Origin of the sequence: Hydrogenophaga sp. OTU3427 (assembly GCF_038440225.1) — a bacterium.
Lineage (GTDB): Bacteria > Pseudomonadota > Gammaproteobacteria > Burkholderiales > Burkholderiaceae_C > Hydrogenophaga.
In genome coordinates, this window is record NZ_JASATI010000006.1 from 55515 (window position 1) to 164253 (window position 108739).

Here is a 108739-nt window from a genome sequence, read left to right on the forward strand (position 1 = left end):
GTCGGCAAGCCCAACGTCGGCAAGTCCACCCTGATGAACGCGCTGGTGGGACAGAAGGTCAGCATCACCTCGCGCAAGGCGCAGACCACGCGCCACCGCATCACCGGCATGCGCACGGTCAATGCCACCCAGTTTGTGTTTGTCGACACGCCGGGTTTCCAGACCCGCCACGGCAATGCGCTGAACAAGTCGCTCAACAAGACGGTGGTGGGTGCCGTCAGCGATGTGGACCTGATCGTGTTCGTGGTCGAGGCCGGTCATTTCAACCTGGCCGACGCCAAGGTGCTGTCGCTGCTGCCGGCCGATGTGCCCGCCATCCTGGTGGCCAACAAGTTCGATCTGGTGCACCGCCGCGGCGAACTGGCCCCCTGGCTGCGCAGCATGCAGGAGCGCCACGCCTTTGCGGAATATGTGCCCATGTCGGCCAAGAACCCGCGCGACGTGTCCCGCTTCTTCGGCATCTGCGAGAAATACCTGCCGCAGCAGCCCTGGATGTACGACGCCGAGGCCTTGACCGACCGCAGCGAACGCTTCATGGCCGCGGAGATGGTGCGTGAGAAGCTGTTCCGCCTGACCGGCGACGAGTTGCCCTACACCTCCACCGTGGTGATCGACAAGTTCGAGGAAGAGGGCAACCTGCGCCGCGTGGCGGCCACCATCGTGGTGGAGCGCGACGGCCACAAGGGCATGGTCATCGGCGACCGTGGCGAAAAACTCAAGCGCATTGGCACCGAGGCCCGGGTCGAGCTGGAAAAGCTCTGGGGCTGCAAGGTGTTTCTGGAGCTGTGGGTGAAGGTGCGCTCGGGCTGGGCGGACGATGAGGCGCGGGTTCGGTCGTTTGGGTACGAGTGATCGTTTTTTGATTTGATGGGTGGTGTGCGATCGGGTTGGTTGTTGATGCACCTCGTTCCCCCCCCTATCCCCCCCCGCCCCCTTTCCGCCCCCGCTGGGGCGGAAAGGGGGGGCCTCGATCTTGTGACGTCGCGCCGGCCACGGCATTCGACGCCACCGTCGCCACCACCTGTGTCCACCACGGCACGAACCCACGGTTGGGACCGCCTCAAAAATTGCTTCGCTGAGCCGCTGGCCGCTGCGCGTGCCAGAACGCGCCACGCGTGCACCCAGTCGCCAGCGCGAAAGCGCGCAGGCGAACGGCTCCGAGCCAGTCATCCCCTCGGCGGCCCCAACCGCAACGTCAGGGCCGTGGTGCACCCACACAGTGGCAGCGTTGCGCACTTGTTCCGTAGCCAGCGAGAAGGAACAAGATCCAGGCCCCCCCTTTCCGCCCCGGCGGGGGGCGCTGAGCAACGGCTGCGCCGTTGCGCGCCTTTGGCGGGGGCATGGCCCCGCACGCGCGACCGCGCGTGCTCAGGGGCGGGGGGGGATAGGGGGGGGCAGCGAGGTACAACAACAAACGAAACCTCTGAAGCCAGCAACAAGACACAGGGTCACAAAACATGACCCAACGCATCACCGACGAACCCACCTTCGTCCTCCACAGCTACCCCTGGAGCGAATCCAGCCTCATCCTGGAAGCCTGGAGCCGCCACCACGGCCGCGTCGCCCTGGTCGCCAAAGGCGCCAAAAAACCCACCTCCCAGTTCCGCCCGGTGCTGCTGCCCTTGCAGCCGCTGCGCCTGAGCTGGGGCGGTGACGCCGAGGTGCGCACGCTCAAGGCGGCGCACTGGCAGGGCGGCCACGTCATGCCCACGGGCGAGGCGCTTTTGTCCGGCTACTACCTCAACGAACTGCTGATGCGCCTGCTGGTGCGCGACGACCCGCACGAGGCGCTGTTCGACCACTACACCAGCGCCGTGCGCCAACTGGCCGAGGCGGCCGTGTCTCAGCAGGCGGTGCTGCGCAGCTTCGAGCTGCTGCTGCTGCGCGAGCTGGGCTGGCTGCCCGCGCTCGATGCCCTCGGCAACAGTGGCGAGGCGCTGTCGCCCGCCACGCCGTATGTGCTGATGCCCGAAGGGGGTCTGCGCGAGGCGCTGGACGACGAAGCCCAGGCCTTGCCCGGTGCCGCCTGGGCGGGGATGCAGCAGGCCATGGACGGCCCGGCGCCGTTCAGCGACACGCTGCTGGCCTGCCAGCCTGGTCTGGCCGGTCTGCGCCCACAACTGCGCACCCTGCTGCACTACCATAGCGGCGTGCGCGTGTTCAAGACGCGCCAGATGGTGCTGGATGTGCAGGCCCTGGCCGCGCCCACCGTCCTCCCTTCCGATGCCGCACACCCACAGGCTGCCACCGAATGAGCTCACCCACCGCCCTGTCCGTCAACGTCAACAAAGTGGCCCTGGTGCGCAACACCCGCCACCTGGGCATTCCCAGCGTCACGCGCGCCGCCACGCTGTGCCTGGAGGCGGGCGCCCACGGCATCACCGTGCACCCCCGGCCCGATGGCCGCCACGTGCGCACCCACGACGTGTTCGAGCTGGCCGAGCTGCTGCAGGCCTGGCCCAACCGCGAATACAACATCGAGGGCAACCCCTTCCACAACCTGCTGGACGTGGCGCGTGAGGTGAAAGCCCGTGGCCTGCCGCTGCACCAGCTCACTTTCGTGCCCGACAGCGAGGGCCAGTTCACCAGCGACCACGGCTGGACCTTCCCCGCCGACGCCGAGCGCCTGCGGCCGCTGATCGCGCAGGCCCAGACCCTGGGCGCGCGCGTGAGCCTGTTCATGGACCCTGAGCCCGCGCAGATGGCCGCCGCCAAGGCCGTGGGCGCCGACCGCGTCGAGCTCTACACCGAGCCCTATGCCGCCGCCTGGAACACCCCCGAACGGCCCGCGCAGCTGGAGCGCTACCGCGCCGCGGCCCAGGCCGCGCTGGACGTGGGCCTGGGTGTGAACGCCGGCCACGACCTCAACCGCGACAACCTGGCCGAGTTCGTGCGGGTGGTGCCCGGCGTGGCCGAGGTGTCCATCGGCCACGCGCTGATTGCCGACGCACTGGAGCTGGGCTACGCGGAGACCGTGCGGGCCTACCTCGCCTGCCTGGCCTGATCCCCGCTCCCATGATTTACGGCATTGGCACCGACGTGTGCGACGTGCGCCGCATCCGCGCCAGCCTCGAGCGCCACGGCGAGCGTTTTGCCCGCAAGGTGCTCAGCGACGCCGAATTCGCCACCTGGCAGGCGCGCACCGCGCGCTGGCCCGAGCGTGGTTTGCGCTACCTGGCCACGCGTTTCTCGGCCAAGGAAGCCTTCAGCAAGGCCATTGGCTTGGGGCTGCGCATGCCCATGACCTGGCGCAGCTGCGAAGTCGCCAAGCTGCCCAGCGGCCAACCCGTCATCGTCCTGCACGGTGAACTGAAAACCTGGTTCGAGGCCAAGGGCCTCAGCGCCCACGTTTCGGTCACCGACGAAACCGACTATGCCGCGAGTTTTGTCGTGGTCGAATGTGAACACCCCATTGCGTCTCCTGCCTACCGGCGCGAGCCGGGGCTCACGCCACTGCGCGGGTCGCTGCCCCCCGAGGGGGCGCGTGTCGCCTTGGGGCGGCCCGGCGGCGAAACCTGACTTCTTCTTCATCCCATGTCCATCATGCACGCCCCATTGATCATCGACGTCGCCGGCCTGAGCCTGACCGACACCGACCGCCAGCGCCTGGCCCACCCGCTGGTGGGGGGCATCATTTTGTTTGGCCGCAACTGGCAGGACCGCGCCCAGCTCACGCAGCTGTGCCGCGAGATCAAGCAGGTGCGGGCCGACCTGCTGATCGCGGTCGACCACGAAGGCGGGCGTGTGCAGCGCTTCCGCACCGACGGTTTCACCCACCTGCCACCCATGCATGCCCTGGGCGATGCCTGGCTGCGCACCGACACCGGCCAACCCGGCGCCAACGCGCTGGCGGCCAGCAACGCCGCTGCCGCCGCCGGCTACGTGCTGGGGGCCGAGTTGCGCGCCTGCGGCGTGGACTTCAGCTTCACGCCGGTGCTCGATCTGGACCATGGCGGCAGCACCGTCATCGGCGACCGCGCCTTCGCGCGCGATGCCCGCGTCACCACCGCCCTGGCGCAGAGCCTGATGCACGGCCTGCGCATGAGCGGCATGGGCAACTGCGGCAAACACTTCCCCGGCCACGGTTTTGTCAAGGCCGATTCGCACACCGACATCCCGGTCGACAAGCGCAGCCTCAAGACCATCCTGGCCGAGGACGCCGCGCCCTACGGCTGGCTCTCGGCCACGCTGGACGCGGTGATGCCGGCGCACGTGATCTACCCCAAGGTGGACAGCCGCCCGGCCGGCTTTTCGTCGCGCTGGCTCAACGCCATCCTGCGCCAGCGCCTGGGTTTCGACGGCGCCATCTTCAGTGACGACCTCAGCATGGCCGGCGCCCGCCTGATCGACGGCCGGACCGTGAGCTACACCGAGGCGGCCCAGGTGGCCCTGCGGGCGGGTTGTGATCTGGTGCTGCTGTGCAACCAGTCGGTGGCCGACGGTGGCGAGCCCATCGACGAACTGATCGAGGGCCTGTCCAAGGCACAGATCCAGGGTGTGTGGCAACCGTCGGAGGCCAGCGAGCAGCGCCGCCTGTCGCTGCTGCCGGCCACGCCCGCGCCCGACTGGGACGAACTGATGGTGTCACCGCGCTACATGCGGGCGCTGTCGCTGCTGCCCTGATCAGGCTCGGGGCAGCTTGTCGACCAGGTCGCCCACCAATTCCAGGCGCAAGAGCGGGTTGTCCAGCGCCAGCAGGCGCAGTTTCACCTCGTTGGATTCGGGCAGGAAGTCGCACCAGCGGTTGGCGATCCAGCCGGCGTCGTCCCAGTGCGCGCCTTCGAGCGCGTGGCGGAAGGCGTCGGGGTGCTGGGCGTGCAGCTGGCGGCCCAGGTCCAACAGCAGCTCGCGCAGGCTGCCCAGGTCGTCCGGGATGCCCATGGCGGTGTCGGTGGGCAGCGCGCTCGCCTCGCCCATCCACAGGCCGTGTTTGAGCTTTTCGCTGGCGCTGAGCTGAAAGCGCTCGCCACCCCGGCAGCCGATCAGCAGCAGGCCGGGCTGGGGCCGCTCCAGGGTTTCGATGTGGGCCAGCGTGCCCACTGTGTGAAAGGCCTCGCGCGCGAAGCTCGGGCCCGCCTCGCCGCCCGCCGGCCGTTGCACCTCGCTGCCCTCGGTCAGCGTCACCACCCCAAAGGGCTCGCCGCGCTCGTGGCAGCGCTGCACCATGTCGAGGTAGCGCACCTCGAAAATCTGCAGCGGCAGCCAGCCGCCGGGGAACAGCACGGTTCCCAGCGGAAAGAGGGGAAGGTTCATGGGTTTCGCCGCCGGGCCGCCCCAAGGCGAAACGCCCCCCCTCGGGGGGCAGCGACCCGCGCAGCGGAGTGAGCCCCGGCTCGCGCCGGTAGGCGGGAGACGCAAGGGGGCACAGTCACGCTACGGCGTCGGCACTCTGGCGTTGCAGCATGGCCAGGATGCTGGCGATGTTGGCGCGCAGTTCGCGGCGGTCGCAGATGAAGTCCACCGCGCCCTTGGTCTGCAGAAACTCGGCGCGCTGGAAACCGTCGGGCAGCTTGACGCGCACGGTGTTTTCGATCACGCGTGGGCCGGCAAAGCCGATCAGGGCCTTGGGTTCGGCGATCACCACATCGCCCACGAAGGCGAAGCCGGCCGACACACCGCCCATGGTGGGGTCGGTCAGCACGCTGACGTAGGGCAGGCCCTTCTTGGCCAGGCGGGTCAGGGCGGCGTTGGTCTTGGCCATCTGCATCAGGCTCAGCAGGCCTTCCTGCATGCGCGCGCCGCCGGTGGCGGTGAAGCAGATGAAGGGCACCTTCTGCTCGATGGCGGTGTCGACGCCGCGCACAAAACGCTCGCCGACCACCGAACCCATGGAGCCGCCCATGAAGTCGAATTCGAAGCAGGCCACCACCACCGACAGCGAATGCACCGCGCCGCCCATGACCACCAGCGCATCGGTCTCGCCGGTGGCTTCCAGCGCCTCTTTCAGGCGTTCGGGGTATTTGCGGCTGTCCTTGAACTTGAGCGCATCCACCGGGATGACTTCCTGCCCCACCTCGTAGCGGCCTTCGGCGTCGAGGAAGGCGTCCAGGCGGGCGCGCGCGCCGATGCGGTGGTGGTGGCTGCAGTGCGGGCAGACGTTCTGGTTTTTTTCCAGATCGGTCTTGTAGAGCACGGCTTCGCAGCTGGGGCACTTGATCCACAGGCCTTCGGGCACGCTGCGGCGCTCGGCGGGGTCGGTGGGGGAAATCTTCGGGGGAAGCAGCTTTTCAAGCCAGGACATGAAGTCTCCTTGCTAGAGGCAAGAGGCGGCATCGACGCCGCCCAAAGTCAGGATTATGCGTCGAGCGCAGATCGGATGCCGCGCAGGAAATCGGCCGCGACGATGCCCACGCGTTCATGCGGCTGGTCTTCGATCAGCTGGATGATCTTGCTGCCGATCACCACCGCATCGGCGGCGCGGCCCACGGCGCGTGCGGTGTCTGCATCGCGGATGCCAAAACCCACGCCCACCGGAACCTTCACCTGGGCTCGGATGCGCGGCAGCATGGCTTCCACGGCGCCGGTGTCCAGGTGGCCAGCACCCGTCACGCCCTTGAGCGACACGTAGTAGACGTAGCCGCTGGCGATGCGGCCGACCTGGGCCATACGCTCGTCGGTGCTGGTGGGGGCCAGCAGGAAGATCAGGTCCATTCCCGCCGCCTTGAGCGCGGCCGCGAAGTCCTCGCATTCCTCGGGCGGGTAGTCGACGATGAGCACGCCATCCACACCGGCCGCGGCGGCGTCGCGTATGAACGCGCCGGTGCCGTGTTTGAGGTCGTAGCGCTCCACCGGGTTGGCGTAACCCATGAGCACCACCGGCGTGCTGTTGTCCTTCTTGCGGAAATCGCGCACCATGGCCAGCACCTGCGCCGTGCCTATGCCCAGCGTCAGCGCCTTTTCGCCGGCTTTCTGGATCACCGGGCCATCGGCCATGGGGTCGGAGAAGGGCACGCCCAGTTCGATGATGTCGGCACCGGCGCCCACCATGGCGTGCATCAGCGCGGGCGTGATGTCGGCGTAGGGGAAGCCGGCCGTCACGTAGGGGATCAAGGCCTTGCGGCCCTGGGCTGTCAGTTTCTGGAGCGTCGGTTCGATGCGGCTCATTTGCTCACCTTGATGGCTTGTTCTGCACCCTTGACCGACTGGCCGCGGCAGCTGGGGCGGCAGTAGAAGTCGGCGCTGGAGAGGTCGGCCACGGTGCCGATGTCCTTGTCGCCCCGGCCCGAGAGGTTGACCAGGATGGACTGTTGCGGCGACATGCCCTTGGCCAGCTTCATGGCGTAGGCCACGGCGTGGCTGGACTCCAGCGCGGGGATGATGCCTTCGGTGCGGCACAGGTGGTGGAAGGCCTCCAGCGCCTCGGTGTCGGTGATGCCCACGTACTCGGCGCGGCCGATGTCCTTGAGCCAGGCATGTTCGGGGCCCACACCGGGGTAATCCAGGCCGGCGCTGACGCTGTGGGTTTCGGTGATCTGGCCGTTCTCGTCCTGCAGGATGTAGGTGCGGTTGCCGTGCAGCACGCCGGGACTGCCCAGCTGCAGCGAGGCCGAGTGTTTGCCGCTGTCCAGGCCTTCGCCGGCGGCTTCCACGCCGATCAGGCGCGTGCCGTCGAAGGGGATGTAGGGGTGGAAGATGCCCATGGCGTTGCTGCCGCCGCCCACGCAGGCCACCACCGCGTCGGGCTGGGCGCCGGTGCAGCCGGCTTCCTGCAGCATCTCGGGCATCTGCTTGATGCACTCCTCGCCGATCACGCTCTGGAAGTCGCGCACCATCATGGGATAGGGGTGCGGGCCAGCCACGGTGCCGATGATGTAGAAGGTGTTCTCGACGTTGGTCACCCAGTCGCGCATGGCCTCGTTGAGCGCGTCCTTGAGCGTGCGGCTGCCCGAGTCGACCGGCACAACTGTGGCGCCCAGCAGCTTCATGCGGTAGACGTTGGGGCTCTGGCGCTTGACGTCCTCGCTGCCCATGTAGACCACACATTCCAGCCCGTAGCGGGCGCAGATGGTGGCGGTGGCCACGCCGTGCTGGCCGGCGCCGGTCTCGGCAATGATGCGCGGCTTGCCCATGCGCCTGGCCAGCATGGCCTGGCCGATCACGTTGTTGATCTTGTGGGCGCCGGTGTGGTTGAGGTCTTCGCGCTTGAGGAAGATCTGCGCGCCGCCCAGTTCGCGGCTGGTGCGCGCCGCGTGGTAGACCGGCGAGGGCCGGCCCACGAAGTGCGCCAGCTCGTACCTGAATTCACGCAGGAACTCGGGGTCGTGCTGGTACTTGGCGTAGGCCTCGCGCAGCTCGTTGATGGCGTGGGTGAGGGTTTCGCTGATGAAGCTGCCGCCATAGGGGCCGAAGTGGCCGCGGGCGTCGGGTTGCTGGTAGTCGTACATGGACATTCTCGAAAACGGCATGCCGCAGGGCGCGGCGAGTGCAGGCGGCAGGATCAGCGCCCGGCGTCTGCCTGGCGCACCGCTGCAATGAAGGCGGTCACACGCTCGGGGTCCTTGATGCCTTTGGCGCCGGTGCCGTCGGCACCCGTGGCTTCCACGCCCGAACTCACGTCAACCGCCCAGGGTTGCACGAGCCGGATGCCGTCGGCCACGTTTGCAGGTGTGAGCCCACCAGACAAAACGAGGCGAGAGCTGGCGCTTAGTTGTGGGTGTGACCAAGGGAAGGCTGTCCAGTCGAACGATAAACCGCCACCGCCGTAGCCGTCGATGTGGGCATCGAGCAGCAGGCCGGAGGCGCCGGCGAAGTCTTGCGCGTATTTTAGAAGATCGAAACCGGCCCCGGCCGCGCCGGTGGGAATGCGCGCCGCCCGCAGGTAGGGCCGCCCGAACTGGGCGCAATAGGCGGGCGACTCGTCGCCGTGGAACTGCAGCAGCGCCTGCGGCGCGGCGGCACAGGCCGCCCGCACCTCGGCCGGGTCGGCGTTGACGAACAGCAGCACCGGGGTGACGAAGCTGGGCAGGGTGCGAGCCAGCTCGGCCATGCGGGCGATCGACACCGCGCGCGGGCTGGGCGGGTAGAGCACAAAGCCGATCGCATCGGCGCCGGCCGCCACGGTGTGGGCCACGTCGGCCTCGCGGGTGAGGCCGCAGATCTTGATGCGGGTGCGGTGCATGGGAATTCGCTTTATCAGCCCGGCAGCCAGTCCATGAGGGCGACCGCGTCGGGCAGACCCCATTGTGCGTCGTAGACCGGGCCGACGAAATACAGGCCGTCGGGTGAGAAGGTCGGGGCGGCCACCTCGCGCTTGCGCGCGTCGCGCACCTCGGCCATCCACTCGGGCGGACGCAGGCCCTGACCCACGGCCACCAGGCAGCCCATGATGTTGCGGATCATGTGGTGCAGGAAGGCGTTGGCCTCGAACTCGAAGCGCCAGTAGGCGCCCCGGCGCTGGATGTGGATGCGGCGCAGGTCCTTGACCGGTGACAGCGCCTGGCATTCGGCCGCGCGGAAGGAGCTGAAATCGTGTTCGCCCAGCAGGTGCTGCGCCGCGGCCAGCATGGCTTCGTGCGAGAGCGGGCGGAACATCCAGCCCACGCGACCGCTGTCCAGGCTGGGGCGCACCGCCGATTCCAGCAGCACGTAGGCGTAACGCCGCGCGGTGGCGCTGGCGCGGCAGTGGAAATCGTCGGGCACCTGGCGCGCCCACTGCACGGCGATGTCGGGCGGCAGGTAGCGGTTGGTGCCGCGCACCCAGCTGTTGTCGGCGCGGGCGATGTCGGTGTCGAAGTGCACCACCTGCATCAGGCCGTGCACGCCGGCATCGGTGCGGCCGGCGCACAGGGTGGACACGCGGGGCAGGGTGGTGAAGGCGCAGAGCGCCTTTTCCAGGTGGTCCTGCACGGTGCGCCCGCTGGGCTGGCTTTGCCAGCCCTGGTAGGCACTGCCGTTGTAGCTGACGCCGAGCGCGGTTCTCAAATCAGGAGAGACTGGACAGGAAAGTCTCGGCCCGCGCCTTGAGCTCGCCTGCCGCCTCGTCGCGCACCTCTTCGGCCAGCGAACGCGCGCCTTCGGTGTCGCCGATGGCCTGGAATTCCTCGGCCAGGGAGAGCTTGGTCTCCAGCGGGTCGGCGATGTCGGCCAAGGGCGACGGCGTTTCCAGGTCGAGATTGAGGTCACCCAGGCCCAGGTCCAGCGGGGCCGGTTCGGCGGCCGGCGCCGCCGGTGCGGCCGCCAGCGCGTTGAAGTCGTCGAGGTCCAGCGAGGTCATTTCGGTGCCCTGGGCGACGTCGGCGGGGGGCACGTCCGGCGTGGGCGTGGTGCCGTCTCCCAGGTCAAGTTCGAAGTCCAGGCCCATGTCGTCCGACGCGGGCGCTTCGGCCTGGGCGGTCGCTGGCTCGGCGGCGGGGGGCGCCGTCAGGTCGAGGTCGAAGTCGACCGCGAAGTCGTCGGCCGGCGGTTCCGCCATGGGTTCGGCAGCGGCAGCAGGTGCTGCGGGCGCGGTCACGGCGGGGAAGTCGAGCGCCGATGGTTCGGGGCTTTCGTCCAGTGGCGCCGGCACGCTCAGGTCGAGGTCCAGCCCGTCGTCCTCGTCGGGCGCGGCCGGCTCGGGGATGGTGGGCAGCGGCATGCTCACCGTGGCCTGGGGCCGTGCGCTGCCGCCTTGCACGCGGTAGAGCGAGTTGTCCGGATCCACCGGGTGGGCCACGCGGCAGGCGTGTTCCCAGTCGTCGCCGACGCCGCCGGTGAGTGCGTAGATCTCGCTGGCCACAGCTTCCATCGAGGCCTTGTCGGCCCGCTTGGCGTAGATTTCCAGCAGCTTGCCGTGCACCGCCACGCGTTCGGGGTGCAGGCGCGCGGCTTCTTTCAGGATTTCTTCGGCCTGGGCATCGCGGCCGTAGGCGAGGTAGACATCGGCTTCCGCGACCGGATCGACGTCGCCCGCCGCATCCAGCTGGCTGGGCGAATACATCATCGACGATGCGGCGCCAGCCGGAGACTCGTCGGTGTCGACCTGGTGGCCACCGCTGGCGTTGAAGAAGGACTCACCGCTGCCCGGCTTGGCATCGTCGCCAGCGGTGGCTTCGGCGCCCTTCTTGCGGCGCAGCCGCATCAGCGCCAGTGCGCCCAGCAGGGCCACCAGACCGCCTGCCGCGGGCAGGGCCATTGGGTTGCCCATCAGGTCCTGCAGCAAACCGCCCTCGGCAGCGGCGGGTGGTGGAACGACAACGGGTGCTGGCGATGCGGCGGGTGCCGGCGCTGGCGCCGGGGTGGGTGCCGGAGGCGCGGCGGCGGGTGCGGGTTCCGGGCTAGGCGCTGGCGCGACGGCGGCGGGCACCGCCACGGCGGGCGCGGCCGGTGCCGCCGCGGCGGGCGCTGGCGCGCGTGCCGCTGCCGGGACACCTGCTGGCTGGCTGCCCTGCAGCTTGGCGAGTTCGTCGATGTTGCGCGACAGCTCGGCCACCCGGGTGCTGCTGTCCTGCTTGGCACGCTGCTGGGCGATCTCCGCTTCCTTGACGCCGCCGGCCACCGCGCCCTTGGACAGGGTCAGGCGGTCGGGTGCCTGGGCGGAGGGTCGCTTGTCCTGCACTTCGGTTTGCACCTGGCCCGCGCTTTCGCGGCTGGACGGTGCCGAGCCGGTGTTGGGGGCCGCACCGGCGAGGCGGCGACGGAAATCGTCAAAGTCCCGGCTCTGCGCCGCGATCGTCTGGCGCGCGGAGCCAGCGTCAACGGCGCTGGCCTGCTGTTCATCGGGCAGGTTCAGCACCACGCCAGCCTTCACACGGTTGACGTTGTTGCCGATGAAGGCGTTGGGATTGTTCTGGAGCAGCGCCACCAGCATCTGGTCCAGCGACACATTGGCCGGCTTGTTGGCGGCGGCAATGCGGCCGGCGGTGTCACCGGGGCGGACCTGCACGCTGCGGCCACCGTTGGCGGGTGCGGGTGCTGCCGAGGGTGCCGCTGCGGGTGGGGGTGGCGGTGTTCGCGCAGGGGCGGGGGCCGGAGCAGGCGCCGGGGCTGCTGCGGGTGGTGCAGCAGGCGGGGTGACCTGTGCGGGTGCCGCGGGGCGTTGCGGCGTGGCGATGGGCGCGGGGGCGGCCGGCAGCAGGGGCGCCGGTGGCTGCGCCGAGCGCAGGGCCGGCGGATCGAACAACATGGTGTAGCCGCGCACCATGCGGCCGGCGGCCCATTCGGCTTCCACGATCAGGTCGAGGAAGGGTTCGGTCACGGGGCGGTTGCTTTGCAGCCGGATGGTGGTGCGGCCATCGCCCCGGCGCACCACGGTGAACTGCACGTCGTTCAGCATGGCGTTCATGTCCATGCCGGCGGAGCGGAAGGCCTCGGCACCCGCCACACGCAGGCTGAGGCTGGCCGCCTCTTCGGCCGTGATGCTGGGCACGTCGATTTCTGCGCGCAGCGGCTCGCCCAGCCCCGACTGCACGGTGGCACGGCCCAGCGCCAGGGCCCAGGCGCCCGAGGCCTGCATGCCCACAGCCAGGGCGGCCGCGCAGGCCAGTGCGCTCAGACGCGGACCGAACCGTCCACCACGAACCGGGTTCGGGGTGGTGTCGGAAGGGAGCGGTGTGAGTTTGGATGGATGCACGTAAACCTCGGCCAACATTGTCAATAAATCACCATAACATCAACGCGTTACGGTGACAAGCTAAGAAGCCGCTTGAGTTTTCAAGCGGCCTCCGGCAACGCCTTCGGATGGCGTCTGGCGTTGCCTGCCTGCAACGCCAGTGGGGTGGGGCGTGGACCGGTCAGTCCGCCAGCAGGATGCGCAGCATGCGGCGCAGCGGCTCGGCCGCGCCCCACAGCAGCTGGTCACCGATGGTGAAGGCGCCCACGTACTCGGGGCCCATGGCCAGCTTGCGCACGCGGCCCACGGGGATGTTCATGGTGCCGGTCACGGCCACGGGCGTCAGGTCGCGGATGGTGGCTTCGCGGGTGTTGGGCACCACCTTGGCCCAGGCGTTGTCGGCGGCGATCATGGCTTCGATGTCGGCCACGGGCACGTCCTTCTTGAGCTTGAAGGTCAGCGCCTGGCTGTGGCAGCGCATGGCGCCCACGCGCACGCAGAAACCGTCCACGGGAATCGCGCTGGAGCCGAAGTCCGCACCCAGGCCGAGGATCTTGTTGGTTTCGGCCATGCCCTTCCACTCTTCCTTGGACATGCCGTTGCCCAGGTCCTTGTCGATCCAGGGAATCAGCGAGCCACCGAGCGGCACGCCGAAGTTGGCGGTCTCGGCGGCGCCCAGGCTGCGCTGCTTGGCGATCACCTTGCGGTCGATCTCGAGGATGGCGCTCTTGGGGTCGTCCAGCAGGGCCTTGACCTCGGCGTTCAGCGTGCCGTACTGCGTCAGCAGCTCGCGCATGTGCTGGGCGCCACCGCCCGAGGCGGCCTGGTAGGTCTGGGTGCTCATCCACTCGACCAGCCCGGCCTTGTACAGCGCGCCCACGCCCATCAGCATGCAGCTCACGGTGCAGTTGCCGCCGACCCAGTTCTTGCCGCCCTTGGACAGCGCGTCCTTGATCACCGGCATGTTGACCGGGTCGAGGATGATGACCGCGTCCTTTTCCATGCGCAGGGTGGACGCGGCATCGATCCAGTGGCCGTTCCAGCCGGCGGCGCGCAGCTTGGGGAATACTTCCGTGGTGTAGTCACCGCCCTGGGCGGTGATGACGATGTCGCAGCGCTTGAGCGCGTCGATGTTGTACGCGTCCTGCAGCGTGGTTTCGTTCCTGGCCATCGCCGGGGCCTTGCCGCCCGCGTTGGAGGTGGAGAAGAACAGGGGCTCGATCAGGTCGAAGTCTTTCTCTTCGATCATGCGATCCATCAACACCGAGCCGACCATGCCGCGCCAGCCGACCAAACCTACCAACTTGCTCATTTCAACGCCCTTTCAATTAAAAAACAGTGTCTGACCGACCTGTTCCGCCCGGCTCGTCTGGCCGGGGAAGGGCGCACGACGAACCAGGCTGGATCAGCCCTTAATGGTCGTGGTGGTGGTGTTCACGCGCGCGGCCACACCGGCCAGGGCGGCGGGTGCAATGTTCAGGGCGAACGGACGAGCGTAAAACATGGGTGGAGATTGTAGCGGATGCTGGCTTGCTGCCGTCTGACGGGTGCCGGTCAAAAAAAGGGCGGCCCCTCGGGCCGCCCTGGCATCGTGTGCGGGAGGCTGGCACTCAGCCCAGCGCCTTCACCACCGCGTCGCCCATTTCGGCCGTGCCCACCTTGGTGGTGCCCGCGCTGTGAATGTCGGGCGTGCGCAGGCCCTGTGCCAGCACCTTTTGCACGGCGGCCTCGATGCGGTCGGCGGCTTCGGGCTGGTTGAGGCTGAAGCGCAGCATCATGGCCGCGCTCAGGATGGTGGCCAGCGGGTTGGCCACGCCTTTGCCAGCGATGTCGGGTGCGCTGCCGTGGCTGGGTTCGTACAGGCCCTGGCCCTTGGCGTTGAGGCTGGCCGAGGGCAGCATGCCGATGGAGCCGGTGAGCATGGAGGCTTCGTCGCTCAGGATGTCGCCGAACATGTTGCCGGTGACCACCACGTCGAAGGCCTTGGGTGCCTTGACGAGCTGCATGGCGGCGTTGTCCACGTACATGTGCTGCAGTTCCACGTCGGGGTACTGGGCGTGCACCTCGGTGACCACATCCTTCCAGAACTGGAAGGTTTCCAGCACGTTGGCCTTGTCCACGCTGGTGACCTTCTTGCTTCGCTTGCGCGCGGCCTGGAAGGCCACGTGGGCGATGCGCTCGATCTCGGGCTTGCTGTAGCGCATCGTGTCGAAGGCTTCTTCAGCACCAGGGAAGTGGCCATCGACGGCGGTGCGGCGGCCCCGCGGCTGGCCGAAGTAGATGTCGCCGGTCAGCTCGCGGATGATGAGGATGTCCAGGCCCGAGATCAGTTCGGGTTTGAGGCTGGACGCGCCCACCAGCTGCTCGTAGCAGATGGCGGGACGGAAGTTGGCGAACAAACCCATGTGTTTGCGCAGGCCCAGGATAGCCTGCTCGGGACGCAGCGGGCGGTCCAACTTGTCGTATTTCCAGTCGCCCACGGCACCGAACAGCACGGCGTCGCTGGCCATGGCCAGCTTGAGCGTCGCTTCCGGCAGCGGGTGGCCATGGGCCTCATAGGCGGCGCCACCCACCAGGGCGGTTTCCATCTCGAACTTCAGGTCAAGGGCCTGGAGCACGCGCACGGCCTGGGCGACGATTTCGGTGCCGATGCCGTCACCGGGGAGAACTGCGATTTTCATGGGGGTGTGTGTTCAGAGGGTGTGCGCGAGCCAAGGCTTGGTCGCGAGTCGTTCGGCTTCAAATGCGGCGATCTTGTCCTTGTGGCGCAGCGTCAGTCCGATGTCGTCGAAGCCGTTGACCAGGCAGTACTTGCGGAAGGCCTGGACGTCAAAGGGAATCTCTTCCCCTTGTGGCTTGACGATGACCTGGCGCTCCAGGTCGATGGTGAGCTGGTAGCCGGGGAAGGCCAGCACCTCGTCGAACAGTTGGCCCACCTGCGCTTCGCTCAGCACGATGGGCAGCAGGCCGTTCTTGAAGCAGTTGTTGAAGAAGATGTCGGCAAAGCTGGGTGCGATCACCACGCGGAAGCCGTACTGGTCGATGGCCCAGGGCGCGTGTTCGCGTGAGGAGCCGCAGCCGAAGTTCTTGCGTGCCAGCAGCACCGATGCGCCCGCATAGCGCGGCTGGTTGAGCACGAAGTCCGGGTTGGGCTTGCGCGAGGCCGGGTCCTGGCCGGGTTCGCCCTTGTCCAGGTAGCGCCATTCGTCGAACAGGTTGGGGCCAAAACCGGTTTTGCGGATGGACTTCAGGAACTGCTTGGGGATGATGGCGTCGGTGTCGACGTTTTCCCGGTCCATGGGCGCCACGAGGCCCTTGTGAAGGGTGAATTTCCGCATTTATTTCTTCGCCGCGTTTTCAAGGACTTGGCCGCCCTTTTGGATGTCCTGGCCCACGCCCTGAACGGTGTTGCAGCCCGTCAGGGCCAGCACGAAAGCAGCGATGATGAGAGAGGCGATCGATTTCATGGTGTTTTCCTTTCAGGCAAATTGACGGACATCGACGAAATGACCATGCACGGCCGCGGCGGCCGCCATGGCGGGAGAGACGAGATGGGTGCGGCCACCGGCGCCCTGGCGTCCTTCGAAGTTGCGGTTGCTGGTGCTCGCACAGCGCTCGCCCGGCTCAAGCCGGTCGGCGTTCATGGCCAGACACATGCTGCAGCCGGGTTCGCGCCATTCGAAGCCGGCGGCCTTGAAGATCTGGTCCAGGCCTTCGCGCTCGGCTTGCTCCTTGACCACGCCGGAACCCGGCACCACCATGGCCAGCTTGACGTTCTTGGCCACTTTCTGACCCAGTTTCTTGACCACGGCGGCGGCCTCGCGCATGTCCTCGATGCGGCTGTTGGTGCAGGAGCCGATGAACACCTTGTCGACGAAGATGTCGTTCAGCGGCTTGCCTGGCTGCAGGCCCATGTAGGTCAGGGCGCGTTCGATGGCGCCGCGCTTGTTGGCGTCCTTTTCCTTGTCGGGGTCGGGCACGTGGCCGTCCACGCCCAGCACCATCTCGGGCGAGGTGCCCCAGGTCACCTGCGGCACGATGTCCTCGGCCTTGAGTTCAACGACGGCGTCGAAGCTGGCGTCCGCGTCGGAGTGCAGCGTCTTCCAGTAGGCCACGGCCTGGTCCCACTCCACGCCCTTGGGTGCCAGCGGCTTGCCACGCACGTACTCGATGGTCTTGTCGTCCACCGCCACCAGGCCAGCGCGGGCGCCGGCTTCGATGGCCATGTTGCACACCGTCATGCGGCCTTCCATGCTCAGCGAGCGGATGGCGCTGCCGGCGAATTCGATGGTGTACCCGGTGCCACCAGCGGTGCCGATCTTGCCGATGATGGCCAGCACCACGTCCTTGGCGGTCACGCCCAGGCCCAGCTTGCCCTCGACCTTGATCAGCAGGTTCTTGGCCTTCTTGGCCAGCAGGGTCTGGGTGGCCATCACGTGCTCGACCTCGCTGGTGCCGATGCCGTGCGCCAGCGCGCCAAAGGCGCCGTGGGTGCTGGTGTGGCTGTCGCCGCAGACCACGGTCATGCCGGGCAGGGTGGCGCCGGTTTCGGGGCCGATCACGTGGACGATGCCCTGGCGCTTGTTCAGGAAGGGGAAGTAGGCGGCGGAGCCGAACTCGGCGATGTTGCTGTCCAGCGTCGTGATCTGCTCCTTGCTGATCGGGTCGGTGATGCCGTCGTAGCCCAGTTCCCAGCCGGTGGTGGGGGTGTTGTGGTCGGCGGTGGCGACGATGGAGCTGATGCGCCAGACCTTGCGGCCGGCCTCGCGCAGGCCCTCGAAGGCTTGCGGGCTGGTGACTTCGTGCACCAGGTGGCGGTCGATGTAGAGCACGGCGGTGCCGTCCTCCTCGGTGTGGACGACGTGCTCGTCCCAGATCTTGTCGTAGAGCGTGCGTGCCATGGGCGTACCTCGTTGGAAAAAAGATTTTATGCCGCGGCGCCAGCGTGTGCAGCCGGCGCGCAGGAGTGGGCTGAATGGGCCTGCAGGTGGTCCACCAGCAGGCGTGCCGTGACCGGCAGGGTGGAAAAATCACGCGCCGCGAGCAACAGCTGGCGCTGTGCCCAGGCGTCGGTGAGGGAAATCGCCTTGAGGGAGCCGGTGGCGCGCGACAGCTCGAAGGCCCGCAGCGGCATCACGCCCACGCCCAGGCCGTTGTCGATCATTCGGCACATGGCGTCCAGCCCGGTGACGTGGATGCGCAGCCGCACCGGGCGGCCGGCCTGGGTGGCGGCCTGGTGGATGGCCTGGTGGATGGAGCTGTTGGTGTGCAGGCCCACCAGGTCGAAATCAAGCGCGGCCTCGAACGGCAGTTCAGCCTGGTCGGCCAGCGGGTGCTGGTGGGGCACCACCAGGGCCAGGTGGTCCTGCCGGTAGGGCAGGGTCTGCAGCTCGCCGGTGCCGCCGGCGCCGTTGCAGATGCCGATGTCGGCCGCGCCTTCCTGCACGGCGCGCAGCACCTCGGCGCTGAGGTGCTCTTCCAGGTCGATCTTCACCTGGGGGTGGGCACGGGCGAAGGCGCCCAGGTCTTCGGGCAGGAACTGCACGATGGCCGAGATGCTGGCGTGCATGCGCACGTGGCCACGCACGCCATCGGCGTATTCGCTGAGTTCGGCCTGCATCTTTTCCAGGCTGAACATCATGCTGCGGGCGTGGTGCAGCAGGCTTTCGCCGGCCGGGGTCAGGCGCACGCCACGGGCGTGGCGGTAGAGCAGCTGGGTGCCCAGGGTGGCCTCCAGGTCCGACAGGCGTTTGCTGACGGCGGACGCCGCGATGAACTCCCGCTCGGCCGCGCGGCCGATGCTGCCGAGCTCACACACCGCCACAAACAGCTGCAGCGAGGTGAGGTCGATCTGACGGGCGAAGTTGCGTTCGGAGAGCATGGGGTTTCATCGCGGTTTGCGATGGAAATCGTATTCTCCTCCAATGATGGTGCTCGAGCCGTATCGAAATGTGATGGCTCGCTTGTCCGGTGGGCATGTGTGGCGCGGGTCCTCATGCCGCCCGCGCCCCGGCATCCGCGCTACGTTTTCCAGAATCCCTCGTGCACCTCGCTGGCCTCGTCCACCAGCGCCGGTCCGATGCAGGTGATGGCGTGGGGCGAAGCCGCAAACACGTCGCGGCACGACAGTTCGGCGTCGCGCTGCTCGGGCCGCTCGCCGCGGAACACGCGCAGGCGCTGGGCGTCGATGCCGTAGACCACGCGGCCGATGTTGGACCAGAAGATGGCACCGGCGCACATCACGCAGGGCTCGGCCGACGAGTACAGCGTGGCGCGCGACAGCGTCTCGCGGTCGACGCGGGGCGAGACCTGGCGCACCGCGTTGGTCTCGGCGTGGCCGGTGCAGTCGCCGGTCTCGCCGGTGTTGCACCAGGTCTCGGCCAGCACCTCGCCATGCTCGGACACCACCACCGCGCCAAAGGGGCGGTTGCCGCGTTCGCGGCCGCTGCGCGACCAGGCGATGGCGCGCCGCAGGTAGGCGCCGTCGCGTTCGTCCAGCGCCTGCTCTTGGGGCAGTGACATGGTTCAGGCCTTGAGCGTGCGTTCGGCCAGCGCGGGCAACATGCCGCGGTTGAACACACCGTCGGCGCTGGGGCGGGTCTTGAGGCCGAACACCTCCACGATCTGGTCGACCTGTTGCTCCAGCAGGTACTTGCGCACGTCACCCAGGCCGTGGCCGCGGGTGTCGGCGGCGGCCACGTACTGGGCGGTCAGGCGCCAGCGCTCCAGTTCCACCTTCTCGTCCAGGATGGGCTCGCGCTGCTTGATGGCGGCGATGGCCGGCAGCGGGTTGGCCAGCGTCTCCTGCAAGGCGCGGTTGGTGGCGCGCAGAAAGGCGGCCACCACGCCTGGCTGTTGCGTCACCATGGCGTTGCTGGCCAGGATGGCGTTGCCGTAAAGGTTGACGCCGGCATCGGTGTATTTCAGCACCGACAGCTCCTCGGTTTTCATGCGCGCGAACAAGGACACCGCCGAGTCGTGGAAGTAGGTCGCGGCGTCCACGTCGCCACGCACCATCACGTTGTCGCGGGCGCTGAAATCGGTGGTGGTCCAGGCGAAGTGGTCGTCGGCCACGCGCAGCTTGCGCGCCACCATGGGCCAGGCGCGGCGTGTGGCTTCCACGGCGGCGGCGGCCACCCGTTTGCCTTTGAGGCTGGCGAAGTCGCCGGTGACGCCGCGGTCCTTGCGGCCAATGATCACAAAGGGTGCGCGGTTGTAGTACTGGTAGACCGCCTGCACCAAAGGCGTGCCGCTGGTCTGGGCGTGGAACTCGACCAGCGAGCTGATGTCGCCCAGGCCCATCTGGTAGACGCCGCTGGCGATGCGCGTGATGGAGGCCACCGAACCGGCGCCCACATCGATGCTCACATCCAGTCCCTCGTCGCGGTAGTAGCCCTTGTTGAGCGCCAGAAAGAAGGGTGCGGTCTGGCTGGTGACGCGGAAGTCGAGCGTGAATTTCAGTGGGGTGAGCTTGGGGGCGGACTGCGCCCAGACGGCGGGGGCGGCGATGGCCGAGGACAGGGTGGCGGCGGACGCGATGAACTGACGGCGGTGCATGGTGTGGCTCCGTGGCTGCTGTTGAAACCCCGCGCGCGGTGGGCGCAGCGGGAACTCAAGAGCAATTTCCGGGCGACAGGCACCTGTGTGGTGCGCCACGCTGAACGCTTCTACTCTTGCTGTCAGCAATGCACGAGCCGTGCCAGCCTTGGGGCATGGGGCTGCGACAGGCTGGCCCGCCGTTTGCTACAGTTTGGGCGAGAGTAGAAGCGTTCACCCATGCGGCCATGCCCACAGGCCCGTGGCCGGAAATTGCTCTTGGTTCATCTGTTTGAAATCCAAGGAGCGTTTCCATGCTGGTCACCCAACAAGCCGTTTTTCGCAAATACTGGCACGCGGTCATGCCGCTGTCGCAGCTGTCCGATGGCCCCAAGCCCTTCAAGCTGCTGGGCCGGGACATCGTGCTGTTTCTCGATGCACAAGGTCAGCCGGCCGCGCTGCGCGACCGCTGCTGCCACCGCACCGCCAAGCTGTCCAAGGGCTGGTGCGTGGACGGTGCCGGCAAGGCCTGTGGCCAGGGCCTCATCCAGTGCGGCTACCACGGCTGGACCTACGACCGCAGCGGCACGGTGGTGGTGATCCCTCAGTTCGATGCCGGGCGCCGCATCCCGGCCGACTACCGCACCACGGCCTACCATTGCACGGCACGCTACGGCTACGCCTGGGTGGCGCTGGAAGACCCGGTGGCCGATATTCCGGTCGTGCCCGAGTTCGACGACCCGGCCTTTCGCACCATCTTCCAGTTCCATGAGGTCTGGGCCACCAGCCCGCTGCGTGCGCTGGAGAACTCCTTCGACAACTCGCACTTCAGCTTCGTGCACCGCGCCACCTTCGGTGTGCCCGACGCGCCCAAGCCCAGCAAATACGAGATCGTGGAGCGCGACGGCGGCTTCTGCGCCGAGACCGTGATCGCCGCCGCCAACCCCGAACGTTTCCGGCGCATCAGCGGCGTGAACGATCCGGTCACCACCCGCCACATGCGCAACGCCTACTTCCAGCCCTTCTCGCGCCGGCTCGACATCGAATACCCCAGCGGCATACGCCACATCATCATCAACTGCTTCACGCCCATCGACGACGGCCACATCCAACTCTGCCAGTGGTTGTTCCGCAACGACACCGAGGCCGACTGCCCTGCGCAACTGCTGATCGACTTCGACGAGGAGATCACGCGCGAGGACAAGGACATCCTCGAATCCACCGACCCCGACGCCGTGGTGGACCTGCGCCGGCGCGGTGTCGAGTATTCGATGGATTCCGACCGCCCCGGCGTGCTGATCCGCCGCCAGCTCATGGCCTTGTTGAGTGCCGCCGACGAGGCGGAGGTGCACCGCTGAAAGCGGGGCCGTGGTGCCCGTTAACATCGGCATCACAGCAATCAGATGGAGATCAGGGAATGGATCTGTTCAAGCGAAGCCTCGTGTGGGCGCCGGCGATGGCCGTGGCGGTCTGGCTCAGCGCGTGTGCGCCCGCCGTGGGCAGCGACAAGTGGTGCCAGCAGCTCAAGGACAAACCCAAGGGCGACTGGAGCATGAACGAGGCGGCCGACTTCGCCAAGCACTGCATCCTCAAGTGACGGATGCGCGCGGGCAGGGCCGGCCGCTCAACCTTGCCAGAAGCCGCGGTGCAAGGCCGCGATGGCTTCGTCCATCTCGGGCACGGAGCCGATCACCGCTATGGGTTTCTGTCCGGCCGCGAACACGCTGCGGCAAGGCAGGTCCATGGTCGGGTTCTCGTGGTGGCTGCCGGTCAGTTCCAGCAGCCGGCGCTCGCTCATGCCGTAGACCAGGCGTCCGATGTGGGCCCAGTACTGCGTGCCCGCGCACATGGCACAGGGCTCCACCGTCGTGACCAGGGTGCACTGCCACAGGTAGTCCGCCGGGTGGTTGAGCGCGGCCGTGCGTGCCAGCACGGCCTCGGCATGGTTGACCGTGTCCACGTTGCCCTGCTCGGCCAGCACGGTCTCGCCATCGGGCGCCACCAGGATGGCGCCGAAGGGGTGTTTGCCCATGGCATCGCGGGCGCGGCGCGCCACGGCGTTGGCACGGTTCAAGTGCCGGATGGCTTGATCGAGGGTCATGTGTTCAGGCCGCCGCACCGGGCCGCCCCAAGCCAGGCCGCGCCCCTCGGGGGCAGCGACCCGCGCAGCGGTGGAGCGTGGGGCTTAGGCATTCTGACTTCCGCGGTGCGCCCAGCCGGTGGTGTGTTTCTCGATCCAGCTGAACAACTCGTACATGGCCATGGCCATGGCGCCCACCACCAGCAGACCGCTGAAGGCCAGGCCCATCTGCATGGAGCTGCCGGCCGAGATCAGCAGGTAGCCGATGCCTTCGTTGGCGGCGGTCATCTCGCTGACTGTTGTACCCACAAAGGCCAGGGTGATGGCGACCTTGAGCGAGCCGAAGAAGTAGGGCATGGAGCGCGGCAGGCCCACCTTCATCAGCACGTCCCAGCGCTTGGCGCCAAGCACGCGCAGCACGTCCTCCAGCTCGGGCTCCAGCGTGGCCAGGCCGGTGGCGATGTTGACCATGATGGGGAAGAAGCTGATCAGGAAGGCCGTGAGGATGGCCGGGCCGACGCCGATGCCGAACCACACCACCAGGATGGGCACGAAGGCGGCCTTGGGCAGGGCATTGAAGGCGGTCATGAGCGGGTAGACCGCGGCGTAGGCCAGGCGCGAGCTGCCGATCAGGAAACCCAGCAGCACACCGACCACGATGGCGATGCCGAAGCCGACCATGGTCACCCAGAAGGTGCGCCAGGCGTGGCCGGCGATGGTGACCTTGTGCTCCATCGTCTGTTCCCAGATGCGCGAGGGGCTTGGGAAGATGAATTCCGAGACGCCGAAGCCGGCCGTGATGACCTGCCACAACACCACGATCGCGGCCAGCAGCAGCAGGGGCGACCAGCGTTCCAGTTGTTTCTTTTTCATGTGCGGTCGGCTCACTGGTTGATGGTTGCGCCCGACTTGCGCATGGCACCGATGTGGCCGCGCAGTTCGTGGACGATGTTGGTGAATTCGGGGGTGTAGGTCACCTCCAGATCGCGCGGACGCGGCAGCTCGATCTCGCGGCGCACCACAAAACGGCCCGGGCCCTTGCTCATCACATAGACGGTGTCCGCCAGGAAGACCGACTCGCGCAGGTCGTGCGTGACCAGGATGACGTTGAAGCGCTGTGCCTGCCAGAGGTCGCGCAGCGTGCACCAGAGTTCTTCGCGGGTGAAGGCGTCGAGGGCGCCGAAGGGCTCGTCGAGCAGCAGCATCTTGGGCTCGTGGATCAGGGCTCGGCAGATGCTGGCGCGTTGCTGCATGCCACCCGAGAGTTCCCACGGAAACTTGTTCTCGTAGCCACCCAGGCCCACGGTGGCCAGCAGCATCTTGGCGCGCTCCACGTATTCGGCGCGTTTGTCCTTGAAGCTGCTGCGGTAGGGTTCGACGATCTCCAGCGGCAGCAACACGTTGTCCAGTGTCGTGCGCCAGGGCAGCAGCGAGGGCGCCTGGAAGGCCATGCCCGAGATCTTGAGCGGACCGGTGACTTTCTGTCCATCGACCAGGATGCGGCCGCTGCTGGGCATCTTCAGGCCGGTGGTCAGCTTCATGAAGGTGGACTTGCCGCAGCCCGAGGGCCCGACGATGGCGATGAACTCGCCACGGTTGACCCGCAGGTTGATGTTCTCGACGGCGAACATGTTCTGCGCCAGCAACTCGTCGTTGTAGGCCAGCCAGACATCGTCGAAATGCACGAAGGGGGCGTTGGAGTCGGTGCTCATGGGTGTGATTTGCAAAAAAAGGGCCAGCCCTCGCTTGACGGCTGGCCCTGGGGACGTTGGCGGGTCACTTCTTGACGGGGGGCAGGACGTTCAGTTCGGCCGGGCTGGGCAACAGGCTGCCGTTCCAGAGGGTGGCGGGGTCGATGCGCGACTTGGTGGCGAAGGCGTCGGACACCTGCGAGGCCATCAGCGCCAGGCGGGCCGGGTTGACCTGGCCGAAGCCTTCCTTGCGCGCGTCGGGGCTGGCCACCACCGCGTCGATGGCCATCTGCAGGCGGCGCGTCTCCAGCGGTACGTTGATGATGCCGTCGCGCTGCTTGACGAATTCGATGCTGGCCGCCGGGTTGGCCATGACTTCCTTGGCGCCCTTGGTGAAGGCGCTCAGGAAGGCTTTGACCGCGCCCGGGTTCTCTTTGATCAGCTTGGGGCTGGCGATGATGACGTTGCCGTAGAGCTTCACGCCAAAATCGGCGTAGGGCAGGATGACCACGTCTTCGACCTTGGCGCCGCGCGCTTCGAGGTTGAGCAGCGAGGTGAAGGAGAAGCCGGTGATGGCGTCGATGTCGCCGCGCATCAACATGGTCTCGCGCAGCGGCGGGTCCATCGCCGTCCAGGCCACGTTGGACACGTTGTTGGCCTTCTGGAAGATGGGGAAGGCCTTGCGGCCGGCATCGAACACCGGGGCGCCCATCTTCTTGCCGTTGAGGTCGGCCGGTTTGGTGATGCCCGATTTCTTGAGCGCCAGCACGGCCGAGGGCGTGTTGTTGTAGACCATCATCACGGCCACCGGCTTGTTGGGCGCGTCCGGGTTGTTGGCGTGAAATTCCATCAGCGCGGCGAGGTCGGCGAAGCCCATGTCGTAGGTGCCCGAGGCCACGCGGGTGACGGTGCCGCCCGAGCCGTTGCCCGAGTCGATGGTCACGTCCAGGCCGGCGGCTTTGAAATAGCCTTTGGCGGCCGGTTGCACGAACAGCGCGGCCGGGCCTTCAAAACGCCAGTCGAGCTGGAACTTGATGGGCGTGACGGTCTGGGCATGGGCGGTGGCCAGGGCCGAGGCCACGCTCAGGGCCGCGGCGGTCTTCAGGAAAAAGCGCTTGTTCATGGGTTCTCCGGAGGGTCGGCGCGCTGGGCGCCAGGCATGGATGGCCGAGTTGTCTAGCAATAACGGTGCCATGCGAACGGATGCTGCGACCAGAATGAACACAGATTTTGTATACACATGGACGCAACACGTTCAGGCGAGCCGCGGCTCGCCAAAATTGTTGCACCATTGTGAGGCGCACCCCAACAGGGTTTGCCCTGTTGGGGTGCGCCGCCGCCCTGCGCGCGGGCGGGTGTGGCGTCAGCGGGCGTTGGCCCGGCGGGTTTCGCTGGCGGCCACGGCCAGGGCGGTCATGTTGAGCACGCGGCGCACAGTGGCGGCAGGCGTCAGGATGTAGGCCGTGCCGGCCGCGCCCATGAGGATGGGGCCCACCGTGACGCCGCCGCTGGTGGTGGTCTTCATCACGTTGTAGAGGATATTGGCCGCGTCCAGGTTGGGGCAGATCAGCAGGTTGGCCGAGCCGTTCAGGCTGCTGCCGTCGCCGAGGTATGCGCTGCGGATCTCGGGCTGGAGCGCCGCGTCGCCATGCAGTTCACCGTCGCACTCGATGTCGGGGTGCTGGGCCACGAACAGGTCGCGCGCCAGGCGCATCTTCTTGGCCGAGGCGCGTTTGGACGAACCATAGCTGGAGTGCGACAGGAAAGCCACCTTGGGCGGGATGCCGAAGCGCTGCACTTCCTGCGCCGCCATCCACGCGATCTCGGCCAGCTGCTCGGCGCTGGGATCCTCGTTGACATAGGTGTCGGCGATGAAGATGGGGCCGCGGTCGGTCATCAGCGCGTTGACGGCGGCGTAGTTGCCCACGCCCTTTTGTTTGCCGACAATGCTGTCGATGCGCTCCAGGTGGGTCATGTAGCTGCCCACGAGGCCGCAGATCAGCGCGTCGGCGTCGCCCAGCGACACCATCAGCGAGCCGATGATGGTGTTGGAGCGGCGCACCGCGGCCTTGGACACCTCGGGCGTGGCGCCATTGCGCGCCATGAGCTTGTGGTAGTGCTCCCAGTACTGGCGGAAGCGCGGGTCGTCCTCGGGGTTGACGTTCTCCACGTCCACCCCCAGGCGCATGCGCAGGCCGGCCTTGGCGATGCGCGCGGCGATCACGGCCGGGCGGCCGATCAGGATGGGCTTGGCCAGGTGGTCGTCGATCACCATCTGCGCGGCGCGCAGCGCGCGCTCGTCTTCGCCATCGGCATAGGCCACGCGTTTGCGGCTGTCCGGCACGGCCTTGGCGGCGTTGAAGATGGGCCGCATCAGGATGCCGGTCTGGTAGACAAAGCGCGACAGCGACTCCTTGTAGGCCTCCATGTCGGTGATGGGGCGGGTGGCCACGCCGGAGTCGGCGGCGGCCTGGGCCACGGCCGGCGCGATCTTGAGGATCAGGCGCGAGTCGAAGGGCTTGGGGATCAGGTAGTCGGGGCCGAAGGCCAGCTCCTGGCCCACGTAGGCGGCGGCCACCTCGTCGCTGATCTCGCTCTTGGCCAGGTCGGCGATCTGGCGCACGCAGGCCAGCTTCATGTCCTCGGTGATCTTGGTCGCGCCGCAATCGAGCGCGCCGCGGAAGATGTAGGGGAAACACAGGACGTTGTTGACCTGGTTGGGGTAGTCGCTGCGGCCGGTGGCGATGATGCAGTCGGGCCGCGCGGCCTTGGCCAGTTCGGGGCGGATCTCGGGCTCGGGGTTGGCCAGGGCCAGGATGATGGGCTGGGTGCCCATGGTCTTGACCATCTCCACCGTCATCACGCCCGGGGCCGAGCAGCCCAGGAAGACGTCGGCGCCCTTGACCGCGTCGGCCAGGGTGCGCGCGGCGGTGGCGCGGCAGTAGCGCTGCTTGGAGGCGTCGAGTTTGCCGGCCAGGGCGTCCTCACGTTCGGTGTGGATGACGCCGCGGGAGTCACAGACCAGGATGTTCTCGACCTTGACGCCCAGGCCCACCATCACGTCCAGGCAGGCGATGGCCGCCGCGCCCGCGCCCGACACCGCCACCTTGACGGCGCCGATGTCCTTCTTGACCAGTTCCAGCCCGTTGAGCAGGGCGGCGCTCGAGATGATGGCCGTGCCGTGCTGGTCGTCGTGGAAGACCGGGATGTTCATGCGCTCGCGCAGCTTCTTCTCGATGTAGAAGCACTCGGGCGCCTTGATGTCCTCGAGGTTGATGCCGCCCAGCGTGGGCTCCAGCGCCGCGATGATGTCGACCAGCTTGTCGGGGTCGCGCTCGGCCAGCTCGATGTCGAACACATCGATGCCGGCGAACTTCTTGAACAGGCAGCCCTTGCCCTCCATCACCGGTTTGGAGGCCAGCGGACCGATATCGCCCAGGCCCAGCACGGCCGTGCCGTTGGTGATCACGCCGACCAGGTTGCCGCGCGAGGTGTACTCGGAGGCCAGGGTCGGATCGGCCTCGATGGCCAGGCAGGGGTAGGCCACGCCGGGCGAATACGCCAGCGACAGGTCGCGCTGGTTGGACAGCGGCTTGGTCGGGGTGACCGCGATCTTGCCGCGGCTGGGGGAACGGTGGTAATCGAGTGCGGCGTCGCGCAGGGCTTGTTCGGCTGGTGTCATGTCGTTCTCTGTCTCTCGGTCTTGAGGTGGTGCGTGTGCAAAGGCCTCCCTCGGCCCGCCCGGGTGTGCGGGCACCGCAGGCCGAATCAGTGTATCCAACGCCAGCGCCCATGGCCCTCTCGGGAAACCCGCACACGGCATTTCGTGGATGAGTCAGTGGTCAATTCAGCTTTGACTTCTGGTCACTGCCGGCAGGGGCCGTGCCCGCCTCGTTAAACTCGGGGTATGGGCTTGTCTCACCTCCACCGCCGTTTCAGCGCCTGGCTGGCTTTGCTGGCCCTGCTGCTGGGCGCGGTGGCGCCTGCCGTCACCCAGGCGGTGGTGGCGGGCAGCGACCGTGCCGGCTGGGTGCAGATCTGCTCGGCCAGCGGCATGAGCTGGGTGCAGATCGATGCTGGCGACGGCGCGCCCGCCGACAACGCGTCCGCCAGCGGCTGCACCTGGTGCAGCGCACATGGTGTGGCCGGGCTGCTGCCCGAGCCCGCCACCTGGGCCGTGGCCAGACTGGCCCTGGCCTTGCCGCAGGACGCATTCACCCCCGTGGTGCCCGCGCGCCACTGGTCACCCGCGCAAAGCCGGGCGCCTCCCTTCTTGTCGCACACCTCCGCTGTCTGACAGCCACTGGCGCGGTGCCGGTGGCTGGGGCTGTCCCTGTGGGCGGCTGTTTTCCCCTATTTCTGGAGTTTTGCATGCACAAGAAGCAATGGATGGTGGCGACCGTGTTCGCCCTGGTGGGCTGCGCCTGGGCGCAGGACGCCGTCAAGATCGAGGACGCCTGGGTGCGTGGCACCGTGGCGCAGCAAAAGGCCTCGGGCGCCTTCATGCGCCTGACACCGGCGCAGAACACCCGCCTGGTGTCGGTCAGCACGCCGCTGGCCGGCGTGGCCGAGATCCACGAGATGGCGCTGGACAAGGACGTGATGCGCATGCGCGCCGTGCCCGGTGTCGACCTGGCCGCGGGCAAGACCACCGAGCTCAAGCCCGGCGGCTACCACGTCATGCTGATGGACCTCAAGCAGGCCCTCAAGGCTGGCGACAAGGTGGCCTTGACCCTGGTGTTCGAAAACGCGGCCAAGCAGCGTTTCACCCAGACCGTGGAGGCGCCCGTCACGGCGCTGGGCGCGGCCAACGGACCGGCCAAGGCCGATGTGGACCACAGCTCACACAAGCACTGAGATGGCACATCACCAGCATTCCAAGGGGAGCCTGGCCCGACGCCTGGCATTTCTGTCCCTGGCCTGGCCACTCCTGGCCTCGGCCCACGTGAGCCTGCACGAGCCGACGGCGGTGCAGGGTGCCTACCACCGCGCCGCCTTCAAGGTGGGCCACGGTTGCGCGGGTTCGCCCACCACCGAACTGGCGGTGCTGCTGCCCGAAGGCGTCACGTCCGCGCGCCCCATGCCCAAGCCGGGCTGGCAACTCGTCAGCGAGCCGACGCCGACGGGCACCCGTGTGGTGTGGCGTGGCGGGCCGCTGGACGACCAGCACTATGACGAGTTCGTGATGCAGTTCAAGGTGACAGCCGCGGCTGGCCCAGTGTGGTTCCCGGTCGAACAGCGCTGCGCGCAGGGGCGCAACGACTGGAAAGAGCGTCCCGCCACGGGCACCTCCACCCAGGGGCTGCGTTACCCGGCGGTGCTGCTGGAGGTGGTGGCCCCGTCGGCCGGGGGCCACGCGCACCACTGAGGGCCTGCTCTTGATCTGAACGTGACCCCGTTCAGATCATGAACAGGCTCTGAGGGCGCACGCCTCAGCCGCCCAGGACGGCAAACGCCGGGGCGGGCGGGGCGGTGGCGCCGCCCCCGCGCTCGAAGGTCACCACGTGGTCGACCTGGGCGCGAATGCCTATCCACTCGCCCACGGCGTGGTTGTGGTGCGAGGGCACATGGGTCATCACTGTCTCGCCGCTGGCCAGGCGCAGGGTGTAGAGGAACTCCGAACCCCGGAAGGCCTTGCGCACGATCTGCGCCTTCACCGGCGCGTCGTCGTCGTGCACGATATCGTCGGCGCGCAGCAGCACGTCGCACAGGCCCGCTGCGTAGGCACTGGGCAGCGGGCATTCTTCCACATCCAGCAGGGCGCCCATGGGCGTTTCCACCACCACGTCATCGCCGTGCTGGCTGATGCGGGCCGGCGCGAACACGCCATGGCCGATGAATTCGGCCACGAAGCGCGTGGCCGGGCGGTGGTAGAGCGCGTAGGCGTCGTCCCACTGGTGCAGGTGGCCCTGGTGCATGACGCCGATGACGTCGCCGATGGCAAAGGCCTCGAGCTGGTCGTGCGTGACAAACAGCGCCGTCGCGCCGGCCGCCTTGAGGATGCCGCGCACCTCGTGGGCCAGGCGTTCGCGCAGGTCCACGTCGAGGTTGGAGAAGGGTTCGTCCAGCAGCAGCAGGCGGGGCTGGGGTGCCAGCGCGCGGGCCAGTGCCACACGCTGCTGCTGGCCGCCCGAGAGCTCGTGGGGGTAGCGGTCCTGCAGGCCGTCCAGGCCCACCAGCGCCAGCACCTCGGTCACGCGGGCACGGCGCTCGGCCGGACCCAGGTGCTGCAGGCCAAAGGCCACGTTGCGCCCGACGTTGAGGTGGGGGAACAGCGCGTAATCCTGGAACACCATGCCGATGCGGCGTTTTTCGGCCGGCACGTGTGTGCCCGGCGCGCTGACCACCTCGCCGCCGAGCTGGATCTGGCCGCTGGTGGCCCGCTCCAGGCCGGCCACGGCGCGCAGCAGGGTGGTCTTGCCGCAACCCGAGGGGCCGATCAGCACGCCGATGTCGCCGGCCCGAAGGCCCAGTGTCACGCCGTCCACGGCCGCCTGTGCGGCGCCGGGATAGCGGATGTGCAATTGCGAGACCGAGAGGAACATGGATCGCATTGTAGATAACTACAATTCTCATTTGCGTTGACGCGGATCAAGCCCCCGGCTCCCACCAGCGCGCTACAACCCTGTCCATGACGCGCTGGCTCACTTCCGTTCCCCTGTTGCTGCTCACCTTGTTCCTGGCGCTGCCGGTGCTGGCCCTGGTCGCCTCGTGGTTGCGTTTCGACGCCGCCGCGCAGGACGTGTTGTGGCAGATGGCCCAGACCGTGTTGCCGGGCTACATCACCACCACCGTGGGCCTGTGCGTGGCGGTGGCGCTGGGGGTGGCGCTGGTGGGCATGGGCACGGCCAGCGCGGTGACGCTGTTCGACTTTCCCGGGCGACGCGTGATGGAGTGGGCGCTGCTGCTGCCCCTGGCCATGCCGGCCTATGTGGTGGCCTACGCCTACACCGATTTCCTGCAGTTCTCCGGACCGCTGCAGAGCGCGTTGCGCGAGGGCTTCGGCCTGCGCGGCCGCGTGTTCCCCGAGGTGCGCAGCCTGGGCGGTGCGGTCTGGGTCTTCACTTTCTCGCTCTACCCTTATGTGTACCTGCTGGCGCGCACGGCCTTGTCGGAGCGTGCCGCGCAGCTGATGGAGGCCGCGCGCCTGCTGGGTGCGCCGCTGGGTCGGCGCGTGCGCGAGGTGGCCCTGCCCCTGGCCCGTCCGGCGGTGGCGGCCGGTGTCGCCCTGGCGCTCATGGAAACCCTGGCCGACTACGGCGTGGCCAGCTACTTCGGCATCCAGACCTTCACCGCCGGCATCTACAAGGCCTGGCTGTCCATGGACATGCCCATGGCCGCCGCGCAGCTCGCCACGCTGCTGCTGCTGCTGGTGGCGCTGCTGATGTGGCTGGAACGCCGCGCCCAGCAGCGCATGCGCTTCACCGCGCAGCGCGGCGCCCGCAGCAACGGCGACGAGGCCCAGCCGGTGCGCTTGAGGGGTGGCCGCGCCGTCCTGGCCGGGGCCGTGTGTGTGGTGCCGGTGCTGGCCGGTTTTGTGCTGCCGGTCATCTTCATGCTGCGCCCGCTCCTGGGGGGCTGGAACGAGTTGCCCTGGGGCCCCTTCGTGTCGTGGGCCCTCAACAGCGTGCGCCTGGCCGGCCTGAGTGCCGTCCTGGCGGTGGCGCTGGCGCTGGTGATGGCGTTTGCTGTGCGCGTGCGCCCCGATGCCCTGACCCGTGGCGCAGTGCACCTGGCCAGCCTGGGCTACGCGGTGCCCGGCGCGGTGGTGGTGGTGGGCCTGCTGCTGCCGGTCGGCTGGCTGCAGCAGGCGGCGCCCGACAGCGGTGTGGGCGCCTGGGTCACGGCCACCGTTCTGGGCATCGTCTGGGCCTACCTGGTGCGCTTCTGCGCGGTGGCCCTGCAGTCGGTGCAGAGCGGCTACGCGCGTGTGCCGGCCAGCCTGGACGACTCCGCCCACATGCTGGGCACCACCGGCCTGGCGCTGCTGGGCCGGGTGCACTGGCCGCTGCTGCGGCGTTCGGTGGCGGCGGCCTCGCTGCTGGTGTTCGTGGACGTGATGAAGGAGCTGCCGGCCACCCTGGTGCTGCGCCCCTTCAACAGCGACACCCTGGCCGTGGTGACCTACCAGCTGGCCCGTGACGAACGTCTGGGCGAAGCCGCCCTGCCGGCGCTGGCGCTGGTGCTGGTCGGCCTGCTGCCGGTGATCCTGCTCAGCCGCACCCTGCGATCGCGCTGAGTGTTTGTCAGGCCGGCCAGTTCATCAGTTCGGCCAGGCGCGACACCACCCAGCCCGCTTCAGCGGCCGACACCACCGCCGGCTCGGTCAGCAGGCCTTGGCGGCAACGTTGCAACACGTCGTTTTCGGTGATGCCCAGAGTGACCAGCATGGTCGAGGCGGTGTCCGTCAGCATCTGCGCCATGTCCTCGCACAGCTCGTAGCGCTGCGCGATCTCGTCGCGTGGCAGGGTGGGCTTGATGCGGCCTTCGGGCACGTAGAGCGCGATGAAGGACGGCGGAATCAGGATCTGGCTGTCCTCTGACATGGGCATGGACTGGGTGGGATGACGGGTGGGGCGCCATTATGGGCTCAGGTGCCCGTTGTCAGGCATGGGCCGCCCTACGGTGATGGCAGACGCGGAGCACTTGATATATAGTGAATAAAGGTCAATCGCTTTGTCAGAATGCGGTTTGAAGGGAGCACAAATGAATAAGAAAATGGACATTCCGGTCGACTACATGCACCGCTGGCAAGAGATGGCCAATCTGATGGCGAATGCGGCCGGCGTCCCAGCAGCCTTGGTCATGCGGGTCTGGCCCGAACAGATTGAAGTGTTGATCGCCAGCCTGGGCGCGGACAATCCCTACGAAGAACACGAGATGGCGGACCTGGGCACGGGGTTGTACTGTGAAACCGTGATGGCCACCCGAGAGGCGTTGATGGTGCCCAATGCCCTCGTGGACGCCCAGTGGGACCACAACCCGGACATCAAACTCAACATGATTTCCTACCTGGGCGTGCCCCTGGTCTGGCCGGACGACAGCATTTTTGGTACGGTCTGCGTGCTGGACTCGAAGGAACACCAATATGGCCTGCCGTACCAACAACTGCTGCGGGAACTCAAGGGCGTCATCGAGGACGACTTTCGAGCCATCTGCGAACTCGCCCCTTTGCTGAGCAGCGATGCGCGGCGCCTGCGGTTTGAATCCGTCGCCAAGGTGCTGCGGGGAAACGCAGCGCACTAGCTGTGTATGTAGGTAGGGCAGTGGGAGCGCTGCACTGAATGAACTTCATTCCTTCCCCATACCTTCGCAAGTGGCAGAAGACAGTTGACCTTCTTGCGTTGCTGATTGCGGACCATGACGCCAGAATGTCGCGGCTGGAGCCCGACGGACGCATGGTCGTTATGCTCTCGGCGGGCGCGGGTCGGGGTCCGCAGCCGGGGCAGGTCTTGCCGGCGGACTTTTTTTGCCATCGGGTGATCAGGGACCGAGAGATGTTGTCCGTGGCGGTGACGTCGCCGGGACCCGCTGAAGGGCCCCGTGGCAGTTACCTCGGTGTGCCGCTGCTGTGGCCCGACCGATCGGTGTATGGGACTCTGTGTGTGTGTGCCGATGGCCCCTGCGTGCAGGAGGTGGCGTGGCAGCCCTTGGTACAGCAACTGAGGCAGCTGATCGAAAGCGACCTGCGCACCCTGCACTATGTGCGCGCGGTGGACGTGCAAAAGGAGCAACTGGAGGGGCGGCTGCACGCGCGCCATGTCGAACTGGAAGCGCTCAATGAACGGTTGGCCCAGGAGCTGGAGCAAACCCACAGGTTCAGCGAGGCGCTGCGCCAACTCACCACCAGTGGCGATGCGGCGTATGGTGAAAGCTTCTTCCGCAACCTGGTGCAGCAACTGGTGCGGCTGTTTGGCGGCAACCACGCCTACGTGGCTGTCTTTGACCAAGCCGCAGGCCCGCACGCAACGACCTTGGCCATCTGTTCTGATGGTCAGCGGGCTCCGAATTTTTCCTACAAGCTGGGAGGTATGCCATGTCAGGCACTGCTGACACAGCCCAGCCTAGTCATCCCGCAGCGCTTGCAACAGTTCTACCCCAACGCTACCTGGCCCGGACCGCTGCAGGCGCAGAGCTACGTTGGCGTGCAGCTCTGCGGTGCCCAGGGCCTGCCCATCGGTGTGCTGGTGGTGCTGGGCCGTGCCGAGCTGCCGGACAGCCAGCTGGCCCGACAGTTGATGGAGCTCACCGCGACACGTACCAGCACCGAGATCCAGCGCATGCGCGCCGAAGGTCATTTGCGGCGCTTGATCCACGAGGACGATCTCACCGGTCTGGCCAACCGCACCCGCCTGCAAGCGCACTTGCGTGAGGCGATCGTCCGGGCGCAGCGCGACAACGGCGTGCTCGCCGTCCTGTTCATCGACCTCGACAATTTCAAGACCGTCAACGACTCGCTGGGCCACGATGTGGGTGATGCCTTGCTGATCGAGGTGGCTCGGCGGCTGCGGTGTTGCTTCCGGGACACCGACGTCGTGGCTCGCCTGGGTGGTGACGAGTTCGCTGTGGTGCTGGAAGGCCAGGATGTCGAGGCCCTTGACCTGATGGGTGAACAGATCATTCAGCGGTTTACCCAGCCTTGCGACTGCGGCGACCATGAACTGTTTGTCTCCGTGAGCATCGGCATCAGCCAGTACCCCGGGGACGGCATCGATGCCAACAGCCTTCTGCGAACCGCGGACGCCGCGATGTACCAAGCGAAAGAGCTGGGCAAGAACCAGTTCCAGTATGCGTCCCAGGCGCTGAAACAGAAACTGCAGCGTGACCAGCATTTGGGCACCCGCTTGCGCAAGGCGTTGATGGCGAGGCAGTTTGACGTCCACTACCAACCCAAACTGGACATTGCCAGTCGGACCATTACCGGCGCGGAAGCATTGATTCGCTGGACCGACGCCGAATTGGGACCGGTCTCCCCAGCCGAGTTCATTCCCATTGCTCAACGCACCGGCATCGTTGACGGTATTGGGGAATGTGTCGCCGCCCGTGTGGTCAGCGACATTTTGCGCTGGCGTGCCATGGGCATACAGCCACCGTCGATAGCCATCAATGTGTCGCCCAGCCAGCTGCGCGACAACCGCTTTGCGCACTGGTTGAACAGCCTGCTGAAAGCACATGCACTGGACCCAGCGGTGCTGACCATCGAACTGACCGAAGATGCCGTGATGGCCCATGGCGAGGCGGGCATGAGCGCGCTGGAAGACCTCTCAGCACGTGGTTTTCGGATCAGTATCGATGACTTCGGGACCGGCTATTCCTCGCTGTCCTACCTGCGCCGCATGCCCATTCACGAAGTCAAGATCGACCGCAGCTTTGTGAGCGGCATTGCCATCCGCGAAGACGACAAGGCCATCACCGCAGCCATCCTGAGCATGGCGAGGACGCTGGGTTTGGTGGTGGTGGCTGAAGGCGTGGAGCAGGAAGCGCAGCTTCAAGTGTTGCAACAGCTGGGCTGTGAGGTGGCTCAGGGGTATCTGTTTCACAGGCCCATGCCCGAGCCACAGTTACAAGCCTTGTTGCTGCTGGCGGCCGCTGGCATGGACCTCAGTGCAAAAGGCGCGCCTGAGCGTCAGGATGTGGCGCCCCCAGCAGGAATCGAACCTGCATCTAGCGCTTAGGAGGCGCTCGTTCTATCCATTGAACTATGGCGGCGGGCCGGGCGATTCTACCGATGCTGGCGGGGTTCCTCGGACCGGCCCCGGGCGGCAGGCTTGCCCTAGGGGAATGCGATCCCTAGAATGTGAAATAAGGTCAATGCGCACCGGCGATCCCGGTGGTCTCCCTGGAGCCTCCATGTTGCCCGTCAACTCCGCCGTGAACAGCTACAGCAGCGTGGCCGCCGTCAGTCCGGCGGCCGGGGTGCGCCGTGCCGATCCGCCAGCGCAGCCGCCCCGCGCCACACCCGACACCGCGGCGGAGCCGCCGCGCCCCTCGGTGGTGGTCAACATCAGCACGCAAGCGCGTGAACAACTGGCGCGGGTGGCCGAGGCACGCGCCGAAATCCGGACCGACACCAGGGATCTGCAGGCCCAGGCGGCCGATGCGGCAGCGGCGGCGCAGGACGAGGTGGCCCGGGCCTCGGGTCCGTCGGCGCCAGAACCGGCCGAAGCCCAGCGCAAGGACCCGGTGCGGGCCGGCTGACTCACACCATGGACGTCGCCGGCATCGCTCGTGTTGGGGCCTATGTGCCCGCCCAGCGGCTGCAGGCCGAGCGGGCCGCGGCGGCCGCGCAGAGCCGGGCCGACCGGTTGGCGTTGGAGAGCGACCAGGCCCGCAGCGAGGCCGAGGGCCTGCTGCAGCGGGCCGACCGGCTCAGCGAGGCCTCGGCGCAGGCACGTGGCCAGGCCGACAGCGCACGCCGCGCCGGCCGGGACACCCCGGCGACCAGCCAAGCCGTCGGCCAAGCCCTGCAGGACGAGCTGCCGACCGCCTTGCGCGCCAGCGCGCCTCCCCTGGCGCGTGATGCCGGCCTTGGGCCGCAGACACCCGCACCAGGCAACCTGACCGAACGCATCGCATCGCTCAACCTGTACGCCAGCGTGGCCGGCGCGGGGACCACGATGGCGTCGCCACCGCTGGATGCCGTGGCGTAGCGGGCCTAGTCGTAGGGCAGGGTGAAGATCAGGTCCACCGCGTTGTCCTCGCCGGTGCGGGCACGTAGGGTCAGGCGGCGCGATACGTCGTAGAACAGCGAAAAGGTGCCCAGCGTGCCGGCGAGGCTGCGCTCGTAGGCCACGTAGAGCCGGCTGGACACGCGCTTGCCCAGCGTGAACGTGGCGCCGCTGACCGTCTCGCCACTGGCGTTCGTGGTGGTGGTCCCGCTGCCGCGCACCGAGACCTCGTCCAGCCCGAACAGCTGCCCCAGCGGATTGCCGCCCGAGCCGCCACTGAGCAGGGCCACGGCGGCCTGTTGCAGCAAGGCGGCTTCGGCGCCGCCGCCAGCGGCGCTGCGGCCCAGCACCAGCCAGGCCAGTTTTTCGCTGTCGGGCAGATCAGGCTCGGCGTAGAGCCGCACCTGCGGCGCCTGCGCTGTTCCACGTATCTGCACGCCCACGCGCTGGGTGGTGAAAGGGCGGATGGCCAGCACGTCCAGCGCCGGGTTGTCGTAGGGACCGACAAAACGCAGCACACCCTGTTCAATGTCGAGCCGTTGGCCATAAGCCCGGTAGGTGCCCCGGCTGGTCCGCACCTCGCCCAGCACCCGTGGCGTGGGTTGGCGCGGGGTGCTGATGAGTTGCAGCTGGCCTTCCAGCCGGGCTTCCAGTCCATGGCCGCGCACGTCGAAGGATTCGCCGAGGTCCAGCGTCAGCTGGATGTCGGGCTCGACCCGCTGGCCGTTGCCGCCACTGCGGGGGGGATCGCTGCGGCGGCGCACCACCACGTCGGCCCCCAGGCTGGGGGTGTTTTCATCGGGCAGGACGAAGCTCGCCTGGTCGGCCTTCAGGTTGCCCCGCAGCTGCAGCCGGGCGCCGCTGAGTTGGGCCTCCACCGCGCCGCTGACGGTCAGGCGCCGGTCTGCCCGCGCTGACACGCGCAGCCGCTCCACCTGCGTCTGCAGGCTGATTTCGGCCTTCGCCGGCTGGTCCGGCCCCGTGCCTGGCCGTTGCCAGCGGGCGCTGCCAGTGGCGCGCAGGCTGCCGCCGCTGGCCGCCCCGCCCGGTCCTTCGATGCTGAAGCGCTCGATGGCCAGCCGGTCGCCCTGCAGGCTGGCGCGCAACTCGCCGTTGACGAACTCGATGCCGTCGACCACCGAGCGCAGGGCCAGGCGCTGGCCCGCCAGCTGGCCACTCCAGCGCGGCGCGGCGCGGGTGCCCGAGAGTTCGGCATCGGCCTGGGCGGTGCCGCTCATGCGCCAACCCGGAGGCGCCAGGGCAGACCACAGGCCGACCTGAGGCAGGGCTGCCCGCAGCCGGCCCTGCAAGGGGGCGTCGGCTGGCCATTGTGGGCCAACCATGCCCCCCTGCCAGCTGCTGCTGGCGCTGGCGTCGATCTGGCCGGCCAGCGCGCTGTCCCAGCGCAGGCTGGCCTGGACCTGGGCGCCGGCGATGCCCAGCGTGAGCGCGGCGGTTTTCAGGCCGGCCGCCAGCGGCTCGACGTTGCCGGCAGGGCCGCCAGCCCGCAGCGCGAGGTCACCGCTGCGGCGTTCCAGCGTGATCTGGCCGCGCGCGCCGGCCGTGCCCTGTGCCGGTAGGTCCAGGTCCCAACGGCCATCGAGCAGCAGGTCGCCCTCCAGGCCAGCGTCGGCCAGCAGGCCCTCGGGCGCCTGGTCGCTGTGGGTCAGGGTGTCGATCCAGCTCAGTGGCAGGCCGCGCAGCTCGCCGCGCGTGACGAGTGGGCCGTTGGCGCGCCAGTGGCTGGTGTCCCAGCGCAACTCCAGCCCTTCCGTGCCCATGGCCGCCGCGCCCAGCCGCAGCCGGCCAGCCGCGAGTTCCAGGCCTTCGTTGCCCAGGCGCAGCACCAGGGGTGCGCCTGGCTGCAGCTGCCAGTTGGCCAGGCGCGCCGGCGTGCCGGCCAACTGCGCCTGCAGGGTCAACGGGTCCGCCGTGAGGCTGAGGCCACCGGCCTCTGGCCGAGCGCTCCAGCCGCTGTCGATCTGAATGCGGTGGCCTTGCCACCCGATGCGCCCCTTCTGACTCAGGCGCCAGCCACCAGCCTGGGGATGCAGCTGCGCATCCCAGCCGCTCAGCTGGAGGGTCTTGCCCTGGGCCAGGACATCGAGTTGGGGCAGTTCCAGTTGCAGGTCCAGGGGCAGGGCCGCCAGCCCTTGAGCCCGCTGCCAGGCCGTGGTTTTCGGGTTCGACCATGCTGCCCAGGCCTGCTGGCCACCGGTCCAGCCGCCTTGCCAGCCCAGGCGCAGGCGGCCCTGGCCGCGCAGGGCGAGGTCGGCCGGCCAGGGTGTGTCGGGGGCCAGACGCTGGCTGATCTGGCGCAACCAGGGCAGCAGGCGTTCGGCCTGTTGCACCTGCAGTTCGGTGGAAGCCTCGCCGCTGCGGGCCGCGAGTTGCCCCTGCCAGCGGCCACTGGCGCCCGGCACCTGCCAGTCGCCCTGGCTGCTGCCGCTGCGCTGGGCGCTGTTCCATTGGCCTTGGGCCTGCAGGCGGGCCTGCGGCAGTTGCAGTTGTGCCTGGTCCAGCGTCCAGGTGTCGCCGTTCTGGCGCAACGTGAGATCGGCCGCCTGCAAGGCCAACGGATGCTTGTCGGCGGACGCACCCGCGCTGGGCTGGGCGCGCAGCCGCAGCGACGTCGCCTGGGCGGTGTCGCTGCCGGCCTGGGCCGACAGGTCCAGCCGCTGGGTGGGCAGGGCGCTGTGCAGGGCGGCCGGGTTGAGCTGGCGCCAGCGCAGCGTACCGGTGGCCTGCCAGCTGGCGCCGGCTTGGGCGGGGGGCATCAGTTCGCCCTCGCCCTGCAGGCTGCCCTGGCCAGCCACGGCCTGCAGCTCGTTCAGCTGCCAGCGTGGGCCTTGTTGCTGCAGCTTGGCCCGCAGCTGCTCCAGCGGCAGGCGTTGCTGGTCCCAGGGGCCGCTTTGGCGGTTGTTCAGCGCCAGCTCGGCCGACCAGCCCGCGGCGCTGGGCCGGGCGCTGGCCTGGCCCGACAAGACCGTGCGCGGTGCGCCCGGCCACAGCGTGGCGAGGTCGACCCGTTCCAGTTTCAGCTCGGCGCTGTCCACCGGCTGGTCGGCCCAGGGCCGCAGCGTGGCCTGCAGGTCGGCCTCGGGCAGGCGCTGCACCTGCTCGGCCGGTGTCGATGACACCGGCTGGAGGCTGGCGCGGAGCTGCAGGCGGGCCTCGGGCCCGGCCAGGGTGCCGCGCAACGTGCCCTGGGCCAGCAGCGGGTGGGCCGCCAGGCCGCGCAGCAGCTGGTGCGCGGGCAGGCTCACGTTGCCCTGCAGCGAGGCCTCGACGGCCATGGGGGCGGTGCCACCCAGCTGCAGCCGGGCACTGTAGCGGCCCTGGGCCACTTGAAGGGTGTCGATCTGCAGGTCGTGCTGTTGTCTGGTGTCGTAGCGGTAGCGACCGCTCAAGGCGCCGGTCGATACGGTGACGCTGCCCTGGTAGTTCAGCGCGCCCAGATCCAGCGGCAGGTCCAGTTGCAGGGGCAGGGTGAATTGCGTCAGCGGCGTGGTGGGCACGGACGGGCGCTGGTCGACGATGTCCAGCGCGTCGATGCGCAGTTGCCGCAGCCGCAGGCCCTGGCCACGCACCAGACCCAGCCACACCGCGGGTGTCCATTGCAGGCGGATGCCACGCGCGTCCACCGAGAGGCCGTTGTGCGACCAGCGCAGCCGCTCGATCTGGCCGCCGTCGATCAGCCGGTTCCCGCCGGCCTGGGGGCCGAGCTGCACCTCCAGCGTGCCGCGTTCGGCGGGGCGCTGGGCCGTCCACGCGGCGGCCCAGCGCAACGCCTGGTCCAGCGAGCCCGCTGTCTGCGCCCAGCCCGCGATCAGCAAGGCCAGCGACACCAGCAGCGCCAGCAGGGCACCGGGCCACCATGTCAGCAGCCAGGCCAGCCCGCTGCCCACCCCCCTCAGCCGGCCGCGCCGGCGTCGTGTGGGCGTCGCAGGTGTGGCGGTGACGACGGGTGGTGTGGAGTCGCTCAAAACGTCAGCCCCACGCTGAGGTGAATGCGCCAGCGCCGGGTCTCCAGGCCGTAGGCCAGGTCGACCTGCAGCGGCCCCACCGGGCTGTTGTAGCGCACGCCGGTGCCCACGCCATAGCGTGGACGCAGGTCGGTGGGCCGGTCGGCCACCGAGCCGGCGTCGATGAACACGGTGTGCTCCCAGTCGGTGAGCACGCCATTGCGCCGGATGGGGCGCTGCCATTCGACACTCGCCACCCCCAGGTAACGCCCGGGCAGGACGCTGCCATCGGCCTGGGCCACGCCCAGCTCGCGCACGCCGTAGCCGCGCACGCTGACGTCGCCGCCCGCCAGGAACCGCTGCGTGGCCGGGATGCGGGCGCGTTCGGCCGCCCACACCGCGCCACCCTCCAGGCGCACCGCCAGGCGCCCGGCGTCGTTGTCTCCGGCCGACAGCGGCCACAGCGATTGCCAACGCAACCGACCGCGCAGGTAGGGCAGGTTTTCCGTACCGCCCAGGGTCATGCCGGCGCCCAGTTCCACCGCCAGGCCGTGGCCGCTGCGGGGCAGCACCAGGCTGTCGAAGCGGCGGCGCGTCCAGGCGTAGTTGGCGCTGACGGCCGACTCGGCCTGCAGTGGTCCGAGCGCCCGCAGCGCCGCGCTGTCGCTGCGGGCGCGGTCGTACTGCAGGTAGAAGCTGCGGTCCAGCGCGGCGGTGGTGTGGGATCGGCCGGCGCGCAGCCGCTGGCTGGTGATGGCCAGATCGTCGCTGCGTTCGCGCTGGGCCAGCGCGCCGGTGCTCCAGCGCCAACCGCCATCGTCCACCGGCGACGCCAGCTCGGCTTCCAGCAAAGGTGTATCGCGCTCCAGCCGGGCGCGTGTGGTGGCCCGCCAGTTCAGGCCGGGCACCTGGTGGTGCACGTGCTCGATGCTCAGGCGCGGGCCGCTGTCGGTGCTGGCGCCGACGCCCAGCACCAGCTTCTGGCGCGGGCTCTCGCGCAGCTGCAGCACGACCGGCGCGGCCTCCGGCGGACCGGCGGTGTCCACATAGACGAAGGCCGATGCGTAGTAGCCGCTTTCGGCCAGGCGCTGCTGGGCGGCCTGCAGGTCGGCCAGGGCGTAGACCCGTCCCGGCACCAGCCCGGCCAGGCGGGCCAGGCGCACGGCGTTCTCGGCCGGGTAGCGGTTGGCGCCTTCCACCCGCACCTCGCCCAGTGTGTAGGCGGCACCCAGGTCCAGCACCAGGCTCAGGTGGGCGCTGTGGCTGTCGGGGTCGATGTCGGCCAGGCTCTCCGCGAGACGGGCGGTGGGGTAGCGCGTGCCCGTGAGGCTGCGCAGGGTGCTGGCCTTGGCCTCGTCCCAGGCCGCCTGGGTAAAGCCCAGGCCAGGGCTCAGCGACCAGGCCTCGCGCACCGCCTGAAGGCGCGCGGCGGCCTCGGGGTCGGCGCTGGCCTGCGGGGCCAGATCGATGCGCACGGAGGCCACCTGTGTGGCCGGGCCAGGGTCGACCTCGATCAGGACCCGGGGCCGGGCGGCGCCGGCTGGGTCGGGGTCGGCCACGCGCAGTTTCACCACCGGCGAAAAATGGCCTTGTGTGGCCAGCAGTTGCCTCAGGTCGGCCGGTGCCTGGGCCACCAGGCGTTCCAGCTCGGTGCGGTCCAGGTCGGGCAGGTCGCGAAAACGCAGGAGTTCGGTGTGGCGCAGCAGGAAGCTGCGCAGCGGTTCGGGGGCTTGCAGCTCGACCTCAAAACGCGGGCCGGCCACGGCTTCGACGCTGGGTGCTTCGGTGGCGGCCTCGGGGGTGCTGGTCTGAGCGCACAGGGTGCCGCCGCCCAGGCCCAGCAGCAGCGCGCACAGCAGCGCGCGTGGCCTTACTTGGACAGCTGGCGCATCGCGTCTTCCAGCCCCTTGAGGGTCAGCGGGAACATGCGGTGCCCCATGATCTGCTGGACGATGGAGATGCTCTGCCGGTACTGCCACACGCCCTGCGGTTCCGGGTTGATCCAGGCGAACTTCGGAAAGGCGTGGGTCAGGCGTTGCAGCCATTCGGCCCCCGCCTCTTCGTTGTTGTATTCGACACTGCCACCAGGTTGCAGGATTTCATAAGGGCTCATCGTCGCGTCGCCGACGAAAATCAGTTTGTAGTCCTTGTTGTATTTGCGGATGATGTCCCAGGTGGGAAACTTTTCGGCATAGCGCCTGCGGTTGTTCTTCCACATGAAGTCGTAGACACAATTGTGGAAGTAGTAGTACTCGAGGTGCTTGAGTTCGTTCTTGGTGGCCGAAAAGAGTTCCTCGACGCGGGCGATGTGTTCGTCCATCGTGCCGCCCACGTCCATCAGCAGCAACACTTTCACATTGTTGTGACGTTCTGGCTGCATCTTGATGTCGAGGTAGCCCGCGTTGGCCGCCGTGCGCCGGATGGTGCCGTCAAGGTCGAGTTCGTCTTCGTGGCCCTCGCGTGCGAACTTGCGCAGCCGGCGCAGCGCCATCTTGATGTTGCGCGTGCCCAGCTCCTGGCTGTCGTCGTAGTCTTTGTAGGCGCGCTGTTCCCACACCTTGACGGCGCTTTTGTTGCCACCCTTGCCGCCGATGCGTATGCCTTGCGGGTTCTGGCCGCCGTTGCCAAACGGGCTGGTGCCGCCCGTGCCTATCCACTTGCTGCCGCCTTCGTGCCGGCCCTTTTGCTCTTCGAGCCGCTTCTTGAGCGTCTCCATGAGCTCGTCCCAGTCCATCTTGGGCGCGTTGGCCTTCTGCTCGTCGCTGAGGAGGCGTTCCATTTCCTTGCGCAGCCAGTCGGCGGGGATGGGCTTGGTGAAGTCGGCCAGCATCTCCACGCCCTTGAAGTAGGCGGCGAACGCGCGGTCGAACTTGTCGAAGTGCTTCTCGTCCTTCACCAGCGCGGTGCGGCTCAGGTAGTAGAAGTCGTCCATGGTGCAGGCGTCGGGGTTGCGCGGCCCGACCACGTCGGCCTGCATTGCCTCCAGCAGGGTCAGGTATTCCTTGACCGACACCGGCAGCTTGGCCGCCCGCAGCGTGTAGAAGAAGTCGATCAGCATGGGGCCTCCTTGGGGTTCAGCCCCTGGGCTTGGTCATCTGGTGGTTCAGGTGCGCCTTCACCGCCGGCCACTCGCTGGCGATGATGCTGTAGACACAGGTGTCGCGCAGGCTGCCGGCGGCGGCCGGGTGCGGGTTGACCTGGTGGTTGCGCAGCACGCCGTCGAGCTTGGCGCCCAGGCGTTCGATGCCTCTGCGGCTCTGGTGGTTGAAGAAGTGGGTGCGGAACTCCACAGCGATGCAGCCCAACTGCTCGAACGCATGGCTCAGCAGCAGGCGCTTGCACTCGGTGTTCACGGGGCTGCGCTGCACGGCGCGGCGGTACCAGGTGGAGCCGATCTCGACGCGTCGGTTCGTGGCATCGATGTTCATGTAGGTGGTCATGCCCACCGCCCGCCCGGCCAGCCCGCCTTCGAGCGCAATGACCGCAAACGGCAACATGCTGCCTTTGGCTTGCAGGCCCAGGCGGCGGTCGATTTCGGCCGCCATGCCCTCGGGCGTGGGGATGGCGGTGTACCAGTGGTCCCACAGGTCGCCGTCGTTGACCGCTTCCACCAGGTCGTCGTGGTGCTGCTGGCCCAGGGGTTCCAGCCGTGCGTTGAGACCGACGAAGGTGATGGGTTCAGGCCACATGGGTTTACTCCGGGGTGCGGGTGGGTGACCGTGCCGCGCGCCAGCGCCGCGCGGCCTGCAGGCCCAGCCCGCCGCCGAGGCCCACCAGGGCGATGGCGATCAGGCTGGCGGTGCCATAGCCTTCGCTGAACAGGTCCAGTCCAAGCAACTGGCCGAGCCCGAAGCCGGCCAGTGCGCCGCCCACGAAGCCGATGGCGTCGGACAGGCCTTCCATCAACGGGTGCTGGGCCATGGCGGGCTTTCAGCGGTTGCGCTGGTTCATGAAGACCAGTTTTTCGAACAGGGTCACGTCCTGCTCGTTCTTGAGCAGCGCGCCCACCAGCGGCGGGACGCTGACCTTGTCGTCCTGGCTCTGCAGGGCTTCGAGCGGGATGTCCTCGGCCATCAGCAGCTTGAGCCAGTCCAGCAGCTCGGAGGTGCTGGGCTTCTTCTTCAGGCCCGGCAGGTTGCGGATGTCGAAGAAGGTCTTCATGGCCGCGGTCAGCAGCTCGTTCTTCAGCTGGGGGAAATGCACGTCCACGATCTGTTTCATCGTGGTGGCGTCGGGGAACTTGATGTAGTGGAAGAAGCAGCGGCGCAGGAAGGCGTCGGGCAGCTCTTTTTCGTTGTTGGAGGTGATGAACACCAGCGGCCGGTTCTTGGCCTTGACCAGCTCGCGCGTCTCGTAGCAGTAGAACTCCATGCGGTCGAGTTCGCGCAGCAGGTCGTTGGGGAATTCAATGTCGGCCTTGTCGATCTCGTCGATCAGCAGCGCCACCGGCTCCTCGGCGGTGAAGGCCTGCCACAGCACGCCCTTGACGATGTAGTTGTGGATGTCCTTGACCCGCTCGTCGCCCAGCTGGCTGTCGCGCAGGCGGCTGACCGCGTCGTATTCGTACAGGCCCTGCTGCGCCTTGGTGGTGCTCTTGATGTGCCACTGCAGCAGGGGCATGTTCAGCGCCTGGGCCACTTCCTCGGCCAGCATGGTCTTGCCGGTGCCGGGCTCGCCCTTGACCAGCAGCGGGCGCTTGAGCGTGATGGCGGCGTTGACCGCCAGCATCAGGTCTTGCGTGGCGACGTAGTTTTCTGAGCCTTTGAATTTCATGGTGGTCGGTGGTGCAGGGTCTGTGCGGGGGCCGAGGTCCGTGTCCGGGGGCGGAAAATCGGCGCGGATCGAGTCTATATAATCCGCCGTTGATTTTCGTCAAACGACCCACCCATTGTGCTTGCAAAATGAACAAACAGTTGTCCCCTCTGCTGAAGCCGGTTGTCGCTCTGGTGACCTTGACCCTGGCGACGTTTGCGGCCCAGGCCCAGGCCGTTGCGGGCGACGTCAAGGCGGGTGAGTCCAAGGCGGCCATGTGCATCGGTTGCCACGGCATCCCGGGCTACCAGAACAGCTTCCCCGAGATCCACAAGGTGCCCAAGATCCAGGGCCAGTCGGACAAATACATCGTCAGCGCCCTGACCGCCTACAAGAAGGGCGACCGCAAGCACCCCTCCATGCGCGGCATCGCCACCTCGCTGAGCGAGCAGGACATGGCCGATCTGGCAGCGTTCTATGCCGCCCAGGGCACCGGCGCCATCGCCGAGACGCCTTCCAAGGCCGCGGCCGGCCCGGTGGCCGACCTGCTGACCAAGGGCGCCTGCGTGTCCTGCCACGGAGCCAATTTCAGCAAGCCCATCGACCCCAGCTACCCCAAGCTGGCGGGCCAGCATTCGGACTACCTCTACGTCGCGCTCAAGTCCTACACGGTCACGGGCAACCAGGTCGTGGGTCGCTCCAACGGCGTGATGGCCGGCATCGCCAAGCAGTTCAAGCCGGCCGAGCTCAAGCAGATCGCCAGCTACCTGGGCAGCCTGGACGGCGAGCTGCAGACCAAGCCCGAGTCGCGTTTCCGCTGATTGCCGGGTTCACCCCAGCAAAAGGCCGCTCCATGAGCGGCCTTTTGTGTTTCTGGGGGTCAGTCTCTGGTGGCGCGGGCCCGCACCCGCTCCAGGTAGGCGTGCCCATCCGGCGGACGGCCGCTGCGCTGGCTTTCCCACAACATCTCGCCCAGGCATTCCATGACCTCGTGGTGGGCGTCGTGCAGGGAATCGCGGCGCGCCACCAGCAATTCCACCGCCTGGCGAATGCCCGGCGGCTGGTCGATGGAGCACTGTTCGCTGATGGACAGGTGCATGGACAGGTGCAGGAAGGGGTTGCTGGCCTGCGGATCGGCCGCCTCCATGCGCTGCAGCGCGCTGTCCACGTCGGCCAGCTCGGCATGGAACTCCGGGTGCTCGGCCATCCACAGCTGTGCCAGCGACTCGATGGCTTCCATCGGCTGACCTTGTTGCCATTTGCTGTAGACCGAACAGAAGAAGCGCCGGACGTCGGCTTGTGAGGGGGCAAACATGGTGGCTTGAAGGGGCGATGGCGGGGGCGGACGGGGTGGCTGCGGAGCATAAGCGAGAATCGCCACACCACCCGTTGACCGATTTTCAAACCCTCCGGAGGAGACCCCATGACCCAAGCCTTCATCTGCGACGCCATCCGCACCCCCATCGGCCGCTACGGTGGCGCGCTGAGCAGCGTGCGCACCGACGATCTGGCCGCCATCCCGCTGCGTGCCCTGATGGCGCGCAACCCGAACGTGGACTGGGCCAGCGTGGTGGACGTGATCTTCGGCTGCGCCAACCAGGCCGGCGAGGACAACCGCAACGTCGCCCACATGGCTTCGCTGCTGGCGGGCCTGCCGCTGGAGGTGCCGGGTGCCACCCTCAACCGCCTGTGTGGCTCAGGCATGGACGCCGTGGGCACGGCCGCGCGCGCCATCAAGTCGGGCGAGGCCGGCCTGATGATCGCCGGCGGCGTGGAGAGCATGAGCCGCGCGCCCTTCGTGATGCCCAAGGCCGAGAGCGCCTTCAGCCGCAGCAACGCGGTGTACGACACCACCATCGGCTGGCGCTTCGTCAACAAGCTGATGAAGGAAAAATACGGCGTCGACTCCATGCCTGAGACGGCCGAGAACGTGGCCACCGACTACCGAATCGAACGCGAGGCGCAGGACCGCATGGCCCTGGCCAGCCAGATGAAGGCCGTGGCCGCGCAGCAGGCCGGGCACCTGGCGGCCGAGATCACGCCGGTGAGCATCGCCCAGAAGAAGGGCGAGGCCATCGTGGTGAGCCAGGACGAACACCCGCGCGCCACCAGCCTGGAGACGCTGGCCAAGCTCAAGGGCGTGGTGCGCCCCGACGGCACGGTGACCGCCGGCAACGCCAGCGGCGTGAACGACGGCGCCTGCGCGCTGATCCTGGCGAACGAAGCGACGGCGGCCAAAAACGGCCTGACGCCGCGTGCCCGCGTGGTGGGCATGGCCACGGCCGGCGTGCCGCCGCGCATCATGGGCATCGGCCCGGCGCCGGCCACGCAGAAGCTGCTGGCGCAGACCGGCATCTCGCTGGCGCAGGTCGACGTCATCGAGCTCAACGAAGCCTTCGCGGCCCAGGGCCTGGCGGTGCTGCGCCAGCTGGGCCTGCAGGACGACGACCCGCGCGTGAACCAGTGGGGCGGCGCGATCGCGCTGGGCCACCCGCTGGGCGCCAGCGGTGCCCGCCTGGTGACCACCGCCACCAGCCAGCTGCACCGCGTGGGCGGGCGCTACGCGCTGTGCACCATGTGCATCGGCGTGGGGCAGGGCATCGCGCTGCTGCTGGAGAAGGTTTGAGCCTTGCGCTGATCACCGACCCGTATTTCTATGCGGTGTCCATCCCGGCGGTGCTGCTGCTGGGCTTGAGCAAAAGCGGCTTTGGCGCCGGCTTCGGTTCGCTGGCGGTGCCCATGATGGCCCTGGCCGTCTCGGTGCCGCAGGCGGCCGCCATTCTGATGCCGGTGCTGCTGATGATGGACCTGCTGGGCCTGGCCGCTTTCCGCAAGGACTTCGACATCCCGATGCTGAAGTTCCTCATCCCCTGCGGCCTGGTCGGCATCGTGATCGGCGCCTTGTTGTTCCGCGTCCTGCCCGCCCATGTGGTGGCGGGCCTGGTGGGCGTCTTCACGCTGGTGTTCCTGGCCCAGCGCCTGCTGTTTCCGCCCAAGCCGGACAGCGCGCCGCCGCCACGCTGGCTGGGGGCCTTGCTCACGGCCACCTCGGGTTTCACCAGCTTCATCGCGCACGCTGGCGGTCCGCCGATCAACGCCTACATGATTCCGCTGAAGTTCTCGCCGGTGAAGTTCACCGCCACCATGGCGGTGTTCTTCTTCGTCATCAACCTCAGCAAGTGGGTGCCCTATGGCCTGCTGGGCCTGCTGGACACGCGCAACATGGTCACCTCGCTGGCCTTGCTGCCTTTTGCGCCGGTGGGGGTGTGGGCGGGGGTCAAGGTCGCGCGGCGCATCCAGCCCAGGTTGTTCTACCGGTTGGTCTACACCGGCATGTTCCTCACCGGCGTCAAGCTGCTGTGGGACGCCTTCGCCCACGTGGGCTGACGCGGGGCCGGCTTTTGTAAGATGCCGGTCTCGTACAGGAGATCCGCATGCCAGTTGTTGTTGTCGCCAATCCCAAGGGGGGCGTGGGCAAGTCCACCCTGGCCACGCAGGTGGCGGGTTATTGGGCTCGCCAGGGCCACGCGGTCATGCTGGGCGATGTCGACCGCCAGCAGTCGGCGCGCCTGTGGCTGAACCTGCGGCCCGAGGCGGCGCGACCCATCGCGACCTGGGACGCCGGCCCTGATCTGATCGTCAAACCGCCCCGGGGCACCACCCACGTGGTGCTGGACACGCCCGGGGGCTTGCACGGCTGGCGTTTCAAGGACGTCATCAAGCTGGCCGACAAGGTCATCGTGCCGCTGCAGGCCAGCATCTTCGACATGTACGCCACCCGTGCCTTCATCGACGAGCTGGTTGAACTGCGCAAGGGCGAACGCCCGGAGATCGGTGTGGTGGGCATGCGGGTGGACGGCCGCACCATCGCCTTCGACAAGCTGACCGAGTTTGTCCAGGGCCTGGGCCTGCCGGTGCTGGGCCACCTGCGCGATACCCAGAACTACGTGCACCTGGCCGCGCGTGGCCTGACCGTGTTCGACGTGACGCCCGGCCGGGTGGAAAAAGACCTCCTGCAATGGGAAGGCATCTGCCAATGGCTGGACGCATGAAACACTTTCACACCCTTGACGACCTGGCCGCCGAGGTGGGGCGCGAGGTGGCGCTGAGCGACTGGGTCGCTGTCACGCAGGCGCAGATCCAGCTGTTTGCCGACGCCACCGGCGACCACCAGTGGATACACATTGACGAAGCGCGCGCCCGCAGCAGCCCGTTTGGCTCGACCATCGCCCACGGTTTCCTCACGCTGTCGCTGGTGCCGCGGTTCTTTGACACCACGATGGTGGTGGAGGACCTGCGCATGGGCGTGAACTACGGCCTGAACAAGGTGCGCTTCACCGCGCCCGTGCCGGCGGGCAGCCGGGTGCGGGGCCGCCTGGTGCTCAAGGCGGTGGAGCCCATCGCCGGCAACGGTCTGCAGGCCACCTGGGATGTGACGGTGGAGCGCGAGGACGGCGGCAAGCCGGCCTGCGTGGCCGAGATGCTGGTCAGGTACTACCGTTGAAGCCGTTCTGGCGCCAGGCCTCGAAGCCGGCCACCGCCACCGCGTTCGACAGGTTCAGGCTGCGCTGACCGGCCCGCATGGGCAGGCGCAGGCGCTGCGCGAGCGGGAACTGTTCGCGCACCGCTTCGGGCAGGCCCTGGGTCTCGGCGCCGAACACCAGCCAGTCGCCCGGCTGGAAGCGGGCCTCGAAGGCGTTGTGCGAACCCCGCGTGGTGAAGGCGAACATGCGCTCGGCGGGCGGTTGTTCCGTGGCCAGCAGCGCGGCCCAGCTGGCGTGGCGGCGCAGCTCGGCGTACTCGTGGTAGTCCAGCCCGGCACGCTTCAGCAGCTTGTCGTCCATCGAGAAACCCAGCGGTTCCACCAGGTGCAGCGTGTTGCCGGTGTTGGCGCACAGGCGGATGACGTTGCCGGTGTTGGGCGGGATTTCGGGGTGCACGAGGACGATGTGGAACATGGCGCGCGCATCATACCGAGGGCGCTCAGTCGCCGTCCGGCGTGCGGGCGAAGGCCAGGCCGCTGACCGATGCCACGCCAGCGCGCAGCAGCACCTCGGCCGCCGCGTTCAGCGTGGCGCCGGTGGTCATCACATCGTCCACCACCAGCACATGCCGGCCCCGCAGTGCCGCCTGGTGCCGAGGGGTCACCGCCAGCGACTGGCGTGCATGGCGCAGCCGGTCGGCGCGCGACAGCCGGATCTGGTCGGGGCCGTCGCCCAGCTTGCTCAGGCCATCGGACAGCACATGGCCGGCGCCCAGGGCCTTGGCCAGCTCCCAGGCCTGGTTGTAGCCGCGGCTGGCCAGGCGGGCCGGGCTCAGCGGGATGGGCAGCACGGTGTCGGCCTGCGCCAGTGCCTGCCGAACCTCGGCGCGCTGCCAGGCCAGTTCCGCCATGAAGCGGGCCCAGGCGGGCTCGCCCTGGAACTTGAAGCGTGCCACCAGCGTGTGCCAGGGGTAGGCGTAGTCGACCACGCCGCAGCAAGCCCGCAGCGCCGGCGGGTGGCGCAGGCAACGGCCGCAGGGCAGGGCGCCGTCGGTGCCGGGGGGCAAGCGGTGGGCGCAGCACGGGCAGCGTGGCACGGCCATGCCGAAGCGCCGCAGGCAGCCATGGCACACCGGCGTGGCCGGCCAGCGGCCACACACCTGACAGCGCGACAAGGGCCTGCCCATCCGGATGTCCACGTCAATGCCTCCCCGGTGCCCGCTGGCGGCGCGCAGGCTGTGCAATGACTATACTGCCCGGCCGCCGTCTGGCCCATCTTGTCCTCGCCACCATGCCCACCTTCCTGCCCAGCGACATCGCCGCCAGCCCCTGGCTGCACGAGGAAGTCGGGCGCCGCATGGCGGAGCGGCTGGCATGGATACGGCTGCGGCCCGCCGCCTGGCTCAACTGGGCGCCGCTGGCGGGGGGGCGGCAGGCCCACGCGGCGGTGCGCGCGGCCTACCCCGAAGCCCAGGCCTGGCTGGACGGCCCGCAGGCCGAGCGGGCGTTGGCTGAGCTGCAGCCGGCGCGCGGCTGGAACCCGTTCAAGCGCCAGCCCAGGCTGGCACTGGCCCTGGCAGGGCAGACGGTGGACATGGTCTGGTCCAACATGGCCCTGCACGCCGAGCCCGAGCCCGCGGCGCGGCTGGCCGACTGGTTCGCACGCCTCAACGTCGATGGTTTCCTGATGTTTTCCTGCCTGGGCCCGGACACCCTGCGCGAACTGCGTGAGCTGCACCTGCGCCAGGGCTGGGCGGAGCCATCGCTGCCCTTTGTCGACATGCACGACTGGGGCGACCGCCTGGTGGGCGCCGGTTTCGCCGAGCCGGTGATGGACATGGAGCGCATCGTGCTCACTTACAGCGGCGCCGACGCCTTGCTGGCCGACCTGCGCGAACTGGGCCGCAACCGCCACCCGCAGCGCTTTGCAGGCTTGCGTTCGCGCGCCTGGGGACGGCGGTACCGCGAGGCGCTGGAGGCGGGCCTGCCACGCGATGCCGACGGGCGGCTGTTGCTGACATTCGAGATCGTCTACGGCCACGCCTTCAAGCCGCGCCCAAGGCTCAAACCCGGCGAGGCCAGCGCGATTTCGCTGCAGGACATGCGCAACATGCTGCGCGCGCCCAGGCAGGGTTGAGCGTTTGCTCGGCCACCGCGGAGAAACCCACCCCCGGCGCCGCTACAATTGGCGCCGATCAAGAAGTGTTGGGGTATTTTCCCCGGCTGGCTGGCGCCCTGGTGAGCACCAGAGGCGGCGCGGCCGTTTTGGGTGTGCAAGCATGGCCGATTCCCGCCCGCCGCTGCGCTTCGCGACCGTGACCGATCAGGGCACGCTGTGGCGGTTGAAGCGCAATTGCGCGTTGGCGCCGCGGCAGGTCGCTGTGTGCTTCGGCCTGTTGTGTGGGCTGTCGCTGTGTGTGGGCCTGTTCTCCTGGTCGCAGGGCGCGGTGCTGGTCTTGCCTTTCACGGCGATCGAGCTGGTGGTGGCCGGTGTGGCGTTCCTGTTGTACGCCCGCCATGCCACCGATGGCGAGTGCATACGGCTGGAGCCGGGCCGCCTGGTGGTGGAGCTCGAATCGGCCGGCCGGCTGCAGCGCACCGAGTTCGCACGCGACGGGGTCCGCATCGGGCCCCGCGATGGCGACGGGGCCTTGATCGAGGTGAGCGCGGGCAACCGCAAGGTCAGGGTGGGGCGATTCATGAGAGCGGAACTGCGGCCGGCCCTGGCGCGCGAGATTCGACAGGCCCTGCACGGCAACGCGTGACGCAAATGTCGCACGGGCCGGGCAGGGGGCAAAAGTTTGGTGTAATCGAACGTTGATATAAATCAATAGTTATATTTGAGGCGAGATCAAAAGTGAGCACGATGAAACAAGCAGCAGAATCGGTGCGCCAGTGCGCGACTGGCCTGAAATCCGCCGCTGCCACCCTGGTGGCGGGCGCGGGTGCCTGGATCAGCACCGCCGCCCATGCGGTCAACGACCTGCCGGGCGGTCCTGCGGTCAATCAGCTCAACTTCGCTCCGGCGGTGACCAAGATCGCCGAAGAGCAGCACTGGCTGCACTGGTTCATGATGATCTTGTGCCTGGTGATCTTCGTGATCGTCTTCGGCGTGATGTTCTACTCCATCCTCAAGCACCGCAAGTCGGTCGGCCACAAGGCGCAGGAACTGCCCGAGCCGATCTGGGTGGAACTGGGCTGGACCATCGTCCCGCTGCTCATCGTCATCGGCATGGCCCTGCCGGCCACCAAGGTGCTGGTCGCGCAGAAGGACACCACCAACAGCGACGTGACCATCAAGGCCACGGGCATGCAGTGGAAGTGGGGCTATGACTACATCAAGGGCGAGGGCGAAGGCATTGGCATCGTCTCCACCCTGGACCAGTCGCACCGCGAACTGTCGAACAACCCGAAAGCCGGCGACCGTCCCGACGACTACCTGCTCAAGGTCGATCACCCGCTGGTCGTGCCCGTGGGCAAGAAGATCCGCATCATCACCACCGCCAACGACGTGATCCACGCCTGGATGGTGCCGGCCTTTGGCGTCAAGCAGGATGCGATCCCCGGCTTCGTGCGCGACACCTGGTTCCGTGCCGAAAAAACCGGCGACTTCTACGGCCAGTGCGCCGAGCTGTGCGGCAAGGAACACGCCTACATGCCCATCCACGTGAAAGTGGTGAGCGCCGCGGAATACACCGCCTGGGTCGATGGCAAGAAGAAGGCCATGGCCGCCGCCGCCGATGACCCAAGCAAGGTCTGGACCCTGGCCGATCTGGTCAAGCGTGGCGAGTCGGTCTACGCCGCCAACTGCGCCGCCTGCCACCAGGCCAACGGCAAGGGCGCTGGCCCGATCAAGCCCCTCGACGGCGCTGCCGTGGTGCTGGACGCCGACAAGAACAAGATGATCTCGGTGCTGCTCAACGGCCAGAACAACGGCGCCATGCCGGCCTGGAAACAGCTCAACGACACCGAGCTGGCGGCCGTGATGACCTTCGCCAAGAACAACTGGTCCAACAAGACCGAACAGCTCGTTCAGCCGGCCGACGTCCTGGCCGCCCGCAAGTGAGCCTGTGCAAAGAATCTGAGATCGTAAGGAAAGCCAAATGAGTGCAGTACTTGACCACCACGATGCGCATGGGCACGGCCACGACGACCACCACGCCCCGACGGGCTGGCGTCGCTGGGTGTTCGCCACCAACCACAAGGACATCGGCACGCTGTACCTGCTGTTCAGCTTCACGATGCTGATGATTGGCGGCGTGCTGGCCCTGGGCATCCGCGCCGAGCTGTTCCAGCCCGGCCTGCAACTGCTGAACCCGCAGCTGTTCAACCAGCTCACCACCATGCACGGCCTGATCATGGTGTTCGGCGCCATCATGCCGGCCTTCGTGGGCTTCGCGAACTGGATGATCCCGCTGCAGATCGGCGCATCCGACATGGCCTTCGCGCGCATGAACAACTTCAGCTTCTGGCTGATGATCCCCGCCGCGATCATGCTGGTGGCCTCCTTCTTCATGCCTGGCGGCGCGCCCGCCGCCGGCTGGACGCTGTACGCCCCGTTGACGCTGCAGATGGGCCCCTCCATGGACGCTGGCATCTTCGCCATGCACATCCTGGGTGCATCAAGCATCATGGGCTCGATCAACATCATCGTCACCATCCTCAACATGCGCGCCCCTGGCATGACGCTGATGAAGATGCCGATGTTCTGCTGGACCTGGCTGATCACCGCCTACCTGCTGATCGCCGTGATGCCCGTGCTGGCCGGCGCCATCACCATGACGCTGACCGACCGCCACTTCGGCACCAGCTTCTTCAACCCCGCCGGCGGCGGCGACCCGGTGATGTACCAGCACATCTTCTGGTTCTTTGGCCACCCCGAGGTCTACATCATGATCCTGCCGGCCTTCGGCATCATCAGCCAGATCATCCCGGCCTTCGCCCGCAAGAAGCTGTTCGGCTACGCCTCCATGGTGTACGCCACCGGCTCCATCGCCATCCTGTCCTTCGTCGTGTGGGCCCACCACATGTTCACCACCGGCATGCCGGTGACTGGCCAGCTGTTCTTCATGTACTCGACCATGCTGATCGCCGTGCCCACGGGCGTGAAGGTGTTCAACTGGATCGCCACCATGTGGAAGGGCTCGATGACCTTCGAGACCCCGATGCTGTTTGCCGTCGGCTTCATCTTCGTGTTCACCATCGGCGGCTTCACCGGCCTGATCCTGTCGGTCGCGCCGATCGACATCCAGATGCAGGACACCTACTACGTGGTGGCCCACTTCCATTACGTGCTGGTGGCCGGTTCGCTGTATGCCCTGTTCGCTGGCGTCTACTACTGGGGCCCCAAGTGGACCGGTGTCATGTACTCCGAAACCCGCGGCAAGATCCACTTCTGGGGTTCGCTGATCACCTTCAACGTGACCTTCTTCCCGATGCACTTCCTGGGTCTGGCCGGCATGCCCCGCCGCTACGCCGACTACCCGGCGCAGTTCACCGACTTCAACATGATCGCCTCCGTCGGTGCCTTCGGCTTCGGTCTGATGCAGGTCTACTTCTTCCTGTTCGTGGTCGTGCCCATGATGCGCGGCCAGGGCCCCAAGGCCTCGCAAAAACCCTGGGATGGTGCCGAAGGCCTGGAGTGGGAAGTGCCGTCGCCCGCGCCTTTCCACACCTTCGAGAACCCGCCCAAGCTGGATGCCACCGCCACCAAGGTGATCGGCTGATCCGCCCATCCCCATGAGCGACACCACACACGCCATGACGCCTGAACAAAAAAAGAGCAACGTCCGCCTGGGCCTGATCCTGGCGTCCGTGGCCGCGGTGTTCTTCGTCGGCTTCGTCGCCAAGCGCGTGTTGTTCGGTCTGTGACACAAGCGGGCTGACACACACAATGCGAGTCCAACGCGAAAATCTCCGCATGGTGGGCAAGCTGGGCGTCATCGCGCTCGGCATGTTCGCCTTTGGTTACGCGCTGGTGCCGTTGTACAAGGCCATCTGCGAGATGACCGGCATCAACGTGCTGGCCCTGTCCGAGCGCGAAGTGCCGGGCGCCAAGCTCAAGTTGCCGGCCAACACGCAGGTCGACACCAGCCGCCTGGTCACGGTCGAGTTCGATGTCAATGCGCGCGGCCCCTGGGACTTCAAGCCCGAGCGCCGTTCCATGGAAGTGCACCCGGGTCAGCTGACCACGGTGATGTACGAGTTCCAGAACATCCAGAACCGCACCATGGCCGCACAGGCCATTCCCAGCTACGCGCCGCGCCAGGCCGCCCAGCACTTCAACAAGCTGGAGTGTTTCTGCTTCACGCAGTACACGCTGGCGCCGGGCGAGAAGAAGCAGTGGCCGGTGGCCTTCGTGATCGATCCGCGCCTGCCCAAGGACGTGACCACCATCACACTGTCCTACACCTTCTTCGAGGTGGGCGGCAAGGTGCCGGCCGAACCGGTGGCCACGCAGGCGGTGCCGCTGCCGGCACCCGCCAAGGCGGAGCGCACATGAGCAAAGGCGCGCCCGTGACCGAACGCAAGCCTGGCCTGCTCTACACCGTGCGCGCGGTGTTGTGGGGCTTCCTGGGCGTGCGCCGGCGCACCGACTACCAGCAAGACCTGGAAAAACTCAACCCGTTGCACCTGCTGGCCGTGGGTCTGGTGGTGGCGCTGGCTTTCGTGGCCGGCCTCATGCTGCTGGTGCGCTGGGTGGTGGCCTGAGCCGTCGAACAACGTTTTCAATTTCACACATTCAAATAAGCGAAAGCCCATAGGAGTGAGCATGTCATCAACCGCACACGGCACAACGCCTTACTACTTCGTCCCCGGACCCTCCCGGCATCCGGTGATGGCGGCCATCGGGCTGTTCTTCGTGATCCTGGGTGCTGGCCAATGGGTCAACGGCGCCCAGTGGGGCGCTTACTCGGTCGCCTTCGGGCTGGCCTGGTGGGGCGTGGTGCTCTTCCAGTGGTTCCGTGAATCCGTGACCGAGAGCGAAGGTGGCCTGTATGGCCACAAGGTGGACCTGTCGTTCCGCTGGAGCATGAGCTGGTTCATCTTCTCCGAAGTGATGTTCTTCGGTGCCTTCTTCACCGCCCTGTGGTGGGCGCGCGTGCATTCGGTGCCCGCCCTGGGCGGCATCGAGAACGCGCTGCTGTGGCCCGACTTCAAGGCCGTGTGGCCCAGCCTGCAGATCGGTGCCACCGCGTCGCCTGCCGGTATCGTCGAGCCCTTTGAAACCATGGGCCCGTTCTGGCTGCCCACCATCAACACCGCGCTGCTGCTGAGCTCGGGTGTCACGCTGACGGTGGCCCACCACGCGCTGCAGGACGGCAACCGTGGCAAGACCATCGCCTTCATGTGGATGACCGTGGTGCTGGGCATCGTCTTCCTGTTCGTGCAGGGCTACGAATACGCCCACGCCTACAGCGATCTCAACCTCAAGCTGTCCTCCGGCGTCTACGGCTCGACCTTCTTCATGCTGACCGGCTTCCACGGCTTCCACGTTTTCGTGGGCATGCTGATGCTGCTGTTCATCACCCTGCGGCTGCAGAAAGGCCACTTCACTAAGGAACGCCACTTCGGTTTCGAAGGCGCGGCCTGGTACTGGCACTTCGTGGACGTGGTGTGGCTGGGCCTGTACATCCTCGTCTACTGGATGTGACACGCGCCCCTGGCCACAAAAAAAGCGCCCTCGGGCGCTTTTTTCTTGCCGGCGCGGCTCAGCGCGTGGCGGGCAGGCCCGTCGGGTGTATCCAGCCCATCTTGTAGCTCAACAGCACCACCACGAACAGCAGCACCGAGAAGCCGACGCGGAAGGCGAGCGCCCGCGCCATGTGGCGGGCCTTGTCCGGCGAACTGCCCTCGGGCGGCCGGCGCATCATGAAGAACAGCGCCGCCGCCAGGCTGCCGAGGATGGCCACGAAGGCCACAATGACGAGAACTTTCATGCCCCGGATTATCCGATGAACACCCCATGGCGCCCATGAGCAAGCCGTCCCGCCACTTCTGGTGGATCACCCTGGCCACCGCCCTGGTGGTGACCGCCGGCGTGGCCCTGGGCCTGTGGCAGCTCGACCGTGCCGACCAGAAGCTGCGGCTTGCCGCCAGCATCGCCCGCCAGGGCGAACAGGCGCCGCTGGGCAACGAGGCCTTGCGTGGCGATCCACCGTCTCTGTGGCACCGTCACGCGCTGGTGCGCGGCGAGTGGGTGACCGGCGCGACCGTGTTCCTGGACAACCGGCAGATGAACGGCCGCCCTGGCTTTTTTGTGCTGACCCCGCTGCGCCTGTTGGGCAGCGGTGACGTGCTGCTGGTGCAGCGCGGCTGGGTGGTGCGCAACTTCGTCGACCGCACCCAGGTGCCCGAGGTGCCCACGCCGGCCGGGACGGTGACGCTCAGCGTGCGATTGGCCCCGCCGCCGCCCAAGCTTTATGAGCTGGGCGCTGGGGAGCCCGGCCCGATCCGGCAAAATACGGACCTGGACGCCTACGCGCGGGAGTTCCAGCTGCCCCTGCTGCCCGTCACCGCCGTGCAGCTCGGCGACACCGCCGACGGCCTTTCGCGGAACTGGCCGCAGCCGGCCACCGACGTTCACAAACACCATGGCTACGCCTTCCAGTGGTTTGGCCTCAGCACCCTGTTCACCCTCTTGTATGTCTGGTTCCAAATCATCGCCCCCCGCCGACGCGCGCGCACCCATGGCCGCGGATGAGCCCCTGGGGCTGACCGTGCATTCGCTGCCGCAGTGGGACGCGACCGCCGCCGAACGGACCGCCGCGACCCGCAGCGGACGCCTCAAGATGCTGGCGGTGCTGCTGGTGTGCGCGGCCCCGGTGATCGCGTCCTATTTCACCTATTACGTGGTGCGCCCCGAAGGGCGGCGCAACTACGGCGAACTGATCGATCCGCAGCGGCCGCTGCCCGCCGCCCTGCAGGGCCTGGATGCCCAGGGCCGCACGGTGTCCCTGCCCACCCTCAAGGACCAGTGGCTGCTGATCAGCGTGGCCGACAGCGCCTGCGACGCCGACTGTGAACGCCACCTTTACCTCCAGCGCCAGCTGCGCGAGGGCCTGGGCAAGGAGAAGGGCCGGCTCGACTGGGTCTGGCTGCGCACCGGCAACGCCGAACTCACGCCCGCCCTCCAGAGCGCCACCGCGCAGGCCACCGTGCTGCGGGTGGACGAAGCGGCGCTGGCCAGCTGGCTCGTGCCCGCTCCAGGCCAGCGCCTTGCGGATCACCTCTACGTGGTCGACCCACTGGGCAACTGGATGATGCGCTTCCCGGCCCAGGCCGATCCGGCCCGCGTGCGGCGCGACCTCGACCGCCTGCTGCGCGCCTCGGCCTTCTGGGACAAGGAAGGCCGGCCCTGATGGATGCCTCGTCGCTTGTGGACCTGTCGCCCGCCAGCCGCCTCATGCTGATGGGCGTGCTGGTGGCGGTGCTGCCGCTGCTGTGGGTGTGGCGGCGCCAGCCGCACGCCACGCCGGCGCAGCGGCTGAAGCTGCTCACCGTCGTGACCCTGTTCCTGACCTTCGATCTGGTGCTGTTCGGCGCCTTCACCCGCCTGACCGATTCGGGCCTGGGCTGCCCCGACTGGCCCGGCTGCTACGGCGCCGCCAGCCCGCTGGGCGCCCACGCCGACATCAGCGCCGCGCAGGCCGCCATGCCCAGCGGCCCGGTCACCTTTCCCAAGGCCTGGGTGGAAATGGTCCACCGCTACCTGGCCACCGGCGTGGGGGTGCTGATCACCGTGCTGGCCGCCGTCACCTGGCAGCAGCGACGCCGGGTGCCGGTGTCGCCCTGGTGGCCGCTGATCACCCTGGTGTGGGTCTGTGTGCAGGGAGCCTTTGGTGCCCTGACCGTCACCATGAAGCTCTTCCCCGCCATCGTCACCCTGCACCTGCTGTTCGGGCTGGGCCTGCTGGCCCTGCTGCGCGCGCAGGCCGTGCAGTACGCGCGTGCCGACCTGTCCTGGCCGGTGTCGCCCTTGCCGCGCGGCACGGTGCTGGCGCTGTGGGGCGTGTTCGTGCTGCTGTGGCTGCAGATCGCGCTGGGCGGCTGGGTCAGCACCAACTACGCGGTACTGGCCTGCAGCGAATTCCCGATGTGCCAGGGCGCCTGGTGGCCCGCCACCGATTTCTCAGCCGGCTTCGAGCTGTGGCGCGAACTGGGACGCGACAGCCGGGGAAGCGCGATTCCTTTCGCCGCGCTCACCGCCATCCACATGGCCCACCGCGTGATGGCGCTGCTGGTGCTGGCGGCGTTGCTGTGGACCGCGTGGCGGCTGCGGCGCGCCGGTGCCGCCATGCTGCGGCACCAGGCCCGCTGGATCGCCTTTGGCGCCCTCTGGCAGCTGGGCACCGGCCTGAGCAACGTGGTGCTGGACTGGCCGCTGCTGGCCGCCGTGGCCCACACGGGGGGCGCCGCCGCGTTGGTGGTGGCCCTGACCGGCGTGCTGCTGTCGGTGCGCGCCGCGCCCGTTTCCGCCCCTTCCACGGGCCTTCGCCCATCGACCACAGGACGTCCCGCATGAGCGCGCCCGACACCACCGCCACCGTGGCCGCGCCACTGCCTTCCACCTGGCGCCAGTTCAACGCGCTGACCAAGCCGCGCGTGATCCAGCTGATCGTCTTCTGTGCCCTCATCGGCATGGTGCTGGCCGTGCCCGGCCTGCCCACGCTCCCGCAACTGGGGCTGATGGCGGTGGCCTGTTTCGGCATCTGGCTGGTGGCCGGCGCGGCCGCGGCCTTCAACTGCGTGGTCGAGCAGCACATTGACGCCAAGATGAAGCGCACGGCCTGGCGCCCCACCGCCAAGGGCCAACTCAGCAACACCCAGACACTGACGTTCTCGGCCGTGTTGTGTGGCATCGGCTCGGCCATCCTCTACCTGTGGGTCAACCCGCTGACCATGTGGCTGACCTTCGCCACCTTCGTCGGCTACGCGGTCATCTACACCGTCATCCTCAAGCCGCTGACGCCGCAGAACATCGTCATCGGCGGTGCCTCGGGCGCCATGCCGCCGGTGCTGGGCTGGACGGCCATGACCAACGTGGTCGCGCCCGAGGCGCTGATCCTGTTCCTCATCATCTTCCTCTGGACACCGCCGCACTTCTGGGCGCTGGCGCTGTACCGGGTGGAGGACTACCGCAAGTCGGGCCTGCCCATGCTGCCGGTCACCCATGGCTCCGAGTTCACGCGGCTCAACATCCTGCTGTACACCTTCATCCTGTTCGCCGCTTGCCTGCTGCCCTTCGTGATGCGCATGAGCGGCTGGCTCTACCTGGCCGTGGCGGTGCTGCTGAGCATCGGCTTCTGCGCCTACGCCTGGGCGCTGTGGCGCAACTATTCCGATGCCCTGGCCCGCAAGACCTTCCGTTTTTCCCTGATCCATCTCTCGCTGCTGTTCGCCGCGCTGCTGGTCGATCACTACATCGCATGACCGCCATGACGTTCACCCGCCGCAGCCTCTTGTTGACCGCCGCCGCCCTGGCCGCCTGCTCGCCCGACAAGCCCGCCTTCGCCGGCATCGACATCACCGGGGCCGACTACGCCAGCGGCTTCGACCTGTCCGACCACAACGGGCAGCGCCGCACCCTGGCCGACTTCAAGGGCAAGGTGGTGGTGGTCTTCTTTGGCTACACCCAGTGCCCCGACGTCTGCCCCACGGCCATGACCGAGCTGGCCAACGTCAGGCGCCAGTTGGGCGCTGATGGCGACAAGCTCCAGGGCATCTTCATCAGCGTCGACCCCGAGCGCGACACGCCCGAGGTGCTCAAGGCCTACATGGCCAACTTCGACCCCAGCTTCGTGGCCCTCACGCCCACGCTGGACCAGCTGCCCGAGCTCGCCAAGGCCTTCAAGATCTACTTCAAGAAGGTCGACGGCAAGACCGCCACCAGCTACACCATGGACCACTCGGCCGGCAGCTATATCTTTGACGGCAGCGGCCGCGTGCGGCTGTACCACCGTTATGGCAGTCCCATCGAGGGCCTGACCAGCGACGTGCGCATTCTCCTGAAAGGCTGATGCCCATGAGCATCTGGCACACCCCCTTTCCCCTGGAGCAGGCCAACCAGCGGGGTGCTGGCTGCGCCAACGGCCACCTGGGCATCGAACTCACCGAAGTGGGCGAGGACTTCCTGGCCGGGCGCATGCCAGTGGACGCACGCACCCGCCAGCCGGCCGGTGTGTTGCATGGCGGTGTGTCCGTGGTGCTGGCCGAGACCCTGGCCTCGTGGGCCGCGTCCTATGTCGTCGACCCGGCGCGGTTCCACTGCGTGGGCCAGGAAATCAACGCCAACCACGTGCGCGCCGTGGAGGGTGGCTGGGTGTTCGGCGTGGCGCGCCCGCTGCACATCGGCCGCAGCACCCAGGTGTGGGACGTGCGCATCAACAACGAGGCCGGCAAGCTGGTCTGCGTGTCGCGCGTGACCATGGCCGTGCTGGCCACCCCCAACCGCTACTGAGCACCGAACCGCAGGCCGCCATGGACACCCAGCGCACCCCCTTGCCGGCGGCCGTGCCCCACAGCGTGTTCGAGGACACCTTGGGGCTGATGACCGGCTGCCTGTTCGTCGCGCTGGCCGTGTTGATGTTCCGCGAAAGCCAGCTCTTCACCGGCGGCACCACCGGCCTGGCCTTCGTGCTGCACTACCTCAGCGGCTGGCCGCTGGGGGCCTGGTTGTTCGTGGTCAACCTGCCCTTCTACGTCTTCGCCTGGCTGGCCCTGGGGCCGGTGTTCACGCTCAAGTCCTTCGTGGCCGTCGGCCTGATGTCGCTTTACGTCGAGGCGCTGCCGAGCCTGCTGTCCTTTGGCCACCTGGACCCGGCGTTCGCGGCGGTCATGGCCGGGCTGCTGGCCGGCACCGGCATCCTCATCCTCATCCGCCACGGCGCCAGCCTGGGCGGCATCGGCGTGCTGGCGATCTACCTGCAGAAGACGCGCGGCTGGCGCGCCGGCACGGTGCAGATGGGCGCCGACGTGCTCATCCTGCTGGGTGGCCTGGTGGTGCTGTCGCCGCTGCAACTGCTGCTGTCGGTGCTGGGGGCGGTGGCGGTCAACCTCGTCATCGGCGTGAACCACCGCACCGACCGTTACTTCGGCGTCTGAAACGCCCGGGCCATCAGTCGACCTTGGCGCCGCTGAGCTTGACCACGCGCTCGTACTTGCTGCGTTCGCGTTTCATGAAGTCGTCGAACTGCTCGGGCGTGCTGGGCGCCGGTTCGGCCATCAGGTTGGCGAAGCGGGTTTTCACTTCAGTGGACTTCAGCGCGTCCACGAAGGCCACATTGAGCCTGTTCACCACATCACGAGGCGTGCCGGCCGGGGCGATCAGGCCCCACCAGGTGTCGATGGCAAAGCCCTTGTAGGTCTCGGCCACGGTGGGCACCTCGGGCATCACGGCCGAGCGCTCCAGCGTGGTCACGGCCAGGGCCTTGAGCTTGCCCGAGCGGATGTTGGGCGCGGCCGTGGCCAGGTTGTCGAAGTTGAAGTCGACCTGGCCCGACAGCAGCGCCAGCTGCGCCGGGTTGCCCCCGTTGTAGGGAATGTGCAGCGCAAAGATGCCGGCCTGGTTCTTGAACATCTCGCCCGCCAGGTGGCCGGCGCTGCCGTTGCCGCCCGAGCCGTAGTTGAGCTTGGCCGGGTTGGCCTTGGCGTACTTCACCAGGTCGGCCAGGCTCTGGATGTTCAGGCGCTGCGCGGTGTCGGCGTTGATCACCAGCACGTTGGGCACCCGCAGCATCTGGGTGATGGGCGCGAAGTCCTTGGCCGGGTCAAACGGCAGCTTGCTGAACAGCCAGGGGTTGATGCCGTGGGAGGCGGTGGTGGCGATGCCCAGCGTCAGGCCATCGGGCGCCGCCTTGGCCACCGCGTCCACGCCGATGTTGCCGCCGCCGCCGGGGCGGTTCTCGATGATCACGCTGCCGAGCGTGTCCTTGACACGCTCGGCCAGGATGCGCGCCGTGACGTCGATGGGGCCGCCGGCCGCGAAGGGCACGACGATGCGCGTGGTGCGGGCCTGGGCCAGCGCGGCCACGGGCGCCAGGGCAGCGGCGGTGATCAGGGAGCGGCGTTGCATCGTCATCGGGGGTCCTTTTATGCGGCGAGCTTGTCGGCCGCGCTGGTGAACGAGTCGGCGAAGAATTCTTCCTCGGGCAGGCCGGCCTGGTGGGTGTAGTCGGCGCGTGCCGAGTCGACCACGATGGGCGCGCCACAGGCGTAAACCTGGTGGCCGGAGAGGTCGGGGACGTCCTGCAGCACGGCGCGGTGGACAAAGCCGGTGCGACCGGTCCACTGGTCTTCGGGCAGGGCGTCCGAGATCACCGGCACATAGCTCAGCCAGGGCAGGGCGGCGGCCTGTGCCAGCAGCCAGTCGTGCTGGTAGAGGTCGGCCGGGCGGCGTCCGCCCCAGTAGACCGTGGTGGGGCGGGTGATGCCCTTGGCCGCCATGTGTTCGATCAGGGCCTTGATGGGCGCGAATCCCGTGCCCGAGGCCAACAGGATCACGGGCTTGGTGCTGTCCTCGCGCAGGAAGAAGCTGCCGTAGGGGCCCTCGATGCGCAGGATGTCCTTTTCCTTCATGGCGCTGAAGACGTGGTCGGTGAACTTGCCGCCTGGCATGTGGCGCAGGTGCAGCTCCAGCCCCGGCTTGTCGGCCTGGGTGTGGGGCGCGTTGGCCATGGAGTAGCTGCGGCGGTCGCCATCGCGCAGCAGGAATTCCACGTACTGGCCAGCGTGGTACTGGAAGGTGTCGTTGGCCGGCAGTTGCAGGCGCAGGACCATCACGTCCGACGACACGCGCTCCAGCGCGCTCACACGCACCGGCATCTTCTTGATCGGGAAGGCACCGGCCTCGGTCACCTGGCGCGACTCCAGCACCACGTCGCTGGTGGCCACGCCGCAGCAGGTGAGCACGTAGCCCGCGGCTTCCTCGTCGACGCTCAAGGCCTTGCTCTGGTGGGGGCCGTGCTCGACCGTGCCCGACAGCTTCTTGCACTTGCACGAGCCACAGGCGCCGTCCTTGCAGCCATAGGGCAGGCCGATGCCCTGGCGGATGCCGGCGGCCAGCATGGCCTCGCCCGTTTCGCTGGTGAAGGTTCGGCCGCTGGGTTGTACGGTGATGGTGAATGTCATACTTGGAAATCGGTGATGCGTAAGAACAAGCGGCCCCCAAGGAGCCGCCGTGTTGCCTCCGATTGTCTCAAATTTGACCGAATGGACCTGTGCGAATGAACTTGATCGGTGCCCGCCCGGCGCGTTTCCGGCGCCTGCGTGTGTTGGTGGTGGGTTGTGGCGACGTGGGCCAGCGGGCCGCGCGCGAACTGGGCACGGCACAGGCGCGCACGCGGGTGCTGGCGCTGACCTCCTCGCCAGACCGACTGGGCGAGCTGCGCGCGCGCGGCATCACGCCCTTGCTGGGCGACCTGGACCGACCCGACACCCTGCGCCGCCTGGCCGGCCTGGGCCAGCGGGTGCTGCACCTGGCGCCGCCGCCGTCGCAGGACCTGGCCGACTGGCGGCGCGACCCACGCACCCGCGCGCTGCTGCAGGCGCTGGCGCAGCGCACGCTGCCCGGCGCGCTGGTCTATGGCTCCACCAGCGGGGTGTATGGCGATTGCGGCGGTGACTGGGTGGACGAGACCCGGGGCGTGGCGCCCCACACGCCCCGTGCCTTGCGCCGTGTCGATGCCGAGGGCTCGGTGCGCGCCTGGGGCCGTGCCCTGGGGGTGCCGGTCAACGTCTTGCGCATCCCCGGCATTTATGCGCCCGACCGCGAGGGCGGCACGCCACGCGAGCGGCTGCGGCGCGGCACGCCGGTGCTGCTGCCCGAGGACGACGTCTACACCAACCACATCCACGCCGACGACCTGGCCCGCGCCTGCGTGCGTTCGCTGTTGAAGCCCAGGCCGCAGCGGATCTTGAACGTCAGCGACGACACCGACCTCAAGATGGGCGACTATTTCGACCTCGCGGCCGATCTCTATGGCCTGGCGCGGCCACCGCGCGTGTCGCGCGCCAGCGCCCAGCAGCAGCTGCCCCTGAGCCTGTTGAGCTTCATGGGCGAGTCGCGCCGCCTGTCCAACGGCCGAATGAAACGCGAACTGCGCCTGGTGCTGCGCCACCCCACGGTGGCGCAGGGGCTGGTGCCGCCTTCCCGCTGACCGGCCGCTGACCAACGCGTGTCAGCGCTGACCCCGCACGAGGTCCAGCGCCAGGCGCAGCGGGGCGGTGACGCGCCATGACAGCGAGCGCTGGAAGCTCTCGAGGGTTTGGGCCAGGTGCCGGTAGTGTTGGTGCGCGGCGTCGAGTTCGCGGGTCAACGTGGCGGCCTGTTCTTCCAGGGCGCTGATGTGGCTGGCCAGGGCGTTGTGGTGGCCTTGCAGGCCGGCAACGTGGCCGTCCAGGGCGTTGGTCCGCGCCCGCAGGTCGTGCTCGCGCAGCAGCAGCGGAGTGATGTCCCGCCACAGTTGCGACGCGGCGGCGATGGCGCCGGGCAGGCCTGTCGCCTGGGATTCGTCGTCGACCTGGGCCGCTTGCTGCAAGGCCATGAACAAGGCCTTGACCGCTGCCGGCACATCGGCCTGCTGCTCCAGCGCGCCGGCCGGGGCATGGGCGGTTCGCAGGGCCGGATCGAGAAAATCGTCGGCGAAGACCTGGGTCTCGCTGGTGTGCATGGGCAGGCGCAGCCGGGCGGCGATGCGCGCGATTTCGCGGGCCGGCGATGCCAGCATGCGGTCGTAGTCGACCACGATGCGCTCGGCCGGCGCGGTGGCGGTCAGCGGCTGCAGCGTGTGCGCCAGCCACAGCAGGTGGTCGGTCGCGTCCGGATGGATGTGCCCGGCATGGCCGGCCAGGGACGCGCTGACGCTGAGGGGATGGCGGACCGCGATCACGTACACCACCCGCGCGCCGGTGCGCCGGAAGATGGGTTGCCAGAAGGACAGCAGGCGCGAGGTGCGCGGGTCCTTGAAGGCAAAGCTCTTGCCGCCCAGCTTGGCGTTCAGGATCTCGAACGCCTGTTCTTCGAGCGCCCGGCGTTGCGCGGCGGGGATGCGATCGAGGTCGGCGTCGACCAGGCTGTCCCACGCGACGCCAGCGGCCGACATCAAGGCCATGTTGATGGCGTTGATGTCCATGTCCTCGAAGAATCCCTTGTCGTTGACGCCCGCCATGGGAGGTTGCAGGTGCGAGCCGAGGTCGGCACCCAGGGCCACCATGGACCGCGCCAGCACGCTGGTGCCGCTGCGGTGCATGCCCAGGACAACGATGAGGGTGGCGGACGCTGACTCGCGTGTGGGGGCCATGTGGGTGGTGTGTGGAGGAGGGGTCCAGGATGTGGCGGGCCGTCGCCGCAGCCGCGCTGCCTATACTCGGCGCGATGTCCAGCACGCTGCAACGGGCCTTGGCCGGCCTACGGGAATTTTACGTTCGACGTCGGGGCGCCAGCCCGGTGGCCTTGGCCGCGCCAGCACTTGAACCCACGCCCGATGCCGACGACAGCAACTGGCTCGAGCCTCACGAGATTGCCTTCGTGTTTTGCGCCGAGGCCAATCGGCTGGAGCCCCAGGCGCGCCTGCTGTGTGCGAGCATCCGCCGCTTTGGCGGTCGCTACCGGCATGCGCCCATCTACGCGGTGTCGCCACGGTCCCACCTGGCCCTGTCGCCGGCGTCGCAGGCCGCGTTGACGGCGCTGGGCGCGCAGTGTGTGTCCCTGCCGCTCAACGAGACCGGCAGCCCCTACGGCTCCATCAACCGCATCGTGGTGGGCGCGTGGGCCGAGACCCATCTGCCGCAGCCCTATCTGGTGCTGCTGGACACCGACATGCTGTTCGTTGACGAACCCGGGTTCGTCCGCGCCGACGTGGGTGTCAGGCCGGTGGACATGAAGGGCTCGGCGACCACGGGGGAGAGCGACCCGATGGACCCTTACTGGGCGCGGCTGTGCGCGCTGGCGGGCATCGAGCTGTCCCGGCTGCCCCGCGGCCAGACGACCATGGACCAGGTCGGGATCCGGGCGTCCTACAACGGCGGTTTCACCGTGGTCCGGCGCGAGCTGGGCGTCCTGCGGCGCACGCGGGATATTTTTTTCGCCTCTTTCGAGCAGGACCTGCGGCCCCAGACCGGCGTGGCCACCGAAGTGAAGGCCTCCACCGGCCTGGTGGGCCAGGAGGCGAGCGAGTGGTGGGGCTCCAGCCAGGCGGCCCTGAGCATCGCGATCTGGTCCCTCAGTGCCGATGTGCGCGTCTACGACAGCCGCTACAACATCCCCGGCCACATCCTGGCCGACCCCTCCCGTGTGTGGGCACTGCCCGCTGGGCGTGGCCCGGTGCTGCTGCACTACCACTACCTGGCCGAGCCGACCTACCAGGCCCATCTGGACGAGGTCATGCGCCGCCTCGGCTGCACGTCCGAGGTGATGCACTGGACACGCGGGCGCCTGCCCTGGTTCGACGCCCAGGCCCGCGAGGCGGTCTGCTTCTGCACGCTGGCCATCCACGCGCCCTATCGGCGCCGGGCGCGCCAGCTGTGCGACGACGTGGCGGGTGTGGACTGGGTGGTCCTGACCGACGAGCCGGCCGACTTCCAGGACATGCCGCTGCGGGCCATCCCCTGCGTCCCCACCGGGCCGATGGCGGTGGACTACGTGGCCCGCCAGGCGCCCACGGGCGGGGGCCGGGGCACCGCCGCCTACCACGACAAACGCTTCGCCCTGGCCGCCGCGCTGGAGCGGCACCAGACGGCCCTCTTTCTCGATGCCGACTCGCGTTTCACCGCCGTGCCGCGCCTCACGGGTTTTCCGCCCGGGATCGCGGTGCTGCCGCTGGTGCGGCGCAGCGTGGCCGAACACCTGCAGGCTGCCGGTGCCTGGCGGCTGCCCGCCTTCATGGACCTGGCGCGCGAGCTGACCGGCGACACCGAGATCCTGGCGCGCGCGCCCTGGTGCCACGAAGCCTGCATCGCCATCACCCGGGACGGGCGCGAGTCGGCCTTCTTCGATGCCTGGGACCGCGCCGCCCAGTTCATGCAGGCGCGCGAGGTGTTCTCGGGAGAGGGCGGTGTCATCGGCATCGCCGCCACCCTGGCCGGCTGGACGGTGCACCTGGACGCGCTCGACGACATTGACGCCGTCCTGCGCCACGAAGGGGGCGGGCCCAAGGTGGCGTGAGGCGTGGATGCCGCCCGTCAGTGTCACTCTTCGCGTGGCGACGCGATCGCCGTGTCATCCTGGTAGCTGTCACGGATCAGCAGGAGTTGGGCCAAGTGGTCATGCACGGCGCGAACACAATCCCGGTCGAGTTTGCCGCCCTCTGCCATGCGGTCCAGTTCCTCCAGCGCCTGCTCAGGCGTCCACACGTGTTTGTAGGGCCTGATGGCCGTCAGCGCATCAAAGATGTCGGCAACGGTCACGATGCGCGCTTCGAGAGGAACCTCGTCGCCTTTCAGCTGACGCGGATAGCCCGAGCCGTCCAGGTACTCATGGTGGCAGTGGACGATATTGCGCAGTATGGTGGAATCCGGGAGGCGTTGACGCTTGCCTGTGCCGATGATCCGGTCGATGATGCCAACGCCTATGTCGACATGGGTTTCCATGATGACCCGCTCGGCGGGATCGAGTTTTCCTGGCTTGAGCAGGACGTGGTCAGGAATGCCGATTTTTCCAATGTCGTGAAGCGCTGAGAACAGATAGACGCTTTCGACGAACTCGTCGTTCATGCCACGGCTGGGGGCGACGGCGTGTGCCACCACCCTGGAATAGCGTGCCATGCGCTCCAGGTGGGAACCCGTCTCGAAGTCACGGACCTCGGTCAGCTCGCGTGCGATACGGGTCGCGTCCAGCACCAGACGCACCGCCGACAACTCGCTGGCGATGGCCATGCTGATCAGGTTGGTGTAGAGCACCAGGTCGCGCTGCACCTGGGTGGTGAAGGCGTCGGCTCGCATGGAGTCAAAAAACACAAAACCGGTGAGGCTGCCGCCGTCATAGATGGGAACCGTGAACGAAGAGCGGTAGCCCTGTTCCCGCAGCCAGTTGGTGTGGCCCGTGTTCGACAGAAGCGCCTGTTCGATGTTGTCCAGCACCCGGAATTCACCGCTGGCGGCCATGGCGCTGAGCGCATGGCTGTCGGACAGCTTGTATTCATACCCGACCATGGCCCTGCCTGCCCGGGTGCTGTTGATGAAGGTCTTCAGCATGTCTTCGTCCGCGTCGTACAGCGCGCAGGCGATGCGGTCGACACTGGGGACCGTTTCCAGCAGCTTGTCATGCAACACCTCCAGCCGGTGTGTCAATGTGCTGGCCTGCGGGTTCAGTGCCATCGTCAGGAACTGGGGGTTGGTGGACATGGGGGCTGGGGCTGATCGGCGCGGTTGTTGATTGTGCAGCAGGGGGCGGTCAGTTTTGACGATATCGTGACGGTCGACCGGGCCGAACCCGAGGTCGACGTGGTCGCTTGGACCATCGTTCGCTTGCTGGCCCTGGCTGGTGAGGCTGAAAAGGTGGCCGCGTCCGTCCCGACGCCTTCGGGCAAGTGGCCGCCGCCCTGGATGATGTGTGGACACAGGGCACAGGGCACAAGGACCCCGGCACCTTCTGCGGGTCGTCGCTGGGCCAGTTGCCATGGGCTGTTGCTTCGGTGTACTTCCCACGCATCTTTGCTGCTGCTGGGCCTGAACACCATGTGCGGTGGCTGCATGGTGGCTGCATGCGCCCAGAAAGCAAAAAGCCAGCGGCATGGCTGGCTTTGCGTATCAACGTAAACCGTTGATCTTGTTGATGGTGCCCAGGGTCGGACTCGAACCGACACTCCTTGCGGAACCGGATTTTGAATCCGGCGCGTCTACCAATTTCACCACCCGGGCGGATGTGGGGTAAAACGAAATTATGGCACAGTGTCGGGTGAGCCTTTCGCCTGCACAGGCACCCAACCGCACCCGAACCATGACCGCAGCCCCAGCTCCCGCCTACCCCACCATCGAAGCCGCCGTGGGCAACACGCCCCTGGTGGCCCTGCAGCGCATCGGCGCCGATATCTGCCGCGCGCGCGGCAATGTCATCCTGGGCAAGCTGGAGGGCAACAACCCGGCCGGCTCGGTGAAGGACCGCCCGGCGCTGTCCATGATCCGGCGTGCCGAGGAGCGCGGCGAGATCAAGCCGGGCGACACGCTGATCGAGGCCACGTCGGGCAACACCGGCATCGCGCTGGCCATGGCGGCGGCCATCAAGGGCTACCGCATGCTGCTGATCATGCCGGAGGACCTGTCCATCGAGCGCGCGCAGACCATGAAGGCCTTTGGCGCCGAGCTGATCCTCACGCCCAAGAGCGGCGGCATGGAGTACGCGCGCGACCTGGCCGACAAGCTGGAGAAGGACGGCAAGGGCAAGGTGCTGGACCAGTTCGCCAACGCCGACAACCCGCGCATCCACTTCGAGACCACCGGCCCCGAGCTCTGGGCGCAGACCGGCGGGCGCATCACCCACTTCGTCAGCGCCATGGGCACCACCGGCACCATCACCGGCGTGTCGCGTTTTCTCAAGTCGCAGAACCCGGCGGTGCGTGTGATCGGCGCGCAGCCCAGCGAGGGTTCGCGCATTCCGGGCATTCGCAAGTGGCCGCAGGAATACCTGCCCAAGATCTACGACCCCACCGTGGTGGACGAGCTGGTGTACGTGAGCCAGAACGACGCCGAGGACATGTGCCGCCGCCTCGCGCGCGAAGAGGGCATCTTCGCCGGCATCTCGGCGGCGGGCGCCTGCTGGGTGGCGCTGCAGATCGCGCAGCAGGTGGAGAAGGCCACCATCGCCTTTGTGGTGTGCGACCGGGGCGACCGCTACCTGTCCACCGGGGTGTTTCCGGCATGAGCGGGCATTTTCGCTACTGCCCCCAGTGTGCGACGGCCCTGGCCGAGCGGGTGGAGCAAGAGGACGGCGGCCCCAAGTCTCGTCTGCGCTGCCCGGCCTGCGGCTGGACCCACTGGAACAACCCGACGCCGGTGCTGGCCGCCATCGTCGAGGTGGACGGCCGGGTGCTGCTGGCGCGCAACGCGGCCTGGACCCACCGCATGTTCGCCCTCATCACCGGTTTCATGGAGGCCGGTGAGACGCCCGAGGAAGGCATCGCACGCGAGATCGCCGAGGAAACCAACCTGGTGGCCGACGAGCTGAAGCTGGTGGGCGTGCACGAGTTCCTGCGCATGAACCAGGTCATCATCACCTACCACGCGCGCTGCCACGGCGAGGTGAAGCTGTCGCCCGAGCTGGTCGAATACAAGATGTACGCGCCCGAGGACATCAAGTGCTGGCGCGCCGGCACCGGCTTGGCCCTGGCCGACTGGCTGCGTGGCCGTGGCATCGAGCCCGAGTTCGTCGACATCCCGCGCCCGGCGTCGCCGAGCGCTGACTGAGCCGCAACGTAGAATCGGCGCCGTAACAGGAAGCCCACGCCATGATCGCTGACAAAGAACTTGATGCCCGCGGCCTGAATTGCCCGCTGCCCATTCTGAAGGCCAAGAAGGCGCTGGCCGACATGACCAGCGGCCAGACCCTCAAGGTGATCGCGACCGACGCGGGCTCGGTGCGGGACTTCCAGGCATTTGCCAAGCAAACCGGCAACGAGCTGGTGGCCCAGGACACCGTGGGCACGGATTTCGTGTCGGTGCTCAAGCGCCGCTGAGGCACCCGCAACTGCGGGCCGTGGCCACAGGCGCTCGACCCCCTGCCATGCACACGCTGCTGGACAACGTTTTCTGGCACGCCCTGTCGGGCCCGCAGGCGCACTGTGCCGTCGGGTCGGCCACGGCGCGGCGTTTTGCCCCGGGCTTTTCGCCCATTGTGGGTTTTGCCGATCCGGCGCAGCCCGATTTCGCCGCGCTGGCGCCCCATTGCCAGCCTGGCGATCGCTTTTATTGCGACGGCTGGACCGGTGCCGCCCCCGCGGGCTGGCAGATCGAGGTGGCGTCCACCATGTACAAGATGGTCTGGGATGGGCCGTTGCCGCCCGCCGACGAGGGCCTGGACGCCAAGCTGCTGGACGCGTCCCATGTGGCCGAGGCCATGGAACTGGCCACGCTCACCCGTCCCGGTCCGTTCGGGCCACGCACCCTGGAGCTGGGGCGCTACGTCGGTTGTTTCGAGGGCGGGCAATTGATTGCCATGGCCGGCGAGCGGACCCAGGCCGGCCGCTACCGCGAGGTCAGCGGCATCTGCACCCATCCCGACCACCAGGGCCGTGGCCTGGCCAGGCGCCTGACGGCCCGGGTGGTGCGCCACATGCTGTTGCAGGGTGAAACGCCTTTCCTGCACGTGATGCGCGACAACGTGGGCGCCCACGCGCTCTACCAGCGCATGGGCTTTCGCGACCACCGCGAATCGGTGATACGCGTGGTCGTGTTCGGCGGCTGATCAGCCCAGGCGCGCCAGCTGCGCGCGCACCTTGTCCAGGGTGGCGGTGAAATCGGCCACACGCTTGTTTTCCTGCTCGATCACGGCCGGCGGCGCCTTGGCCACGAAGGCTTCGTTGGACAGCTTGCCCTTGGCCTTGGCCAGCTCGCCTTCCAGGCGGGCCACTTCCTTGCCCAGGCGCAGTTTCTCGGCCGCGGCATCCACTTCCACGAACAGGCACAGGCGGGCCTCGCCGGCCACCGCCACCGGGGCCGCCTGCGCGGCCGTGGCCCAGGCCGCTTCGTCGGCAAACACCTTGACGTCGCTGAGCTTGGCCAGGGCCTTGAGCACGGGCGCTGCACCCTCCATGAAGGCGGTGTCGCCCAGCACGTACAGCGGCAGGCGGGTGGCGGGCGAGACGTTCATCTCGCCGCGCAGGTTGCGGCAGGCGTCGACCAGGCCCTTGAGCTTGGCCACATGGGCGATGGCGGCGGGGTCGATGCGCTCGGGCTGGCTCACCGGGTAGGCCGCGACGCTGACCGATGCGCCACCGCGGCCGGCCACGGGCGCCACCTTCTGCCAGAGTTCTTCGGTGATGAAGGGGATGATGGGATGGGCCAGGCGCAGGATGGCTTCCAGCGTGCGGATCAGCGTGCGGCGCGTGGCGCGCTGCTGGGCCTCGCTGCCGGTCTGGATCTGCACCTTGGCGATTTCCAGGTACCAGTCGCAGAACTCGTTCCAGACGAAGTCATAGATCGTGTTGGCCACGTTGTCCAGGCGGTACTCGGCAAAGCCCTTGGCCACGTCCGCCTCGACCTGCTGCAGCAGCGAGACGATCCAGCGGTCGGCGGCGCTGAAGCTCAGGTAGCCGTGGGCCGGGCCACCCACCTCGCACTCGGCCTTGGTGTGTTCGCGCAGGCCGCAATCAAAGCCCTCGCAGTTCATCAGCGTGAAGCGGGTGGCGTTCCAGAGCTTGTTGCAGAAGTTGCGGTAGCCCTCGCAGCGCTTGCTGTCGAAGTTGATGGAGCGGCCCAGCGAGGCCAGGGCAGCGAAGGTGAAGCGCAGCGCGTCGGCGCCGTAGGCGGGAATGCCGTCGGGGAATTCCTTCTGCGTGTTCTTCTTCACCTGCGGCGCGGTCTCGGGCTTGCGCAGGCCGGTGGTGCGTTTGCCCAGCAGCGGCTCCAGGGCGATGCCGTCGATCAGGTCCACCGGATCGAGCACGTTGCCTTCGGACTTGCTCATCTTCTTGCCCTGTGCGTCGCGCACCAGGCCGTGGATGTAGACATGTCTGAAGGGCACACGGCCGGTGAAATGGGTGGTCATCATGATCATCCGGGCAACCCAGAAGAAGATGATGTCGTAGCCCGTCACCAGCACGGTGCTGGGCAGGTACAGGTTGTAGTCGTCGGTGGCGGCGTCTGACTGGTTGGGCCAGCCCATGGTGCTGAAGGGCACCAGCGCGGACGAATACCAGGTGTCCAGCACGTCGGGGTCGCGCGTCAGTGTCTTGCCGGCACCGGCTTTGGTCTGCGCTTCTTCCAGGTTGCGCGCCACATAGACCTGGCCCTGTTCGTCGTACCAGGCCGGGATCTGGTGGCCCCACCACAGCTGGCGGCTGATGCACCAGTCCTGGATGTTGTTCATCCACTGGTTGTAGGTGTTGACCCAGTTCTCGGGCACGAACCTCACCTGGCCCGACTGCACCGCGTCGATGGCCTTCTGGGCGATGGATTTGCCGGTGGCGTCGCCTCGGCCCACCTCGCTCATGGACACGAACCACTGGTCGGTCAGCATGGGCTCGATCACCTGGCCGGTGCGGGCGCAGCGCGGCACCATGAGCTTGTGCTTCTTGGTCTCGACCAGCAGGCCGGCGGCCTCCAGGTCGGCGACCACCGCCTTGCGGGCGACGAAGCGGTCCAGGCCACGGTACTTCTCGGGCGCGTGTTCGTTGATGGTGGCGTCCAGCGCCAGCACGCCGATGATGGGCAGCTGGTGGCGCTGCCCGACGGCGTAGTCGTTGGCGTCGTGCGCGGGCGTGACCTTGACCACGCCGGTGCCGAAGGCGCGGTCCACGTAGTCGTCGGCGATGACGGGGATTTCACGGTCGCACAGCGGCAGGCGCACGTACTGGCCGATCAGGTGGGCGTAGCGCTCGTCCTCGGGGTGGACCATCACGGCCACGTCGCCCAGCAGGGTCTCGGGGCGCGTGGTGGCCACGGTCAGCGCGCCCGCGCCGCTGGACAGCGGGTAGGCGATGTGCCAGAGGAAACCGTCTTCCTCCTCGCTTTCCACCTCCAGGTCCGACACCGCCGATTTCAGTTCGGGGTCCCAGTTGACCAGACGTTTGCCTCGGTAGATCAGGCCCTGCTCGTGCAGGCGCACGAAGGTCTCGGTCACCACCTGGGACAGTTTGTCGTCCATGGTGAAGTACTCGCGGCTCCAGTCCACGCTGTCGCCCATGCGGCGCATCTGGGTGGTGATGGTGTTGCCGCTCTTTTCCTTCCACTCCCACACCTTCTTCGTGAAGGCCTCGCGGCCGAGGTCGTGGCGGCTTTGTTTCTGCTCCTGCAGTTGGCGTTCCACCACGATCTGGGTGGCGATGCCGGCGTGGTCGGTGCCGGGCACCCAGGCGGTGTTGAAGCCCATCATGCGGTGGTAGCGGGTCAGGCTGTCCATGATGGTCTGGTTGAAGGCGTGGCCCATGTGCAGCGTGCCGGTCACGTTGGGCGGCGGCAGCTGGATGCAGAACGCCGGTGCGTCCGCGCTGGGCTGGCCCGTGCCGCGCACGCCGGCCACGCCGTAGCCACGCTGTTCCCACGCGGGACCCCAGTGCGCCTCCAGGGCGGCGGGCTCGAAGGACTTGGACAGGCTGTTGAGGCCGGGCTGCTGCGGGGTGGTGTCGGTGGTCATGGACAAAGCAAAAACGGCAAGCCCGAAGCTTGCCGTTGGTCAAGGGTGGCGGATGGGCCCGATTTTACCGGCCGGCCGTCGGTGCCCGCGCCGTGGTGGGCGGCGGCAGCTCGCCGGGCAGGTCGCGCGCCATCGCAATGCTGTCGGCCAGCACCTGGGCATCGCCGATCTGGTTGGCCAAGGTCAGGATCAGCCGGGCGTTGAGCAACTCCGACTGCTCGCGCGTGAGGCCCAGGTGGGCATCCAGCAGCTGCTCGTAGAAGCCGTCGGCGTCCTGGAAATGCGCGGTGCTTTTGTAGGTGGGTTTCATGTTCGTTGTCCGAAACTCGCGCTCGGTCACAAAAAGGTCGGTACCGCCAGCGCGGTCTCGACGGCATGCACCAGGCTGGCGTCCACGGCCTCGCCGGTGGCGGCCAGGTGGCCATCGGGTCGGACCAGCGCCCAGGCGTGGCCAAACACATGGCAGGCGCCCTGCAGGTGGCCCACGCCGCGCGGATTCACGTCGCGGATGTGTTCGACCGCCTGCGGCGTGGCATCGGCGTCGAGCACCTGCACGCTGCGCAGCGGCGCATGCCGGGACAGATCGGCCAGGCGCTCGCAGGCGGCCAGCGACAGATCGCCAAAAACCAGCACCAGCAACCGGCCATCGGCCCAGCGCAGCAGGTCGTTGAGGCAGCCCAGGCCGTTGCCGTTGCCCGCCCAGCGGAAGACCGCGTTCTGCACCGATTCACCGGCGTGCGAGCTGCCCCGGCTGCACACCGGCGAACGGGTGTAGGTCGTGGCCACCGACATGCGGCCGGTGTTGACCAGGGCGCGGGCAAAGGCTTGCTGGCGCGCCAGGCTCAGCGCAGCGTTGCGGAAAAGGTGTTCGACGCCGTTGCCCGGTCGCAGGAAACGTGCGGTGCGGCTGGTCACGCGCACGTTGTCGGTGGCGGCCTGGTGGCGTTCGGCGTGGTAGCTGTCCAGCAGCTTGGGCGGGGCCTGGCCGCGCAGCACGGCGGCCAGTTTCCAGGCCAGGTTGTCGGCATCGGCGATGCCGGTGTTGCCGCCGCGCGCGCCAAAGGGACTGACGACCTTGGCGGCGTCGCCCACGAAGAAGACCCGGCCCGAGCGCATCTGGTCCACACATTCGTTGCGGTAGGCGTAGGGGCCGGCCCAGACGACCTCGACCGGCACCTCTGCGCCGAATTGGCGTGCCAGACGCTCGCGGACCACCTCTTCGCGGCAGGCCTCGGCCGGATCGCTGTCGGACGGCATCTGGTAATCAATGCGCCAGACGTCGTCGGCCATCAGGTGTTGCCAGACGGCGCGGTTGTCATTGAACGGCGCTTCGATCCAGGTGCGGCGCTCCACCGGCGGTCGGGTGCCGAAGCGCACATCGGCAAGGCACCAGCGGTCGTCGCCGTGGTAACCCGTGACCGGCACTTTCAGCCATTGGCGCAGCGGGCTGTGCGCACCACTGGTGTCGATCACGTGTTCGGCCTCGATGCGGTAGCGGCCGGCGGGCGTCTCCACCGTGAGGGTGGCCACGTCCTTGTTCTGTTCGAAATCGACCAGCCGGTTGCGCCAGCGCAGCTCCACCAGGCCCAGCTCGGCGATGCGTTCGACCAGGTAGCCTTCGACGTAGAACTGCTGCAGGTTGATGAAGGGCGGCTGCTGCGAGAGGTTGAAGCTCTGCTGCTGGCGCAGATCGAAGGTGTACACCTCGTCCTGGCCGGCGAAGGTGCGTCCCACGTTCCACTGTATGCCCTTGGCCGCGATGCGATCGAACACCCCGATGCGCTGGAAGATTTCCAGCGACTTCTGCGCGTAGCAGATGCCCCGCGACGCCGCGCCCTTGACACCCACGGTGTTGTCCTCGTCCAGCAGGACGGCGGGCACTCCCAGCCGGGCCAGGCTCGCCGCCAGCGTGAGACCGGTGAGGCCCGCGCCCACGATGACGATGGGGTGGCGCACGGTGTCGCTGCGCGCGAGTTCGGGCGGCGGGACAAACGGGTACTCGGGCAAGTGGTAGCCCTCGCCCTGGGTGAACTCGTGGCCGTTGGTCTGGGCGGTCTCGCCGTAAGCAGGTGCGGGCGTGTTCATGGCGTGAGTTGCGACCTGGGTGCGGGTGCTGGCAGGGCGCCGATTGTCTCGAATGGTTGTGGGCCATCGTAATGGATTCACCTGGACCGAACAACCGATGCGGGCGGGAAATCGCCGGGCTCGCCAAGTTGAGAATCATTATCAATTGGCGCCAATGAATAGGTGATCTCAATTCAAGGGATTGAGCCGAACAATTAGACCCGGCGCACCGGACGGTCTATGGTTTGTGTGTCCGAGGGGCGTGGCGGCGCATGCCGTGCCCGGCGGCAGTTCAACCTCACACAGGAGATCAACATGGCAGCACTCAAGGGTTCCAAGACGGAACAGTGCCTGAAGGACGCCTTTGCCGGCGAGTCCCAGGCCAACCGGCGCTATCTGTATTTCGCGAACAAGGCCGACGTGGAAGGCCAGAACGACGTGGCGGCGCTGTTCCGCTCCACGGCCGAAGGCGAGACCGGCCATGCCCATGGTCACCTGGAATTCCTCGAACAGTCGGGCGACCCGGCCACCGGCCTGCCCATCGGCAACACCCGCCAGAACCTGGCCTCGGCCGTGGCCGGCGAAACCCACGAGTACACCGACATGTACCCGGGCATGGCCAAGACCGCGCGTGAGGAAGGCTTCGACGAGGTCGCCGACTGGTTCGAGACCCTGGCCAAGGCCGAGCGTTCGCACGCCAACCGCTACCAGAAGGCCTTGAACGAGCTGGTCGACTGATGACCGCTTGAGCGTTCAGCGTCGGGCGTTGGGCCAGCCGTGCCCAGCGCCTTTCGCTCAACGTTCGACCCATAACAACAACCGGAGACCCGCGATGGCACGTGAAGGCAACCTGGAAGCCCCCACCCGGCACGCGCTGGACTGGAAGAACCCCGACTTCCACGATGAAGCCAAGTGTTTCGATGAGCTGGAGCGCATCTTCGACATCTGCCACGGCTGCCGGCGCTGCGTGAGCCTGTGCGGGGCCTTCCCGACGTTGTTCGACCTGGTCGACGAGAGCAAGACCATGGAGGTCGACGGCGTCGACAAACAGGACTACTGGAAGGTGGTCGACCAGTGCTACATGTGCGACCTGTGCTACATGACCAAGTGTCCGTACACGCCGCCCCATGAGTGGAACCTGGACTTTCCACACACCATGCTGCGGGCCAAGGCCATCAAGTTCAAGAAGGGCGAGGTCGGGGTGGCTGAGCGCCTGCTCGCCTCCACCGACGTGCACGGTTCGTTTGCCGGCATTCCCATCGTCGTGCAGGTGGTCAACGCGGTCAACAAGACGAAGGTGGCGCGCCAGATTCTGGAAAGCGTGGCCGGTGTCGACAAGGACGCCTGGCTGCCCGAGCTGGCCAGCACCCGCTTTCGCTCCAGCGCGCCCGAAGCCCGGAGCACCGAGGTCCGGGACGGCGAGAAGACGCCCGGCAAGGTGGTGATCTTCTCGACCTGCTACGTCAATTACAACGAACCCGGCATCGGCCACGACCTGCTCAAGATCCTGGACCACAACGACATCCCCTACGTCATCGTCGACAAGGAGAAGTGCTGTGGCATGCCCAAGCTGGAGCTGGGCGACCTCGACGCGGTCGAGCAGAGCAAGAACGCCAACATCCCGGTATTGGCGCGCTATGCCAAGGACGGCTATGCCATCCTGAGCGCCGTGCCCAGCTGCACCCTGATGTTCAAGCAGGAAATCCCGCTGATGTTTCCCGACGAGGCCGATGTGATGCGCGTCAAGGAAGCCATGTGGGACCCCTTCGAGTACCTGGGCGCGCGCCGCCGCGACGGCCTGCTCAAGACCGAGTTCCCGCAGCCGCTGGGCAAGATCAGCTACCAGATTCCGTGCCATGGCCGGGTGCAGAACATCGGCCGCAAGACCGAGGAGCTGCTCAAGCTCATCCCCGGCACCGAGGTCAACACCATCGAACGCTGCTCGGGCCACGCCGGCACCTTCGGCGTCAAGAAGGCCTACCACCAGCAGGCCATGAAGATAGGCAAGCCGGTGTTCAAGGCCATGGCCACCATGAAGGACGGCTCCCAGCCCGACCACATCAGCTCCGACTGTCCCCTGGGCGGCCACCACATCGCCCAGGGCTTTGAGGTGAACGGCTTGGGTGCGCCCCAGCTCAACCACCCGCTGACCCTGGTGGCCACGGCCTACGGATTGAAGTGAGACGACCATGCAACTGACCGGAAAAATCACGCCCGACAGCCTGATGTCGCTGGAGGCCTACACCAAGTGGCGCAAGCTCCACAAGCCCGAGGTCATGGCTCACCGCAAGTTGCGCAGCGTCATGCTGGGCGAGCACATCCACCTGCAGTTCGAGAGCGAGACCACCATCCGCTACCAGATTCAGGAGATGTTGCGCATCGAGAAGATCTTCGAGGAAGAGGGCATTCAGGACGAGATCGGTGCTTACGCCCCATTGGTGCCCGACGGCAGCAACTGGAAGGCGACCATGCTGATCGAGTACCCCGACATCCACGAGCGCAAACGCGAGCTCGCGCGGCTGATCGGCGTTGAGGACCGCCTGTTTGTCGAGGTCGAAGGCTACGATCGGGTCTACGCCATCGCCGACGAAGACCTGGACCGCGAGACCGACGAGAAGACCTCGGCCGTGCATTTTGTGCGCTTCGAGTTCACGCCCGCCATGCGCGTCGCCATTCAGGCCGGCGCAGCGGTCAAGGTGGGGTGCGACCATACCCATTACCCGGCGCACCTGTCGATTTCCGCCGAGACCCTGTCCAGCCTGGCCGGTGATCTGCGGTAGCGGTCCGGCTTCGGGATAATCGGGCTTCCACTCGGAAGCCCTTTTCATTTGTTGCTAGAGCCCCCCGCGCATGTTGTTCCTGATCTCTCCCGCCAAGGCGCTGGACTACGAGACCCCGCCGGTCACCGCCACCCACACCCACCCGCTGTTCGTGCCTCAGGCCAGCGAGCTGATCGAGGTGCTGCGCGAGAAGTCGCCGCAGCAGATCGCCGAGCTGATGGACCTGAGCGACCAGCTCTCGGGCCTGAACGTGGCGCGTTACCAGGCCTGGCGGCCGAAGTTCAGCCCCAAGACCGCCAAGCAGGCGGTGCTGGCCTTTGACGGCGATGTCTACGGCGGGCTGGACGCCAAGACCCTGTCGGAGGACGAGCTGGCCTGGACGCAGCAGCACCTGTGCATCCTGAGCGGCCTCTACGGCGTGTTGCGCCCGCTGGACCTGATGCGGCCCTACCGGCTGGAAATGGGCACCCGTCTGCAGACGCACAAGGGCAGGAACCTCTACCAGTTCTGGGGCACGCAGATCGCCGACTACCTCAACCAGCGCGCGGCCGCCGATGCCACGCCGGTGGTGGTCAACCTGGCCAGCGAGGAATACTTCAAGTCGGTCGACCGCAAGGCGCTCAAGCCGCGGGTGGTCACCTGTGTGTTCGAGGAGTTCAAGGCCGGCAAGTACAAGGTCATCAGCTTCATGGCCAAACGCGCGCGCGGCCTGATGGTGCGCCACGCCGTGCGCGAACGCGCCGTGTCGGTGGAGCAGCTCAAGCGCTTCGACGCCGAGGGTTACCGCTACATGGCCGACGTGTCAGATCCCGACCGGCTGGTGTTCCGCCGCGAGGCGGCGTGCTGAGCCGTGTGCCCCGTTTTTCACCGCAGGAGTCCACCATGAGCCAAGTGGCCACCCCCGAGTTGCAGCAATGGATCGTCGAGCAGGCCCGCGCGGGCTGCAAGCCCGAGGCCGTGCTCGCCGCCATGACCCAGGCCGGCTGGCAGGAAGACGTGGCCATCGCCGCCATGGAAGCGGCGATGGGTGAACACGTGGCCGGCCTGCAGCGCACGCCGGCCGCGCTGACCGTCACCGCCACGCGGGCCACCACGCAGCGCGAGGGCGCGGCTCAGCAGCCGTCCTCGCAGGCCAAGCCCATGCCCGAGCCGCGCCTGGCGGGCCACCCGCGCCAGGTGGATGCGGGCGACCGCGTCGTCGACGTGCTGGTCAACCTGCGCTCGCCCCGGGTGGTGGTGTTCGGCAACCTGCTGTCGGCCGAGGAGTGCGACGAACTGATCGCTGCCGCCACGCCCCACCTCAAGCGGTCGCTGACGGTGGAAACCCAGACCGGCGGCGAGGCCCTGAACGACGCCCGCACCAGCGACGGCATGTTCTTCCGGCGGGGCGAGAACGCCATCGTCAGCCGCATCGAGGCCCGCATCGCGCGCCTGCTCGACTGGCCGCTGGAAAACGGCGAGGGCCTGCAGGTGCTGCACTACCGGCCCGGCGCCGAATACAAGCCGCACTACGACTACTTCAACCCCGACGAGCCGGGCACGCCCAGCATCCTCAAGCGCGGCGGCCAGCGGGTGGGCACGCTGGTGATGTACCTCAACGAGCCCGAGCGCGGCGGGGGCACGACCTTTCCCGACGTGGGCCTGGAGGTCGCGCCGCAGCGTGGCAACGCCGTCTTCTTCGCCTACGACAAGCCCCACCCGTCCACCAAGACGCTGCACGGCGGTGCGCCGGTGATCGCGGGCGACAAATGGGTGGCCACCAAATGGCTGCGCGAGCAGGAATTCAAATGAGCGACACCTTTTCCCATCCCGAGCACTCGCCACTGGGCAAGCCGTCGGCCTACGTCGACCGCTACGACCCGGCCCTGCTGTTTCCCTTGCCGCGCCTGACCAAGCGCATCGAGATCGGCCTGCCCGGTGCCATTCCCTTCCTCGGGGCCGACCTCTGGACCGCCTTCGAGCTGAGCTGGCTCAACCCACGCGGCAAGCCACAGGTGGCGCTCGCGCATGTCACCGTGCCCTGCGAGACGCCCCACATCATCGAGAGCAAGTCCTTCAAGCTCTACCTCAACAGCTTCAACAACAGCCGCTTCGCCGATGCCGCCGAGGTGCTGGCGCGCCTGCGCGCCGACATCGCCGAAGCGGTGTGGCGTGGCAGCCCGACGCCGGGCAGCGTGGGCGTGAAGCTGTTGTCGCCCGAGGCGTTCGACCGCGAGGCGGTGCACGAATTCGATGGCCTGAGCCTGGACCGCCTGGATGTGGAGTGTTCCCGCTACACCCCTGCGCCCGACCTGCTGCGCGCCGACACCGCCCAGTTGCCGGTGAGCGAGGTGCTGACCTCCAACTTGCTCAAGAGCAACTGCCTGGTGACCGGCCAGCCCGACTGGGGCAGCGTGCGCATCGACTACAGCGGCCACCCCATCGACCAGGAAGGCCTGCTGCAGTACCTGGTGAGTTTCCGCAACCACAACGAATTCCACGAGCAATGCGTGGAGCGCATCTACATGGACATCTGGACGCGCTGCAAGCCCACCAAGCTGACCGTGTACGCCCGCTACACGCGCCGGGGCGGGCTGGACATCAACCCATTTCGCACCAGCCACCCGCAGCCGCTGCCCGCCAACGTGCGCATGGCGCGGCAGTAGCCCCCACGCTCCGCCGCTTCGCGGGTCGCTGCCCCCCGAGGGGGCGCGGGCCTTGCTTGGGGCGGCCCGGCGCAGCGGCCCCAGCTCGGGAAACGGTGCTCAGAGTTTGAAGATCTGGACGGAGCGCGTCAGGCTTTCGGTGCCGCCGCTCAGCACCTCGGCCGAGGCGGCCGACTGCTCCACCAGGGCCGCGTTCTGCTGGGTCACGGTGTCGAGCTGGGTGATGGCTTCGTTGACCTGCGAGATACCGATGGCCTGTTCCTTGGTGGCGTGGCTGATCTGGCCGACCAGTTCGCTGACCTTGCGCACCTCGGCCACCACCTGATCGATGGTGCCGCCGGCGGCGTCCATCTGCCGCACGCCATGGGTCACCTGCTCGGCCGACTGGCCGATCAGTTCGCGGATTTCCTTGGCCGCCGTGGCGCTGCGTTGCGCCAGCGCCCGCACCTCGGACGCCACCACCGCGAAGCCACGCCCCTGTTCGCCGGCACGCGCGGCCTCGACGGCGGCGTTGAGCGCCAGGATGTTGGTCTGGAAGGCGATGCTTTCGATCACCTGGATGATCTCGGTCACCTTGCGCGAGGACTGCTCGATGGCGTGCATGGAGCCACGCACCGCCGTGATGGCCTGCTGGCCGTTGCCCGCCACCTCCGTGCTGCGCTGGGTCTGGTGGGCCACCTGGTTGGCGGTGTCGGCGGTCTGCTTCACCGTGCTGGAGAGTTCCTCCATCGAGGCTGCCGTTTCCTCCAGGCTGCTGGCCTGTGCCTCGGTGCGTCCCGACAGGTCCTGGCTGCCGACCGCGATCTCGTGCGCCGACTGGCTGAAGCCCTCGATCTCGCTGCGCACATCGCCGATCACCGCGCGCAGGTTGATCTGCACCTGCAGCAGCTTGCGGATCAGCGCGCCCATGGGGTCGGGGAACTGGCCGTGCACCGAGGTGCTCAGGTTGCAGCTGGCGATGTCGGCGGCGAAGCGGTCGGCCTCGGCCATCGCGCTCACGTAGTGGCGGTGGAACCAGAACAGCAGACCCGCCGCGCCCGCCAGCATGGCGAGCACCCGCACCACCAGCGCCAGCGTGCCGGTCTGGCCCAGCAACTCGGGCAGCACCGACACCAGCACCAGGCCCAGCAGGCCGGCGCCCAGCCGCGTGGTCGAGCCGATGTGGCCCAGGCGGCGCAGGGCGCCGCGCCAGCCCAGCGGCAACACGTGGCCGCCCGACACGGTGAAGGTGTGGCGTCCGCTCTCGCGTTCGGCCGCGATCTGGGCGTACAGCCCTTCGGCGGCGCGCACCTGCTCGCGGGTGGGCACCTTGCGCACCGACAGATAGCCCACCGGCTTGCCGTTGTCCATGATGGGCGTCACGTTGGCTTCCACCCAGTAGTGGTCGCCGTTCTTGCGCCGGTTCTTCACGATGCCGGTCCAGGGTCGGCCGCGGCCCACCGTCTGCCACAGGTCCTTGAAGGCCTCGGGCGGCATGTCCGGGTGGCGGATCAGGTTGTGGTTCTGCCCGATCAGTTCTTCATGGGCGTAGCCGCTCACCTCGACAAAGGCCCGGTTGCAGTGGGTGATGAAACCCTTGGTGTCGGTGGACGACACCAGCATGGTGCCGGCAGGGTAGGCGTATTCCTGTTGGGAGATGGGCAGGTTGATTCTCATGGTCGGGGCAGGCGGGACAGTGGCCCACATTGTCAGTCATTGTCAGGTCGTTCGACAGTCCCCGCGCCAGAGGCGCGGCGCCGGTTTGATCTGCATCAGACCGACCGCCGACGCCTGCCGCTCAACCGCTCTCTCCGACAAAACCCTGCAGCAGGTTGACCGCGTTCACGCCCACTTCGGCCACCGCGTAGCCGCCTTCGAAGGTGAACACCGTGGGCAGCTCCAGCGCGGCCAGGTCGGCGCCCAGCGTCAGGTAGTCGGCGCTGCGCAAGTGAAAGCCGGAGATCGGGTCGCCCTCGAAGGTGTCCAGTCCGGCGGCCACCACCAGCGCCTGCGCATCAAACGCACGGATGGCCTCGGTCGCGCTGCGCAGCGCCGCGCGCCAGGTCGCCCAGTCGGTGCCACGCGGCAGTGGCAGGTTGAGGTTGAAGCCGGTGCCGGGGCCGGTGCCGCGTTCGTCGGCGTGGCCGAGGAAAAACGGGTATTCGGTGCGCGGGTCGCCATGGAGGGACACCGTCAGCACGTCGGCACGCTCGTAGAAGATGGTCTGGGTGCCGTTGCCGTGGTGGTAGTCCACGTCGAGCACCGCCACGCGGTCCAGACCACCGTCGCGCAGGGCCTGGGCCGCCAGGGCGGCGTTGTTCAGGAAACAATAGCCACCAAAGAAGTCGGGGCCGGCGTGGTGGCCGGGCGGGCGCGTCAGCGCGAAGGCGCAAGCTTCGCCGGCCAGCACGGCGTCGGCCGCGGACAGCGCACAAGCGGCGCCGGCCTGGGCGGCGGCCCAGGTGCCGGCCATCAGCGGCGTGCCGGCGTCGAAGGAGTACAGGCCCATGCGGGCGGCAAAGTTGTCGGGCAGCACGTCGGCACGGAAGCCGCGCACCGGCCACACGGAGGGCAGGGCGTCGAGCGCGGCGTTGGCCGGGTCCAGCGCCACCCACTGGTCCCAGGCCGTGGCCAGGAAGTCGAGGTAGCGCGCGCTGTGGATGCGTTCGATGCGCGCACGCGCCGCAGGGGAGGTGGGCGTCAGCAGCGCGCCCACCGGGCGGCGTCGCAGTTCGGCCAGCACGTGGTCCAGGCGGTCGGGCACCTCGTGGCAGGGCACCAGGCGGCCGCGGTACATCTCCTGGCGGCCGGCGTGTTGGGCGTGAACGGGGTTGTGATAGACCTTCATGTGGCGCGCCTCAACCCAGTTCGCTGAAACGCTGCAGCGGCGCCAGCGGCGTGAAGTCGCCCGGGCGTTTGTCCTTCATGGCGGCGATGGACTCGCGCACGTGCGCATTGCTCCAGATCGCGCCCTGCAGCCAGCCCATCTGGCGCAGGCTGTCCTCCACCGAATGGTCGCGTGCGTAGTTCAGTGCCTGCTTGGTGCCCCAGATGGCCACCGGCGGCTTGGCCGCGATCTCGCGCGCGCACTGCAGGGCGGCGGCCACGGTGGCCTCGTGGTTGTCGAACACCGCATTGACCAGGCCCAGCTCGCGCGCCTGCTGCGCCGGCAGGCGTCGGCCGGTGTAGGCCAGCTCCTTCACCAGCGCCATGGGCAGCAGCTTGGGCAGGCGCTGCAGGGTGCCCACGTCGGCCACCATGCCGATGTTGATTTCCTGGATGCAGAAGAAGGCGTCGGCCGAGGCGTAGCGCACGCAGCAGGCGGTGACCATGTCCACCGCGCCGCCGATGCAGCCGCCCTGCAGCGCCGCGATGACGGGCGCGCGCAGGGTTTCCAGCTGGGTGAAGGTGGCCTGCATGTCGGTCAGCAGGTCGAAGATGGCGGCCCGGCCTTCGGGGCTCTGGTCGTCCATGTGGATGGCCCCGGCGAAGGTGTCGAGCGACATGCCGGCGCTGAAGTGTTTGCCGGTGCTGCTGATCACCAGCGCGCGCGCCGTGCCGCCGCGGTGCAGGTGGCTGAGCACCTCGCCCAGCTCGCGCCAGAACGTGGGGTTCATGGTGTTCATGGCCTCGGGCCGGCTCAGCACCAGGTGGGCGACGTGGTCGGTTTCGGTGAGGGTGAAGCAGCTCAGGACGGGCGCGGAGGAGGTGGTCATGGACAAACGTTCGGCAGGGTGGGACAAGCGCCGCCGGGTGGCGGGCGCGGCCAAGGAGAATGATTAGAACGTGTTTACGATCTGCGACCCCTTGTAGATCGTAAACACGTTCTCAGGCCCAGACCGACAGGCGCGGGATGTCGGATGTGACAGCGGGGGCTTGTGGTGCACGCCAGGGGTTGCCGCGCTCCGCCTGCCGGGCTTCCAGCAGCGCGGCGGCGGCCTCGCTCTGCTCCCGTGCCAGCGCCTGGCGGCCTTGTGCCTCCAGGGCACGCCCCTGGGCGGCCACGCGGAAGTCCTGCCCGCTGGGCTCGGCCGGGGCCATGGCGGCGGCCTGGATGCGCCGGCCCTTGTCGATGTTGGCCTGCGGGTCTTTTTCGGTCGAGGTGTCGACACCCACCTCGCCGCCCACGGCGTAGGCGCGGCCGTCCGGCCCGTAGACCGTGCTGTAGCTGGGTCCGCCGGTGACGATGCCGAAGCCGGCCGCCATGTGGGCCGCTTCATGGGCGCGCACCTTGGCGTCGATGGCCTTGAGCTCGCTCACGCGCCGCAACTCGGCCTCGGTGAGCCGCTGCGTGCCCTGGTCCCTGGCCTGGGCGCGCGCCTGCCCGGCGGGGGCCGCGCCGGTGGCGCCGGGCGGGCGGGTGTAGGGGGTGGGGGTGACGCTGCCGATGGCCATGGTGTGGCCGGATTGTCCCGCTCGGTCGGGGTGGCGCGCAAGCGCCCGGCCGTGTCACCCCAAAAACCTCACCCGTCGCCAAACAGCGGCAAGGTGGTGGGTTCGGTCGGGGCTGGGGCTTCGGCCGGTGCGTCGGCCCGGCTCAGCCCGCCCACCCGCACGCCCAGCAGGCGCAGCCGCCGTTCCAGCGGCGCGCGCTTCAGCGCCAGGCCGGCGTGGCGCCGGATGGTGGCGGCGTCGGCGGTGGGCTGGGGCAGGGTCTGGTCGCGGGTGACGATCTTGAAGTTGTCGAAGCGCAGCTTGACGCCGATGGTCTTGCCCACGTAGCCCTTGCGCTGCAGGTCGGCGGCCACCTGCTGGCACAGCTGGGTGAACACCGCGCCCAGCTCGGCGCGGTCGCGCACGGCGTGCAGGTCGCGGTCGAAGGTGGTCTCGCGGCTCATGGACACCGGCTCGCTTTCGGTCACCACCGGCCGCTCATCGCGGCCGTGGGCTGCTTCAAACAGCCAGGCGCCGTAGGCCTTGCCGAAATGCTCCACCAGCCAGCCACGTTCGCGTGCCGCGAGGTCGCCGATGGTGACGATGCGGTGGCCCTGCAGCTTCTCGTCGGCCTTGGGGCCGATGCCATTGATCTTGCGGCAGGGCAGGGGCCAGATGCGGGCCTGCAGCTCGTCCTCGTACAGGATGCTGATGCCCTGGGGCTTGTTGAACTCGCTGGCCATCTTGGCCAGCAGCTTGTTGGGCGCCACGCCGATGGAGCAGGTCAGGCCGCTGGCCTCGAAGATGCTTTTCTGGATCAGCCGCGCCAGCACCCGCCCGCCCTCGCGCTGGCCGCCCGGCACCTCGGTGAAGTCGATGTAGACCTCGTCCACGCCGCGGTCTTCCATCAGCGGCGCGATCTCGGTGATGACGCTTTTGAACAGGCGCGAATTGCGCCGGTACTCGGGAAAGTCCACCGGCAGCAGGATGGCGTCGGGGCAGAGCTTGGCGGCTTTCATCAGCCCCATGGCCGAGCCCACGCCAAAAGCCCGCGCGGCGTAGGTGGCGGTGGTGATCACGCCCCGGCCCACGTAGCTGCTCAGGCGCGGGAACGCCGCCACCGGTATGCGGTCGAGCGCGCTGCCGTATTCGGCGGCCAGGGCGTCGTCCTCGCGGCGTCGGCCTCCGCCAATCACCACCGGCAGGCCCTTGAGCTGCGGGTAGCGCAGCAGCTCCACCGACGCGTAGAACGCGTCCATGTCAAGGTGGGCGATGCGTCGCATGGCCAGCGCCAGTCTCCCCGCTGTCCTTCAGGTCACGGGCACTGCGCGGCCAATGAACTGGATGGGGCCGGTCGGACGGCCGGTGGGCGAGCCGGTGGCGGGCTCCAGCGTCAGCTCGAACAGCTGGTTGGGCTGCAGTGCGGGCAGCTTGTCCAGCGGCACCCGGATGCGCTGCCCCGGCTTGACCAGGCCCAGCGAGACCGGCGCGCTCCAGTCGTCGGCCTTGGTCCAGAACTCCAGCGCCTTGTCGGCGGGGATTTCCATCGCGGCCAGCGGGATCAGGCTGACCGCGCGTGTGCTGCTGGCCTGCACCACCCAGCCCGGCGCCTTGTCCTGTGGCGCCACCAGCACCACCAGGAAACGCGGCGCGTCGGCCGGCGGCTGGTGGATCAGCACCGCCGCCATCAGCGCCGCGGCCGCCATGCCGCTGACCGCCAGGCCGCGCCACAGGGCCAGGTTGTTCCAGCCCTGGCGCCACCACGGCGCGGGCGGGTTCAGCGCCAGGCTGTCCTCGATGCGGCGCCACAGCCGCGGCGGCGGCGCCACCGGCTCGGCCAGCGCGGCCAGGGGCAGCAGGCGGCGTTCCCAGGCGGCCACGGCCTGGGCCAGCGCGGGATCGGTGGCCAGTTGTGCGGCCACGGCCTCGCGCTGTGCGGCGTTCAGGGTGCCGAGCACGTACTCACCCGCGAGGGCGTCGCGCTCGGCGTCAGAGAGTCGGTCAAGTGGGCTCATTCCAGACACGTCCGCAAGGCAGCCAGGCTGCGTTTGATCCAGGCCTTCACCGTGCCCAGGGGCGCGCCCGTGCGCTGGGCGATCTCGCTGTGCGAGAGGCCGTCCACGTAGGCGTGAAGAATGCAGTTGCGGCGCACCGGCTCCAACTGCTCCAGGCAGGGGGCGATGCGCCCGGCGCTGTCCTGCCAGGCGAAGCTGTCCTGGGTGTCGCGCCAGGCAGCCAGCGAATGGGCGGCGTCCAGCGCCTCGCCGGCATCCTCGTCCACCGTCAGCTCGCGCTGGTTGTCGCGCACGGCGTTGAGGGCGAGGTTGCGGGCGATGCTGTAGATCCAGCCGCGGGCCTCGCCGCGGCTGGCGTCGAAGCTGTCGGCGTGGCGCCAGATGTTGACAAAAGCGTCGTGCACGATGTCCTCGGCCAGCGCCATGTTGCGCACGATGCGTTGCACCACGCCCAGCAGGCGGGCACTTTCCTGCTGGTACAGGCGCTGCAGCGCGGCGCCGTCACCGCGCGCGCAGGCGCTCAGGGTGGCTTCGTGGTCGAACTCAGGGGGCGTGGCGGGCATGGCGCTGTGCAGGATAGCACCGCCTGTGCCCGCCGCGCGGACTCAGGCTGCCTTCCAGAAGATGTAGTCGGCCTGGTATTTCACGATCTGCTTGCTGCCGACGTTCATCGCGTCACAGCTGGCGGCCGGCGCCACGCCGCCCTGGGTGGCCACGCGCTGGATGTGGCTGATGCCGTGCATGGCGCCCATGCCCATCGCCGGGTTGGCCTTGACCAGCTGCAGCGGGATGTTGCCGGTGCCGGCGGGGGCCACCGCGAGCTGGGTCGCGGTCAGCTTGGAGCCGTCGTTGGCGGCCCAGGTGGCCGGCGGGCCGTAGTAGGTGCCGATTTGCTTGCCGGCGCGGTCCATCAGCTTGGCGTCGGGGCCGACAAACACCCACTCGAACTGGCCGGCCATGCCCTGCTTGGCGCGGCATTCGTAGGTGATTTCGCCCACACCCACGGTTTCCAGCACCACCTTGTGGCCGGCCGGCACCTTCACGGCGTCGGGCAGCATGGCCTGGGAGTACATGGGCGCGGGTGCCATCATGGTGCCGCAGGCGGACAGCAGGGCGGCGGAGGCGAGGAGGGCCAGGGGGGCGAGGCGGAAGGTAGGCATGGTATGGGCTCCGAAGGGTTGGAAAAGAAGCAGCAAGGGCGCTGCTACTGGGCTCTACACGCCAGGGTCGGATTTGGATGCAGTGGATGCAAGAATTTTTTGAAGGCCGCGACAATCGCCTCCATGCAACGTCGCACCTGTTGGATCGCCCTGGGCTCGCTGGCCCTGCTCGTCGCCTGTGGCAAGTCGGCACGCCACGCCACCGTGCCCGCCGGCCAGACCGTGCTGGCCTTCGGCGACAGCGTCACCTTCGGCACCGGCGCCGCGCCGGGCGAGGACTGGCCCACGCTGCTGGCCGCTGCCACCGGCTGGCGCGTGGTCAACGCCGGCGTGCCGGGCGACACCGCGCTGGCCGCGCAAGACCGCCTGCCTGCCTTGCTGGCGGAACACCGGCCGGCGCTGGTCATCGTGGAGATCGGCGGCAACGACTTCTTGCGCCGGCGCCCTGCTGCCGAGGTGAAGGAAGACATCCGCCGCCTGCTGCAAGCCGCCCGGGCCGGCGGCGCCCAGGTGGTGCTGGTGGCGGTGCCCGCGCTGTCCTTGATGGCGGCTGTGGCCGGGCGGCCCAGCGACGCGCCGCTCTACGCCGAACTGGCCGACGAGGAGCAGGTGGCGCTGGTGCCCGAGGTGTTTTCGGCGGTGCTGGGCGACCCGACCCTGCGCGCCGACGCCATCCACCCCAATGCGGCCGGCTACCGGCAGCTGGCCCAGGGCCTGCTGCAGCGCCTCAAGGCGCTGGGTTACGCACCTTGAGCTTGGTCACGCCAGGGTGTACGCCGTCTTCACCGTGGTGAAGAACTCGGCCGCGTACCGCCCCTGTTCGCGCGGGCCGTAGCTGCTGGCCTTGCGCCCGCCGAAGGGCACGTGGTAGTCCACGCCGGCCGTGGGCAGGTTGACCATCACCATGCCGGCCTGGGCGTGGCGCTTGAAGTGGGTGGCGTGTTTCAGGCTGGTGGTGGCGATGCCGGCCGACAGGCCAAACGGCGTGTCGTTGGCCACGGCCAGGGCCTCTTCGTAGTCCTTCACGCGGATCACGCTGGCCACCGGACCAAACACCTCCTCGCGGTTGATGCGCATGCCGGGCGTGGTGTCGGTGATGAGGGCCGGCGCCATGTAGAAGCCCTCGGTCTCGCGTTGCAGGCGCTCGCCGCCCCACAGCAGCGTGCCGCCCTCGCTCTGGGCGATGGCCACGTAGCCCAGGTCCTGCTCCAGCTGCGCCTCGCTCACCACCGGGCCGATGTCGGTGCCCGCCATCAGTGCGTTGTCCACCTTGAGCGCGGCCAGGCGCGCCTGCAGCGCCTCGATGAAGGCGGGGTAGATGCCCTGGGTGACGATGAGCCGGCTGGACGCCGTGCAGCGCTGGCCAGTGGAGAAGTAGGCGCTCTGGGTGCACAGTTCCACCGCCTGCTTCAGATCGGCGTCGTCCAGCACCACCTGCGGGTTCTTGCCGCCCATCTCCAGCTGCACCTTCTTGTGTTGCTCCACGCAGGTGGCGGCGATGCGCTGGCCCACGCCCTGCGAGCCGGTGAAGCTGATGGCGTCCACGCCGGGGTGATGGACCAGGGCCTCGCCCACGCTGCGGCCCTGGCCCATGACCAGGTTGAACACGCCGGCCGGGATGCCAGAGCGGCTGATGATCTCGCTCAGGGCCCAGGCGCTGCCGGGCACCAGGTCGGCCGGTTTGATGACGACGCAGTTGCCATAGGCCAGGGCGGGCGCGATCTTCCAGGCGGGAATCGCGATCGGAAAGTTCCAGGGCGTGATCAGGCCGATCACGCCCAGCGGCTCGCGTGTGATCTCCACGCCGATGCCGGGGCGCACCGAGGGCAGGGTCTCGCCGGCCAGGCGCAGGCATTCGCCGGCGAAAAACTTGAAGATCTGGCCGGCGCGGGCGACCTCGCCCATGGCCTCGGGCAAGGTCTTGCCTTCCTCGCGCGCCAGCAGGCGGCCCAGGTCCTCGCGGCGGGCCAGGATCTCGCTGCCGATCTTGTCCAGCGCGTCGGCGCGCGCCTGCACGCCGCTGGTGGACCAGGCGGGAAAGGCGGCGCGTGCCGCGCTCACCGCCTGGTCGACCTGGCTGGCGTCGCCCGCCGCGTAGTCGCCCACCTGGTCGGCCAGGTTGGAGGGGTTGAGGTTGCGCAGGCCGCCGCTGCCGGCGACCCACTCGCCGTTGATCAGGTGTTTGTAGGTGTCCATGGGGGAGATGTCTCGTTCGGAAGGGGAATGCGGTAGACGCGCAGCGCGTTGCCGGCCATCACCGCGTGTTGTTGTTCAGGGGGCAGGTGGGCCAGCATGCGCCACAGGGCCGCCACCAGCTCGGCGTAGCCGATGCGCAGGCCGGCGACCGGGAAGTTGCTCGCGAACAGGCAGCGCTGCCAGCCAAAGAGGCGCAGCGTCTCGTGCGCGATGCGGGTGTTGTCCGCCTCGTCCCAGGGCTGGTCGCGCAGGCCAAACTCGGACAGCTTGACGCACACATTGGGCTGCTGGGCCAGGCGCTCCATGCCCTCGCGCCACAGGCGCAGGCCGGCCGCGCTGCGGTCCCAGGCAAAGCCGTGGTGGTTGAGCACGATGCGCAGCTGCGGGAACATCGCCGCCACCTCGGCCGCCTCGGCCAGGTGCCAGGCGGGCACGCGCAGGTCCCAGCTCAGGCCGTGCTGTTGCAGCAGGGCCAGGCCGCGCAGCCAGCGTTCGTCCTGCAGCGTGCCGGGCTGGCCGCGCACGCTGGTGTGCGGGCCGGGCGCCGTCACCGGCTTGCTGCGGATGCCGCGCACCAGCGGGTATTGGAGGTGCTGCAACAGGCGCTCGGCGGTCTCGGGGCGGTCCAGCCAGGCGTGGGCCACCACCACGCTGGGCAGGCCGTGGGCGGCGTGTTGCTGGTGCAGCCAGTCCGTCTCGGCCACCTGTTCGCCGCGGTCGCGTTCGGCCTCCACGTGCACCGTGGCCACCACGCCGCAGCCGGCGCTCACGCGGCGGTAATCGGCCGGCAGGAAGTTCTGCTGCAGCGCGCGGTGGTCGCCGAGGAAAAAGGCCTGCTCGTCGTAGCCCTCCTGCAGCCAGGGGTAGCGCCCGGCGGACAGGTCCCACAGGTGGTGGTGGGCGTCCACCACCACCCGGGGCACCGCCGCGTCAGCGGGTGCTGGCGATGGCATCGATGAGCTGGGTGCCATGTTTCTCGGCGAACAGCTGCTTGATGGGCTCGGCCACCAGCTTGCGGAAGGGTTCGGCGTTGATGTTCTCCTCGATCACCATGCCCTGGCCGCGCAGGTAGGCGATGTCGCCGGCCTCGTTCTTGCGGATCAGCTCGCGCTGGAAGCTGCCGGCCGCCAGTGCCGCGTCGATCAGCACCTGCTGCTGGGCCGGCGTGAACGACGCGAACTTCGCCTTGTTCATCACCACCGGCATGGCGGTGTAGGCGTGGCGCGTCATCGACATGTATTTCTGCACCTCGTTGAACTTGTTGCCGCGCACGATGCCGACCGGGTTTTCCTGGCCGTCGATGGCTTTGTTCTCCAGCGCCGGGAAGACCTCGGCCAGCGGCATGGGCGTGGGCGTGGCGCCAAACAGCTGGAAGGCCTTGAGGTGGGCCGGGTTGGGCGTGGTGCGCACCTTCAGGCCCTTGATGTCCTCGGGCGTCTTCACAGGGCGCCTGGAGTTGGTCAGGCTGCGGAAACCCACCTCCCAGTAGGCCAGGCCTTTCATGTTGTGGGCCTCCAGCTCGTCCAGCAGGCCGCGGCCGATGGGGCCGTCCAGCACCTTGTAGGCGTGCTCGGCGCTGGCGAACATGTAGGGCAGGTCCAGCACGTTCATGCGGCCGACCATGCCGGTGTAGTAGGGCGTGCCCGAGGTGGCGAGGTCGATGGTGCCGCCACGCACACCGGCGATGGCGGTGTTGTCGTTGCCCAGCGTGCTGGCCGCGTAGACCTGGACCTCGATCTGGCCGTTGCTGCGGGCCTTGACCTGCTTGGCGAATTCGAGCGCCGCCAGGTGCTGGGTCTCGGCTTCGGCGCCGGAATGGGCCATGCGCAGCTTGACGGTCTGGGCGCCGGCCAGTGGGGCGAGGGCCAGCAGGCCGGCCAGGGCCAGGGCACGGCGGGTGAAAGCGAAGGTGTTCATCGCGTTGTCTCCAAGGGGCTGTCGTTCAGTGCTGCCAGACGTAGGACGAATCGGGCTCGCGCAGGGTCTTGAGGGTCTGGGTGAACTCGAAGGTGTCGAGATCGAGGCGGCGCACCGTCTCGTCCTGGAAAGAGATGAAGGCCGCGCGTTCGGTGGGGTGCAGCGACAGCGCCAGCGGGTTGCTGGGCAGGGCCAGGCAGCGTTGTTCCACCAGGTCGGTGCCGAAGACTGACAGCGAGTGTTCGCCCGAGTTGGTGGTCATGAGCCGGTCCTGGCCGTCCGCGCCCCGGATGCGGTAGACCCGGTTGGGGTCGCGCCGCGTCTTGCCCCGCGCCACCACCTGCATGCTGCGGGTGTCGACCGCCACCAGGGTGTCGTCGCCGCGGTTGGCCACGTAGAGCAGCGTCTCGTCGGCCGACAGCACATTGCCCTCGGGCACCGGCCCCGGCACCATGGCCACCGGGGTGAAGGTGGGGTCGTTGGGGCGGATCTTGGTGACCGTGTTGGACAGCAGGTTGAGCGCGTAGGCGGTCTCGGCGTCGCGGCTCAGGGCGAACAGGTGCGTCTTGTAGCCGCCCGAGGGCACGGCCAGGTCGGGCACATGGCGCTTCACCGGATCAGAGAAGCGCAGCAGCGTGTTGTGCGCCTCCGACATCACGAACAGGCGGCCCTGCCCATCGACCGTGAGGCCGTGCGGCCGGTAGAAGGGCCACAGGTTGAGCGTGTGCACGTGTTCCTGCCGCTGCAGGTCGATCACGAACACCGAGTGCCCGCCCACGTCACCGAGGTGGCTCGCGGTCTCGATGCCGTAGTGGCCGACGTAGGCCAGCTGGCGCACCGGGTCGACGGTGAACTCGTGCGGGAAGTTGGGCAGCACGATGTGTTTCTCGGCCTGGCCGCTGGCCAGGTCGTAGAAGCTGAAGGTGTGGGCGCATTTCTGCACCAGCAGCAGGGTTTCGCTTGGTTTCATGGCGGGGCGTTTCAAGTCACTTGATGGCTTCGACCGCGGCCAGCAGCTCGGGGCCGTTCTTGGCGATGTGGGCCTTGCGCAGCTCGTCGCCCATGGCGGCCTTGAAGGGCGCGGGGTCGAAGTTCTCGATCACGCTCATGCCGCTCTTGCGCAGGTCGGCGATGATGGCGGCCTCGTTCTTCTGGTTGAGCGCGCGCTGGAACAGCTTGGCTTCCTGGGCCGCGTCCAGCAGCACCTTCTGCAGGTCGGGCGTGAGGCTGTCGAACTTGGCCTTGTTGAGCACCACCGGCATGGCGGTGAAGGCGTGGCGGGTCAGGGTCAGGTGCTTCTGCACCTCGTAGAACTTGGCCGAGTGGGTGATCTCGATCGGGTGTTCCTGGGCGTCCACCGCGCCCGACTCCAGCGCGCCATACAGCTCACCCAGGGGCATGGGCACCGGGTTGCTGCCCAGCAGCTTCCAGGCCTGCAGGTGGACCGGGTTGGGCTGGGTGCGGATTTTCAGGCCCTTGACGTCGGCTGGCGTGCGCACCGCGCGGTTCTTGGTGGTGATGGAGCGGAACCCCACCTCCCAGAAGGCCAGCTGCTTGAGGCCGCTGGGCTCCAGCGCCTTGATCAGTTCCTGGCCCACCTGCTGGTCCACCGCCTTGTAGGCGTGCTCGCGGTCGCGGAACAGGAAGGGGATGTCCAGCACCTCGAAGCGCGAATTCAGGCCGGCGAAGTTGCCGCTGCCGGCCATCATCAGGTCGATGCTGCCGCCACGCACGCCACCGATCACCGAGGCGTCGTTGCCCAGCTGGCTGCCCGGGAAGACCTGCACCTCCAGCTTGCCCTGGCTGCGTTCCTTGACCGTCTTGGCGAACTCCAGCGCGGCCAGGTGCTGCGACGAGGTCTCGGGGCCGGCGTGGGCGAAACGCAGCTTGGTCTGGGCCTGGGCGGCCAGGGGCAGGGCCAGGGTGGTGCCGACGGTGGCGCACAGCAAAGCTGCCTTGAGGAAAAGGCGGTGGTTCATGAAGGTCTCCTGAGGGGTGTTGTGGACTGACGGAAAGGGGGTTCAGCGCGCCCAGCGCAGCACCAGCGGGTCGAGGCGGCGGGCCGTCTCGATGAGGCCCGCACGCACGTGCGGGTTCATGGGGGGGAAGGGGTGGCGCGCGGCCTCGCTGGCGATCACGCCGCCTTCCTTCATCAAGGCCTTGGCGCTCAGGATGCCGCCCTGGCGGTTCTCGCAGTTGATCAGTGGCAGCCAGCGCATGTAGGCGTCGATCGCGTCCTCGCGCCGGCCGGCCATGTAGGCGTCCATGATCTGGCGGATGCCGTCAGGGAAACCGCCGCCGGTCATGGCGCCGGTGGCGCCGGCGTCCAGGTCGGGCAGCAGGGTGATGGCTTCCTCGCCGTCCCAGGGGCCTTCGATGGCGTCGCCACCCAGCCGGATCAGCTCGCGCAGCTTGCTGGCCGCGCCCGCCGTCTCGATCTTGAAGTAGCTCAGCTGCTCGATCTCCTGCGCCATGCGGGCCAGGAAGGGGGCGCTCAGCACCGTGCCGCTGGCCGGCGCATCCTGCACCATGATGGGAATCGAGATGGCGTCCGACAGCCGGGCGTAGAACTCGAAGATCTGCGCCTCGGGCACGCGGAAGGTGGCGCCGTGGTAGGGCGGCATCACCATCACCATGGCCGCGCCCATGTCCTGCGCGCGGCGGCTGCGCGCGGCGCAGACGGCGGTGCCGTAGTGGGTGGTGGTCACGATCACCGGCACCCGGCCGGCCACGTGCTCCAGCGCGGTGCGGGTGATGACCTCGCGCTCCTCGTCCGAGAGCGAGAACTGCTCGGAGAAGTTGGCCAGGATGCACAGGCCGTTGGAGCCGGCTTCGATCATGAAGTCGAGGCAGCGCTTCTGGCTCTCCAGGTCCAGCGAGCCGTCGTCGTGAAAGGTGGTGGGCACCACCGGGAACACGCCCTTGTAGCGTCGTTGCATGGTGGTCTTATTCGACGATGTTGAACTGGTCGAGGTAGTCGGTGTTGAGCGTCAGGCCCAGGCCCGGCACATCGTCCTTGAGGTCGAGGAAGCCGTTCTCGGCCACCGGCTCGCCCTTGAAGATGTAATAGAACAGCTCGTTGCCCACTTCCACATCGAACTGCGGGAAGTACTCGCTCATGGGCGAGGCCAGGCTGCTCATGGTCAGGTGGTAGTTGTGCATCTGGCCGGCGTGCGGAATGACCGGCACGCTGTAGGCCTCGCACAGGGCGTTGATCTTGTGCGCGGCGGTGATGCCACCGACGCGGTTGGTGTCGTACTGCACCACGCTGACGGCCTTCTTGTCGAGCAGCTGCTTGAAGCCGTAGAGCGAGAACTCGTGTTCGCCGCCCGAGATCGGCATGATGTTCATGGCGTTGAGTTCGGCGTAGCCGTCGATGTCGTCGGCGATCACCGGCTCCTCCAGCCAGCGCGGCTCGAACTTGGCCAGCTTGGGCAGGATGCGCTTGGCGTACTCCAGGTTCCAGCCCATGTAGCACTCCAGCATCAGGTCGGTGTCGTAGCCGATGACCTCGCGCACGGCCTCCACCGACTTCAGGTTCTCCGCCACCCCTTGCTGCAGGTGGGCCGGGCCGTAGCCGAAGCGCATCTTGAAGGCCTTGAAGCCCTGGTCGAGGTAGGTCTGCGCTTCTTCCTGCATGGCCTTGAGGTCGGTGCGGTAGAGCTTGCTGTAGTAGCAGGGGATCTTTTCCTTGGTCCGCCCGCCCAGCAGCTTGAACACCGGCTTGTTGACGCTTTTGCCCAGGATGTCCCAGATGGCGAGGTCGACCGCCGAGATGGCGGCCATGGTCACGCCCTTGCGGCCCCAGGCGTGGGTGCCGCGGTACATGCGCTGCCACAGGTATTCGTAGTCCCAGGGGTCCTGGCCCAGCACCAGCGGCGCCAGGTACTCGTCGATGATGGCCTTGGCGATCTTGGGCGCCAGGGCCACGTTGCCCAGGCCGATGATGCCGTCATCGGTTTCGATCTCGACCACCGTCCACGAGTGGAAGCGGAAGGTGCTCATGGTCTCGGCCTTGGAGTACAGCAGGTCCATGGCGTTGGAGCAGAAGTTGCCCTGGGGCGGAACGGTCTTGCCTTTCCACTCGTAGACGCGGGCGCGGACGGATGTGATCTTCATGGTGGGGTCCTGTCGTGAATAGGAAAAAGGGTGGGGTCAGGCCGCGCTGCGCACCGAGGCGCCCATGCGGGCCGCGATGCGAAACGCGTTGTAGGTGGCGTTGACGTCGGCGCGGCCCTGGCCTGCGATGTCGTAGGCGGTGCCGTGGGCCGGCGTGGTGATGGGCACGGGCAGGCCGCCCTGCACCGTCACGCCCTTGGAAAAGCCCATCAGCTTGATGGCGATCTGGCCCTGGTCGTGGTACATGGTGACGATGGCCTGGTACTCGCCGTCGCGGGCCTTGAGGAAGATGGTGTCGGCCGGGAAGGGCCCGCCCACCGGCACACCCTCGGCGCGCAGGGCCTCGCAGGCCGGGGCGATGATGTCCACCTCCTCGCGGCCGCAGGTGCCGCCGTCGCCACCGTGCGGATTGAAGGCGGCCACCGCCACCTTGGGGGCGGCCACGCCGGCGGCCTGCAGCGAGCGGTAGATCAGGCGCGTGGCGGCCTGGATGCGCTCCTGGCTCAGGTAGCTGGCGGCGTCCTTGAGCGGGATGTGCGAGGACACCCGCGAGGTCCACAGGTCGCCCAGGGTGTTGAACTCGCAGAAGTAGCTGGTGACACCCAGGTATTCGGCGAAGTGGTGCAGCTCGTCCTCGTGTTTCAGGCCGCCCTGTTTCATGGCGAACTTGTTGAGCGGCGCGAAGCAGATGGCGTCGATCTCGCGGCGCTGGGCCGCGTCCATGCAGGCGTTGAGCACCTGCAGCACCGAGGCACCACCAGGGGCCTGGGCCACGCCGCGCTGCACCTGCTCGGGCGACACGGTGTCCACCGCCAGCCAGGCGGGGGTCTGGGGCTGGGCGCGGCCGCGCACGGCGGCAAAGTCGTCCACCGGTGTGGTGGGCACCCGCACACCGGCGATGCGCTGGCCTTCGGCCCACAGCCAGGGGTCGCCGATCAGCACCACGTTGGCGTGCTGCGTGGCGTCGGTCTGGCCCAGCAGGCGGGCGATCAGCTCGGGGCCGATGCCGGCCGGGTCGCCCAGGGTGAGGGCCACGACGGGGAGTTCGGAAGGGTTCACGTTGGGGTCCTTGAGAACGTTGGGGAGGGATTCAGTAGAACCAGCGCAGCGGCACCATCACCAGGGCCGGGAACAGCACCAGCAGCAGCAGCACCAGCAGCTGGGCCACGAGGAAAGGCCAGACGCCGCGGGTGACGGCGCCCAGCGGCTCGCGCGCCACGCCGGCCACCACGTTGAGCACCGTGCCCACCGGCGGGGTCAGCAGGCCGATGGCGTTGTTCATGATGAACAGCACGCCAAAGTACACCGGATCGATGCCGGCCTGCTTGACGATGGGCATGAGGACCGGGGTCAGGATGAGCACGGTGGGCATGAGGTCCAGCGCCGTGCCGACCACCACCACCAGGGCCATCATGGCCAGCAGCAACAGCGTCTTGTGCTCCATCAGCGGGCGCAGCAGCTCGGTCACCTCGCCAGGGATGTTGGCCACCGTGATCAGCCAGGCCGAGACCAGGGCCGTGGCGACCAGGAACATCACCACGCTGGAGGTCTTGGCGGCCTGCAGCATCAGGTGGGGCAGGGCCGGCAGCTTGAGCTCGCGGTAGACGAACAGGCCCACCAGCAGCGAGTAGACAGCGGCGACCACGGCGGCCTCGGTCGGCGTGAAGACCCCGGCCTTCATGCCGCCGATGATGACCACCGGCAGGGCCAGCGCCCACAGGCCGTCGCGCACCGCATGGCGCAGGCGCGCCCATTCAAAGCGCCGGCCTTCGATGGACGGTGCGTCCTTGCGGGCGCAGAGCCACCAGGTGACCCACAGCGCCACGCCCATGAGGATGCCGGGCACGATGCCGGCCAGGAACAGCTTGGTGATGGAGACCTGCGCCGCGACCCCGAAGATCACGAAGGGAATCGAGGGTGGGATGATGGGCGCGATGATGCCGCCGGCGGCGATCAGGCCGCTGGAGCGCGGGATGTCGTAACCGGATTTGCGCATCAGCGGGATCAGCACGGCGGCCAGCGCGGCGGTGTCGGCCACGGCCGAGCCCGAGATGCTGGCCATGACCAGCGCGGCGATGATGGCCACGTAGCCCAGGCCACCCCGCACGTGACCGATCAGGGCCTCGGCCATGGCGATGATGCGCTTGGAGATGCCGCCGGCGTTCATCAGCTCGCCGGCCAGCATGAAGAAGGGCACGGCCATCAGCGGGTAGTTGTTGACGCCTTCCAGCAGGTTCTGCGCCAGGATCTGGGTGTCGAAGTTGCCCATGAAGAGCATCAGCACCACGCCGCAGGCGATCAGTGCGAAGGCGATGGGCATGCCCAGCGCCATGGCGCCGAGCAGGGAGAGAACGAATACAAGAATGGTCATGCTGGGCTCACTCGACTTGGGCCTGGTGGCTGGCGGACAGTTCTTCGGCCGGCATCTGGCCGCTGAGCTGGCGCCAGAGCGAGACCAGCAGCATCAGGCCCATGCCAACGGCGCTGATGAGCAGACCCGAGAAGATCAGGCCCATGGGCACGCCGGTCACGGGCGAGTGGTCGTCCATGGCCAGCACCACCTGTTTCCAGGTGCCGTGGGCCAGCAGGCCGCAGCAGGCCAGCATGATGGCGTCGGAGGCAAAGCGGAAGATGCGCTGCCCCCACACCGGCAAGGCGGCGATCACGCTGTTCATGCCCAGGTGGGCACCGTCGTGCATGGCCACCAGCGCGCCCAGCAGCGTGAGCCACATGAAGACAAAACGCGAGACCTCTTCCGAGAACACGATGCCGGAGTTGAAGCCGTAGCGCAGCACCACGTTGCCGAACACCAGCACCACCATCACACCCAGCAGGGCAATCAGCAGCCACTCGACCGCACGCATGGCAAAACGGGGAATCATCTGGTGGCTCCCGCTTATTTCGGTGCCTTGGCGATGGCGTCGAAGAAGGCCTTGGCCGTGTCCTCGCCCACCGCCGTCTGGTGCTTGGCGATCACCGGGGCCAGCTTCTCGCGCATGCGCTGGCGCTCGGCGTCGGGCACGTCGTTGACCAGCATGCCCAGCTTGATCAGTTCACCACGCATGCGGGTGTTGAGTTCGCGGCTGGTCTGGCGCTGGAACAGCGTGGCCTCGCGGGCCGCATCCTGCAGGCTGGCGCGGTCCTCGGGCTTGAGACCGTCCCAGAACTTCTTGCCGGCGATCAGCACCAGCGCGTCGTAGGCGTGGCCGGTGGTCGACAGGTACTTCTGCACGTCGTAGAACTTCTGCGCGTGCACCACGGTGAAGGGGTTTTCCTGCGCGTCCACGGCGCGGGTCTCCAGCGCGGTGAACAGCTCGTTGACGGGCATGGGCACGGCGTTGGCGCCCAGGCCGTTGAAGAGGTCGATGTAGAGGTTGTTCTGCATCGTGCGCACCTTCAGGCCCGCCAAGTCGTCGACCCGGGTGATGGGGCGCTTGCTGTTGGTGAAGTTGCGGAAGCCGTTTTCCCAGAAGCCCAGGCCGACCAGTTCCTTTTCGGGCAGGCGCGCCAGCAGGCTCTGGCCGAAGGGGCCGTCGAGCACGGCGTCGGCCTGCTTTTCGTTGGCGAAGGAGAAAGGCAGGCCGATGACACCGAACTCCTTGACCAGGTTGGCCAGGGTGGCGGTCGATGGCACGGTGAATTCCTGCGTGCCGCCGCGCAGCGCGGCCTGCATCTGCTGGTCGCTGCCGAGCTGGGCGGCCGAGTAGACGGTGATCTTGATGCGGCCGTTGCTCTTCTTGTCGGCCAGTTCGGCGAACTTGCGCGCGCCGATGGTCTGTGGGTGGGTGTCGGGCAGGCTGGTGCCCAGCTTGGCCTTGATGTCCTGGCTGTGGCCGGTGCCGGCCAGGCCCAGGGCCAGCAGCGCGGCCATGAGGATCTTGCTTGTGTTCATCGTGTCTCCTGCGGATGTGTTGTGAAGGAAAAGCGGCGCGTCATTGCAGGCCGTAGGTGTCGAGGGCGGTGTCGCAGAACAGCGCCAGCCGGTCGGCCGGGCTCAGGCCCTGGGTCAGGGTCTTGAAGCCGCTCCACAGGTCGTCGAGGCCGACCACCAGGCCGTCGACCGGGAAGTTGCTGGCGAACATGCAGCGCTGCGGCCCGAAGTCGTCGATCAGCGCCTCGACCACCGGGCGCTGTTGCGCCACGCTCCACGGCTGACCCGCCACGCCCAGGCCCGACAGCTTGACACGCACGTTGGGGCAGTCGGCCAGGCGGGCCATGGCCGCGCGCCACGGGCGCAGGGTCTCGTCATTCCGCGCCGCGGGCAGGCCGGCGTGGTTGACGACGATGCGCGTGGCCGGGAAGTCACGCGCCAGCTCCACCGCTTCGTCCATGTGCCACCAGGGCGCCTGCAGCTCGAACATCAGGCCGTGGCGCTGCAGCAGGGCATAGCCGTCGCGCCAGCGCGGGCAGCGCATGGTGCCCGGGGCCGACCAGCCGCTGTGGTGTTCGGCACGGGGCAGGACACGCGGCTTGTGCCGCACGCTGCGCACAAAGCCGGCCAGCGGCGGCTGGCTGTAACGCACCAGCACCTCGGCCACGTCGTCGCGGTCCAGCCAGGCTTGGGCAGCCATCGCATGGGGTCGGCCGCTGGCCTGGGCCAGGCCCACCATCCACAGCGCTTCGCCGACCGGATCGGCAGGGTCCCACTCGCCCTCCATCACCACGTGGCGCAGCACCCGGTGGCCCGCGCAGGCCTGGGTGTAGTCGACCGGCAGGAAGTCGCGGCAGATCGCGCTGTAGTCGCCATAGCGGAAGGGGATGCGCGGCAGCTGCGTGAGCCAGGGGTGCGGGTTGGCCGGCACCGCCCAGAAATGGTGGTGCGCGTCGACGATGGGCAACAGCGGGTCTTCGGCGCTGTCCAGAAAGGCCTGGCGCGCACGGGCGAGGTCGGCCAGCATGGCTTCAGTCCAGCTTGATGTTCTTCTTGCGGATCAGATCGCCGTAGCGCTGGTTCTCGGCGTTGTGGAAGGCCTGGAACTGGGCCGGCGTCATGGGCGTGAGGTCGGCGCCGATGGCGCTCAGGCGGGCCTGCGTCTCGGGCATGGCGATCACCTTGTTGATCTCGGCGTTGAGCTTGTCGACCACCGCCTTGGGCGTGCTGGACGGTGCATAGACGCCGTACCAGGCGCTCATCTCCACGCCCTTGACGCCGGCCTCTTCCATGGTGGGCACCTCGGGCAGTTGCGGGTTGCGTTTGGCCGCGGCCACCGCCAGCGGCTTGATCTTGCCGTTCTTGATGTGGCCCATGACCGAGGGCATGGTGTCGAAGCTGATCTGCACCTGGCCGGCGATGAGGTCGATCAGGGCCGGGCTGCTGCCGCGGTAGGGGATGTGGGTGATGAAGGTGCCGGTGGCGTCCTTGAACAGCTCGGCGGCGATGTGCTGGGTGCTGCCCGAGCCGCTGGTGGCGTAGTTGAGCTGGCCCGGTTTCGCCTTGGCCAGCTTGACGAGGTCGGTCACGTTGGCCACCGGCAGCGCGGTGTTGGCCACCAGCACGTTGGGCACGGCGCCCACGAAGGCCACGGGCACCAGGTCCTTGTTGCTGTCGTAGCCCAGCTTGAGCAGGTGGGGCGCGATCGCGTGGGCGGTGGACACGCCCATCACCAGCGTGTGACCGTCGGTGGACTTGGCGGTGACGTCGGCGGCCAGGGTGTTGGAAGCGCCGGGGCGGTTTTCCACCACCACGCTCTGCTTGAGCAGCGGGCCCAGGCGGTCGGCCACGGCGCGGGCCATGGCGTCGGTGCCACCGCCGGGGGCCGAGCCCACCAGCAGCTTCACCGGCTGGCGCGGCCATTCCTGGGCCATGGCGCTGCCCAGGGCGGCGGCCAGGCCGCAGGCGGCGGCGATGTGCGTCAAGGTTTTCATCGGGATGTCTCCAGTGTGGTGTGTGTGTTCTTCGGGGCTCGACGGGAACGGATGCTAGGCTTGCCATTGATTTCTGAAAATTCAAAGTTGTTCATCAATCGATAACCTGAGGCAATCAATCCAATGAGCACCACACCCACCCCCCAGTTGCTCAACCGTTTGCGCATGCGTCAGGTGGCGCTGCTGCTGGCGATCGGCGAGCACCGCACCTTGCGCGCCGCCGCCGCCCAGCTGGGGCTGACCCAGCCCGCCGCCACCAAGATGCTGCAGGAACTGGAGGGTGCCCTGGGGCACGCGCTGTTCGACCGCGTGGGGCGGGGCCTGCAGCTCACCGCCGCCGGGCGCTGCGTGCTGGCCTACTTCGAGGGCCTGCAAGGGCATTTCGACGCCCTCACGCGCGAGCTGGGCGAGCTGGAACAGGGCAGCGCCGGCAAGCTGTGCATCGGCAGCATCATGGCGGCCTCGCCAGCGGTGCTGACGCAGGCGCTGATCCGGCTCAAGGCCCTGTACCCGCTGTTGACCATAGCGATCACGGTGGACACCAGCGACCGCCTGACCGAGGCCCTGCGCCGCGGCGACCTCGACCTGGTCATCGGCCGCGTGCCCGACGAGAACGCCGAGGCCTTCAGCTTCTCGCCCATCGCCGAAGAGGGGCTGTCCATCGTCGCCTCGCCCCAGCACCCGCTGGCCAAGCAGGCGCGGGTGGCCTGGGCCGAGCTGCTGGATTTCCCGTGGATATTGCAGCCGCACGGCAGCCCCATGCGCGAGGTGCTGGAGCACGAGTTCAAGAGCCAGCGCAGCCGCCTGCCGCGTGGTCTGATCGAGACCGCGTCCATCCTCACCACCACCAACCTCATCACCAGCTCCGACATGCTGGCGGTGATGCCCACCGAGGTGGCCCAGCGCTACGAGGCCCATGGCCTGGTGGCCTGTCTGCGCTACACGGTGCGCCAGCGCCTGAGCGTCTACGGCGCCATCGCCGCCAAAGGGCGCCCGGCCGGGCCGGCCGCCGCGCAGCTCATGCTGTTCCTGCGCGGGGCGGGCTGAACGACGGCATGCCGGTGGCCGTGGTCGATGTGGGCGCCTCAGGCCAGGTGGCGTGCCCGCACCCTGGAGGGGCCCCCGGTGGGCACCAGGCACAGGCCCAGCACAAAGACAGGCAGCGAGGCGGCTGGAGCGGCTGAGGCGGCTGAGGCGGCTGAGGCGGCGGGCGCATTTCCCGTGTCATTTTGGGCAATTTCATCCGTGTGTCGGCGGTTCCCATTTTGTATACATAAAATGTTGACGTTTTTGTTGACAATAATGTCGGCAACTTTTTATACTGCCCGCAAGCCGCCCGAAAAGTGGGACCGCCAGCCAGCGAAGCCGGGCCGGTCCAGCGCGTTTCTGTGGCCAGACCGTTGGGGCGCGGCACGCCGACGCCCCAACGGCCGGTCCATCCCCGGGGCGCCGCACAGGCTTGGCGCGAACCCCGGCATCACCACGACATTGCGAGACAATCACCATGACCATGTCCCCCTCCATCACCGCCGGGGCCGAGCCCCGGGCCGAGGCCGAGATCGACTCCACCTACAAGAAGATCACCTGGCGCCTGATCCCTTTCCTGGCCTTTCTGTGGCTGCTGGCCTGGATCGACCGCGTCAACGTCGGCTACGTCAAGCTGACCATGCTCGATGAGCTCAAGTGGAGCGAGGCCGTCTACGGCATGGGCGCGGGCATCTTCTTCATCGGCTATTTCTTTTTCGAGATCCCCAGCAATCTGATGCTGCAGAAGATCGGCGCCAAGAAGACGCTGATGCGCATCACCCTGGGCTGGGGCGCCACCTGCGTGGCCATGGCCTTCGCCAAGACGCCCGAGATGTTCTATGTCCTGCGCTTCATCATGGGCGCGTTCGAGGCCGGGTTCCTGCCCGGCGTGATCGTCTACCTGACCTACTGGTACCCCAGCGGCCGCCGGGCCAAGGTGCTGAGCATGATCACCGCCGCCTCGGCGCTGTCCAGCGTGGTCGGAGGCCCGCTGGCGGGCAACATCCTCAACCTCATGGGCAACGTCGGCGGCCTCTCCAGCTGGCAGTGGGTGTTCCTGATCGAGGGCACGCCGACCGTGCTGGCCGGCATCTTCACCTACTTCTACCTGACCGACCACCCGAAGGACGCGCAGTGGCTCAGCACCCGTGAAAAGCAGCTGGTGGCGGCCGAGCTGGAGCGCGACCACAAGGCGATGGGGCAGCGCGAGCACGGCATCTTCGCCGCGCTCAAGGACGCGCGCCTGTGGCTGCTCGTGCTGGTCTACTTCTGCATCGTCGCCGCCAACGCCACGCTCAACTTCTACGGCCCCACGCTGGTCAAGGAACTGGGTTTCACCAACCCCGCCACCATCGGCTGGATCATGTCGGGCGCCTTCCTGCTGGGGGCCGGCGCGCAGATCTACAACGGCTCGCATTCCGACCGCCACCGCGAGGTGCGCTGGCACTGCGCTGGCGCGGCCCTCACCGGCGTGATCGGCATGTTGCTGGTGGCCTTCGCCCAGGGCGGCAGCCCGGCGCTGGTGCTCACCGGCCTGGTGATCGCCGTGATCGGCACCAGCAGCGCTTTCCCGGTGTTCTGGCAGATGCCCAACCGCCTGCTGACCGGGGCCGCCGCCGCCGTGGGCATCGCGCTGATCAACTCCATTGCCAACCTGGCCGGCTTCGGTTCGCCCTTCATGCTGTCGGCCGTCAAGGCCAGCACCGGCTCGCTGACCGCTGGCCTGTACATCATCGCGGCGGTGGAACTGCTGGCCGTGCTGCTCATCCTGTGCTTCGTGCCCAGGAACAGCCAGACCACCCCCAAAACCGCCTGACCACCCTCTGAAACGAGTTCCCATGAACCGACGCAAACGCATTGGCGTGCTGACGCCTTCGTCCAACACCGCGCTGGAGCCTTTGACCAGCGCCATGCTCAACAGCCTGCCCGGCGTGTCGGCGCACTTTTCCCGTTTCACCGTGACCGAGATCTCGATGCGGGACCAGTCGCTCAACCAGTTCGACGACAGCAAGATCCTGGAGGCCGCGCGCCTGCTGGCCGACGCCCACGTCGACGTCATCTGCTGGAGCGGCACCTCGGCCAGCTGGCTGGGCTTCGAACGCGACCGCCAGCTGTGCGCGCGCATCACCGAGGCCACCGGCATCCCGGCCACCACCTCGGTGCTGGCGCTCAACAACATCCTGGCCGCGCAGGGCGCGACCACGCTGGGCCTGGTGTCGCCCTACGTCGAGGACGTGCAGCACAAGATCATGGACAACTACCGGGGCATCGGCATCGAGTGCGTGGCCGAGCGGCACCTGGGCATCACGGTGAACTTCCAGTTCGGCGAGGTCGAGCCCGACACCTTGCGCGGCATGCTGCGCGAGGCCGCCGCCGCGCGTCCCCAGGCCATGACGGTGATGTGCACCAACCTGCACGCTGCCCAACTGGTGCCCGAGCTGGAGCGGGAGCTGGGCATCCCCATCTACGACTCGGTCGCCACCGTGGTCTGGCAGGCCCTCAAGACCGTGGGCATCGAGCCCAGCGAACTGCGCGGCTGGGGCCGCCTGTTCCAGGAGGTGGCCTGATGCAGGAGCGCCCCATGTCTGAGCCCCTGGACCTGGTGGTGCGCAAC

General features: G+C 68.0%; 110 protein-coding genes, 2 tRNA genes and 1 pseudogene (1 of these 113 running past the window's edge). 51 read left to right on the plus strand and 62 right to left on the minus strand.

The features are described 5' to 3' along the window. The 5 genes and pseudogenes from era to nagZ form a co-directional block, all read left to right on the plus strand. Nucleotides 1-852: the 3' portion of a GTPase Era gene (gene era, locus AAHB17_RS05420; protein WP_342129477.1), read on the plus strand. 174 nt of this gene lie to the left of the window's left edge; only the last 852 of its 1026 coding nucleotides appear in the window; its start codon lies beyond the left edge, outside the window; its stop codon occupies nt 850-852. Nucleotides 853-1457: 605 nt separating this feature from the next. Further along, nucleotides 1458-2255: a DNA repair protein RecO gene (recO, locus tag AAHB17_RS05425; protein WP_342129478.1), complete on the plus strand. Its 798-nt coding sequence runs from the start codon at nt 1458-1460 to the stop codon at nt 2253-2255. Further along, nucleotides 2252-3004 carry a pyridoxine 5'-phosphate synthase gene (locus tag AAHB17_RS05430; protein ID WP_342129479.1) on the plus strand — a complete coding sequence of 251 codons (753 nt, stop codon included), beginning with the start codon at nt 2252-2254 and terminating at the stop codon, nt 3002-3004. The genes recO and AAHB17_RS05430 overlap by 4 nt, the downstream gene beginning before the upstream one ends. Nucleotides 3005-3015: 11 nt before the next feature. Then, nucleotides 3016-3399, plus strand: a pseudogene (gene acpS, locus AAHB17_RS05435) (holo-ACP synthase); the annotation flags it as partial. Nucleotides 3400-3534: 135 nt separating this feature from the next. Beyond that, nucleotides 3535-4623, plus strand: a complete 1089-nt coding sequence (gene nagZ, locus AAHB17_RS05440; protein WP_342129480.1) for a beta-N-acetylhexosaminidase — start codon at nt 3535-3537, stop codon at nt 4621-4623. Here nagZ and AAHB17_RS05445 read toward each other — a convergent pair whose 3' ends face one another. From AAHB17_RS05445 to AAHB17_RS05515, 15 genes are all read right to left on the minus strand, one after another. Continuing rightward, nucleotides 4624-5253, minus strand: coding sequence for an LON peptidase substrate-binding domain-containing protein (locus tag AAHB17_RS05445; RefSeq protein WP_342129481.1), 630 nt, complete (start codon nt 5251-5253; stop codon nt 4624-4626). A 115-nt stretch (nt 5254-5368) separates the two neighbouring features. Next, nucleotides 5369-6241 carry an acetyl-CoA carboxylase, carboxyltransferase subunit beta gene (accD, locus tag AAHB17_RS05450; protein ID WP_342129482.1) on the minus strand — a complete coding sequence of 291 codons (873 nt, stop codon included), beginning with the start codon at nt 6239-6241 and terminating at the stop codon, nt 5369-5371. A 53-nt stretch (nt 6242-6294) separates the two neighbouring features. Continuing rightward, nucleotides 6295-7104, minus strand: a complete 810-nt coding sequence (trpA, locus tag AAHB17_RS05455; RefSeq protein ID WP_342129483.1) for a tryptophan synthase subunit alpha — start codon at nt 7102-7104, stop codon at nt 6295-6297. Continuing rightward, nucleotides 7101-8384 carry a tryptophan synthase subunit beta gene (gene trpB, locus AAHB17_RS05460; RefSeq protein ID WP_342129484.1) on the minus strand — a complete coding sequence of 428 codons (1284 nt, stop codon included), beginning with the start codon at nt 8382-8384 and terminating at the stop codon, nt 7101-7103. Before trpB ends, trpA begins: the two co-directional genes overlap by 4 nt. A 53-nt stretch (nt 8385-8437) precedes the next feature. Then, nucleotides 8438-9118, minus strand: coding sequence for a phosphoribosylanthranilate isomerase (locus tag AAHB17_RS05465; protein ID WP_342129485.1), 681 nt, complete (start codon nt 9116-9118; stop codon nt 8438-8440). Between the two features lie 14 nt (nt 9119-9132). After that, nucleotides 9133-9921 carry a tRNA pseudouridine(38-40) synthase TruA gene (gene truA / locus AAHB17_RS05470; RefSeq protein WP_342129486.1) on the minus strand — a complete coding sequence of 263 codons (789 nt, stop codon included), beginning with the start codon at nt 9919-9921 and terminating at the stop codon, nt 9133-9135. Nucleotide 9922: 1 nt separating this feature from the next. Continuing rightward, nucleotides 9923-12547 carry a FimV/HubP family polar landmark protein gene (locus AAHB17_RS05475; RefSeq protein WP_342129487.1) on the minus strand — a complete coding sequence of 875 codons (2625 nt, stop codon included), beginning with the start codon at nt 12545-12547 and terminating at the stop codon, nt 9923-9925. 160 nt (nt 12548-12707) lie between these two features. Then, nucleotides 12708-13838 (minus strand): aspartate-semialdehyde dehydrogenase, encoded by a 1131-nt coding sequence (gene asd / locus AAHB17_RS05480; protein ID WP_342129488.1) that lies wholly within the window; start codon nt 13836-13838, stop codon nt 12708-12710. A gap of 298 nt (nt 13839-14136) precedes the next feature. After that, the gene (gene leuB, locus AAHB17_RS05485; RefSeq protein ID WP_342129489.1) at nt 14137-15207 is read right to left on the minus strand and encodes a 3-isopropylmalate dehydrogenase; all 1071 of its coding nucleotides are present in this window, start codon (nt 15205-15207) and stop codon (nt 14137-14139) included. 12 nt (nt 15208-15219) lie between these two features. After that, nucleotides 15220-15864 carry a 3-isopropylmalate dehydratase small subunit gene (leuD, locus tag AAHB17_RS05490; protein WP_342129490.1) on the minus strand — a complete coding sequence of 215 codons (645 nt, stop codon included), beginning with the start codon at nt 15862-15864 and terminating at the stop codon, nt 15220-15222. Next, entirely contained in the window at nt 15865-15993 is a 129-nt protein-coding gene (locus tag AAHB17_RS05495; RefSeq protein ID WP_342129491.1) for an entericidin A/B family lipoprotein, read from the minus strand. Nucleotides 15994-16005: 12 nt separating this feature from the next. Further along, entirely contained in the window at nt 16006-17427 is a 1422-nt protein-coding gene (gene leuC / locus AAHB17_RS05500; RefSeq protein WP_342129492.1) for a 3-isopropylmalate dehydratase large subunit, read from the minus strand. Between the two features lie 26 nt (nt 17428-17453). Then, complete coding sequence (locus tag AAHB17_RS05505; RefSeq protein ID WP_342129493.1) at nt 17454-18407, minus strand: LysR family transcriptional regulator; 954 nt, start codon at nt 18405-18407, stop codon at nt 17454-17456. Nucleotides 18408-18547: 140 nt separating this feature from the next. Next, nucleotides 18548-19048: a nucleoside deaminase gene (locus AAHB17_RS05510; RefSeq protein WP_342129494.1), complete on the minus strand. Its 501-nt coding sequence runs from the start codon at nt 19046-19048 to the stop codon at nt 18548-18550. Between the two features lie 3 nt (nt 19049-19051). Then, nucleotides 19052-20083, minus strand: a complete 1032-nt coding sequence (locus AAHB17_RS05515; RefSeq protein ID WP_342129495.1) for an ABC transporter substrate-binding protein — start codon at nt 20081-20083, stop codon at nt 19052-19054. A 293-nt stretch (nt 20084-20376) separates the two neighbouring features. On the opposite strand from AAHB17_RS05515, the gene AAHB17_RS05520 reads away from it, so the two are divergent. Then, nucleotides 20377-21420 carry an aromatic ring-hydroxylating dioxygenase subunit alpha gene (locus AAHB17_RS05520; protein WP_342129496.1) on the plus strand — a complete coding sequence of 348 codons (1044 nt, stop codon included), beginning with the start codon at nt 20377-20379 and terminating at the stop codon, nt 21418-21420. Nucleotides 21421-21479: 59 nt separating this feature from the next. After that, the gene (locus AAHB17_RS05525; RefSeq protein WP_342129497.1) at nt 21480-21659 is read left to right on the plus strand and encodes a DUF3012 domain-containing protein; all 180 of its coding nucleotides are present in this window, start codon (nt 21480-21482) and stop codon (nt 21657-21659) included. A gap of 27 nt (nt 21660-21686) precedes the next feature. Here the strand turns inward: AAHB17_RS05525 and AAHB17_RS05530 are convergent, their stop codons facing one another. The 5 genes from AAHB17_RS05530 to AAHB17_RS05550 all read right to left on the minus strand — a co-directional run bounded on the left by AAHB17_RS05530 (nt 21687) and on the right by AAHB17_RS05550 (nt 27515). After that, nucleotides 21687-22163: a nucleoside deaminase gene (locus tag AAHB17_RS05530; RefSeq protein WP_342129498.1), complete on the minus strand. Its 477-nt coding sequence runs from the start codon at nt 22161-22163 to the stop codon at nt 21687-21689. Between the two features lie 84 nt (nt 22164-22247). Beyond that, nucleotides 22248-23015, minus strand: coding sequence for an ABC transporter permease (locus AAHB17_RS05535; RefSeq protein ID WP_342129499.1), 768 nt, complete (start codon nt 23013-23015; stop codon nt 22248-22250). 11 nt (nt 23016-23026) lie between these two features. After that, nucleotides 23027-23854 (minus strand): ABC transporter ATP-binding protein, encoded by an 828-nt coding sequence (locus AAHB17_RS05540; RefSeq protein WP_342129500.1) that lies wholly within the window; start codon nt 23852-23854, stop codon nt 23027-23029. Between the two features lie 64 nt (nt 23855-23918). Further along, nucleotides 23919-24956 carry an ABC transporter substrate-binding protein gene (locus tag AAHB17_RS05545; RefSeq protein WP_342129501.1) on the minus strand — a complete coding sequence of 346 codons (1038 nt, stop codon included), beginning with the start codon at nt 24954-24956 and terminating at the stop codon, nt 23919-23921. Nucleotides 24957-25196: 240 nt separating this feature from the next. After that, nucleotides 25197-27515, minus strand: a complete 2319-nt coding sequence (locus AAHB17_RS05550) for an NADP-dependent malic enzyme (protein WP_342129502.1) — start codon at nt 27513-27515, stop codon at nt 25197-25199. 225 nt (nt 27516-27740) lie between these two features. On the opposite strand from AAHB17_RS05550, the gene AAHB17_RS05555 reads away from it, so the two are divergent. The 3 genes from AAHB17_RS05555 to AAHB17_RS05565 all read left to right on the plus strand — a co-directional run bounded on the left by AAHB17_RS05555 (nt 27741) and on the right by AAHB17_RS05565 (nt 29201). Continuing rightward, entirely contained in the window at nt 27741-28130 is a 390-nt protein-coding gene (locus AAHB17_RS05555) for a DUF2946 family protein (RefSeq protein WP_342129503.1), read from the plus strand. 74 nt (nt 28131-28204) lie between these two features. Beyond that, nucleotides 28205-28690, plus strand: coding sequence for a copper chaperone PCu(A)C (locus AAHB17_RS05560; protein WP_342129504.1), 486 nt, complete (start codon nt 28205-28207; stop codon nt 28688-28690). 1 nt (nt 28691) lies between these two features. Further along, nucleotides 28692-29201, plus strand: coding sequence for a YcnI family copper-binding membrane protein (locus AAHB17_RS05565; protein ID WP_342129505.1), 510 nt, complete (start codon nt 28692-28694; stop codon nt 29199-29201). 64 nt (nt 29202-29265) lie between these two features. On the opposite strand, the gene AAHB17_RS05570 is transcribed toward AAHB17_RS05565, so the two are convergent. Beyond that, entirely contained in the window at nt 29266-30378 is a 1113-nt protein-coding gene (locus AAHB17_RS05570) for an ABC transporter ATP-binding protein (RefSeq protein WP_342129506.1), read from the minus strand. A gap of 86 nt (nt 30379-30464) precedes the next feature. Between AAHB17_RS05570 and AAHB17_RS05575 the strand changes: the two genes are divergently transcribed. After that, nucleotides 30465-32072: an ABC transporter permease gene (locus AAHB17_RS05575; RefSeq protein ID WP_342129507.1), complete on the plus strand. Its 1608-nt coding sequence runs from the start codon at nt 30465-30467 to the stop codon at nt 32070-32072. Nucleotides 32073-32079: 7 nt separating this feature from the next. On the opposite strand, the gene AAHB17_RS05580 is transcribed toward AAHB17_RS05575, so the two are convergent. Beyond that, complete coding sequence (locus tag AAHB17_RS05580; protein ID WP_342129508.1) at nt 32080-32379, minus strand: ATPase with chaperone activity; 300 nt, start codon at nt 32377-32379, stop codon at nt 32080-32082. A 160-nt stretch (nt 32380-32539) separates the two neighbouring features. On the opposite strand from AAHB17_RS05580, the gene AAHB17_RS05585 reads away from it, so the two are divergent. Beyond that, entirely contained in the window at nt 32540-33079 is a 540-nt protein-coding gene (locus AAHB17_RS05585; RefSeq protein ID WP_342129509.1) for a GAF domain-containing protein, read from the plus strand. Between the two features lie 1034 nt (nt 33080-34113). After that, the gene (locus AAHB17_RS24720) at nt 34114-35508 is read left to right on the plus strand and encodes a putative bifunctional diguanylate cyclase/phosphodiesterase (protein WP_446719560.1); all 1395 of its coding nucleotides are present in this window, start codon (nt 34114-34116) and stop codon (nt 35506-35508) included. Here the strand turns inward: AAHB17_RS24720 and AAHB17_RS05600 are convergent. After that, nucleotides 35468-35542: transfer RNA gene (locus tag AAHB17_RS05600), tRNA-Arg, on the minus strand. The genes AAHB17_RS24720 and AAHB17_RS05600 overlap by 41 nt on opposite strands. A 141-nt stretch (nt 35543-35683) precedes the next feature. Between AAHB17_RS05600 and AAHB17_RS05605 the strand changes: the two genes are divergently transcribed. Together AAHB17_RS05605 and AAHB17_RS05610 are read left to right on the plus strand one after the other, a co-directional pair. Continuing rightward, nucleotides 35684-36031 (plus strand): hypothetical protein, encoded by a 348-nt coding sequence (locus AAHB17_RS05605; protein ID WP_342129512.1) that lies wholly within the window; start codon nt 35684-35686, stop codon nt 36029-36031. Nucleotides 36032-36039: 8 nt separating this feature from the next. After that, on the plus strand, nt 36040-36483 hold the full coding sequence (locus tag AAHB17_RS05610; RefSeq protein WP_342129513.1) for a hypothetical protein: 444 nt from the start codon (nt 36040-36042) through the stop codon (nt 36481-36483). 5 nt (nt 36484-36488) lie between these two features. Here the strand turns inward: AAHB17_RS05610 and AAHB17_RS05615 are convergent, their stop codons facing one another. From AAHB17_RS05615 to AAHB17_RS05640, 6 genes are all read right to left on the minus strand, one after another. Then, complete coding sequence (locus tag AAHB17_RS05615) at nt 36489-40487, minus strand: translocation/assembly module TamB domain-containing protein (protein WP_342129514.1); 3999 nt, start codon at nt 40485-40487, stop codon at nt 36489-36491. Continuing rightward, nucleotides 40484-42229: an autotransporter assembly complex protein TamA gene (locus AAHB17_RS05620; RefSeq protein WP_342129515.1), complete on the minus strand. Its 1746-nt coding sequence runs from the start codon at nt 42227-42229 to the stop codon at nt 40484-40486. Before AAHB17_RS05620 ends, AAHB17_RS05615 begins: the two co-directional genes overlap by 4 nt. Nucleotides 42230-42336: 107 nt before the next feature. Beyond that, on the minus strand, nt 42337-43524 hold the full coding sequence (locus AAHB17_RS05625; RefSeq protein WP_342129516.1) for a vWA domain-containing protein: 1188 nt from the start codon (nt 43522-43524) through the stop codon (nt 42337-42339). 16 nt (nt 43525-43540) lie between these two features. Next, nucleotides 43541-44155: a GNAT family N-acetyltransferase gene (locus AAHB17_RS05630; RefSeq protein WP_342129517.1), complete on the minus strand. Its 615-nt coding sequence runs from the start codon at nt 44153-44155 to the stop codon at nt 43541-43543. A 4-nt stretch (nt 44156-44159) separates the two neighbouring features. Then, on the minus strand, nt 44160-44387 hold the full coding sequence (locus AAHB17_RS05635; RefSeq protein ID WP_342129518.1) for a hypothetical protein: 228 nt from the start codon (nt 44385-44387) through the stop codon (nt 44160-44162). A 9-nt stretch (nt 44388-44396) separates the two neighbouring features. Beyond that, on the minus strand, nt 44397-45239 hold the full coding sequence (locus AAHB17_RS05640; RefSeq protein WP_342129519.1) for an AAA family ATPase: 843 nt from the start codon (nt 45237-45239) through the stop codon (nt 44397-44399). A 128-nt stretch (nt 45240-45367) separates the two neighbouring features. Between AAHB17_RS05640 and AAHB17_RS05645 the strand changes: the two genes are divergently transcribed. Then, nucleotides 45368-46039: a c-type cytochrome gene (locus AAHB17_RS05645; protein ID WP_342129520.1), complete on the plus strand. Its 672-nt coding sequence runs from the start codon at nt 45368-45370 to the stop codon at nt 46037-46039. 59 nt (nt 46040-46098) lie between these two features. On the opposite strand, the gene AAHB17_RS05650 is transcribed toward AAHB17_RS05645, so the two are convergent. Beyond that, entirely contained in the window at nt 46099-46533 is a 435-nt protein-coding gene (locus AAHB17_RS05650) for a DUF1841 family protein (RefSeq protein ID WP_342129521.1), read from the minus strand. 108 nt (nt 46534-46641) lie between these two features. Here AAHB17_RS05650 and pcaF point away from each other — a divergent pair, with 108 nt between their 5' ends. Genes pcaF through AAHB17_RS05670 form a run of 4 tightly spaced genes read left to right on the plus strand, consistent with a single transcriptional unit; the run spans nt 46642 to nt 49722 of the window. Then, nucleotides 46642-47844 carry a 3-oxoadipyl-CoA thiolase gene (gene pcaF / locus AAHB17_RS05655; protein WP_342129522.1) on the plus strand — a complete coding sequence of 401 codons (1203 nt, stop codon included), beginning with the start codon at nt 46642-46644 and terminating at the stop codon, nt 47842-47844. After that, nucleotides 47841-48605: a sulfite exporter TauE/SafE family protein gene (locus tag AAHB17_RS05660; protein ID WP_342129523.1), complete on the plus strand. Its 765-nt coding sequence runs from the start codon at nt 47841-47843 to the stop codon at nt 48603-48605. Before pcaF ends, AAHB17_RS05660 begins: the two co-directional genes overlap by 4 nt. Nucleotides 48606-48652: 47 nt before the next feature. Next, the gene (locus AAHB17_RS05665) at nt 48653-49270 is read left to right on the plus strand and encodes a ParA family protein (RefSeq protein WP_342129524.1); all 618 of its coding nucleotides are present in this window, start codon (nt 48653-48655) and stop codon (nt 49268-49270) included. Then, complete coding sequence (locus AAHB17_RS05670; RefSeq protein ID WP_342129525.1) at nt 49267-49722, plus strand: MaoC family dehydratase; 456 nt, start codon at nt 49267-49269, stop codon at nt 49720-49722. Before AAHB17_RS05665 ends, AAHB17_RS05670 begins: the two co-directional genes overlap by 4 nt. Here AAHB17_RS05670 and trmL read toward each other — a convergent pair. Both trmL and AAHB17_RS05680 read right to left on the minus strand, forming a co-directional pair. Further along, nucleotides 49706-50176, minus strand: coding sequence for a tRNA (uridine(34)/cytosine(34)/5-carboxymethylaminomethyluridine(34)-2'-O)-methyltransferase TrmL (gene trmL, locus AAHB17_RS05675; RefSeq protein ID WP_342129526.1), 471 nt, complete (start codon nt 50174-50176; stop codon nt 49706-49708). The genes AAHB17_RS05670 and trmL overlap by 17 nt on opposite strands. 25 nt (nt 50177-50201) lie before the next feature. After that, the gene (locus tag AAHB17_RS05680) at nt 50202-50900 is read right to left on the minus strand and encodes a ComF family protein (protein ID WP_342129527.1); all 699 of its coding nucleotides are present in this window, start codon (nt 50898-50900) and stop codon (nt 50202-50204) included. 92 nt (nt 50901-50992) lie between these two features. On the opposite strand from AAHB17_RS05680, the gene AAHB17_RS05685 reads away from it, so the two are divergent. The 8 genes from AAHB17_RS05685 to AAHB17_RS05720 all read left to right on the plus strand — a co-directional run bounded on the left by AAHB17_RS05685 (nt 50993) and on the right by AAHB17_RS05720 (nt 57355). Continuing rightward, on the plus strand, nt 50993-51838 hold the full coding sequence (locus tag AAHB17_RS05685; protein ID WP_342129528.1) for a biotin synthase: 846 nt from the start codon (nt 50993-50995) through the stop codon (nt 51836-51838). Between the two features lie 142 nt (nt 51839-51980). Continuing rightward, complete coding sequence (locus tag AAHB17_RS05690; protein ID WP_342129529.1) at nt 51981-52466, plus strand: DUF2244 domain-containing protein; 486 nt, start codon at nt 51981-51983, stop codon at nt 52464-52466. Nucleotides 52467-52567: 101 nt separating this feature from the next. After that, nucleotides 52568-53767 (plus strand): cytochrome c oxidase subunit II, encoded by a 1200-nt coding sequence (coxB, locus tag AAHB17_RS05695; RefSeq protein ID WP_342129530.1) that lies wholly within the window; start codon nt 52568-52570, stop codon nt 53765-53767. A 37-nt stretch (nt 53768-53804) separates the two neighbouring features. Next, on the plus strand, nt 53805-55427 hold the full coding sequence (gene ctaD / locus AAHB17_RS05700; protein ID WP_342129531.1) for a cytochrome c oxidase subunit I: 1623 nt from the start codon (nt 53805-53807) through the stop codon (nt 55425-55427). A 34-nt stretch (nt 55428-55461) separates the two neighbouring features. Further along, on the plus strand, nt 55462-55572 hold the full coding sequence (locus AAHB17_RS05705; protein ID WP_342129588.1) for a cytochrome oxidase small assembly protein: 111 nt from the start codon (nt 55462-55464) through the stop codon (nt 55570-55572). A gap of 22 nt (nt 55573-55594) precedes the next feature. Next, entirely contained in the window at nt 55595-56203 is a 609-nt protein-coding gene (locus tag AAHB17_RS05710) for a cytochrome c oxidase assembly protein (protein WP_342129532.1), read from the plus strand. After that, a complete protein-coding gene (locus tag AAHB17_RS05715) occupies nt 56200-56412 on the plus strand; it encodes a DUF2970 domain-containing protein (protein ID WP_342129533.1) in 213 nt (70 codons plus the stop codon). The genes AAHB17_RS05710 and AAHB17_RS05715 overlap by 4 nt, the downstream gene beginning before the upstream one ends. 61 nt (nt 56413-56473) lie before the next feature. Next, nucleotides 56474-57355 carry a cytochrome c oxidase subunit 3 gene (locus tag AAHB17_RS05720; protein WP_342129534.1) on the plus strand — a complete coding sequence of 294 codons (882 nt, stop codon included), beginning with the start codon at nt 56474-56476 and terminating at the stop codon, nt 57353-57355. A gap of 58 nt (nt 57356-57413) precedes the next feature. Here AAHB17_RS05720 and AAHB17_RS05725 read toward each other — a convergent pair whose 3' ends face one another. Then, nucleotides 57414-57641, minus strand: coding sequence for a twin transmembrane helix small protein (locus AAHB17_RS05725; protein ID WP_342129535.1), 228 nt, complete (start codon nt 57639-57641; stop codon nt 57414-57416). Between the two features lie 35 nt (nt 57642-57676). On the opposite strand from AAHB17_RS05725, the gene AAHB17_RS05730 reads away from it, so the two are divergent. The 7 genes from AAHB17_RS05730 to AAHB17_RS05760 are packed head-to-tail and all read left to right on the plus strand — an operon-like array spanning nt 57677 to nt 62805. After that, nucleotides 57677-58405, plus strand: coding sequence for an SURF1 family protein (locus AAHB17_RS05730; protein WP_342129536.1), 729 nt, complete (start codon nt 57677-57679; stop codon nt 58403-58405). Then, on the plus strand, nt 58347-59063 hold the full coding sequence (locus AAHB17_RS05735; RefSeq protein WP_342129537.1) for an SCO family protein: 717 nt from the start codon (nt 58347-58349) through the stop codon (nt 59061-59063). Before AAHB17_RS05730 ends, AAHB17_RS05735 begins: the two co-directional genes overlap by 59 nt. Then, the gene (locus AAHB17_RS05740; protein ID WP_342129538.1) at nt 59063-60226 is read left to right on the plus strand and encodes a COX15/CtaA family protein; all 1164 of its coding nucleotides are present in this window, start codon (nt 59063-59065) and stop codon (nt 60224-60226) included. The genes AAHB17_RS05735 and AAHB17_RS05740 overlap by 1 nt, the downstream gene beginning before the upstream one ends. Continuing rightward, a complete protein-coding gene (cyoE, locus tag AAHB17_RS05745; RefSeq protein ID WP_342129539.1) occupies nt 60223-61134 on the plus strand; it encodes a heme o synthase in 912 nt (303 codons plus the stop codon). The genes AAHB17_RS05740 and cyoE overlap by 4 nt, the downstream gene beginning before the upstream one ends. A gap of 5 nt (nt 61135-61139) precedes the next feature. Continuing rightward, entirely contained in the window at nt 61140-61721 is a 582-nt protein-coding gene (locus AAHB17_RS05750; RefSeq protein WP_342129540.1) for an SCO family protein, read from the plus strand. Nucleotides 61722-61726: 5 nt separating this feature from the next. Continuing rightward, a complete protein-coding gene (locus AAHB17_RS05755) occupies nt 61727-62161 on the plus strand; it encodes a hotdog fold thioesterase (RefSeq protein WP_342129541.1) in 435 nt (144 codons plus the stop codon). A gap of 20 nt (nt 62162-62181) precedes the next feature. Further along, complete coding sequence (locus tag AAHB17_RS05760) at nt 62182-62805, plus strand: YitT family protein (protein WP_342129542.1); 624 nt, start codon at nt 62182-62184, stop codon at nt 62803-62805. 13 nt (nt 62806-62818) lie between these two features. Here AAHB17_RS05760 and AAHB17_RS05765 read toward each other — a convergent pair whose 3' ends face one another. Then, the gene (locus AAHB17_RS05765) at nt 62819-63775 is read right to left on the minus strand and encodes a Bug family tripartite tricarboxylate transporter substrate binding protein (RefSeq protein WP_342129543.1); all 957 of its coding nucleotides are present in this window, start codon (nt 63773-63775) and stop codon (nt 62819-62821) included. Nucleotides 63776-63792: 17 nt separating this feature from the next. Then, nucleotides 63793-64830 carry a CDP-6-deoxy-delta-3,4-glucoseen reductase gene (locus tag AAHB17_RS05770; RefSeq protein WP_342129544.1) on the minus strand — a complete coding sequence of 346 codons (1038 nt, stop codon included), beginning with the start codon at nt 64828-64830 and terminating at the stop codon, nt 63793-63795. 95 nt (nt 64831-64925) lie between these two features. Here AAHB17_RS05770 and AAHB17_RS05775 point away from each other — a divergent pair, with 95 nt between their 5' ends. Further along, nucleotides 64926-65858 carry an SDR family oxidoreductase gene (locus AAHB17_RS05775; protein WP_342129545.1) on the plus strand — a complete coding sequence of 311 codons (933 nt, stop codon included), beginning with the start codon at nt 64926-64928 and terminating at the stop codon, nt 65856-65858. A 21-nt stretch (nt 65859-65879) separates the two neighbouring features. On the opposite strand, the gene AAHB17_RS05780 is transcribed toward AAHB17_RS05775, so the two are convergent. After that, nucleotides 65880-67001, minus strand: a complete 1122-nt coding sequence (locus AAHB17_RS05780; protein WP_342129546.1) for a sulfotransferase family protein — start codon at nt 66999-67001, stop codon at nt 65880-65882. 74 nt (nt 67002-67075) lie between these two features. Here AAHB17_RS05780 and AAHB17_RS05785 point away from each other — a divergent pair, with 74 nt between their 5' ends. Continuing rightward, nucleotides 67076-68863 carry a hypothetical protein gene (locus tag AAHB17_RS05785; RefSeq protein WP_342129547.1) on the plus strand — a complete coding sequence of 596 codons (1788 nt, stop codon included), beginning with the start codon at nt 67076-67078 and terminating at the stop codon, nt 68861-68863. Between the two features lie 23 nt (nt 68864-68886). On the opposite strand, the gene AAHB17_RS05790 is transcribed toward AAHB17_RS05785, so the two are convergent. Together AAHB17_RS05790 and AAHB17_RS05795 are read right to left on the minus strand one after the other, a co-directional pair. Then, nucleotides 68887-70041 (minus strand): HD-GYP domain-containing protein, encoded by a 1155-nt coding sequence (locus tag AAHB17_RS05790; RefSeq protein ID WP_342129548.1) that lies wholly within the window; start codon nt 70039-70041, stop codon nt 68887-68889. Between the two features lie 431 nt (nt 70042-70472). Beyond that, nucleotides 70473-70557: transfer RNA gene (locus tag AAHB17_RS05795), tRNA-Leu, on the minus strand. 79 nt (nt 70558-70636) lie between these two features. On the opposite strand from AAHB17_RS05795, the gene cysM reads away from it, so the two are divergent. The 4 genes from cysM to AAHB17_RS05815 are packed head-to-tail and all read left to right on the plus strand — an operon-like array spanning nt 70637 to nt 73096. Beyond that, on the plus strand, nt 70637-71557 hold the full coding sequence (gene cysM, locus AAHB17_RS05800; RefSeq protein ID WP_342129549.1) for a cysteine synthase CysM: 921 nt from the start codon (nt 70637-70639) through the stop codon (nt 71555-71557). Continuing rightward, complete coding sequence (locus AAHB17_RS05805) at nt 71554-72099, plus strand: NUDIX hydrolase (RefSeq protein ID WP_342129550.1); 546 nt, start codon at nt 71554-71556, stop codon at nt 72097-72099. Before cysM ends, AAHB17_RS05805 begins: the two co-directional genes overlap by 4 nt. Before the next feature lie 41 nt (nt 72100-72140). Next, entirely contained in the window at nt 72141-72368 is a 228-nt protein-coding gene (locus tag AAHB17_RS05810) for a sulfurtransferase TusA family protein (protein ID WP_342129551.1), read from the plus strand. A 47-nt stretch (nt 72369-72415) separates the two neighbouring features. Then, a complete protein-coding gene (locus AAHB17_RS05815; protein WP_342129552.1) occupies nt 72416-73096 on the plus strand; it encodes a GNAT family N-acetyltransferase in 681 nt (226 codons plus the stop codon). On the opposite strand, the gene AAHB17_RS05820 is transcribed toward AAHB17_RS05815, so the two are convergent. The 3 genes from AAHB17_RS05820 to AAHB17_RS05830 form a co-directional block, all read right to left on the minus strand. After that, a complete protein-coding gene (locus AAHB17_RS05820; protein ID WP_342129553.1) occupies nt 73097-75985 on the minus strand; it encodes a valine--tRNA ligase in 2889 nt (962 codons plus the stop codon). It lies immediately after the preceding gene. Nucleotides 75986-76049: 64 nt separating this feature from the next. Then, entirely contained in the window at nt 76050-76295 is a 246-nt protein-coding gene (locus AAHB17_RS05825; RefSeq protein WP_342129554.1) for a DUF2783 domain-containing protein, read from the minus strand. A 26-nt stretch (nt 76296-76321) separates the two neighbouring features. Beyond that, on the minus strand, nt 76322-78070 hold the full coding sequence (locus tag AAHB17_RS05830; protein ID WP_342129555.1) for an FAD-dependent monooxygenase: 1749 nt from the start codon (nt 78068-78070) through the stop codon (nt 76322-76324). 294 nt (nt 78071-78364) lie between these two features. Between AAHB17_RS05830 and AAHB17_RS05835 the strand changes: the two genes are divergently transcribed. The 6 genes from AAHB17_RS05835 to queF all read left to right on the plus strand — a co-directional run bounded on the left by AAHB17_RS05835 (nt 78365) and on the right by queF (nt 83474). Beyond that, the gene (locus tag AAHB17_RS05835) at nt 78365-78787 is read left to right on the plus strand and encodes a rubrerythrin family protein (protein ID WP_342129556.1); all 423 of its coding nucleotides are present in this window, start codon (nt 78365-78367) and stop codon (nt 78785-78787) included. Between the two features lie 94 nt (nt 78788-78881). Further along, nucleotides 78882-80231 carry a (Fe-S)-binding protein gene (locus AAHB17_RS05840; protein WP_342129557.1) on the plus strand — a complete coding sequence of 450 codons (1350 nt, stop codon included), beginning with the start codon at nt 78882-78884 and terminating at the stop codon, nt 80229-80231. A gap of 7 nt (nt 80232-80238) precedes the next feature. Further along, nucleotides 80239-80829: a DUF3501 family protein gene (locus AAHB17_RS05845; protein WP_342129558.1), complete on the plus strand. Its 591-nt coding sequence runs from the start codon at nt 80239-80241 to the stop codon at nt 80827-80829. 70 nt (nt 80830-80899) lie between these two features. Further along, a complete protein-coding gene (gene yaaA / locus AAHB17_RS05850; RefSeq protein WP_342129559.1) occupies nt 80900-81676 on the plus strand; it encodes a peroxide stress protein YaaA in 777 nt (258 codons plus the stop codon). Between the two features lie 35 nt (nt 81677-81711). Beyond that, nucleotides 81712-82620: a 2OG-Fe(II) oxygenase gene (locus AAHB17_RS05855; RefSeq protein ID WP_342129560.1), complete on the plus strand. Its 909-nt coding sequence runs from the start codon at nt 81712-81714 to the stop codon at nt 82618-82620. Then, nucleotides 82617-83474 (plus strand): NADPH-dependent 7-cyano-7-deazaguanine reductase QueF, encoded by an 858-nt coding sequence (queF, locus tag AAHB17_RS05860; protein ID WP_342129561.1) that lies wholly within the window; start codon nt 82617-82619, stop codon nt 83472-83474. Before AAHB17_RS05855 ends, queF begins: the two co-directional genes overlap by 4 nt. 99 nt (nt 83475-83573) lie before the next feature. Here queF and AAHB17_RS05865 read toward each other — a convergent pair whose 3' ends face one another. From AAHB17_RS05865 to AAHB17_RS05900, 8 genes are all read right to left on the minus strand, one after another. Continuing rightward, the gene (locus AAHB17_RS05865; RefSeq protein ID WP_342129562.1) at nt 83574-85130 is read right to left on the minus strand and encodes a methyl-accepting chemotaxis protein; all 1557 of its coding nucleotides are present in this window, start codon (nt 85128-85130) and stop codon (nt 83574-83576) included. Between the two features lie 121 nt (nt 85131-85251). Then, on the minus strand, nt 85252-86301 hold the full coding sequence (locus tag AAHB17_RS05870) for a histone deacetylase family protein (protein ID WP_342129563.1): 1050 nt from the start codon (nt 86299-86301) through the stop codon (nt 85252-85254). Nucleotides 86302-86311: 10 nt separating this feature from the next. Continuing rightward, on the minus strand, nt 86312-87169 hold the full coding sequence (locus AAHB17_RS05875; RefSeq protein WP_342129564.1) for an enoyl-CoA hydratase-related protein: 858 nt from the start codon (nt 87167-87169) through the stop codon (nt 86312-86314). Nucleotides 87170-87281: 112 nt separating this feature from the next. Then, the gene (locus AAHB17_RS05880) at nt 87282-87848 is read right to left on the minus strand and encodes a putative metalloprotease CJM1_0395 family protein (RefSeq protein WP_342129565.1); all 567 of its coding nucleotides are present in this window, start codon (nt 87846-87848) and stop codon (nt 87282-87284) included. A gap of 68 nt (nt 87849-87916) precedes the next feature. Continuing rightward, on the minus strand, nt 87917-89110 hold the full coding sequence (gene dinB / locus AAHB17_RS05885; RefSeq protein WP_342129566.1) for a DNA polymerase IV: 1194 nt from the start codon (nt 89108-89110) through the stop codon (nt 87917-87919). Nucleotides 89111-89137: 27 nt separating this feature from the next. Beyond that, complete coding sequence (locus tag AAHB17_RS05890; RefSeq protein ID WP_342129567.1) at nt 89138-89842, minus strand: anti-sigma factor; 705 nt, start codon at nt 89840-89842, stop codon at nt 89138-89140. Beyond that, nucleotides 89839-90405, minus strand: a complete 567-nt coding sequence (locus tag AAHB17_RS05895; RefSeq protein ID WP_342129568.1) for a sigma-70 family RNA polymerase sigma factor — start codon at nt 90403-90405, stop codon at nt 89839-89841. Before AAHB17_RS05895 ends, AAHB17_RS05890 begins: the two co-directional genes overlap by 4 nt. Before the next feature lie 42 nt (nt 90406-90447). After that, nucleotides 90448-91002 carry a DUF3455 domain-containing protein gene (locus AAHB17_RS05900; RefSeq protein WP_342129569.1) on the minus strand — a complete coding sequence of 185 codons (555 nt, stop codon included), beginning with the start codon at nt 91000-91002 and terminating at the stop codon, nt 90448-90450. 123 nt (nt 91003-91125) lie between these two features. Between AAHB17_RS05900 and AAHB17_RS05905 the strand changes: the two genes are divergently transcribed. After that, nucleotides 91126-91755, plus strand: a complete 630-nt coding sequence (locus AAHB17_RS05905; protein WP_342129570.1) for an arylesterase — start codon at nt 91126-91128, stop codon at nt 91753-91755. Between the two features lie 6 nt (nt 91756-91761). Here AAHB17_RS05905 and AAHB17_RS05910 read toward each other — a convergent pair whose 3' ends face one another. From AAHB17_RS05910 to AAHB17_RS05970, 13 genes are read right to left on the minus strand one after another with little or no spacing between them, the layout of a single operon-like run. Further along, on the minus strand, nt 91762-93198 hold the full coding sequence (locus AAHB17_RS05910) for an aldehyde dehydrogenase family protein (RefSeq protein ID WP_342129571.1): 1437 nt from the start codon (nt 93196-93198) through the stop codon (nt 91762-91764). After that, a complete protein-coding gene (locus AAHB17_RS05915) occupies nt 93177-94169 on the minus strand; it encodes an amidohydrolase family protein (RefSeq protein ID WP_342129572.1) in 993 nt (330 codons plus the stop codon). The genes AAHB17_RS05910 and AAHB17_RS05915 overlap by 22 nt, the downstream gene beginning before the upstream one ends. Then, the gene (locus AAHB17_RS05920) at nt 94129-95115 is read right to left on the minus strand and encodes a TRAP transporter substrate-binding protein (RefSeq protein WP_342129573.1); all 987 of its coding nucleotides are present in this window, start codon (nt 95113-95115) and stop codon (nt 94129-94131) included. Before AAHB17_RS05920 ends, AAHB17_RS05915 begins: the two co-directional genes overlap by 41 nt. A 25-nt stretch (nt 95116-95140) precedes the next feature. Next, entirely contained in the window at nt 95141-96085 is a 945-nt protein-coding gene (locus tag AAHB17_RS05925) for a YncE family protein (RefSeq protein WP_342129574.1), read from the minus strand. Nucleotides 96086-96101: 16 nt separating this feature from the next. Further along, complete coding sequence (locus AAHB17_RS05930; RefSeq protein WP_342129575.1) at nt 96102-97094, minus strand: TRAP transporter substrate-binding protein; 993 nt, start codon at nt 97092-97094, stop codon at nt 96102-96104. Nucleotides 97095-97136: 42 nt separating this feature from the next. Next, complete coding sequence (locus AAHB17_RS05935; RefSeq protein ID WP_342129576.1) at nt 97137-98054, minus strand: dihydrodipicolinate synthase family protein; 918 nt, start codon at nt 98052-98054, stop codon at nt 97137-97139. A 7-nt stretch (nt 98055-98061) separates the two neighbouring features. Next, complete coding sequence (locus AAHB17_RS05940) at nt 98062-99234, minus strand: L-rhamnonate dehydratase (RefSeq protein ID WP_342129577.1); 1173 nt, start codon at nt 99232-99234, stop codon at nt 98062-98064. A gap of 36 nt (nt 99235-99270) precedes the next feature. Further along, entirely contained in the window at nt 99271-100293 is a 1023-nt protein-coding gene (locus AAHB17_RS05945; RefSeq protein ID WP_342129578.1) for a 4-hydroxythreonine-4-phosphate dehydrogenase PdxA, read from the minus strand. 31 nt (nt 100294-100324) lie between these two features. Further along, nucleotides 100325-101605 (minus strand): TRAP transporter large permease, encoded by a 1281-nt coding sequence (locus AAHB17_RS05950; RefSeq protein ID WP_342129579.1) that lies wholly within the window; start codon nt 101603-101605, stop codon nt 100325-100327. Nucleotides 101606-101612: 7 nt separating this feature from the next. Next, nucleotides 101613-102116, minus strand: coding sequence for a TRAP transporter small permease (locus AAHB17_RS05955; RefSeq protein ID WP_342129580.1), 504 nt, complete (start codon nt 102114-102116; stop codon nt 101613-101615). A 14-nt stretch (nt 102117-102130) separates the two neighbouring features. Beyond that, on the minus strand, nt 102131-103126 hold the full coding sequence (locus tag AAHB17_RS05960) for a TRAP transporter substrate-binding protein (protein WP_342129581.1): 996 nt from the start codon (nt 103124-103126) through the stop codon (nt 102131-102133). A 40-nt stretch (nt 103127-103166) separates the two neighbouring features. Further along, nucleotides 103167-104132: an amidohydrolase family protein gene (locus AAHB17_RS05965; protein WP_342129582.1), complete on the minus strand. Its 966-nt coding sequence runs from the start codon at nt 104130-104132 to the stop codon at nt 103167-103169. Nucleotides 104133-104136: 4 nt separating this feature from the next. Continuing rightward, a complete protein-coding gene (locus AAHB17_RS05970; protein ID WP_446719558.1) occupies nt 104137-105099 on the minus strand; it encodes a Bug family tripartite tricarboxylate transporter substrate binding protein in 963 nt (320 codons plus the stop codon). Nucleotides 105100-105222: 123 nt separating this feature from the next. Between AAHB17_RS05970 and AAHB17_RS05975 the strand changes: the two genes are divergently transcribed. The 3 genes from AAHB17_RS05975 to AAHB17_RS05985 all read left to right on the plus strand — a co-directional run bounded on the left by AAHB17_RS05975 (nt 105223) and on the right by AAHB17_RS05985 (nt 108692). Continuing rightward, nucleotides 105223-106146, plus strand: a complete 924-nt coding sequence (locus tag AAHB17_RS05975) for a LysR substrate-binding domain-containing protein (RefSeq protein ID WP_342129583.1) — start codon at nt 105223-105225, stop codon at nt 106144-106146. Between the two features lie 457 nt (nt 106147-106603). Continuing rightward, on the plus strand, nt 106604-107941 hold the full coding sequence (locus AAHB17_RS05980; protein ID WP_342129584.1) for an MFS transporter: 1338 nt from the start codon (nt 106604-106606) through the stop codon (nt 107939-107941). A gap of 22 nt (nt 107942-107963) precedes the next feature. Next, complete coding sequence (locus tag AAHB17_RS05985; RefSeq protein WP_342129585.1) at nt 107964-108692, plus strand: maleate cis-trans isomerase family protein; 729 nt, start codon at nt 107964-107966, stop codon at nt 108690-108692. Nucleotides 108693-108739 lie beyond the last annotated feature (47 nt).

Bases quoted from the DNA above. Each gene is read 5' to 3' on its own strand.
- recO (WP_342129478.1), top strand. From the start codon at position 1,458: ATGACCCAACGCATCACCGACGAACCCACCTTCGTCCTCCACAGCTAC.
- AAHB17_RS05430 (WP_342129479.1), top strand. From the start codon at position 2,252: ATGAGCTCACCCACCGCCCTGTCCGTCAACGTCAACAAAGTGGCCCTG.
- nagZ (WP_342129480.1), top strand. From the start codon at position 3,535: ATGTCCATCATGCACGCCCCATTGATCATCGACGTCGCCGGCCTGAGC.
- AAHB17_RS05445 (WP_342129481.1), bottom strand. From the start codon at position 5,253: ATGAACCTTCCCCTCTTTCCGCTGGGAACCGTGCTGTTCCCCGGCGGC.
- accD (WP_342129482.1), bottom strand. From the start codon at position 6,241: ATGTCCTGGCTTGAAAAGCTGCTTCCCCCGAAGATTTCCCCCACCGAC.
- trpA (WP_342129483.1), bottom strand. From the start codon at position 7,104: ATGAGCCGCATCGAACCGACGCTCCAGAAACTGACAGCCCAGGGCCGC.
- trpB (WP_342129484.1), bottom strand. From the start codon at position 8,384: ATGTACGACTACCAGCAACCCGACGCCCGCGGCCACTTCGGCCCCTAT.
- AAHB17_RS05465 (WP_342129485.1), bottom strand. From the start codon at position 9,118: ATGCACCGCACCCGCATCAAGATCTGCGGCCTCACCCGCGAGGCCGAC.
- asd (WP_342129488.1), bottom strand. From the start codon at position 13,838: ATGAGCAAGTTGGTAGGTTTGGTCGGCTGGCGCGGCATGGTCGGCTCG.
- leuB (WP_342129489.1), bottom strand. From the start codon at position 15,207: ATGAAAATCGCAGTTCTCCCCGGTGACGGCATCGGCACCGAAATCGTC.
- leuD (WP_342129490.1), bottom strand. From the start codon at position 15,864: ATGCGGAAATTCACCCTTCACAAGGGCCTCGTGGCGCCCATGGACCGG.
- AAHB17_RS05495 (WP_342129491.1), bottom strand. From the start codon at position 15,993: ATGAAATCGATCGCCTCTCTCATCATCGCTGCTTTCGTGCTGGCCCTG.
- leuC (WP_342129492.1), bottom strand. From the start codon at position 17,427: ATGGCACGCACGCTCTACGACAAGATCTGGGACGAGCACGTCGTCCAC.
- AAHB17_RS05505 (WP_342129493.1), bottom strand. From the start codon at position 18,407: ATGCTCTCCGAACGCAACTTCGCCCGTCAGATCGACCTCACCTCGCTG.
- AAHB17_RS05510 (WP_342129494.1), bottom strand. From the start codon at position 19,048: ATGTCACTGCCCCAAGAGCAGGCGCTGGACGAACGCGACGGCGCCTAC.
- AAHB17_RS05515 (WP_342129495.1), bottom strand. From the start codon at position 20,083: ATGCACCGCCGTCAGTTCATCGCGTCCGCCGCCACCCTGTCCTCGGCC.
- AAHB17_RS05520 (WP_342129496.1), top strand. From the start codon at position 20,377: ATGCTGGTCACCCAACAAGCCGTTTTTCGCAAATACTGGCACGCGGTC.
- AAHB17_RS05525 (WP_342129497.1), top strand. From the start codon at position 21,480: ATGGATCTGTTCAAGCGAAGCCTCGTGTGGGCGCCGGCGATGGCCGTG.
- AAHB17_RS05530 (WP_342129498.1), bottom strand. From the start codon at position 22,163: ATGACCCTCGATCAAGCCATCCGGCACTTGAACCGTGCCAACGCCGTG.
- AAHB17_RS05535 (WP_342129499.1), bottom strand. From the start codon at position 23,015: ATGAAAAAGAAACAACTGGAACGCTGGTCGCCCCTGCTGCTGCTGGCC.
- AAHB17_RS05540 (WP_342129500.1), bottom strand. From the start codon at position 23,854: ATGAGCACCGACTCCAACGCCCCCTTCGTGCATTTCGACGATGTCTGG.
- AAHB17_RS05545 (WP_342129501.1), bottom strand. From the start codon at position 24,956: ATGAACAAGCGCTTTTTCCTGAAGACCGCCGCGGCCCTGAGCGTGGCC.
- AAHB17_RS05550 (WP_342129502.1), bottom strand. From the start codon at position 27,515: ATGACACCAGCCGAACAAGCCCTGCGCGACGCCGCACTCGATTACCAC.
- AAHB17_RS05555 (WP_342129503.1), top strand. From the start codon at position 27,741: ATGGGCTTGTCTCACCTCCACCGCCGTTTCAGCGCCTGGCTGGCTTTG.
- AAHB17_RS05560 (WP_342129504.1), top strand. From the start codon at position 28,205: ATGCACAAGAAGCAATGGATGGTGGCGACCGTGTTCGCCCTGGTGGGC.
- AAHB17_RS05565 (WP_342129505.1), top strand. From the start codon at position 28,692: ATGGCACATCACCAGCATTCCAAGGGGAGCCTGGCCCGACGCCTGGCA.
- AAHB17_RS05570 (WP_342129506.1), bottom strand. From the start codon at position 30,378: ATGTTCCTCTCGGTCTCGCAATTGCACATCCGCTATCCCGGCGCCGCA.
- AAHB17_RS05575 (WP_342129507.1), top strand. From the start codon at position 30,465: ATGACGCGCTGGCTCACTTCCGTTCCCCTGTTGCTGCTCACCTTGTTC.
- AAHB17_RS05580 (WP_342129508.1), bottom strand. From the start codon at position 32,379: ATGTCAGAGGACAGCCAGATCCTGATTCCGCCGTCCTTCATCGCGCTC.
- AAHB17_RS05585 (WP_342129509.1), top strand. From the start codon at position 32,540: ATGAATAAGAAAATGGACATTCCGGTCGACTACATGCACCGCTGGCAA.
- AAHB17_RS24720 (WP_446719560.1), top strand. From the start codon at position 34,114: ATGCGCGCCGAAGGTCATTTGCGGCGCTTGATCCACGAGGACGATCTC.
- AAHB17_RS05605 (WP_342129512.1), top strand. From the start codon at position 35,684: ATGTTGCCCGTCAACTCCGCCGTGAACAGCTACAGCAGCGTGGCCGCC.
- AAHB17_RS05610 (WP_342129513.1), top strand. From the start codon at position 36,040: ATGGACGTCGCCGGCATCGCTCGTGTTGGGGCCTATGTGCCCGCCCAG.
- AAHB17_RS05625 (WP_342129516.1), bottom strand. From the start codon at position 43,524: ATGCTGATCGACTTCTTCTACACGCTGCGGGCGGCCAAGCTGCCGGTG.
- AAHB17_RS05630 (WP_342129517.1), bottom strand. From the start codon at position 44,155: ATGTGGCCTGAACCCATCACCTTCGTCGGTCTCAACGCACGGCTGGAA.
- AAHB17_RS05635 (WP_342129518.1), bottom strand. From the start codon at position 44,387: ATGGCCCAGCACCCGTTGATGGAAGGCCTGTCCGACGCCATCGGCTTC.
- AAHB17_RS05640 (WP_342129519.1), bottom strand. From the start codon at position 45,239: ATGAAATTCAAAGGCTCAGAAAACTACGTCGCCACGCAAGACCTGATG.
- AAHB17_RS05645 (WP_342129520.1), top strand. From the start codon at position 45,368: ATGAACAAACAGTTGTCCCCTCTGCTGAAGCCGGTTGTCGCTCTGGTG.
- AAHB17_RS05650 (WP_342129521.1), bottom strand. From the start codon at position 46,533: ATGTTTGCCCCCTCACAAGCCGACGTCCGGCGCTTCTTCTGTTCGGTC.
- pcaF (WP_342129522.1), top strand. From the start codon at position 46,642: ATGACCCAAGCCTTCATCTGCGACGCCATCCGCACCCCCATCGGCCGC.
- AAHB17_RS05665 (WP_342129524.1), top strand. From the start codon at position 48,653: ATGCCAGTTGTTGTTGTCGCCAATCCCAAGGGGGGCGTGGGCAAGTCC.
- AAHB17_RS05670 (WP_342129525.1), top strand. From the start codon at position 49,267: ATGAAACACTTTCACACCCTTGACGACCTGGCCGCCGAGGTGGGGCGC.
- trmL (WP_342129526.1), bottom strand. From the start codon at position 50,176: ATGTTCCACATCGTCCTCGTGCACCCCGAAATCCCGCCCAACACCGGC.
- AAHB17_RS05685 (WP_342129528.1), top strand. From the start codon at position 50,993: ATGCCCACCTTCCTGCCCAGCGACATCGCCGCCAGCCCCTGGCTGCAC.
- AAHB17_RS05690 (WP_342129529.1), top strand. From the start codon at position 51,981: ATGGCCGATTCCCGCCCGCCGCTGCGCTTCGCGACCGTGACCGATCAG.
- coxB (WP_342129530.1), top strand. From the start codon at position 52,568: ATGAAACAAGCAGCAGAATCGGTGCGCCAGTGCGCGACTGGCCTGAAA.
- ctaD (WP_342129531.1), top strand. From the start codon at position 53,805: ATGAGTGCAGTACTTGACCACCACGATGCGCATGGGCACGGCCACGAC.
- AAHB17_RS05705 (WP_342129588.1), top strand. From the start codon at position 55,462: ATGACGCCTGAACAAAAAAAGAGCAACGTCCGCCTGGGCCTGATCCTG.
- AAHB17_RS05710 (WP_342129532.1), top strand. From the start codon at position 55,595: ATGCGAGTCCAACGCGAAAATCTCCGCATGGTGGGCAAGCTGGGCGTC.
- AAHB17_RS05715 (WP_342129533.1), top strand. From the start codon at position 56,200: ATGAGCAAAGGCGCGCCCGTGACCGAACGCAAGCCTGGCCTGCTCTAC.
- AAHB17_RS05720 (WP_342129534.1), top strand. From the start codon at position 56,474: ATGTCATCAACCGCACACGGCACAACGCCTTACTACTTCGTCCCCGGA.
- AAHB17_RS05725 (WP_342129535.1), bottom strand. From the start codon at position 57,641: ATGAAAGTTCTCGTCATTGTGGCCTTCGTGGCCATCCTCGGCAGCCTG.
- AAHB17_RS05730 (WP_342129536.1), top strand. From the start codon at position 57,677: ATGAGCAAGCCGTCCCGCCACTTCTGGTGGATCACCCTGGCCACCGCC.
- AAHB17_RS05735 (WP_342129537.1), top strand. From the start codon at position 58,347: ATGTCTGGTTCCAAATCATCGCCCCCCGCCGACGCGCGCGCACCCATG.
- AAHB17_RS05740 (WP_342129538.1), top strand. From the start codon at position 59,063: ATGGATGCCTCGTCGCTTGTGGACCTGTCGCCCGCCAGCCGCCTCATG.
- cyoE (WP_342129539.1), top strand. From the start codon at position 60,223: ATGAGCGCGCCCGACACCACCGCCACCGTGGCCGCGCCACTGCCTTCC.
- AAHB17_RS05750 (WP_342129540.1), top strand. From the start codon at position 61,140: ATGACGTTCACCCGCCGCAGCCTCTTGTTGACCGCCGCCGCCCTGGCC.
- AAHB17_RS05755 (WP_342129541.1), top strand. From the start codon at position 61,727: ATGAGCATCTGGCACACCCCCTTTCCCCTGGAGCAGGCCAACCAGCGG.
- AAHB17_RS05760 (WP_342129542.1), top strand. From the start codon at position 62,182: ATGGACACCCAGCGCACCCCCTTGCCGGCGGCCGTGCCCCACAGCGTG.
- AAHB17_RS05765 (WP_342129543.1), bottom strand. From the start codon at position 63,775: ATGCAACGCCGCTCCCTGATCACCGCCGCTGCCCTGGCGCCCGTGGCC.
- AAHB17_RS05770 (WP_342129544.1), bottom strand. From the start codon at position 64,830: ATGACATTCACCATCACCGTACAACCCAGCGGCCGAACCTTCACCAGC.
- AAHB17_RS05775 (WP_342129545.1), top strand. From the start codon at position 64,926: ATGAACTTGATCGGTGCCCGCCCGGCGCGTTTCCGGCGCCTGCGTGTG.
- AAHB17_RS05780 (WP_342129546.1), bottom strand. From the start codon at position 67,001: ATGGCCCCCACACGCGAGTCAGCGTCCGCCACCCTCATCGTTGTCCTG.
- AAHB17_RS05785 (WP_342129547.1), top strand. From the start codon at position 67,076: ATGTCCAGCACGCTGCAACGGGCCTTGGCCGGCCTACGGGAATTTTAC.
- AAHB17_RS05790 (WP_342129548.1), bottom strand. From the start codon at position 70,041: ATGTCCACCAACCCCCAGTTCCTGACGATGGCACTGAACCCGCAGGCC.
- cysM (WP_342129549.1), top strand. From the start codon at position 70,637: ATGACCGCAGCCCCAGCTCCCGCCTACCCCACCATCGAAGCCGCCGTG.
- AAHB17_RS05805 (WP_342129550.1), top strand. From the start codon at position 71,554: ATGAGCGGGCATTTTCGCTACTGCCCCCAGTGTGCGACGGCCCTGGCC.
- AAHB17_RS05810 (WP_342129551.1), top strand. From the start codon at position 72,141: ATGATCGCTGACAAAGAACTTGATGCCCGCGGCCTGAATTGCCCGCTG.
- AAHB17_RS05815 (WP_342129552.1), top strand. From the start codon at position 72,416: ATGCACACGCTGCTGGACAACGTTTTCTGGCACGCCCTGTCGGGCCCG.
- AAHB17_RS05820 (WP_342129553.1), bottom strand. From the start codon at position 75,985: ATGACCACCGACACCACCCCGCAGCAGCCCGGCCTCAACAGCCTGTCC.
- AAHB17_RS05825 (WP_342129554.1), bottom strand. From the start codon at position 76,295: ATGAAACCCACCTACAAAAGCACCGCGCATTTCCAGGACGCCGACGGC.
- AAHB17_RS05830 (WP_342129555.1), bottom strand. From the start codon at position 78,070: ATGAACACGCCCGCACCTGCTTACGGCGAGACCGCCCAGACCAACGGC.
- AAHB17_RS05835 (WP_342129556.1), top strand. From the start codon at position 78,365: ATGGCAGCACTCAAGGGTTCCAAGACGGAACAGTGCCTGAAGGACGCC.
- AAHB17_RS05840 (WP_342129557.1), top strand. From the start codon at position 78,882: ATGGCACGTGAAGGCAACCTGGAAGCCCCCACCCGGCACGCGCTGGAC.
- AAHB17_RS05845 (WP_342129558.1), top strand. From the start codon at position 80,239: ATGCAACTGACCGGAAAAATCACGCCCGACAGCCTGATGTCGCTGGAG.
- yaaA (WP_342129559.1), top strand. From the start codon at position 80,900: ATGTTGTTCCTGATCTCTCCCGCCAAGGCGCTGGACTACGAGACCCCG.
- AAHB17_RS05855 (WP_342129560.1), top strand. From the start codon at position 81,712: ATGAGCCAAGTGGCCACCCCCGAGTTGCAGCAATGGATCGTCGAGCAG.
- queF (WP_342129561.1), top strand. From the start codon at position 82,617: ATGAGCGACACCTTTTCCCATCCCGAGCACTCGCCACTGGGCAAGCCG.
- AAHB17_RS05865 (WP_342129562.1), bottom strand. From the start codon at position 85,130: ATGAGAATCAACCTGCCCATCTCCCAACAGGAATACGCCTACCCTGCC.
- AAHB17_RS05870 (WP_342129563.1), bottom strand. From the start codon at position 86,301: ATGAAGGTCTATCACAACCCCGTTCACGCCCAACACGCCGGCCGCCAG.
- AAHB17_RS05875 (WP_342129564.1), bottom strand. From the start codon at position 87,169: ATGACCACCTCCTCCGCGCCCGTCCTGAGCTGCTTCACCCTCACCGAA.
- AAHB17_RS05880 (WP_342129565.1), bottom strand. From the start codon at position 87,848: ATGGCCATCGGCAGCGTCACCCCCACCCCCTACACCCGCCCGCCCGGC.
- dinB (WP_342129566.1), bottom strand. From the start codon at position 89,110: ATGCGACGCATCGCCCACCTTGACATGGACGCGTTCTACGCGTCGGTG.
- AAHB17_RS05890 (WP_342129567.1), bottom strand. From the start codon at position 89,842: ATGAGCCCACTTGACCGACTCTCTGACGCCGAGCGCGACGCCCTCGCG.
- AAHB17_RS05895 (WP_342129568.1), bottom strand. From the start codon at position 90,405: ATGCCCGCCACGCCCCCTGAGTTCGACCACGAAGCCACCCTGAGCGCC.
- AAHB17_RS05900 (WP_342129569.1), bottom strand. From the start codon at position 91,002: ATGCCTACCTTCCGCCTCGCCCCCCTGGCCCTCCTCGCCTCCGCCGCC.
- AAHB17_RS05905 (WP_342129570.1), top strand. From the start codon at position 91,126: ATGCAACGTCGCACCTGTTGGATCGCCCTGGGCTCGCTGGCCCTGCTC.
- AAHB17_RS05910 (WP_342129571.1), bottom strand. From the start codon at position 93,198: ATGGACACCTACAAACACCTGATCAACGGCGAGTGGGTCGCCGGCAGC.
- AAHB17_RS05915 (WP_342129572.1), bottom strand. From the start codon at position 94,169: ATGGCACCCAGCTCATCGATGCCATCGCCAGCACCCGCTGACGCGGCG.
- AAHB17_RS05920 (WP_342129573.1), bottom strand. From the start codon at position 95,115: ATGAACACCTTCGCTTTCACCCGCCGTGCCCTGGCCCTGGCCGGCCTG.
- AAHB17_RS05925 (WP_342129574.1), bottom strand. From the start codon at position 96,085: ATGAAACCAAGCGAAACCCTGCTGCTGGTGCAGAAATGCGCCCACACC.
- AAHB17_RS05930 (WP_342129575.1), bottom strand. From the start codon at position 97,094: ATGAACCACCGCCTTTTCCTCAAGGCAGCTTTGCTGTGCGCCACCGTC.
- AAHB17_RS05935 (WP_342129576.1), bottom strand. From the start codon at position 98,054: ATGCAACGACGCTACAAGGGCGTGTTCCCGGTGGTGCCCACCACCTTT.
- AAHB17_RS05940 (WP_342129577.1), bottom strand. From the start codon at position 99,234: ATGAAGATCACATCCGTCCGCGCCCGCGTCTACGAGTGGAAAGGCAAG.
- AAHB17_RS05950 (WP_342129579.1), bottom strand. From the start codon at position 101,605: ATGACCATTCTTGTATTCGTTCTCTCCCTGCTCGGCGCCATGGCGCTG.
- AAHB17_RS05955 (WP_342129580.1), bottom strand. From the start codon at position 102,116: ATGATTCCCCGTTTTGCCATGCGTGCGGTCGAGTGGCTGCTGATTGCC.
- AAHB17_RS05960 (WP_342129581.1), bottom strand. From the start codon at position 103,126: ATGAACACAAGCAAGATCCTCATGGCCGCGCTGCTGGCCCTGGGCCTG.
- AAHB17_RS05965 (WP_342129582.1), bottom strand. From the start codon at position 104,132: ATGCTGGCCGACCTCGCCCGTGCGCGCCAGGCCTTTCTGGACAGCGCC.
- AAHB17_RS05970 (WP_446719558.1), bottom strand. From the start codon at position 105,099: ATGAAAACCTTGACGCACATCGCCGCCGCCTGCGGCCTGGCCGCCGCC.
- AAHB17_RS05975 (WP_342129583.1), top strand. From the start codon at position 105,223: ATGAGCACCACACCCACCCCCCAGTTGCTCAACCGTTTGCGCATGCGT.
- AAHB17_RS05980 (WP_342129584.1), top strand. From the start codon at position 106,604: ATGACCATGTCCCCCTCCATCACCGCCGGGGCCGAGCCCCGGGCCGAG.
- AAHB17_RS05985 (WP_342129585.1), top strand. From the start codon at position 107,964: ATGAACCGACGCAAACGCATTGGCGTGCTGACGCCTTCGTCCAACACC.